The sequence below is a fragment of the Streptomyces sp. TLI_55 genome (assembly GCF_900206255.1).
GTDB lineage: Bacteria > Actinomycetota > Actinomycetes > Streptomycetales > Streptomycetaceae > Streptomyces > Streptomyces aquilus.
This window is the reverse complement of record NZ_OAOJ01000001.1, coordinates 6,607,435-6,722,483: the sequence shown is the minus strand read 5'-3', so window position 1 is coordinate 6,722,483 and position 115,049 is coordinate 6,607,435. Positions and strand designations below refer to the sequence as shown.

The window sequence follows — 115,049 nt, the reverse complement described above, 5'->3', positions numbered from 1 at the left end:
CCACGCGGTGCCGGGGGCCACGCGCGGGTCGGCGATGTACTTGACCTTCTCGCCCAGGCCCTGCGGACCGACGTAACCACGGACCAGGTCGGGGCGGCCCGCGAAGTCGGACTCGGTGACCATCTCGACGGCCGCCGGGGCGAAGTGCGCCTCGACCTTGCCCATGTCGACCTCGCGGTCGCCGGGGACACCGACGGCCACGATCTCGCCGTCGACCTTGACGAGGAGGTTCTTGAGGGTGGCGGAGGCCTCGACGCCGAGCTGGGCGGCGAGGGTCTCGATGGTGGGGGTGTCGGGGGTGGGGATGTCCTCGGCCGCGGGGACGTCCGTCGCGTCCACCGGCTTGAGCTCGTACGAGATCGCCTCGGTGTTCGCCGCGAAGTCGCAGTTCGGACAGTCGGCGAAGGTGTCCTCGCCGGCCTCGGCCGGGGCGAGGAACTCCTCGGACTTCGAGCCGCCCATCGCGCCCGCGGTGGCGGCGCAGATGCGGTAGTCGAGGCCGAGGCGCGTGAAGATCTTCTGGTAGGCCTGGCGGTGCAGGGCGTAGGACCGGGCCAGGCCCTCGTCCTCGGTGTCGAAGGAGTAGGAGTCCTTCATCAGGAACTCGCGGCCGCGCAGGACGCCGGCCCGCGGGCGGGCCTCGTCCCGGTACTTGTTCTGGATCTGGTAGAGGATGACCGGCAGGTCCTTGTAGGAGGACGCCTGGTCCTTCACCAGCAGGGTGAAGATCTCCTCGTGGGTCGGGCCGAGCAGGTAGTCGCCGCCCTTGCGGTCCTGGAGGCGGAACAGCTCGGGGCCGTACTCCTCCCAGCGGCCGGTCGCCTCGTACGGCTCGCGCGGCAGGATGGCGGGGAGCAGCACCTCCTGGGCACCGATCGCGTCCATCTCCTCCCGCACGACCCGCTCCACGTTGCGCAGGACCCGCATGCCGAGGGGCAGCCAGCTCCAGATGCCGGCGGCGGTGCGGCGGACGTAGCCGGCGCGGACGAGGAGCTTGTGGCTGAGGACCTCGGCGTCCGCCGGGTCGTCGCGCAGCGTCTTCGCCATCAACTGGGACATGCGCTGGACCGGTGCGTTGGCCATGGTTCTCGTACTCCTGCCGGGAAAACGGTGATGCCAGGAGGTTAGCCGGGGGGCCGGTGGAGGCGGAAATCGGTTATCGGCGGCGCAATGGCAAGGGGGCACCCATCACTGCGTACGGCTTCGGGGCGCTCGGGAAGAGGACCTGGCGGGCGAGGTCCTGGTAGCCGAGGGAGTGGTAGAGGCCGCGGGCCGGGCTGTCGGTGTCGATCGCGGAGAGGATCGAGCGGGGTTCGGAGGCGCCGTCGGTGATCGTGGTGATCAGGGAGCGGCCGATGCCGTGGTTCTGGTGGTGCGGGTGGACGTGCAGCTCCGTGATCACGAAGGAGTCGTCCAGCCAGGTCTCGTGCCCCTGGGCCCGGAGGTACGGCTCCACGACCGTGGACCACCAGTGGGTGCGGTCGTTGGGCATGCCGTAGACGAACCCGACGAGACGGCCGGCCACGGTGGCGCCGAGGGCCCGTGCGCCCGGGTACGTCATGTGGCGCAGGACGATCTGGCGTCGTACGGCGACCTCGTCGGCGCCGAGCCCGAAGGCGACGGCCTGGACCGCGAGGGCCTCGTCGACGCGGGCGGAGAGATCCAGCGGGCCGATCACGATGTCGTCGTCGGGGTGGCGGCGGTGTCCGTGGCCGGGGAATCGCATGTGGGGAGCGTACAGGGCACTTCGCCGGACGCCATCGGGCACTTCGAGGGTTTCAGGTGCCGGCACTTCGAGGGTTCAGAACAGGACGCTCATGAACGCGCCGACCTCTTCGAAGCCCACGCGCCGGTACGTCCGCCGCGCCGCGGTGTTGAAGTCGTTCACGTACAGGCTGACCACCGGGGCCACGTCCGCGAGGGCGTAGCGCAGGACCGCCGACATGCCGGGGGCCGCGTAGCCCTGGCCGCGGTATTCGGGCGCCACCCACACGCCCTGGATCTGGCAGGCGCGGTCCGTCGCGGCGCCGATCTCCGCCTTGAAGACGACCTTGCCGTCGGCGTCGAGGCGGGCGAACGAGCGGCCGGCGCCCACGAGTTCGGCGACCCGTGCCTGGTAGAGGAGCCCGCCGTCACCGGCCAGCGGAGAGACGCCCACCTCCTCGGTGAACATCGCCACGCACGCCGGCATGATCGTCTCCATCTCGTCCTTGCGGATGCGGCGGACGTACGGATCGGGGGCGACGTCGGCGGAGAGCCGGTCGGTGACCATCAGGGGCTGGTGGGCGCGGACGTCACGGGCCGGGCCCCAGCTGGGTTCCAGCAGCCGCCACAGCTCCGCGGTGGGTTCGGCGGGGCCGACGATCGAGGAGCAGCGGCGGCCCGCGCGCCGGGCGCGGTCGGCGAAGGCGCGGACGGCTCGCGGAGTGGCGCAGATGGGGACGAGGTTGGCGCCGGCGTAGCAGAGGGACGTCAGCATGCCGTCCTCGTACCAGCCCCACATCTCGCCGCCGAGCCGCCAGGGGTCGAGGCCGGCGACCTGTACGCGGCTCGTGACGAAGGCGTTCGCGACCGGCTCGCGGTCGAGGACGGCGAGCGCGGCGTCCAGGTCGCTCGGTTCGAGGACCCGGGAGGTCGTCTGGGTCAACACGGGCGGGGCCTCACACTGGGGACTGCGCTGATCTCCGCACTGTACCTGCGGAAGCTGAGCAGCGTCGCCCTGTGATGCCGGTCGCTATGAGGTACCCGGCGTTTCGATGCTGTCGCCTAGGAGCCCGGGGAGTCGTGGTGCGTTTGCGGCTGCGGGGGCGTGGGGGCTGGTCGCGCAGTTCCCCGCGCCCCTGAGGCGTTGCAGCCAGGCCTCCTCAGCCTGCTACCGCCACCGACGGCTCGCCCGACGCCACCCCGTCCGCCTCCATCTGTTCGGCCAGCTTCATGGCTTCCTCGATCAGGGTTTCGACGATCTTCGACTCCGGGACGGTCTTGATGACCTCGCCCTTGACGAAGATCTGGCCCTTGCCGTTGCCGGAGGCGACACCGAGGTCGGCCTCGCGGGCCTCGCCGGGGCCGTTGACGACGCAGCCCATGACGGCGACGCGGAGGGGGACCTCCATGCCGGTCAGGCCGGCGGTGACCTCTTCGGCCAGCTTGTAGACGTCGACCTGGGCGCGGCCGCAGGACGGGCAGGAGACGATCTCCAGGCCGCGCTGCTTGAGGTTGAGGGACTCCAGGATCTGGTTGCCGACCTTGACCTCCTCCACGGGAGGCGCGGAGAGGGAGACGCGGATCGTGTCGCCGATGCCCTGGGAGAGGAGGGCGCCGAAGGCGACGGCGGACTTGATCGTGCCCTGGAACGCCGGGCCGGCCTCCGTCACACCGAGGTGCAGCGGGTAGTCGCACTGGGCGGCGAGCTGCTTGTAGGCCTCGATCATGACGACCGGGTCGTTGTGCTTCACCGAGATCTTGATGTCCCGGAAGTCGTGCTCCTCGAAGAGCGAGGCCTCCCAGAGGGCGGACTCGACGAGGGCCTCCGGGGTGGCCTTGCCGTACTTCTGGAGCAGGCGGCGGTCCAGGGAGCCGGCGTTGACGCCGATGCGGATCGGGGTGCCGTGGTCCTTGGCGGCCCGCGCGATCTCCTTGACCTTGTCGTCGAACTGCTTGATGTTGCCGGGGTTGACGCGGACCGCGGCGCAGCCGGCCTCGATGGCGGCGAAGACGTACTTCGGCTGGAAGTGGATGTCGGCGATGACCGGGATCTGGGACTTCTTCGCGATGGTCGACAGGGCGTCGGCGTCGTCCTGGGTCGGGCAGGCGACGCGGACGATCTGGCAGCCGGACGCGGTCAGCTCGGCGATCTGCTGGAGGGTCGAGCCGATGTCGGACGTACGGGTCGTGGTCATCGACTGGACGGAGACCGGGGCGTCGCCACCGACGGCGACGGTGCCGACCTGGATCTGCCGGCTCTTGCGGCGCTCGGCAACCCTGGTCGGAACGGACGGCATGCCGAGAGAAATCGCAGTCATCTGCTGTGCAACCCCAAGTCGTGGATCAAGGTCCGGCGCCAACGGAACAGTGGGCTCCAGGCTTCGAGATTACGGCACGCGCACGGGCCCGAGCACATCCGTCCCGCGGAGCCACCCGAACGAAGACGGCCCGGCACACAGGGTGCCGGGCCGTCGTGAACGCCGTATGGCTAGGAGATTCTCACCGGGTTGACGACGTCCGCGATGAGGACCAGGACCGTGAAGCAGATGAAGATGCCCGCGACGACGTAGGCCACCGGCATCAGCTTCGCCACGTCGAACGGGCCCGGGTCGGGGCGGCGGAAGAGCTTGGCCAGGTGGCGGCGCAGCGACTCCCACAGGGCGCCCGCGATGTGGCCGCCGTCGAGTGGCAGCAGCGGGAGCATGTTGAACAGGAACAGGGAGAGGTTGAAGCCGGCGAGGAGCATCACGAACATCGCCAGTTGCTGGGACGCCGGGATGTCGAGGGTGGCGATCTCGCCGCCGACCCTGGCCGCGCCGACCACGCCCATCGGGGAGTCCGGTTGGCGCGGGCCGTCGCCGAAGGCGGCGTCCCACAGGGCCGGGATCTTGGAGGGCAGGGCGGCGAGGGAGTCGACGGCGTCGCCGACGCGGTCCGTCATCCAGGTCACCGAGTCGCCGAAGTCCTGTTTGACGACGCCGGTGGCGGCGCTGAAGCCGAGGAAGCCGGCCTTGACGTACTCGCCCTGGACGTAGGCCCCGCTGGAGTCCTTCTTCGCGACGAGGTTGGTGGCGATCTTGGCCGTGAGGGAGACCTGCCGGCCGTCGCGGTCGACGACGATCGGGACCGTCTTGCCGGCGCTGTCGCGGATGAGGTCGGAGAGCGTGTTCCAGTCGTCGGTCTTCACGCCGGCGAAGGAGACGATCTTGTCGCCCTTCTTCATGCCGGCCGCCGCGGCCGGGGAGGGCTTGTCGGTGCTCTTGCAGGTGTCGCGGTTCTCGCTCTGGGAGATCACGCACGGGGAGACCGAGGCGACGTCGGTGGTCTGCTGCTGGATGCCGAAGCCCATCAGGACCGTCAGGAACAGGCCGATCGCCAGGATCAGGTTCATGAACGGGCCCGCGAACATCACGATCACGCGCTTCCAGGGCTTGCGCGTGTAGAAGAGGCGGGACTCGTCACCGGGTTGCAGTTCCTCGAAGGCGGCCGAGCGGGCGTCCTCGATCATGCCGCGCCAGGGCGAGGTGGAGCGGGCTTCCAGGCGGCCGTCCGGGCCGGGCGGGAACATGCCGATCATGCGGATGTAGCCGCCGAAGGGGATGGCCTTGACGCCGTACTCCGTGTCGCCCTTCTTCCTCGACCAGACGGTCGGGCCGAAGCCGACCATGTACTGGGGCACGCGGATGCCGAAGAGCTTGGCCGTGGAGAGGTGGCCGAGCTCGTGCCACGCGATCGAGACCAGGAGTCCGAACGCGAAGACCGCTATGCCGAGGATGAACATCAGGGTCGTCATGCACGGGCCTCCGCCGTCTGTGCCGCCAGTTCCCGGGCCCGGGTGCGGGCCCAGGTCTCCGCTTCGAGGACGTCCGACACCGTGAGCGAGGTTCCCGTGACCGGCGTGCCGTGCTCCTCCACGACCCGCGTCACGGTCTCCATGATCCCGTTGAAGGGCAGCGCGCCGACCCGGAACGCCTCCACGCACTCCTCGTTGGCGGCATTGAACACCGCCGGGGCCGTGCCCGCGAGCTGCCCCACGTGTCTCGCAAGGTTGACCGAAGGAAACGCGTCGTTGTCGAGCGGGAAGAACTCCCACGTCGACGCCTTGCTCCAGTCGAAGGCGGGAGCCGCGTCGGGGACGCGCTCGGGCCAGCCGAGGCCGATGGCGATCGGCCCGCGCATGTCGGGGGGCGTTGCCTGGGCGATTGTCGATCCGTCCGTGAACTCAACCATCGAGTGGACATACGACTGGGGATGCACGACGACCTCAATGCGGTCGAAGGGAATGTCGTAGAGGAGGTGTGCCTCGATGACTTCCAGGCCCTTGTTGACGAGGGTCGCGGAGTTGATGGTGATGACCGGGCCCATGGCCCAGGTGGGGTGGGCGAGGGCGTCCTCGACGCTGACGTTGGCCAGTTCTTCCTTCGTACGGCCGCGGAACGGGCCGCCGGAGGCGGTGACGACCAGCTTGCGCACGTCCGCCCGGGTCCCGGAGGCCAGGGCCTGGAACAGGGCCGCGTGCTCGGAGTCGACCGGGATGATCTGCCCGGGCTTGGCGAGGGCCTTGACCAGCGGGCCGCCGACGATGAGCGACTCCTTGTTGGCGAGCGCGAGGGTGCGGCCCGCCTCCAGGGCGGCGAGGGTCGGGGCGAGGCCGATCGAGCCGGTGATGCCGTTGAGGACGGTGTGGCAGTCGGAGGCGGCGACCTGGCCGGCCGCGTCGGGTCCGGCGAGGATCTCGGGGAGCGGCTCGCCGGTGCCGTACCGGGCCTCGAGTGACTCCCGCAGTGCCGGTACGACGTCCTCGCGGGCGACCGCGACGGTCCGCACCCCGAGCCGGTGGGCCTGCTCGGCGAGCAGGGAGACCCGGCCGCCGTGGGCGGACAGCGCGGTGACCCGGAAGCGGTCCGGGTTGCGCAGGACGAGGTCGATGGCCTGGGTGCCGATCGAGCCGGTGGAGCCGAGGATCACCACGTCCTTGGGGCCGTCGCCCGCCACGGGGTCGTAGACGAGGTGGGGGTCGGCGAGAGGGGCTGGACTGTCACTCATCCCCCCATTGTTGCCGTAAGGACGGCGTGTGAGGACAGCGCGTCCCCCTCACGGTGGACAGGAGGGGGACGCGGTGTCATGGGCCGGTCAGCGGATCGGGCGGTGGACGTTGGTCTTCTCGCTGGGGCCGGGGGTCGCGTCGGCGATCCAGGGGCCCTCGCCCGACGCGTCGACGATGCCGTCCTCCAGCCACTCGTAGGTGCCGGACATGACGCCCTTGACGACCTTGCGGTCCAGGTCGTCGGTGTTGGTCCACAGGCGGCCGAAGAGCTCCTCGATCCGGATGCGGGACTGGCGGCAGAAGGCGTCCGCCAGTTGGTAGGCCTCGCGGCCGTGGGCCTCGGTGGTGCGGAGGAGTTCGGCGCGGACGCAGGCCGCACTCATGGCGAAGAGTTCGGCCCCGATGTCGACGATCCGGCCGAGGAAGCCCTGCTTGGTCTCCATACGGCCCTGCCAGCGGGACATGGCGTAGAAGGTGGAGCGGGCCAGTTTGCGGGCCGTGCGCTCGACATAGCGGAGGTGGACGGAGAGGTCGACCTCGTGTTTGAACTCGTTGTAGGAGTACGGGAGTTGGCCCTGGCCCGCGACCAGTTTCGGGAGCCACTTGGCGTAGAACACGCCCGCGTTGGCGCCCGCCTTCGCCTTGTCCGTCAGGGACTTGTCCGGGTCGATCAGGTCGCCGGCGACCGAGAGGTGGGCGTCGACCGCCTCGCGGGCGATCAGCAGGTGCATGATCTCGGTCGAGCCCTCGAAGATGCGGTTGATGCGGAGGTCGCGCAGGACCTGCTCCGCCGGGACCGCGCGTTCGCCGCGGGCCGCCAGGGACGCGGCCGTCTCGAAGCCCCGGCCGCCGCGGATCTGGACCAGTTCGTCGGCCATCAGCCATGCCTGCTCGGAGGCGAAGAGCTTGGCCAGGGCGCCTTCGATGCGGATGTCGTTTCGGTCCTCGTCGGCCATCTGGCTGGCGAGGTCCGTCACCGCCTCCAGGGCGAAGGTGGTGGCCGCGATGAAGCTGATCTTCGAGCCGACCGCCTCGTGCTGGGCGAGGGGCTTGCCCCACTGCTCGCGGGCCGCCGACCACTCGCGGGCGATCTTCAGGCACCACTTGCCGGCCGCCACGCAGGAGGCGGGGAGGGAGAGCCGGCCGGTGTTGAGGGTCGTCAAAGCGATCTTCAGGCCTGCTCCTTCCGGGCCGATACGGTTCGCGGCCGGGACCCTGACCTGGTGGAAGCGGGTCACGCCGTTCTCGATGCCGCGCAGGCCCATGAAGGCGTTGCGGTTCTCGACCGTGATGCCGGGCGAGTTGGTCTCGACGACGAACGCGGTGATGCCGCCCCGGTGGCCCTCGGACTTCGGCACCCGGGCCATGACGACGAGGAGGTCGGCGACCACGCCGTTGGTGGTCCACAGCTTCACTCCGTCGAGGACGTACTCGTCGCCGTCGGGGACCGCGGTGGTGGCGAGGCGGGCCGGGTCGGAGCCGACGTCGGGCTCGGTGAGCAGGAAGGCGCTGATGTCGGTGCGGGCGCACCGGGGCAGGAACGTCTCCTTCTGCTCGTCGGTGCCGAACAGCTTCAGCGGCTGCGGTACGCCGATCGACTGATGGGCGGAGAGCAGCACGCCGATCGCGGGGCTGGCCGAGCCCGCCAGCGCGAGCGCCTTGTTGTAGTACACCTGGGTGAGGCCGAGGCCGCCGTACTTGGTGTCGATCTTCATGCCGAGGGCGCCGAGTTCCTTGAGGCCGTTGATGACCTCGTCGGGGATCCGGGCCTCGCGCTCGATGAGGGCGCCGTCGACCTTCGTCTCGCAGAAGTCGCGGAGCTTGGCGAGGAACTCCTCGCCCCGCTGGGCGGCCTCCTCGGACGGCAGGGGGTGCGGGTGGACGAGGTCGAGCCGGAAGCGCCCGAGGAACAGTTCCTTGGCGAAGCTGGGCTTGCGCCATTCCTGTTCCCGGGCCGCCTCGGCGACCTCGCGGGCCTCACGTTCGGAGACGGTGGGTTTGCTGGTGGGTGGAGCGGACATGAGGCTCACCTCGCCGCGAATCGGGATCTTGGGACCGTTTTCGTTACCGACCGGTGCTACCCGATCGTATGTACCCGATCCCGGGCGACCCCACCACCCCTGACGCGCAGCCGGACGGCCGACGGTCCGCCATCATGGGAACCGGGAAGCCCGGAAGCGCGCCGTCGAAACTCTCTATCGAAGCGCTTCGACATCCTATGGACACCCACCCCCGGTGCGGCTACTGTCGAACCACCCTCACCCGCCCTTATTCAACCCGCGCACTGTCGAAGCGCTTCACAAAGCTTGGAGAGCTGGATGGTCACCCTCGCCGAGGTCGCCCAGCACGCCGGAGTCTCGGCGAGCACGGTGAGCTATGTCCTCAGTGGCAAGCGGTCCATCTCCACGACCACCCGGCAGCGGGTCGAGCAGAGCATCCGCGAGCTCGGCTACCACCCGAACGCGGGCGCCCGCGCCCTGGCCAGCAGCAGGTCCAACATCATCGCGCTGATGGTGCCGCTGCGGACGGACATGTACGTGCCGGTGATGATGGAGATCGCCATCGCCGTCGCCACCACCGCCCGGACGCACGGGTACGACGTACTGCTGCTGACCGGTGAGGAGGGCCCGGACGCGGTGCGCCGCGTCACCGGCAGCGGGCTCGCCGACGCGATGATCCTGATGGACGTCGAACTCGACGACGAGCGGCTGCCGTTGCTGCGCGGCACCGACCAGCCGTCCGTGCTCATCGGCCTGCCCGCCGACACCTCCGGGCTGACCTGCGTCGACCTCGACTTCCGGGCGACCGGCGCGCTCTGCGTGGAGCACCTCGCGATGCTCGGCCACCGCGACATCGCTGTCATCGGCGAGGCCCCCGCGGTCTACGAACGGCACACCGGTTTCGCGGAGCGCACCCTCGACGGACTGCGCTCCCGCGCCCAGGAGTTGGGCGTGCGGCTGCTGCACCGGCCGTGCGAGGGCGGGTACGACGCGATGGCCGTGACGCTCGCCCGCATCCTCGACGAGCGCCCCGGCACCACCGGGTTCGTCGTGCAGAACGAGTCGGCCGTCGAGCCGCTGCTCGCCCAGCTGCGCCAGCGGGGGCGCGCGGTGCCCGAGGACGTGTCGGTCGTCGCGATCTGCCCCGACCAGGTCGCCACCCAGGCTTCGGTGCGGCTGACCTCGGTCGCCATCCCCGCGCAGGAGATGGGCCGCAACGCCGTGGAGCGGCTGGTGGCCAAGCTCGACGGCCGCGGCAGCGACGAAGTCGTCCTGATCACCCCTGAGTTGACGGTCCGGGCGAGCACGGGCCCGGTACCGGCGTAGCACCTCTTGCGTTCGCCCCTGCCGGGGCACCCCCATGTCTGCCACTCCGCCAGGAGTTTCGGAGCCCAGGAGCGCCTCAAGTGCCTCAAGTGCCTCAGCCTGCCGAGAACCAGCCCCCGACCGGCGCGGTGAGCCTCGCGCAGTCGTCCCCGACCGTCGGTACGTTCCGTGAGCGGGACGGCGCGCTGGAGTGGAGCGGCCGTCAGGAGACCGTACGGATCGAGCCCTGGGGCCCGGACGCGGTCCGGGTCCGGGCCCGGCTCGGCGGGCCGATCCTGGAGGGGCTGCCGGGTGCGCTGCTCGACGACGCGCCCGCCACCTCCTCCACCGTCAAGATCGAGGACGGGCAGGGGCGGTTGACCGTCGGCGCGCTCACCGTCGAGGTCAGCGCCGAGGGCCTGGTCCGCTTCCTGCGCACCGAGGACTCCGCGGAGCTGCTCGCCGAGGCCCGCGCCCACTTCTGGTGGCCCGGGCCGCGCCTCTACACCGCCGTCGGCAACGGCCACCACCGCCTGGAGCAGCGGTTCGCCGCCTACGACGACGAGAAGCTGTACGGCCTCGGCCAGCACCAGCACGGCCGCTTCGACCAGAAGGGCCTGGTCGTGGACCTGGTCCAGCGCAACGCCGAGGTCGGCATCCCGGTGCTGACGTCCAGCCGGGGCTACACCCTGCTGTGGAACAACCCGGCGATCGGCCGCGTGGAGCTGGCCCACAACGGCACCCGCTGGGTGGCCGACTCGGCCCGGCAGATCGACTACTGGATCACGGCCGGCACCCCGGCAGACGCGCAGCGCCGCTACTCCGCCGTCACCGGCCGTACCCCGATGCTGCCGGAGTGGGCGGCGGGCTTCTGGCAGTGCAAGCTGCGCTACCGCACCCAGGACGAACTCCTGGGCGTGGCACGGGAGTACAAGCGGCGCGGGCTGCCGATCTCGGCGATCGTGTGCGACTTCTTCCACTGGACCCACCTCGGCGAGTGGAAGTTCGACCCGGCGGAGTGGCCCGACCCGGCCGCGATGGTGCGGGAGTTGGCGGAGCTGGGCATCAAACTCGTCGTCTCCGTCTGGCCGTCGGTGTCGCCGCTCAGCGAGAACCACCCGGTGATGGAGCAGCGCGGCTACTTCATCGGCACGCAGTACGGGCCGATGGCCCACGCGGACTGGCCGGACAAGGAGGTGGCGTCGACGGTCCAGGTGGCCTTCTACGACGCCACCAACCCGGAGGCGCGTCAGTTCCTCTGGTCGAAGGTCAAGGAGAACTACCTGGATCCGTACGGCATCACGGCGTTCTGGCTGGACGCCTGCGAGCCCGAGCTGAAGCCCGGCTTCGCGGAGAACCTGCGCTACTGGGCGGGCCCGGGTCTGGAGGTCGGCAACATCTACCCGGCGGACAACGCCCGTACCTTCCACGAGGGGCTGAGCGCCGAGGGCGAGGAGGTCATCACCCTCAACCGCTCGGCGTGGGCGGGCAGTCAGCGCTACGGCGCCGCCCTGTGGTCCGGTGACATCGGCACCGACTTCCCGACTCTGCGCCGCCAGATCGCGGCCGGCCTCAACACCGCGCTGTCCGGCATCCCCTGGTGGAACACCGACATCGGCGGCTTCCACGGCGGCGACCCGAGCGACCCGGCGTACCAGGAGGTCATGGTCCGCTGGTTCCAGTTCGGCGCGCTGTCCCCGCTGATGCGGCTGCACGGCTTCCGGGACCCGGGCATGCCGCTGGGCCCGGAGATGACCGGCGGTCCCAACGAGGTGTGGTCGTACGGCGAGCGGGCCGGGGCGGTGCTGGAGAAGTACCTGCGGCTGCGCGAACGCCTGCGGCCCTACGTCCTGGACGTCATGCGCGAGGCCCACGAGGAGGGCCTGCCGCCCATGCGGCCGCTGTTCCTGGAGTTCCCGGACGACCCGGCGGCCTGGTCGGTGGACGACGCCTATCTCTTCGGCGCGGACCTGCTGGTGGCGCCGGTGCTGACGGCGGGAGCGACGGCCCGCACGACCTATCTCCCGACGGGCGCGACCTGGGCGGACGCGTGGACCGGTGCGTCGTACGAGGGAGGGACGACCGTGACGGTCGACGCCCCGCTGGACCGCATCCCGCTGTTCCTGCGGGACGGGGCGCGGCTTCCCGTAGCGGAGTAGCCGCGGACGAGCGTGCGGCCGGTCCCGATAGGGGAGGGACCGGCCGCACGCCCGTGTCAGGGGCAGACGGAGGCGAGGGAGCGGACGAGCGCGGCGGTGTGCAGCAGGTCCGGGTGCTTCTCGTGGTGGACCTCGACCACGGCGAGGGCGAGTTCGGGGCGGCAGCCGACCGAGGACCGGTCCGGGGTGGTGTCGGCCAGGGCGGTGACCAGGCCCGTGTTTATGCGGTTGATGGTCTGCCGTACGACGCTGAGGTCCGGCTTGGTCGTCGGTGCCTCGTCGGGATGGGCGGTCCAGCGGCGGAACAGGGCACGCTGGACGGTCTTGTTGGCCTCGATCTGGTCGCGGAACACGGCCCGGATCTCGTCCGGATCGGCGCCGATCTGCTGGGCCTGGGCGGCGACGGTGTCGAGGACCTGCTGTTCACGGGCGGGGTCGTCGATGGGGCTGTCGGTGCCCCACTTGGCGGCGGCCACGAGGTCGGCGGTGGCGAGGCGGTCGGCCGCCAGGGACGCGACGGGCAGCAGGCCCGGGGACGCGGGAGCCGCCGTCGCGCTGCCCGGGGAGGCGAGCAGCGCGGCGGCGGCGAGCGCGGCGGTGATGAGGGGGGTGGTGGTACGCATGGGTTCATATAACCCCGTGTCCCCACCCCGTTGGGTCAACTGCTGCTGACGGTCAGGTTGTTGGTTTGGAAATCAAGGCCGCCGGACGACGACGTGATCTCGTAGCCGAACTGGACGTCCCCGATGGTCTCGCTGCTGGACATCCAGCCCTTGGTGCCCGATATCCAGGTGAGGATCGGCTTGATGTCCACGGTGCCGGAGGTGGAGTCCGAGGTCCGCAGGAACGAGAAGACCTCGTTGGCGCCGTTGCTGCCCTTGTAGACGGTCCAGGTGTGGCCGCCGAGGGTGACGTTGCCCTGGGAGGTGCCGAGCGGGCCCACGGCTCCGTTGTAGTTGACCCAGAGCATGATCTCGTAGTCGTAGTCGGTGTCCCAGATGTCGTACGACGTGTTGTACGCGCCGGAGGCCGGGACGGTGACGTTGTAGCTGCTGGTCAGCGAACCGAGCGAGGAGATGGTCTTGTTGACCACCTTCTTGGCGTTCGGATAGGACTTGATGCCGCCGGTGTTGGGGTGGTTGGCCCAAACCCCCCAGTTGGTGCCGGAGTTGGCCCAGATGCACTGGCTGCCGGCGCCGGAGCCCCAGATGTTGTTGTAGAGCGTGTAGCCGTTCAGGCTGGTGGAGGCCCACTGGTCGCAGGAGCTCCACACGGCCGCCGAGGCGGGCGCGGAGGCGAGGCCGACGGTGGCGCCGAGGGCCATCGCCGGAGCCAGTAGGGCCATGGTGACGTTACGGAGTCTGCTCTTGGCCATGGTGTCCCTTCCATGGGTGGGGGGAAATGCGGGTGGCTACCACGCCTCCAGACGCAGGACGTGGTCTTCCCCGGCGACGAGGTCGAGCGGCTCCGTGCCGGAGGAAGTCCTCAGTTCGACGCGATGGGTGCGGGTGGGGCGCAGTACCGCGGTCGCTTGCTGCGGGGTCCAGGTGAGGTCGAGTGCGGCGCCGAACCGGGTGCGGACGCCGAGGAGTTGGCCCTTGGGATAGCGGTCGGGCAGCGCGGGCAGCAGGACCAGCCGGTCCGGGGTCGACTGCACGAGCATCTCGATGAGCACGGCGGGCAGGGTGTGGGCGGCGTCGGCGTTGTAGGTGCGGCGGTTCGGGTAGTGGGCGCTCATCAGCGAGGCGTGGAAGAAGTCGCCCTTGAGGACCTGGCCGAGGGCGTGCGCGACCCGTTCGCCGTCCCGCAGGCGGGCCGCGATCAGGGCGTGGTGGAGATGGCCGTGGGCGGAGTCGTTCTCGGCACCGCGCAGGGCCAGGGCGCGGTGGGCGGCGCGGGCGAGTTCGGGGGTGTCGTACGGGTTGATCTCGTCGAGGGGCCAGACGCCGTAGAGGTGGCTGAGGTGGCGGTGGTCGTAGCTGTCCTCCAGGCCCGGCCAGGCCCATTCGGCGAGGGCGCCGTCGGCGTTGATCCGGTGCGGCGGGAGGCGGTCGGCGAGGGCGCGCAGGCGGTCCGCGTCCTCGGGGTGGTAGTCGGCGGCCGTGTGCAGGGCGTGCCGGGCGGCCGAGAGGTCCATCGCCGCGTTGATCGCGCCCCAACTGCCGCCTGCCGGACGGTTCTCGGGCGAGTAGGAGGGGACGACGACGAGGTGCCCGTCGGCGTCGGTGCGGATGAGGAAGTCCTCGTAGAACAGGGCGAGTTCGGCGAGCGCGGCGGCGGTGCGCGGGTCGCGGGTGCCGGTGGTCTCGTCGTGGTCGACGAGCGGCTTGAGCAGCCAGTCGGCGCCCGCCGTCCACAGGTGCAGCGGGTATTCGCGCTCGAAGTGGTACGTCAGCCCGGACTCTCCGTCGCTGTGCGGCGGGGCGGCGATCCCGCGGGCGCCGAAGATCGTGCGGGCGTTGTCCCGCCAGTCGGCCAGCTGCCCCTGGATCAGGGAGGCGAGCGCCTCGGTGACCTCGGGGAGGGCGGCGGACGCGGCGGAGGCGGTCTGGAGGTTGACGTTGGCGTCGTTGGTGAACGCGCCCGACCAGGCGGTGTTCCAGTCGCCGGTCCACAGGCCGGTGAGGCGGGGCGGGAAGAGGCCGCTCGCGGAGAGCAGGTGGTAGCGGCCGGCGGCGAAGAGGCGCTCCATGAGCGCGGGGCTGTCGGGGTGTTCGAGCAGCTCCGAGCCGGGGAGGGCGCGTTCGGCGGGGTCGGCGTCCAGGTCGAGGGTGACGCGCTCGTAGGCGGTGCGGTGCAGCGCGGTGTGGCGGTCGAGGAGGGCGGCGTGGTCGAGGGGCAGGTCGCGCAGGGCGCGGGCCTCCTCCGTCACGTCCAGCTCACCGGTGTGCCGGGCCACGCGGGTCAGCAGCAGGACCGACTCCGCTCCGGTGATCCGCAGCCCGGGCGGGGTGAGGGTGGCGGTGCCGCCGGTGACCTGGACGAGGGTGACGCCGGTGTAGGCGCGGTCGCTGCCGGGGTAGTGGGCGCGCAGGGTGAGCAGCGCGCCCCCGGGGGTGAGGACGGCGCCTTGGCCGACGCCGAGGCCGTCGGGGGCGCCCGGCAGCCGGTGGTCCAGGGAGATGTCGAGGTCGGTCGCGGTGACCCGCTGGACGATGACGTCGTCGGCGCGGGAGACGAAGACCTCGCTGTCCCAGCCCTCGTAGCGGGTGCGGGTGACGCCGGTGACGAAGTCGACGGACCGGTGGTATCCGGGGGCGTCGCCGGTCGTCGTGGAGCGCAGCCGGATCTGGAAGGCCGGGTGGAAGGGCTGCACCCACTGCAGGTCCCGGCCGTCCGTGAAGCGCTCGGCGGCGTCGAGCTCACCGGCGAGCAGCCGGTCCTGGAGGTCGGCGAGTCCGGCGGCCAGCTCCGGCGGGCGGGCGTGTTCGGAGCCGTTGGGGCGGACCAGGGTGTGATGGGTCACGACGACCCGCTCGTCGTTCGGCTCGCCGAACACAAGGGTGCCGTGACGGCCGTTGCCGCTCAGGAAGCCGTCCTCCCAGCGGGCGGCCGGTCGGGATTCCCAGGTGCCGTGCACGAGGTTCATGGCTTCAGCACCGCCACTCCGTAGCGGTCGAGAGTGAGGTCGTCCGTGACGTTCATGCCGGTCAGCAGATCACGGAAGGCGCCCGGGACTCGAACGGTGACCGCATCGCGGGCATGGTTGAGCACGAACAGCAGCTCACCCCGCCGTACGGCCTCGACGCCCGCCGGCAGCCCCTCCAGCACCGGCCGCACCCCCGCCTCGGCCGCGAACTCGGCGAGCATCGCGCGCAGGTGGTCCGGCTCGGGCAGGGTCGCGAGATAGCGGGCCCGGCCCTTGCGCAGCACGGCGGGCAGCCCGTCGAGGTCCCCGCCCTTGAAGGCGGCGGCCACGACCGCCTCCCCGTCAGCCTCGATCTCCTCCGACCACAGGGTGCCGCGGAACCCGTCGCACTCGACGGTCTCCCCCGCGTCCAGCGGCCACCACTCGTGCAGGGTGCGGATGCCGAACAGCTCCCGCAGGCGTACGTCCATGCCGCCGGGCCTGATCCGGTCGTCCTGGTCGGCGACGCCGGTGAGGAAGCCGGAGACGAGGGTGCCGCCCTGGCGGACGTAGGAGAGGAGGTTCTCGATCGCGGCGTCGGTGAGGGCGTACAGCTGCGGGACGACGACGAGCTTGTAGCGGCTCAGATCATGATCGGGGTGGGCGAAGTCCGTGCCGAGGTGGGCCTCCCAGAGGGCCCGGTGCCAGGCGGTCAGGACCTGCGGATAGTCGACCTCGCCGGAGAGCCGGCCCTCGTGGGCCCCGGCCCACCAGGAGTGCCAGTCGTGCAGGACGGCGATGTCGTGGGAGGTGTGAGCGCCGACGACCTCCCCGCCGATCCGGCCCAGTTCCGCCCCGAGCCGCTTGACCTCCTGGAACGTCCGCCCCCGCTCCCCCGCGTGGCTGACCATCCCGGAGTGGAACTTCTCCGCGCCCTGCCGGGACTGCCGCCACTGGAAGTAGCAGACGGCGTCGGCGCCGCGGGCGACGGACTGGAGCGACCAGAGCCGGTTGAGGCCGGCCGGCTTGGGGTGGTTCACGCCCCGCCAGTTGACGGGCCCGGCCGCCTGCTCCATCAGCATCCAGGGGCCACGGGCCTGCGAGCGGGTCATGTCCTGGAGGAGGGCCGCGTGCTGGGCGCCCATCGGGTCCCGCGGGTCGGGATAGAGGTCGACGGAGACGACGTCCTCCTCCTCGGCCCACCGCCAGGCGTCCTGGCCCGTCCACAGCGGCATGAAGTTGGTGGTGACCGGGAGGTGCGGGGTGTGCCGCCGCACGATGTCCCGTTCGGCGAGGTAGCACTCCAGGAGCATGTCGGAGGTGAACCGCCTGAAGTCGAGCGCCTGGGACGGGTTCTTCATGTAGTGGGCGTGGCGCGGGGTGTGCACCTCGGCCCAGTCGCCGTAGCCCTGGCTCCAGAAGGCGGTGCCCCAGGCCGAGTTGAGGGCGTCGACCGTGCCGTAGCGCCGCTGGAGCCAGCGCCGGAAGCGGGCGGCGGCCTGGTCGCTCCAGTCGAAGGTGCAGTACTCGTTGTTGATGTGCCACATCGTGAGGGCGGGGTGGCCGCCGTAGCGGGCGGCGAGGTCCTCGGTGATGGCGGCGGCGTAGCGCCGGTAGACGGCGCTGGAGTGCGAGAAGTGCTGGCGGCCGCCCCACCACTCGGTGCGGCCGTCCTCGTCCACGGGCAGGGTGTCGGGGTGCAGATGGCCCATCCAGGGCGGCGGCGAGGCGGTCGGGGTGGCGAGGACGACGCCGATGCCGTGCTCGTGCATCAGGTCCATGACCCGGTCGAGCCAGCCGAAGTCCCGTTCCCCGGGCCGGGGTTCGAGCTTGGCCCAGGAGAAGACGCCGAGCGTGACGGAGTTGACGCCGGCGTCCTTCATCAGCCGGACGTCCTCCTGCCAGGTCTCCTCGGGCCACTGCTCGGGGTTGTAGTCACCGCCGAAGAGGAGGCGGCCGCGGGTGACGTCACCGAGCCCCGGCATCACACCGGCTCCCCGTACTGGATGCCGCGCCCGTTGGTGGCGAGGTACACGCGCCCGTGGACCCGGGGATCACCGGCGATCGCCTCGCCGGTCCAGCCCCACTGGTGCCGGTCGTCGTTGATCCGCACCCAGCTCTTCGCCTCGTCGTCGGAGCGGTACACGGCGGTGATCGTCTCGGTGACGCCCACCATGAAGACGGCCGGATACACGGCCCCCTCGGCGGCCTTGCCGAAGCCGAGGGCGTACGAGGCCCGGCAACTGCCCACCTTGGCGAAACCGACGCCCCCGTCGGTGGACCGGTACAACCCGTTCCCCTTCACACTCAGCCAGAGATCACCGGAGCGTCCGGGCGCAGCGACCAGCTCGAACTGGCTGTCTCCGGACGGCAGTCCGGAAGCACGAGCGGTGAAAGTACGGCCACTGTCAGTGCTGGCCAGTAGCGTTCCTGTGTCGGTGTCGTATGCGTAGAAGAGCGTCGGGTCGGCCGGGTCGGCGACCGGCGTGGCGCCCTTCGGGAAGGAAGGGACCTCGGTCCAGGTGGCCCCGTTGTCGGCGGAGCGATACGCGGGGTATTTGGTGCCGTCCCAGTGCACGAAGACCCACAGCAGGGCAGTCCCGTCGGTGTTGACGGCGATCGGCCCCGGCGCGTCCTTGGCGAGGGCGGGCTGGGCCGCGAAGGGCGTCCAGGTCTGCCCGCCGTCGTTCGAGTAGGCCCCGTTGCCGTGGTCGCCCCACCCGGTGCGCACGACGTAGGCCGGCTTCGCCACGGCCTGCGCGAGTCCCGTCGCCGTCCCGAAGACGGGGTTCGACGCCATGCCGCGCGAGGGGGACGCGGTGAGCTTCTCGTGGTACATCACGCCGATGTCCCCGGACCCGCTGATCAAGTGCGCCTGCCCGACCGGGGGCGAGATCAGCAGCTTCGCGGCGGCCTCTTCGATCCCGCGGATCTGAGGGGCCCAGTGCTTGAGGTCCCGAGTGCCGTAGAGGGTGGCGCCGGTGCCGTAGACGACATGCCGGGAGTCGTACGGATCGAGGGCGAGCGCCTGGATCCACCAGCCGAACTTGGGCGCGTCCGCGCCCCACTTGAGATAGGGGGTCTCGGAGACGTCGAGCACGGCGCAGTCCTTGAGCGAGGTCCAGGAGCGACCGCCGTCGGTGGACCGGAAGACGGTGTCGACGAGGGCCCACCGGTTGTTGGTGGACACGACGAGGGTCCCCGGCCGACGGGCGTCGACGGCGACCCCGCCGTACCCGAAGGAGTCGGTGCCGCCGTCGTCGGTCGTCCCGCCGGGCTTCACCGGCGTGACCCCGCGCCACTTCCCGTTGGCGGTGCACAGCGCGTGCACACTGCCGTCCGACTGCCCGTTGGGCCCGGGGGCGTCGGCGTAGGTCAGATACAGCTCGCGGGTGTGCTGGTCGTAGGCGGCCCGGACGGGCACCTTGGCGGCGACGCCGGAGGGTTGCCCGGGCACGGCCTCCCATGTGACCCCGTCGACGGTGCGGAACAGGTTGGCGGCGGTCCCGTCGGAGTCACCCCAGCCGGCGTAGAGGGTGCGCCCGGCGGCGACGAGCAGGGTGACGCCCTGCCCGGAGCCGCTCGGCTTGCCTGGGAACCCGGTGGCGGCGCCCCAAGTGGCGCCTCTGTCGGTCGACTTGAGCAGCCCGTCATGTCTGGTCCCGACCCAGAGGGTGGCACTGTCCCTAGGGTCGACGAGCAACCGCTCCCCGGCACCACGCCCGTCCTCGTTGGCCCCGAGCTTGACGGTGAGATCGGTACGGGCCCAGGTGGCACCCCGGTCGTCGGAACGCAGCACGGCCCCGTTGGACGCCCAGGGCTGTGAGTAGGTGCCGAGGGCGAGATAGAGCCGGTTGGGGTGGGCGGGGTCGACGGCCATGGCCTCGACCCCGAGGAGGTTCCAGTCGTCCCAGCCGAGGTGATCGATGAGGGGGGTCCAACGGCCGACGGAGTCGTCCCAGCGATAGGCACCCCCGATATCGGTACGGGCGTAGGCGAGCCCACGAACGGAAGGGTGAAAGAGAACACCGGTGACGAATCCGGTACCGCCTTGGACGACGTTGCGCCAGCGGTAGGTGGGGGTGGAGGCGGCCAGCGCACGTCCCTGACTCATGGGAACGGCGGTGAGCGCGGCAGCGGCGGCGGTCCCGGCGAGTACGGCACGACGGCTCAAGGGTGGCGTGCGCATGACATAAGCCTCGCTAGATGAGAAGGATCAGGTGAGTTGCTCAAGGGGCGCGGGGAACTGCGCGACCAGCCACGACGAATCCAGCAGCCGCCAACCGGTCAACGCACCCCACCCGATAGGCGCCCCGTCAACCCTTCACCGCACCGGTCAACATGCCCTTCTTGAAATGCCGCTGCACAAACGGCGACAACACCGCCACCGGCAACAACGCCATCACCATGACCGCCATCTGAATGGCGAGCCCCGACAGCTGCCCGGTCCGGATCGCCTGGCCCAGACCCACCGGCGCCTCCTGCCGCTGCACCAGCTGGATCATGACGTTCTGGAGCGGCATCATGTCCTGCTGGTTCAGATACAGCGACGCGTTGAACCAGGCGCTCCAGTACCCGACGGCGTAGAACAGCGTGATCACCGCGAGAACCGCCCGCGACAGCGGCATGACGATCCGCAGCAGGATCCGGAAATCCCCTGCCCCGTCGATGCGCGCGCTGTCGATGAGTTCCTGCGAGATCCCCATGAAGAAGCCGCGCAGCACCAGGATGTTGAAGACGCTGATCGCACTCGGGAGGATCAGCGCGAGATAGCTGTCGGTCAGGCCGAGGGACTGCACCAGCAGATACGTGGGGATGAGGCCCGCGCTGAAGAACATGGTGGCCAGCAGCGTCATCAGGATCCAGCGGTGGCCGAGGGTCCCGCTGCGGGAGAGGCCGTAGGCGCACAGGACGGACACCGTCATCGAGAACAGCGTGCCGAACAGGGTGACGAAGATGCTGACCAGGGCGGCGCGGGTGACCTGGCCGCCGCCGAGCAGCTCCTGGTAGGCGATGAAGGTGATGCCCTTGGGAATCAGCACCAGGCCGCCGGCCTCGTTGATGGTCTTGCGGGAGGAGAGGCTGGTGACGACCACGATCCACAGCGGGAAGAGGATCGCCAGGCAGGCGAACGACAGGGCGATGCCCTTGGCCACGAGGCCGGCCTTGGACGGCTCCTCCTCCCAGGTGGGCCGGGGCGGGGCGGCCCAGCGGCGCGGTGCGCGGGCGGGTTTGTCGAGGACTGCGGTCATTTCTGGTACACCCCCTGCTCGCCCATGAGATGGGCCACCTTGTTCGCGGCGAGGACCAGACCGATGCTGACCACGCCCTTGACCAGGCCCGCGGCGGCCGCGTAGCCGAAGTCCTGGTTGCGGACGCCGTTCCACCACACGAAGGTGTCGAGGACTTCTCCGGCGCCCGGTCCGACGCCGTCGCGTTGCAGCAGGATCTGCTCGAAGCCGACGGTCAGGGCGTCGCCGACGCGCAGCACCAGCAGCAGGGCGATGACCGGCCGCAGGGCGGGCAGCGTGATGTGCCACATGCGGCGCCAGCGTCCGGCGCCGTCCATCGCGGCGGCCTCGTACAGGTCCGGGCTGACCGAGGCGAGCGCGGCGAGGAAGACGATGATCCCCCAGCCGGCGTCCTTCCACACGCTCTGCGCGGTGAGCAGGAAGGGGAAGGTGTCCGGGTTGGTCATGATGTTCAGGCCGTCGTGGCCGTTCTGCCGCAGCAGTTGGGAGAGCATCCCCGCGCCGCCGAACATCTGCTGGAAGACGGCGATGACCAGCACCCAGGAGAAGAAGTGCGGCAGGTACAGGACGGCCTGCGCGAAGGCCCGCACCCGGGGCCCGACCACGCTGTTGATGAGCAGCGCGAGCAGGATCGGGATCGGGAAGAACAGCAGGAGCTGCACGAAGAACAGCACCAGCGTGTTCTCGACGGCGTTCCAGAAGGCGGAGTCCTCGAACATCCGCTGGAAGTTCTCCATGCCCACAAAGGGGCTGTGCAGGATGGAGACGATGCCGTTGTCGCTGATGTAGGGGTCGTAGTCCTGGAAGGCAACGATGTTGCCGAGGATGGGCAGGTAGCTGAAGACCAGGAGGAGCACGACGGCCGGCAGCGTCATGAGGATCAGGACGCGGTCGCGCCGGAACCTGTGCCGCAGGCTCAGTCTGCCCGTGACTCGTTTCTCCCGGGGGCCGGCGGCGTCGCCGGACGCCGCCGCGGTCTTCACCGGTGTACTGGCCTCGGCGCTGCTCCGAGGCACCGTGCTGTGCGACACGGTCGGTCTCCTTGCCTCAGAGTGGGGTCAGCCCGCCGCGGAACCGTTCTCGTCGAGCAGCTTCTTGTACCAGTCGCGCAGCTTGTCGCCGCCCTTGCTCTTCCAGTCGGAGATGGCCTGCTGCATGTCGCTGATCTTCTTGTGCCCGCGGATGATGTCGTCCTCGAGCTGCTCGAAGTCGGTGGCGAGGTTGGTGTAGCGGGAGGGCTCGGTGATCTGCAGGCCCCAGAACGAGGACTTCTTGGTGAAGGCGCCCATCCGCTGCTGCCACTCGACCATGGCCTTGGTGTAGTCGGGGAGGTCGGGGTGGGCGATGGTCGCCGCGGGGCTCGCGACCATGACGTAGGCGTTGACGACCTCGTTGTTGCCCTTGTCGGTCTTGACCGGCACGCCGTCCTTGAGCGTGTAGTGGGTGCCCTCGACGCCGTAGTTGGTCATCATCCACTCCTTGGTGCCGTACGGCGCCGCGGTGACGTTGGCGACCGCCAGCGCGTCGCGGATGACGGATTCGGAGGCCTTCTTGTTGACGAAGGCGAAGATGTTGGCAGGGTTCGTGGCGTACAGCGTCGGGTTCCCGCCGTCGTGCCCCCAGACGTCCATGCCCCAGACCTTGACGTCGGGGTTCTGGGCCATCAACGAGGCCTGCTGCCCGTACCAGTTGGAGATGTCGTTGTTCCAGATCAGGAACTCGCCGGCGGCGAACATGGGGGCCGGGTCGCCGATCTGGCCCTTGCCCAGGTAGAAGTTGGGGTGGACGACCTTGGCGGCGAACAGCTTCCGCGTCCACTCGATGGCTTCCAGGTACTGCGGGGTCTCGATGCGGTTGATCAGCTTGCCGTCGACGAGGTTCCACCACAGCGGCTTCTCACCGCCGCCGAGCACCCCGAAGTTGCCGAACGCGGTCCACTTCATGTCGCCGCAGGCCCACCGCTTGGCCCGGGCGTTGGTGATGTCCTTGCACAGGGCCAGGAAGTCGTCGGCGGACCGCGGGATTTCGTAGCCCTCCTTGTCGAAGATGTCCTGGCGGTACAGCGGCACGATGTTGCCGACGTATCCGGCGGGCATCGGCAGGCCCATCAACTTGCCGCCGAAGATGGAGCGTTGCCAGGCGTCGCTGGGGATCGCCGCGAGGTTGGGGTACTCCTTGATCTTGCCGCCGGACAGGTACGGGCCGAGGTCGGCGAACTTGCTGATGATGGCGCTCGGTATCTTGCCCATCATGTTCCAGCCGGGGACGACCACCATGTCCGGGACGTCGCTGGAGGCGAGGACCGCGCCGAGTTTCTGGTCGTAGGTGTTGCCGTCCTGGTTGCGCCACTGGACGTCGACGCCGATCAGGTCGTTCATCGACGTGTAGTAGGGGTTGTTGTCCTTGGGCGGCGAGCCCCAGAACGGCGACATGACGGTGACCTTGCCGCCCTTGCCGAGCTTCTCGGGGACCGAGGTCTTGAGGCCGGCGACGTCGAGCTTGGACGTGAAGCCCATCGCCGAGCCGTTCTTGGCCGGGATGTCCGGCTGCACCACGTTGCTGGCCACGTACGCCGGGAGGATCTTCTTGGCGTTCTTGCCCGAGGTGGTGCCCTCGCGTGAGCCACCCTCCGAACCGCCGCAGGCGGCGAGCAGGGGCATCCCCCCGGCCACCGCTGCGGTGGCGACCGCCGTGGAGGCGAGGAAGCTTCTCCGGCTGGTTCCCGAGGAGGCGGAAGCGGCGTTCGGCGTCATTGCGTCAACCCTTCGTGGCGCACCAGGACACCCGGCGGGGGGCCGTCGGCTGCGGTGTCTTCGGTGGAACTGGCTGAGCCGAAGCGTTCCTTCGACGGTTACGGTCGCTGCATAGTCGAAGCGCTTCGATGTTGCTGTGAGGTTAAGTGAAGCCCTGGGGGCGCACAAGGGTCGGTTCCAAGATTCCTGAGAGGTCGCGGAACAGACCTTTTCTTATGCACGCCTTGAAGTAGCGCTGCCGCTCCCTTGACACCCGCCCCTGGGTCGAATGAGCATCGAAGCGCTTCGAAAGAGCTTCGATGCTCCACTCCAAGGGGAACCCCACGTGACCGCACAGACGCCGCCCACGCCGCCTTTCCGAGATCCGCAGCTGCCGATCGCGAAGCGCATCGACGATCTGCTGTCCCGGCTCACCCTGGACGAGAAGACCGCGTTCCTGCACCAGTTCACGCCCGCCGTGGAGCGCCTCGGCATCGCCGCGTTCCGCACCGGCCAGGAGGCGCTGCACGGCGTGGCCTGGATGGGCCCGGCGACGGTGTTCCCGCAGGCGGTCGGGCTCGGCGCGACCTGGAACACCGATCTCGTACGACAGGTCGGCGACGCGGTGTCGAAGGAGGTCCGCGCGATGCGGGCGCGCGACGACCGGGTGGGCCTGAACGTCTGGTCCCCGACCGTCAATCTGCTGCGTCACCCCCTGTGGGGCCGCAACGAGGAGGGCTACTCGGAGGACCCGAAGCTGACCTCCGCGATCGCCACCGCGTACACCCGCGGCCTGCGCGGCGACCACCCCGCGTACTGGCGCACCGCCCCCGTCCTCAAGCACTGGCTGGCCCACAACAACGAGACGGACCGATCCACTTCGTCGAGCTCGGTGCGCCCGCGCGTGCTGCACGAGTACGATCTGCGCGCCTTCCGGGAGACGGTCGAGGCGGGCGCGGTGGCCGGGGTGATGCCCGCGTACAACCTGGTCAACGGCCGCCCCAACCACGTCGGTCCGCACCTCCGCGAGCATCTGCGGACCTGGACGAACGAGGACCTGCTGGTCTGCTCGGACGCGGCAGCGCCCTCCAACCTGGTCGATCCCGAGCACTACTTCGACACCCACGAGGAGGCCACGGCCGCCGCGCTGCTGGCCGGCGTCGACAGCTTCACCGACCACGGCACGGACAGCTCGCAGATCATCGCGCGGGTCAAGGGGGCTTACCAACAGGGCCTGTTGAGCGAGGCCGACATCGACACGGCGGTCCGCCGCCAGCTCTCGGTCCGCTTCCGGCTCGGCGAGTTCGACGGCTACGACGAGCCGGGCGCCTTCGACACCCCCGAACACCGCGCCCTCGCCCAGGAGGCGGCCGAGCAGGCGATCGTTCTCCTGCGCAACGACGGGGTGCTGCCGCTCGCGCCCGACACCCGCCTCGCCGTGGTCGGGCTGCTCGCCGACGAGTGCAAACTCGACTGGTACAGCGGCACGTTGATCCACCGCTCCACCCCGCTGGAGGGCCTGTACGAGCGGTTCGGCGCCGAGCGCGTGGAGTTCGCGGAGGGCGTGGACCGCGTCCTGCTCAGAACGTCGACCGGCGCCTATGTCCACGTCCCGGCCGCGGACGCCGACGACCAGGTGCGCGGCGCCGAGGGCGCCCTCGACCCGGCGCTGCTCGCGGGCCGCACCGACTTGGCACCGCTGACCACGGACGCGACCGGCACCGAACTCGCCCTCGTCGACTGGGGCGAGGACCTGCTGACCCTGCGCGCCCCCGACGGCCGCTATCTCTCGGTCGCCGAAGACGGCTACGTCCGTGCCGCCGCCGACCAGCCCGGAGGCTGGATCGTCCAGGAGACGTTCCGGCTCGAACCCCACGAGAACGGACACCTCCTCCGGCACGTCGGCACGGGTCGCCACGTCTCTGTCGCCGCCGACGGAGTAAAGGTTGCCGATGAGAACGCGGAAATCTCCGAACCGCCGGAGATCTTCGAGCTGATCGTCGTCGAGCGGGGCGCGGACGCGGTGGCCCGGGTCGCCGCCGAGGCCGACGTGGTCCTCGTGGTCGCGGGCAACGACCCGCACCTCAACGGCCGTGAGACCGAGGACCGTACGACCCTCGCGCTCCCCACCCACCAGGAGCGGCTGCTGCGCGCCGCCCGCGCCGCCAACCCGAACACGGTGCTGGCCCTGGTCTCCGCCTACCCGTACGCCGTCGACAGCGCTCCGCTGCGCGCCGCGCTCTGGACGGCCCACGCCGGCCAGGCCGCGGGCACCGCCCTGGCCCGGGTCCTCGCCGGCGACGTGTCCCCCGCGGGCCGCCTCCCGCAGACCTGGTACGAGGACGACGCCGACCTGCCGGACCTGCTCGACTACGACGTGATCGGCAGCCGGCAGACGTACCAGTACTTCGAGGGCACGCCTTTGTTCCCGTTCGGCCACGGGCTGTCGTACGCGTCGTTCGCGTACACGGATCTGAACTCCCGTGTCGGGGAAGCGGCGTTGCACGTGTCCTTCACGGTCACGAACTCCGGTGAGGTGACCGCCGACGAGGTCGCCCAGCTCTACACCCGGGCCGTGGACCCGTCCGTGCCGCGCCCGCGTCGCGCGCTGGCCGCGCACCGCCGGGTGACGCTGGCGCCGGGCGAGAAGGTGACCCTGGACTTCGAAGTCCCTCTGTCGGAGCTGGAGTTCTGGGACGTGGCCCAGGGCCGTGCCCGTCTCGAACCCGGGCCGTACGAGCTGCTGGTGGGCGCGTCGAGCGAGGACGTCCGGCTGCGGACGACGGTCGTCCTGGAGGGCGAGCCGGGTGGTCCGCGTCCGGTGACCGAACGCGGCCTGGACGGGGCGGACTTCGACGAGCAGAGCGGCGCCGAGATCGTCGACCGTACGAAGACGGTGGGCGACGCGGTGACACCGGCGCCGGGCCGGACGGCCGAACTGCTCTACCGCGCCTGCGACTTCGGGCCGGGCGTCACGGAGGTGACGGTGAGCGTGGCGGGCGAGGGCACGGTGGAGGTGTCGCTGGACGGCGGCGCGACCTCGGTCGCGCTCTCACCGAAGGCGCCCACGTCAGGACCGTACGACTACGTGACGCTCGCGGCGGAGCTGCCCGCCTCCGGTGTGCACGACGTCCACCTCAGGCTGCGCGGCCCTTTGCGGCTCGCGCGGGTCGGCTTCTCCGGTTGAGGGTCCGGAGAAGCCCGGCACCAAGAAGGGGCCCGGCACCGGAAGGCAGCGGTGCCGGGCCCCTTTCCCGGAGCCTATATGAAAATGGTTCCCATTAGCTAGAGGGGGTCCTCAGAGCGCGAGACCGGTGAGGACCAGCACCCGCTCGTAGGTGTAGTCGTCCATCGCGAACTTCACGCCCTCGCGGCCCACACCGGACTGCTTGGCGCCGCCGTACGGCATCTGGTCGGCGCGGTAGGAGGGCACGTCGCCGATGACGACGCCGCCGACCTCGAGGGCGCGGTGGGCGCGGAAGGCGGCCTGGAGGTCGTGGGTGAACACGCCCGCCTGGAGGCCGTACTTGGAGTCGTTCACGGCGGCGAAGGCCGCCGCCTCCCCGTCCGCCTTCTGCACGGTGAGGACGGGTCCGAAGACCTCCTCGCAGGAGATCGTCGTGTCGGCCGGTACGTCGGTGAGGACGGTCGGCGCGTAGGAGGCGCCGTCGCGGTCGCCGCCGGTGAGCAGGGTGGCACCGGCCTCGACGGCCTCCTTCACCCACGCCTCGACGCGCTTGGCCGCGTCCTCGCTGACCAGCGGGCCGACGTCGGTCTTGTCGTCGCTCGGGTCGCCGGTGACCTGGGCCTCGACGGCGGCGACGATGCGCGGCAGCAGCCGGTCGTACACGGACGCGTCGGCGATGACCCGCTGCACGGAGATGCAGGACTGGCCGCCCTGGTAGTTGGAGAAGGTGGCGATACGGGTGGCGGCCCAGTCGAGGTCCGCGTCGGAGGCGAAGTCACCGAGGACGACGGCCGCGCCGTTGCCGCCCAGCTCCAGGGTGCAGTGCTTGCGCGGCACCGAGTCCATGATCGCGTAGCCGACCTTCTCGGAGCCGGTGAACGAGATGACCGGCAGACGCTCGTCCTGGACGAGGGCGGGCATCCGGTCGTTCGGCACCGGGAGGATGCTCCAGGACCCGGCCGGCAGTTCGGTCTCGGCGAGCAGGTCGCCGATGATGAGGCCGGAGAGCGGGGTGGCCGGAGCGGGCTTGAGGATGATCGGCGCGCCGGCCGCGATCGCCGGGGCGATCTTGTGGGCGCACAGGTTCAGCGGGAAGTTGAAAGGCGCGATGCCGAGGACGACGCCCTTCGGGAAGCGCCGGGTGAGCGCGAGCCGGCCCTGGCCGCCGAGGTCGGTGTCGAGGCGCTGGGCCTCGCCGCCGTTGAAGCGCCGGGCCTCCTCGGCCGCGAACCGGAACACGGACACGGCCCGGCCGACCTCGCCGCGGGCCCACTTGATCGGCTTGCCGTTCTCCGCGGAGATGAGCCGCGCGATCTCCTCGGTGCGCTCGACGAGCCGCCGGCTGACGTGGTCGAGGGCGGCGGCGCGGACGTGCGCCGGGGTGGCGGCGAACTCGTCCCGTACGGCGTAGGCGGCGGCGACGGCCTCCTCGGTCTGCGCGTCGCTCGGCACGCTCACCGTGCCGACGACGCGGCCGTCCCAGGGCGAGGTGACGTCGAAGCTGTCCTCGCCGGTGACCTGGCGGCCGGCGAGCCAGAAGGCGGTGGTGGAAGTCATGTGCGAGTCCGGCCCTTCGCTGTCGGGGGTGTGTACGCGGCTTGCGCCTCCACCGTAGGGGCGAGGAGTCGACGGGGCGTTTGTCCGGGGTGGAGTGGTGGGGGGTGGGGGTGTGCCGGTTTGGACAGAGCCCTGCCCGCCCATCGACAGGCGATGGGCGGGCAGGGGAACGTGGCGGTGGGATCAGGCTCGCTTGAGGTGGACGGCGACCGTCTCGCTGACGCTCACCGGCTGGTCGTAGTCCGGGTCCGTCGCCGTTGCCCGGCCCTCGACCTCGACGTCACCGCGCTGGAAGGGAACGTCACCGGTGGGTACGGCCGTCGCGGTCCAGGCCGCCGCGGTGCCCGGCGTGCAGGAGACGGAGGTGCTGAAGGAGCCGCGGATGATCTTCCGGTTCTTCACCTGGGTGACGTCACCCGCCACGTCCACCCGCACCGGCTTGTTGCAGCTCACCGTCCCGTGCACGGTGGCCTTGCCGTTCAGCGTGCTCGCGGTGCCGTCCAGGGCCACGGCGAGGCCGAGGTCGAGCTCCGCGGGCGGGGCCGGGTTGTCGATGTGGACCTCGCCGCGGGCCGCGGGGGTGAATCCCTCACAGTGCTGGACGAAGCTGGCGTCGAGCTTCTTGACGTAACCCTGCGGGCCGAGCTCCACGTCCGTGATGGTGAACTCGCCGGTGAGCGTGTTGCAGCCGCGCCCGTTCCCGTCGAGGCTCAGGCCGGGCTCGGCCGGCCCGTTGAACGGGTAGCGGGTGGCTCCGGTGTAGGTCCCCGGCGCGAGGGTCTGGCCGGACGGCGCCGTGAGGTCCAGGGACCACCAGTCGCCGTGCGCGCCGTCGACGCTGAGGTGGACGCCGTTCCCGGCGGTGTCGGCGGAGATGTTCAGCCGGTCCTGGGACGCGGTCGAGTACGCGTAGGACTGGCCGCCGCTGATGTAGTCGCCCTCGTCGCCGCTGAAGGCGAACGTCCCGTCGGTGACGGGCAGGGCGTGCGCCTCGGTGCCGGACAGCAGACCGGTCGTACCGGCGGCCATGCTCACGGTCAGTGCGAGGACGGCCGCGGCTCGGGCCAGGACGCGTGCGGGCGCGCTGATTCTCATGGATATCCCCCTGCTGATGAAGGTGCCCCGTCGCCGGTGGGAGCGCTCTCCCCGGACCGGCGCGGTGAGTCTGCCAATGAGTGGGGGTCACGACAACCGTGTTTCAGGAGACGACAGTTGTGGTTTCGGCCAACCCTTGGGACCGCCGCGCCCCGAACTCCTGGGCCGCCTACTCCGACGCCGTCGCCTTCAGCGCCAGCCACAGCTCCATCCGTACGTCCGGATCGTCCAGGGAGCGGCCGAGGATCTCCTCCACCCGCCGCATCCGGTACCGCAGGGTGTGCCGGTGGACGCCCAGGTCCGCGGCGGCCGCGTCCCACTGGCCGTGCCGGGACAGCCAGGCCCGCAGGGAGGCGACCAGGTCACCGCGGCCGGTCGCGTCGTGCTCGTGCAGCGCCCGCAGCAGGCCGTCCGCGAACGCCTTCACCGCGTCGTCGGCGAGCAGCGGCAGCACCGACCCCGCCGCCAGCTGCTCGTGCTCCACGTACACCCGGCCCCGCCGCCGGGCCACGGACAGCGCCTGCTCGGCCTGCTTGTACGCGGCTCCCGCGGCCACCGGCCCGACCGGCGCCGACACCCCGACGACGAGTTCCTCGCCCTCGCCCTGGTCGCCCGCCCGAGCGGCCTCGACGGCGGCTCCGTACTCCCCGCACGCCTCGGCGGCCGCTCCCCCGTCCGCGGCCAGCACCACCAGCCGCTCGCCCTCGGGCACGACCAGCACGGCCTCGCCGGCCCGCGCGGCGGCCGACTCCACGGCCTCGGTGAGCGCCCCCAGCGGATCGCTGTCGGCGCCGCCCGCCTCGGACCCCCGCAGCGCCGACCCCGCCTCGGCGATCACCACCCGGAACGGCGCGTCCAGCAGCGCCCCGTACAGATCCCCGGCCACGGCCCGGGCGTGGTCCGGCTCCCCCGCCAGCAGCATGCGCAGCACCGCCGTCCCGATCCGCTGCTCAGCGGCGTGCAGCGACCGTGACCGCTCCGTCGTGAGCGTCAGCAGGGCGATCGCGGAGTGGACGGCGTACCGCTCGGCCGTGCCGAGGGCCGAGGCGGTGCCGACCGCGAGCGCGGCCCGGGGCCGCCGGCCCGTGCCCAGGGAGTGCAGTTCGACGCGGTCCTCGTCCGCCGGGCCCGCGACCACCGACGACGCCGGTGCGGGCCGTTCGCGCAGCCGCTCCACGTCCGCGGTCAGCCGCGCGGCCCGCCGTCCGGCCCACTCGGGCGCGGTGGCGACGACGGCGCCCGAGGCGTCGTACAGCGCCGTCCACCCGTCGACCTGCGCGGCGAGCGCGGCGAGCAGCCCCTCGGGGCCCTCCACGAGCGCCTGCTTGGTCAGCTCGCGCTGGGCGGCGAACCCGGCCGTCACCGCGCGGTACTGGTCGGCGGCGATGGCGGCGGAGACGGCCTTGCTGATGGCGAGGAACGGAGTGCGCCGGGGGACCTCCAGCAGGGGCAGCCTCTCCGCCTCCGCCGCGTCCACCAGCGCCTCGGGGATGTCCTCGTAGTTGACGCCGACCGCGAAGCCGAGCCCGACGACCCCGGCGCCGACCAGGCGCTTCACATACCGCCGCATCGCCTCCGGGTCCTCGGCGTCCAGCTTGAGCGCGGTGATCAGCAGCAGCTCCCCGCCCTCCATGTACGGCACGGGGTCGGCGAGCTCGCTGACGTGCGCCCAGCGGACGGGGACGTCGAGGCGGTCCTCGCCCGCGCGCACGGTCAGCTTGAGCGCGGAGTGGTGGACGAGCGAGGCGAGGGTGGGAGGCATGAGGCCTTCAGATCAGTGAGGTGCGGCCGATGTGATCATTTGGCCGCGATGTATGAACGGCCTGTGCCGATTCTGCCTCACCGTACGGTCGGACTCAGCCCCTCAGGTCCACCAGGAGGGGCGGCGCGTGCTCCCCCTTGACGGTGGTCAGCGACAGCACCGCGTGCCCCGGCGGCACCGAGTGCGCCAGTTCGGACGCCGACCAGCGCTCCCGCTCCACCTGGCGGACGGTGACCGCCTCCGTGGTCACGGCCTTGCCGGTGACCAGCTTGCGCAGGGAGTGCATGAGCCGGGTCATCGGCTGGTCGGCGAAGACGGTGTGCTGGGCTACGTCCTTGGTCTCCACCCACTCCGTGCCCCAGGCCTCGGCGAAGCGGCTGCCGTCCCAGGTCGTCACCCCGGACAGCGCCATCCGGCAGCCGACCGCCCCGTACAGCGGCCCGTGCAGGGCCTCGGGGACGTCGGAGACCGAGCGCAGCGCCAGCACCACGCCGGCGTTCCGCGCGCGCAGCCGCTGGATCCGGCGCAGCGACCCGGGGGTGACGGTGCCGGTGGCGTCGTCGAGGACGAGGCTCACGAAGTGGTCGCGGACCCCCTCCCCCTCCTGCGCGACCCGCGCGAACTGGGCCAGCACCAGCCGGGCGAGCAGCCGCGCCGCCTCCTCGTGGCCGTGCCGGGGCAGGTCGATGCGGACCCGGAGCGGGTGGTGGGCGATGGCCCCCAGGGAGAACGGGCGGAGGGTGTCGCCGCCGAAGACGTCGGAGCCGGAGCCGAAGAAGCCGTCGAACGCGGGCCGGTCCAGCAGGGCGAGCCGGTCGGCGAGCGCCGGACCGGGGTCGCCGGGGGCGCCGGTCTGCCGGACACGGGCGTCCAGCTCACGGCGCATCGCCGCGTGCCGGTCGTCGGCGAGCCGCGCGCGGAGGTCGGCGAGGGCGGCGGGGTCCCCTTCGAGCAGTTCGCGCAGGACGGGCAGGGTCGGGAAGCGCCCGTACGCGGCCCGGTAGGGGCCCAGCAGCTGGGCGAGGGGCCGTGCGGCACGCTCGGCGCCCACGGTGTCGAGGTCGCCGGCCAGCGCCTCGGCGAGGAACCCGGCCGCCTCGTCGGGGTCGTCGACCTCGGCGTAGGGGTCGAGGTCGTGCACGGAGGCGGGGTCGCCGACGCGGACGACCACGTCGTAGGCGGAGTCGGGGCCGAGCGGCGTTCCCGCGCCGCACACCACGACGACCGCGCAGCTCCCGGTGAGGGCTTGGAGCGTCAGGGACTCCGCGACCGGGGCGATCACCTGCCGGGTCTTGCCGGCGCCGGACGGGCCGACGACCAGCAGCGAGGTGCGCAGGGTCTCCGGTCCGAGGGCGGCGCCGACCCCGCCGTACGCCAGCGGGGTGCGCTCGGCCTCGGCCCAGCGGCCGATGCGGACCTGGCCGGTGAGCAGGTCGTGCCGGGCGGCGCGGTGGGCGAGGTCGCGGGCGCCGGAGGGGTGGGTGAAGGCGGCGGCGCCCTGCCGCAGCACCGTGTCCGTGAAGTCGGCGAGCCGGCCCAGCCGTCGGGCGCGGTGCCAGCCGTGCTCGATGCGGGCGCAGTCCACGTCGTTCATCCGCCCGGCGAGCAGCTCACCGGCGAGCAGGTCGGCGGCCTGGTACTGGCCGGCCTCGCGCAGCTCGGGCCAGCGGGCGCGGGGCTGCTCGGCGACGACGGCCGGGTCCTGGCCGTGCGCGGTGTGGCGGCGGTCGGCGAGCCAGGTGCGGACCAGCGGCAGCCAGCCGCCGAGGCGGGCGAAGGGCAGCAGGACGAGGACGACGACGGCGGTGTCGAGCAGCTGCTTCGAGGGCGAGCCGTACACCCCGTACCCGTCGGTGATCAGCACGAGCAGGGAGAACAGCGGGGTGACGACGGGCACCGGGTCCCAGCCGACGACGGGAAAGGCGTCCGGGAAGACGAAGCTGAGCGCGATCAGGGCGCACAGGGCGGCGATGAGGGCCCGCGCGGGCTGTGCCTTGCGGCCGACGAAGTGCCGGGCGACGACGGCCCAGCCGCCGAGCCGGATCACCAGGTACACGAGCACGGCGAAGGAGAGGCCGCTGTAGACCTCCAGCGCCTCCACGCCGGGGTACGGGACCGGCTGCCCCGTCAGCTCCTTGGGCGAGGCCAGTGTCCCGCCCCACCACCAGTCGTCCGGCGTGAACAGCCGCAGCACCGTGAACTCGTACGGCACCTCACCGCGTCGCCAGAAGGACCAGAACACGATGCCGACGACGAGCGGGATCAGCATGCCCGCGACGGTCACCGGGGAGAGCCGCTCGGCCTTGCGGGCCGCCTTCGGCCGCTGATAGCCGAACCGCCAGATGCCGGGCTCGGCCTCGGGGCGCTTCTCGTTGAGCCAGCCGGCCACCAGCGCGCCCGGGCTCTGCCCCGGCTGCGGCGGCACCCTCGGCACGTCCGGTGGTCCCGCCGGACGAGGCACCGGGTTCGCATGCGTACCCCGAGCGTCCTGCGTCCCGTCGCTGTCCATCGCCCCTGCTCCCTGACCAGCCGTTCCGTCCACCGTCAGCGGTCAATCTAACGCCCCCGCAAGGGGAGTTCACCGCTTACGCGGCCGAGGTCCACGCAGCGGACGGACGCCCGCGCCGGCCCACCGGTCGGCACCGCTATGTCCACCACGGACAAACCCGCCCCCCTGACACCGCCCACATGGAGCATGCCCACCCTCCGCTTGCCGCCCTAGCCTGCGAGAAAAGAGACATGCGTCCGCAAGACGTTCGGTAAGACGCCGTACGCCACACCCCCAGGAGCCCCTCATGAGCGCACTTCCGCAGGAGCGCCGGATCGTCACCGCCATCCCCGGCCCGAAGTCGCAGGAGCTGCAGGCCCGCCGCCTCGAAGCGGTCGCGCAGGGCGTCGGCTCGGTGCTGCCCGTGTTCACCGCGCGGGCGGGCGGCGGCATCATCGAGGACGTCGACGGCAACCGGCTCATCGACTTCGGTTCCGGTATCGCGGTGACGTCCGTCGGCGCCTCCGCCGAGGCCGTCGTACGCCGTGCGAGCGCCCAGCTCGCCGACTTCACCCACACCTGTTTCATGGTCACCCCGTACGAGGGCTACGTGGAGGTCGCGGAGGCGCTGGCCGAGCTGACCCCCGGTGACCACGCCAAGAAGTCCGCGCTGTTCAACTCCGGCGCCGAGGCCGTCGAGAACGCCGTCAAGATCGCGCGTTCGTACACCAAGCGCCAGGCCGTCGTCGTCTTCGACCACGGCTACCACGGCCGTACGAACCTCACCATGGCGCTGACCGCGAAGAACATGCCGTACAAGCACGGCTTCGGGCCCTTCGCTCCCGAGGTGTACCGCGTGCCGGTCGCCTACGGCTACCGCTGGCCGACCGGTGCCGAGAACGCCGGCCCCGAGGCCGCCGCGCAGGCCATCGACCAGATCACCAAGCAGGTCGGCCCGGACAACGTCGCCGCGATCATCATCGAGCCGGTGCTCGGTGAGGGCGGCTTCATCGAGCCCGCCAAGGGCTTCCTGCCGGCGATCCGCCAGTTCGCCGCCGACAACGGCATCGTCTTCGTCGCGGATGAGATCCAGAGCGGGTTCTGCCGTACCGGGCAGTGGTTCGCCTGCGAGGACGAGGGCATCGTCCCGGACCTGATCACCACCGCCAAGGGCATCGCGGGCGGTCTGCCGCTCGCCGCCGTCACCGGCCGCGCCGAGATCATGGACGCCGCGCACGCCGGTGGCCTGGGCGGCACGTACGGCGGCAACCCGGTCGCCTGCGCCGGTGCGCTCGGCTCCATCGAGACGATGAAGGAGCTGGACCTCAACGCCAAGGCCAAGAACATCGAGGCGATCATGAAGGCCCGCCTCGGGGCCATGGCCGAGAAGTTCGACCTCATCGGCGACGTCCGCGGCCGGGGCGCGATGATCGCCATCGAGCTGGTGAAGGACCGCGCCACCAAGGAGCCGAACCCGGAGGCCACCGCCGCGCTCGCCAAGGCCTGCCACCAGGAGGGCCTGCTGGTCCTCACCTGTGGCACCTACGGCAACGTGCTCCGCTTCCTGCCCCCGCTCGTGATCGGCGAGGACCTCCTCAACGAGGGCCTCGACATCATTGAGCAGGCCTTCGCCCGTATCTGAGCGAACCACTCCGTTCACAGCCGCCCCGGGTGTGAACGCACAGCGGATTCCGGGTCTGGGGCGGCCGACTGCAGAGGGTGTGAAGAAGGTGTGCGAGGTGCATGGCAGGACCCGATTCCGGCTGTCGTACCCCCACTCGCTGCCGTAGGTTCTACCCAGATGAGAGATACACCCCGCCCACAGGGGACTGTGGGCGACATCAGGCCGGGGCCTCCCCAGCTTCGACCTGGTCGTGCCCTCGCGCACACAACCGGAGCCTCCGGCTTCGGATCTCCTCACCGATCGGACGGTCACGCGCCCCAAACCCCCCGGGGCGCGCGACGATCCGGTCCGTTCGGCCGCCCCGGAACCACCCCCCCTGTTCCGGGGCGGCCGACCTCCTTCTTTCTCCTCCTTCTCGGGCTTCCGGCCCTCCTCTTCGCGCTGATCACCTGGCAGGTCATGGCCGACGGCCCCCTGCTCCGCCTCGACGAGCGCGTCAGCCGCGCCCTCCGCCACCCGGACCGCGCCTCCGAACTCCTCGCCGACCTGGGCGACATCCAGGTGGCGGTGCCGATCCTCGCCGTCGTCCTGGGCTACGTGGCGCTGCGCGCCCGGCGCACCGGTACAGACCGCTGGTGGCTGCCGGCCACCGCCGCGGCCGTGCTGATGGCCCTGGTCCCGGCGCTGATCGTCCCGCTCAAGGAACTGACCGCCCGCCACGGCACCCCTGTCATGCCGCCCGGCCCCGGCTACTTTCCCTCGGGCCACACCGCCACCGCCGCCGTCGCGTACGGCTCCGCGACGCTGCTGCTCCTGCCGTGGCTGCGGACCGCGTGGGCCCGCCGTACCCTCGTCGCGCTGTGCGGCCTCGCCGTGCTCGGCGTCTCGTTCGGGCTGGTGCGGCGCGGTTATCACTGGCCGCTGGACGTCGTCGCCAGCTGGTTCCTGTGCGCGGTGCTGCTCGGCTCGCTGTGGCTCTTCCTCAACCGGCGGCCACGATCCAGCCCTTCCGCGGCACACTCCTGACCAGCCCGCGTTCCCTGAGCACCTGGTAGGCGCGCTCACCGACCCACACCGCGACGCCTTCCGACGCGGCGAACTTCCTGGGGCTCGGCAGCCGTTCGCCCGGGAGCATGCGGCCCGCAGTGATGTCGGCGCGGAGCCGGTCGGCCAGCCGGCTCCAGATCTCCTCGGGGCGGCCGTTGTACGTGTCGTTGTGGCGCGGCCGCTCGGATCGGATGGCGTCGCGCTCGGCCTCCGCCGCGTCGGCCGGGTACTCGATCCTGATGCCGATGACATCGGGACCCCACGGCTTGTCGCGCAGATGGGTGCGGACCCGGGTGAGCGGGCACGTCGAGATGCCGACGTACAGCAGGCCCTCGACGCCGTAGAGGCGGTACAGCGCCGTCCCGCGCCCCGCGTAGAGGCTGCCTTCCTCGTCGAACAGGCCGCGCAGGAACTGGCTGTCTATGTCGGTCATACGGCCCGGCTCCTTCGCGTCGTCAGGATTCCGGCCGTATCAAAGTAGTCGGCGTGCGACGGTCGTGTCAGACGGTCCGCGTCGGCCGCACGGGCGGCCGACGAGATGTCGGACGAAGGACGTGCGACGAGGCGTCACGGAGTCACGGTGCGCTGTCGGGAAGGGGGAGTGCGACAGCCGTGTGACGGTGCGCCCGTCGGACGGTCAGCCTTCGTCGTCCGTGGCCAGCCCCGCCGCCGCCTCGTGCATCGCCAGTTCGAGGAGCGCCGGATCGGTCAGGGTGCCGGAGCCGTCCGGCGGAACCAGCCAGCGGACCCCGCCGGTGGAGCGTCCGGGATACGGCACGACGATCCAGGTGCCCGCACCGGCCGTGCGGATCCCGGTGCCGACCCAGCGCGCGGCGGTGCCGGGCGGCACCAGGAACCCCATCCGCGCGTCGCCGAAGTCGACCAGCACCGGGCCGGGCTGGTCGATGATGCGGGTGAGGACGTCGAGCGTGGGATAGCCGAGCTCGCCCGGCAGGATGAGCACGTCCCAGGCCTTGCCGGCGGGCAGCAACGCGACCCCGAGGGGGTTGCGTTCCCACTCCCAGCGGCAGGCCTCGGGATCCGGAGCCACCGATGCCAGCCACTCGACCGCCGTCTTCGCCCCAGTCATGTGGGGACCTCCCTTTCCTCCGTGGACGCGGAGCGCGTCACGAGGGAGAGGGGGGTCCTGGGCAGGCATTACGCGGGTTTCGGCACTTTGTTGAAGTGAACCGGGCCGCACCCTGAATGCGCCCCCGCACGAGCGTGGGTCAGCTGTCGAAGCCCAGCCCCAGCCGGTCCATGGTCTTCAGCCACAGGTTGCGCCGGCCGCCGTGCGAGTCCGCCCGCGCCAGCGACCACTTGGTCAGCGCGATGCCGGTCCAGGCGAACGGCTCGGGCGGGAACGGCAGCGGCTTCTTGCGGACCATCTCCAGGGAGGTCCGCTCGGTGGTCTCCCCCGCCAGCAGGTCCAGCATCACGTCCGCGCCGAACCGGGTCGCGCCGACACCGAGGCCCGTATAGCCCGCCGCGTAGGCGACGTTGCCGTGGTGGGCGGTGCCGAAGAAGGCCGAGAAGCGCGAGCAGGTGTCGATCGCGCCGCCCCATGCGTGCGTGAAGCGGACGCTCTCCAGCTGCGGGAAGCAGGTGAAGAAGTGGTCGGCGAGCTTGGCGTAGGTCTCCGGCCGGTCGTCGTACTCGGCGCGGACGCGACCGCCGTACTGGTAGACGGCGTCGTAACCGCCCCACAGGATCCGGTTGTCGGCCGAGAGCCGGAAGTAGTGGAACTGGTTGGCCGAGTCACCGAGGCCCTGCCGGTTCTGCCAGCCGATCTCCTTGAGCTGCTCGTCGCTGAGCGGCTCGGTCATCAGCGCGTAGTCGTAGACCGGGACGGTGTACGAGCGCACGCGCTTGACCAGGTTGGGGAAGATGTTGGTGCCGAGCGCGACCTTGCGGGCCCGGACCGACCCGTAGGGGGTGCGTACGGCCATGCCGGCGCCGTACGGCTTGAGGGTCAGGGCGGGGGTGTGCTCGTAGACGCGGACGCCGAGCTGCACACAGGCCCGCTTCAGGCCCCAGGCGAGTTTCGCCGGGTTGAGCATGGCGACGCCCCGGCGGTCGTACAGCCCCGCCTGGAACGTCGGCGAGTCGACCTGCTCCCGGACCGCCTCCGCGTCCAGGAACTCCACGCCCTCGGCGAGGCCCTGGCGCTGCATCTCCTCGTACCAGTCGCGCAGTTCCCACGCCTGGTACGTCTCGGTGGCGACGTCGATCTCGCCGGTGCGCTCGAAGTCGCAGTCGAGGGAGTAGCGGGCGACCGCCTTCTCGATCTCGTCGAGGTTGCGGGCGCCCAGCTCCTCCAGTTTGTGGATCTCGTCCGGCCAGCGGGTCAGCCCGTTGCCCAGACCGTGGGTGAGGGAGGCGGCGCAGAAGCCGCCGTTGCGGCCCGAGGCGGCCCAGCCCACCTCGCGGCCCTCCAGCAGGACCACGTCCCGCTGCGGGTCGCGCTCCTTGGCGAGGAGCGCGGTCCACAGTCCGCTGTAGCCGCCGCCGACGACCAGCAGGTCGCAGGTCTCGGGGCCGGTGAGGGCGGGCTCGGGGTGGGGCTTGCCGGGGTCGTCCAGCCAGTACGGGACCGGCTGGGCTTCGGAAAGTGCCTTGATCGAATGACTGCCACGGCTCATGGCTCTTGGGGCCATGATTTCAACTCCCTACAGGGGTGATGCGGTAAAGGCTTATGCCTTTTGCTTGTTGCGGCGATTGGTGATGACCATAGAGGTCAGGACCAGCAGTACGGCGACCAGGAACATGGCCGTACCGATCACATTGATCTGAACGGGCGTACCGCGCTGTGCCGAGCCCCAGACGAACATGGGGAACGTGACGGTCGAGCCCGCGTTGAAATTGGTGATGATGAAATCGTCGAAGGAGAGCGCGAAGGCGAGCAGCGCGCCCGCCGCGATTCCGGGGGCGGCGATCGGCAGGGTGACCCGGACGAAGGTCTGGAACGGGCCGGCGTAGAGGTCCTGGGCCGCCTGCTCGAGACGCGGGTCCATCGACATCACGCGTGCCTTCACCGCCGTCACGACGAAGCTCAGGCAGAACATGATGTGGGCGATGAGAATCGTCCAGAAGCCCAGCTGCGCGCCCATGTTGAGGAACAGGGTGAGCAGCGAGGCGGCCATGACGACCTCGGGCATCGCCATCGGCAGGAAGATCAGCGAGTTCACGGCGCCGCGGGCGCGGAACCGGTAGCGGACCAGGGCGAAGGCGATCATCGTGCCGAGGACGGTGGCGCCGATCGTCGCGAACGCCGCGATCTGGAGGCTGATCGACAGCGAGCCGCACATGCCGGCGACACCGCACGGGTCCTTCCACGCGTCGGTGGAGAACTGCTGCCATTCGTAGTTGAAGCGCCCCTTCGGTTTGTTGAAGGAGAACACCGTGACGACGACGTTCGGCAGCAGCAGATAACCGAGGGTGAGAAGTCCCGCGATGACGACGAAATTACGCTTGAGCCAGTTGACGAAGGCCATTTAAACCAGATCCTCCGTCCCGGACTTGCGGATGTAGACGGTGACCATCACGAGAATGGCGGCCATGAGGATGAAGGAAAGTGCCGCCGCCGTCGGGTAGTCCAGAATGCGCAGGAACTGCGACTGGATGACGTTTCCGACCATGCGGGTGTCCGTGGAGCCGAGCAGATCGGCGTTGACGTAGTCACCGGCCGCCGGGATGAACGTCAGCAGCGTGCCGGAGACGACGCCCGGCATCGACAGCGGGAAGGTCACCTTGCGGAACGTGGTGACCGGCTTGGCGTACAGGTCGCCGGCGGCCTCGTGGAGGCGGGTGTCGATGCGCTCCAGCGAGGTGTACAGCGGCAGGATCATGAACGGCAGGAAGTTGTACGTCAGACCGCAGACCACCGCCAGCGGGGTGGCCAGCACCCGGTCGCCGGTCGTCCAGCCGAGCCAGCTCGTGACGTCCAGGACGTGCAGCGAGTTCAGGGCGCCGACGACCGGGCCGCCGTCCGCGAGGATCGTCTTCCAGGCGAGGGTGCGGATCAGGAAGCTGGTGAAGAACGGCGCGATCACCAGGATCATGATCAGGTTCCGCCAGCGGCCCGCCCGGAAGGCGATGAGGTACGCGAGCGGGTAGCCGAGGACCAGGCAGAGGATCGTCGCCGAACCCGCGTAGAGGATCGAGCGCAGGTACTGCGGCCAGTACTCGGACAGCGCGTCCCAGTAGGTGGCGAAGTGCCAGGTGACCTTGTAGCCCTCCTCCAGGGAGCCCGTCTGCACGGACGTGGAGGCCTGGTAGACCATCGGCAGCGCGAAGAAGACGATCAGCCAGAGCATGCCGGGCAGCAGCAGCCAGTACGGCACGAGCCGGCCGCGCTTGCGCGGGGGCTTCTTCTCCGGTGCGGTCGGGGAGAGAGGCGGCGGCGCCTCGGTGAGGGTCGCCATCAGACCGCCGCCTCTTCCTGGATTCCCGCGTCGATGTCCTGGGCGGCGTCGAGGCCGAAGGTGTGGGCCGGACTCCAGTGCAGGACGACGTCGGCGCCGGGCGCGAGCCGGGAGTCGCGCTCGATGTTCTGGACGTAGACCTCGAACTCGGGGCAGACCGCGCTGTCGATGACGTACTGCGTGGAGACGCCGATGAAACTGCTGTGGGCGATCGTGCCCGTGATGCGGTTGCGGCCCTCGGGGATCTCGCCCGCGTCGTCGGCGTGGGTGAGGGAGATCTTCTCCGGGCGGACGCCGACCAGCACCTTGCCGCCGGTCGTGGTGGGCGCGGAACATCGCGACTCGGGCAGCACCAGCTTGCCGCCGCCGGCCTTCAGCACGATGTCGTCGCCGTTCTTCGTGTCGACCTCGGCCTCGATGAGGTTGGAGGTGCCGAGGAAGTTGGCGACGAAGGTGGTGTGCGGGTTCTCGTACAGGTCGCTCGGCGAACCGAGCTGCTCCACGCGCCCCGCGTTCATCACGGCGACCGTGTCGGCCATGGTCATGGCCTCCTCCTGGTCGTGTGTGACATGCACGAAGGTGATGCCGACCTCGGTCTGGATGCGCTTGAGCTCCAGCTGCATCTGGCGGCGCAGCTTGAGGTCGAGGGCGCCGAGGGGCTCGTCGAGGAGGAGCACCTTGGGGTGGTTGATCAGGGCACGGGCGACGGCGACGCGCTGCTGCTGGCCGCCGGAGAGCTGGTGCGGCTTCTTGCGCGCCTGCTCGCCGAGCTGGACGAGCTCCAGCATGTCCTCGACCTGTTTCTTCACCGACTTGATGCCACGCCGGCGCAGACCGAAGGCGACGTTCTCGAAGATGTCGAGGTGCGGGAAGAGGGCGTACGACTGGAAGACGGTGTTCACCGGCCGCTTGTAGGGCGGCAGATGGGTGACCTCCTGGTCGCCGAGGAACACGGTGCCGGTCGTCGGCTCCTCCAGGCCCGCGATCATCCGCAGGGTGGTGGTCTTGCCGCAGCCGGAGGCACCGAGCAGGGCGAAGAAGGAGCCCTGCGGCACGGTCAGGTCCAGCGGCTGTACGGCCGTGAAGCCGTTGTCGTACGTCTTGCTGATGCCCGAGAGGCGGACGTCCCCGCCGGTTTCGTTCTTGTTCGTCACGGTGGTCACGCCCCAGTCAGCTTCGCGAACTTCTGCTCGAACTCGGTCTCTTCCTTCGAGCTCAGCGAGCGGAAGGCGTGAGACTTCGCGGCCATGGCCTTGTCCGGGATGATCAGCGGGTTGTTCGCCGCATCCGGGTCGATCTTCGCCAGCTCGGCCTTCACCCCGTCGACCGGCGACACGTAGTTGATGTACGCGGCGAGTTCGGCGGCCGGCTTCGGCTCGTAGTAGAAGTCGATGAGCCGCTCGGCGTTCGTCTTGTGCCGGGCCTTGTTCGGGATCAGGAAGTTGTCGGTCGACGTCATGTATCCGCTGTCCGGGATGATGAAGTCGATGTCCGGGCTGTCGGCCTTCAGCTGTACGACGTCGCCGGCCCAGGCGATACAGGCCGCGAAGTCGCCGCTGGTCAGGTCGGAGGTGTAGTCGTTGCCGGTGAAGCGGCGGATCTGGCCCTTGTCGACGGCCTTCTGCATCCGGGCGATCGCCGCGTCGTAGTCGTCGGCGGTGAAGTTCGCCGGGTCCTTGCCCATGTCGAGCAGGGTCATGCCGACGCTGTCGCGCATCTCGGAGAGGAAGCCGACGCGCCCCTTGAGCTTGGGGTTGTCGAGCAGGTCGGAGACCGACTTCACCTCGACGCCGTCCAGCGCCTTCTTGTTGTAGGCGATGACGGTCGAGATGCCCTGCCAGACGTACGAGTACGCGCGTCCCGGGTCCCAGTCGGGGTCGCGGAACTGAGCCGACAGGTTGGCGTAGGCGTGCGGCAGGTTGGAGGCGTCCAGTTTCTGGACCCAGCCGAGGCGGATGAGCCGGGCCGCGAGCCAGTCGGTGAGGACGATGATGTCGCGGCCGGTGTCCTGGCCCGCCGCGAGCTGCGGCTTGATCTTGCCGAAGAACTCGACGTTGTCGTTGATGTCCTCGGTGTACTTGACCGAGATACCGGTCCGCTTCTTGAACTGGTCGAGCGTGGGGTGGTGCTTCTCGCTCTCGTCCACGTCGATGTACTCGGTCCAGTTGGAGAAGTTGACGACCTTCTCCTTGGCCGAGTGGTCCTCTGCGGAGACGCCGCCCTGGGTGTTGCCGGCCGCGGGGATGCCGCAGCTGGTCAGCGCCCCGAGGCCGCCGACCGCGAGCGCGCCGCCCGCGGAGGCGCGCAGCAGGGACCGCCGGGTCATGGCGGCCCGGCCATTGCGGAAGCTGCGCCGTATGGCGGCCACCTGGGCCGGGCTCAGGCGGTCGGGCTCGTACTGCTCCATGCGCGTGGTGCCCTTTCGGAGGGTCGGCCGCGGGTCGGGCGGCCTGATTCAGCTATCGGTCCCCGAAGATCGTGCGGTGCCAGTCCTTCCTGGCCACCGCCGTATTGTCGAACATGACGTGCTTGATCTGGGTGTACTCCTCGAACGAGTACGAGGACATGTCCTTGCCGAAGCCGGACGCCTTGTAGCCGCCGTGGGGCATCTCGCTGATGATCGGGATGTGGTCGTTGACCCACACGCACCCGGCCTTGATCTCGCGGGTCGCGCGGTTCGCCCGGTAGACGTCCCGGCTCCAGGCGGAGGCCGCGAGTCCGTACGGGGTGTCGTTGGCGAGCGCGATCCCCTCGTCGTCGCTGTCGAAGGGCAGGACGACCAGGACCGGCCCGAACAGCTCGGACTGGACGATCTCGCTGTCCTGGGCGGCGTCGGCGACGAGCGTGGGCCGGTAGTAGGCGCCCTTGGCGAGCTCCCCTTCCGGTGCCTCGCCGCCGGTCACCACGCGCGCGTAGGCGCGCGCACGGTCGACGAAGGCGGCGACCCGGTCCCGTTGGACGTGCGAGATGAGCGGGCCGAGGTCGGTGCCGGCGGCGAAGGGGTCCCCCAGCCGCACGGTCTCCATGAGGGCGGCCGTCTTCTCGACGAACGCCTCGTACAGGGGCCGCTGCACGTACGCGCGCGTGGCGGCGGTGCAGTCCTGGCCGGTGTTGATGAGCGCGCCGGCGACCGCGCCGTTGACGGCGGCGTCGAGGTCGGCGTCGTCGAAGACGACGAAGGGCGCCTTGCCGCCGAGCTCCAGGTGGATGCGCTTGACGGTCGCGGTGGCGATCTCGGCGACCCGCTTGCCGACGGCCGTGGACCCGGTGAAGGAGGTCATGGCGACGTCGGGGTGGCCCACGAGATGCTCGCCGGCCTCCTTGCCCGTCCCGGTGACGATGTTGATGACACCGTCGGGGATGCCGGCGTCGGTGGCCGCCTGCGCGAACAGCAGCGAGGTCAGGGGCGTGAGCTCGGCGGGCTTGAGGACGATGGTGTTACCGGCGGCGACGGCCGGAAGGATCTTCCAGGCGGCCATCTGCAGCGGATAGTTCCAGGGCGCGATGGACCCGACGACACCGATGGGTTCGCGGCGGACGTACGACGTGTGGTCCCCGGAGTATTCGCCCGCGGACTGCCCCTGAAGGTGCCGTGCGGCACCGGCGAAGAAGGCGGTGTTGTCGATGGTCCCCGGCACGTCGAACTCACGCGTCAGCTTCAGCGGCTTGCCGCACTGGAGCGACTCCGCGCGGGCGAATTCCTCGGCCCGCTCGGCGAGGACGGCGGCGAAGCGGTGCAGGGCGTCGGAGCGCTCGCCGGGGGTGGTGGCCGCCCAGCCGGGGAACGCCGCACGGGCGGCGGCGACGGCCGCGTCCACGTCCGCCGGGCCGGCCAGCTCGTACGTATACACCTCCTCGCCGGTCGACGGGTCGACGACCGCGTGCGTACGTCCGGAGGTGCCCTTGGCCAGCCGGCCCGCGATGAACTGCGCACCGTCCGCGAGGCGCTCCTGCGCGGCGAACCGCTCGGGATGGTCCGGGGTGGCGTTGCCCGGGTTGTGCATGTCGCTCTCCTCCGCCGCCGGCCCGTGTTCACAGGCGGTGGGCGTAGCTCCAGCTCGATTTGAGTGCCGATCCTGACAGAGCAAATGCCGTCCAACAAGTGATTCCGTTGTTGCCTTTTGGTTACGCGACGGAATCTGTCGACCAGGTGTCGAGCGAGGGAGGAAAAGGGAGGACGGAGTGTCAGTGGCGCCTGCCAGACTCGCATGCATGACGAAGATCGATTCTCGGGACGCGCTGGTCAGCGCGGTCGCGGCGGGGGCGAGGGTCAAGTACCTGCACTTCTGGGGACACCGGCCGTTGCCCGACGGCCGGATCGGCGCGAGCTGTCTGAGCCAGTGGTGGCCGTCACCGTTCGTGGTGGACGGGGTGACGTATGAGACGGCCGAGCACTGGATGATGGCCGGCAAGGCGCGGCTGTTCGGCGACGCGGAGGCGGAGCGGCGGGTGCTGGCCGCCGGGCATCCGTCCGTGGCGAAGAAAGAAGGGCGGCTGGTCCGGGGCTTCGACGAGGAGATGTGGCAGCGCGAGCGCTTCGGGATCGTCGTCGAGGGCAGCGTCCACAAGTTCGCGTCGGACGCCCGGCTGCGGGAGTTCCTGCTGAGCACCGGGGAGCGGGTGCTGGTGGAGGCCAGCCCGGTGGACCGGGTGTGGGGCATCGGCCTGGCGGCGACGGACGAGGCGGCGTCGGATCCGGCGCGGTGGCGGGGGCCGAACCTGCTGGGGTTCGCGTTGATGGAGGCGCGGGGGCGGTTGCGGGCCGGGGCGGATGACGGTGCCGGTGGCGGTGCCGGTCAGCCTGACTAGCTAGGTCACTAGGAGAAGGACGAGCATCCCCACGCCCAGCACGATCCCCGCGGCTCCGCAGATGATCCCGGCCAGGGCCTGACCGGCGTTGGTGGCCATGCCCTTGCTCGCCTTGCCGCGGCCGATCGAGCCGAAGATCACGCCGAGGACGCCGAGGACGATGGCCACCGGCCACAGGCAGAACACGATCGCCGAGAGGATGCCGAGCACGAGCCCGGCGGTACCCATGCCGTTGGCGGGCAACGGCTGCATGCCGGGCCAGCCGTAGTAGCCCTGGGGCTGGCCCGGGTAACCCTGGGCTTGTCCCGGATAACCCTGGGCCTGCGCCGGGTAACCCTGCGGCTGACCGGGGTATCCGTAGCCGCTGCCCGGATAGCCGTAGGGCACCTGCCCGGGGCCTTCGGGGGCGATGGGGGGTGGCGGCACGGCGGCGTCGAGAACGTAGGGGGGCGGGCCGGCGGGGCCGGTCGGAGGTGCGAAGGGGTTCGGCGGGGTTGCGGCGGACGGTGAGGTGAAGGGGACGGGGGCAGGGCCGCTGGGTGGGGCGAAGGGGTTGGTGGGGCTGTTCGCGGCGGTGCTCGGGCCGGTCGGCGGGGCGAAGGGGTTGGCGGCCCCGCTCGCCGGGTCGGCCGGGGGTGCGAAGGGGGCGGCCTCGGCATTCGCCGTACCGTTCCCCGGTGCGGCGAAGGGGTTGGCCCAGGGCTGTGACACGGACGGGCCGTTCCCCGGTGCCGCCGTGGGCACAGGCGTCGCCCCCGTCCCGTCCACCCCCGGCATCGACGTGACCGTCCGCTGGTCGTGGACCGACGGAGGCGGCCAGGACAGCGGGTCGTCGGACACGAGGGTGCCGCCAGGGCCGTCCGCGTCGGCCGGCTCCCCCGCCGGCACCCCGGACGCATCCCCCGCCAACGGCACGTCCTCCCCGAACACCGTCGGCATCGCCTCCGCGTCACGGGTCGGCGACGCCCATGTGTCCCGGGGCGGCGGCGCGATCGCCTCACCCGCAGGCCGCGGCGGCGCCCAAGGGTCCCGCCCGGCATCCGGCTCCGGGCCCGCCCCGGACGTCTCCCCCGTCGCGTCCGGCTTGCCCAGGCTCACCTCGGGAGGCGGCGGAGTCGGCCCGTCCCGGGACGGGTCCGGGGTCTGCGCCTCGTCGGGCATGCGTGGGTTCCCCTCGGTTCGGATGCCCCGTCATGCTACGGCCAGGGCATCTCTCCCACGGGGGCGGCCTACGATGATCCCCGAGTCACCGATCAGCCGATCACCCGCGCCCCGCCGTATCCGGCCGAGGGCGCCGTTCCGGGGAGGAACCTTGACCGACCGCCTTGTCGACCCCAGCATCCCGCGCGACCTGCACGCGTTCATCGCCGCGCTGCCCAAGGCCGAACTGCACGTCCACCACGTGGGCTCCGCCTCCCCCCGGATCGTCTCGGAACTGGCCGCGCGGCACGGCGACTCCAAGGTCCCCAGCGACCTGGAGGCCCTCGCCGACTACTTCACCTTCACGGACTTCGCCCACTTCATCGAGGTGTACCTGTCCGTCGTCGACCTGATCCGCACGCCGGAGGACGTACGTCTGCTGACGTACGAGGTGGCCCGCGATCTGGCCCGGCAGCAGGTCCGCTACGCCGAGCTGACCATCACGCCGTACTCCTCGACCCGCCGCGGCATCGACGAGAAGGCGTTCATGGAGGCGATCGAGGACGCCCGCAAGGCGGCGGAAGCCGACTTCGGGACCGTACTGCGCTGGTGCTTCGACATCCCCGGCGAGGCGGGTCTCGTCTCCGCCGAGGAGACGGTGCGGCTCGCCACCGACGACCGCTTCCGCCCCGAGGGCCTGGTCTCCTTCGGGCTCGGCGGCCCCGAGATCGGCGTACCGCGCCCGCAGTTCAAGCCGTACTTCGACCGCGCGATCGCGGCCGGCCTGCACTCCGTCCCGCACGCCGGTGAGACGACCGGCCCGGAGACGGTGTGGGACGCCCTCACCCACCTCCGCGCCGAGCGCATCGGGCACGGCACCAACTCCTTCCAGGACCCGAAGCTCCTCGCCCACCTCGCCGAGGAGCGGATCCCGCTGGAGGTGTGCCCGACCTCCAACATCGCCACCCGCGCGGTACGCACGCTCGACGAGCACCCGATCAAGGAATTCGTGAAGGCCGGGATCGTCGTCACGATCAACTCCGACGACCCGCCCATGTTCGGCACCGACCTCAACAACGAGTACGCGGTGGCCGCCCGCCTCCTCGACCTCGACGAGCGAGGCCTGGCCGACCTGGCGAAGAACGCGGTCGACGCCTCCTTCCTCGACGAGCCGGGCAAGGCTCGGATCAAGGACGAGATCGACACGTACACCGAGGCGTGGCTCGCCCCCTGAGCCGACCGCACCGCACCGGTACCCCGCCTCGACCACCACAATGGGCCCATGCACAAGCTGACGGCAGTGGCCCATCGAGGCGACCCCTATCGCGTCCGTGAGAACACGCTCGACTCCCTGCGTTCCGCGCTCGACCTGGGCGCGGACGCCGTCGAGGTCGATGTACGCCTCACCAGGGACGGCGTCCCCGTGCTGCTGCACGACGCGACGCTGAAGCGGCTGTGGGAGCACGACCGGCCGCTGCTGTCCCTGTCGTCGGACGAGGTCCGCGGCCTCACGGACGGCAAGGTGCCGACCCTGCGGGAGGCGCTGGCCGCCACTGACGGCGCCCGGCTGATGCTCGACCTGCCCGGAACACCGGACGTGAAGGCGGCCCGCCGCGTCGTGGACGTCGTACGGGAAGCCGGCGCCGAGGACCGCGTCTACTACTGCGCCGGCGCCCCGGCCATGCTCGCCGTCCGCGCCGCCGACCCGGCCGCGGAGATCGCGCTGACCTGCACGTCCCTGGCCCCGCCGCGCGCCACGCTGGTGGACGCGGTCCGTCCCCGCTGGCTCAACTACCGCTTCCCGCTGGTCGACAAGGCCCTCGCCGAACGCGTCCACCGCGACGGCCTGCTGCTCTCGGTCTGGACCCCCGACACGGTCCGCTCGATGCGCCGCCTGATCGCCGCGGGCGTCGACTCGATCACGACGAACCGCATCGACGCCCTCTGCACCCTGCGCGACCTACACGCGTGAGCGTTGCGCCACCGTCGCCGGGCCGGCGGCGGTGTCGGTGGCGGTGGCGGTGGCGCCGGTCAGTGCCTCCAGCCGCTTGATCTTCTTCCGCAGGACGTACAGCGGTACGACCCCGAAGACCCCGAACGCCATGTCGATCACGCTCCACCAGAACGGGATGCCGCGGATCGGCCCGCAGATCAGCGCGAGCGGGACGATGCCGGCGCAGGCGATCATCCCGAACTCGACGACCCAGATGTTGCGGACCGGGTCGCGGTAGGGGCCGTAGAAGGCGACCGCGATGACGAGGTGGGCGAAGGCCAGCCAGTCGGTGCCGTAGAGGAGGAAGGGGTAGTCGGCGTCGGCGGTGTCGAGGCCCTGCCGGACCCGGGTGATCCAGTCCGTCAGGGCGTCGGGCGCGGGCACATGGGTCAGCAGTTCCTCGGTCCAGCGCAGTTCGTGGACGAGCGGGAAGGCCGTGGCGCCGCTGAGCACCAGGCAGATGACGAAGAGGACCAACCAGGCGCGGATGCCCTTGAGCAGGGCGGCTCTGTCGCTCATGTGAGGAGCGTACGCCTGGAGTTGAACATGTTCAAAAAGCGTTTCAGGGGGCTGCCCCGGGCGCGGACGGCGCGAAGGTCGGCACGGTCCCCGAAGGCACCGCGCTGGGTGAGGGCATGGGGGTCCCGGCCGGTTCCGACGGCACCGCGGAGTCGCTCGGCGGACTGCTCGCGGGAGGGGACGCGGGGACGCTCGCGGGCGGCGGCGCGAGCGGGACCGTGGGAGCGGCGGGAGCGCCGGAATCCGCCTGGCGCAGCGGCAGTACGACGAGAGCGGCGACCGCGCACACCAGTCCCGCCCCGGCGGCGGCCCGCAGCAGCTTGCGCCGGGCGGCGCCCCGGCGGATCGCCTCGTAGCGCCCGGGCGGCGGGCCGAGATAGTCGGCCGGGGGACGCAGAATCACGGCGATCGGGTCGTCGAAGCCGGCGTGGACGTAGGAGTCGAAGCCGGCATGCACGTCGGAGTCGAAGTCCGGGCCGTCGTCAGCTGGTGTGATCAAGACTCCTCCTCAGGTGGGCGCGGAGCAGTTCGCGGGCCGCGTGGAGGTCGGCCTTGACGGTTCCTTCCTTGCGTCCGGTCAGCAGCGCCACCTCCCGGACGGGCATGTCGGCGTAGTAGTGCAGGAGGATCGGGACCCGCAGGCGTTCCGGCAGCGACTGGACGAGCAACCGTACCGAGGGGTCCGCCGGTTCGGACCGGGGCCCGAGCTCCGCCTCCGTGGCCACCCGGCGCACGGCCCGGCGCTCGCGCTCCAGCTTGCGCCAGTGGTCGCGGACGAGGTTGGCCGTGGTGACGTAGAGAAAGCCCTGCGGTTCCTCCACCGCGGTCCAGCGCGCCCACAGTCTGGTGAACGCCTCCGAGGCGAGCTCGTGGGCCGTCTCGTCGTCGTCGACCAGCCGACGGCACCAGCCGGCGAGGCGCGGATAGAGCGCGGCGAACAGCTCGGACGCCGCCTTCTCTCGGGACCGTTTCAACGTTCTCCAGTGGGTGGGGGGTTCATGGGTGAAGACCCCGAACCGTCGGCACGCGTTCCGACGGGGCGGGATCCGGCGGTCCCGGTCAGCGACCGGTGGCGCTCACCGCGGCGAAGACGATCACGTTGTCGGCGTATCCGTCGCCGGTCCGCGGGCCCCCGCAGGTGATGAGACGCAGCTCGGGCCGGTCGACGTCGCCGTACACCTCGTCGGTCGGGAATTCGGCCTTGGCGACGGTCCGTACGGCGGTGACGGCGAAGGCGGCCGAGGTGCCGTCCTTCAGCGTCGCCGTGATCCGGTCGCCGCGGCGCAGTGCCGCGAGGTGCCGGAAGACGCCGTCGCCATAGGAGCCGACCGTGACATGGCCGAGGATCACCGACGGTCCGGTCCGACCCGGCACCGGCGAGTGTTCGTACCAGCCGGCCCGGTCGTGCGCCGTGATCGGCGGCACCTGGACGGTGCCGTCGGGGGCGAGGCCCAGCCGGAGGAGCGGGGTGTCGACCCCGATGGCCGGTATCCGCAGCCGGACCGGCACCGAACGCCCGCTCCGCGCGGCCGGCTTGCCGGCGGGTGCCGAGGTGGCGGCAGGTGTCGAGGTGCCCGAGGTGCGGACTCCCGTCCCGGCTCCCGGACCGCCGCAGCCCACGAGCAGCGCGGCCGGGGCCGCGAGCGCGAAGGCGCGCCGCGAGAGCGGACTCACGCCCCGCTCGCCCGCCGACGCCGTACGACGAAGGCGGCGCCGCCACCGAGGACGACCGCCGCGGCGGCACCGCCACCGACGAGACCGGCCTTGCCGTCCGAGGACGAGGACGGGGCCGTCACTCCGGTGTCGGGCGCCCCGCTGGGCACGACGGAGACCTGGGCGCCGGGCGCCTCACTCGGAACGGCGGTCGGCTCGGGGCTGGGCGCGGTGGTCGGTGCGGCGCTCGGCTCCGTGCTGGGCTCGCCGGGTGCGCTGGGGACGGGACTCGGCGTCGCGTCGGCGAAGGCGGGCGCCGCGCCGGTCAGCACGGCCGCACAGACAAGTGCCGCTACGCCCAGGACAGTTGTACGCATGGATGACTCCCCTTGCTCGGTCCGTCCGCCCGTCGGTCGGGCGGGGTGACGGATCGAGCGGAGAGACGAGACAGCGGCGGGGCGCGTTGTAAAGAGATGGCAAAGTCGCCGGGGCGTGATCGCGGGACCTACAGCCCCACGATCGCGTTCCACCTCTTCGAGAACTCCACCCGTTCCGTGGACGTGATGTCGCGAGCGATCACCAGCCGCCGGCGCATCTCGTCGTCGGGGAAGATCAGCGTGTTCTCGGCCAGTGCGGCCGTCTCCTCGTCCTTGGCGGAGGCGAGGACGTCCCGCGCGGCCGGCACCGGGCAGACGTAGTTGACCCAGGCGGCGAGTTCCGCGGCGGCCTCGGGGTCGTAGTAGTGGTCGATCAGCCACTCGGCGTTGGCCTTGTGGCTCGCGCGGTCGGGGATCATCAGGGAGTCCGACCAGAGTTCGGCGCCCTCCTCGGGGACGACGAAGCGGATGTCGGGGTTGTCGGCCTGGAGCTGGATGACGTCGCCGGAGTACGCCTGACAGGCGAGGACGTCGCCGCTGACGAGGTCCTTGGTGTAGTCGTTGCCGGTGAAGCGGCGGATCTGGCCGCTGTGCACGTACTTCTCGACCTGGTCGCAGACGGTGTGGAAGTCGTCGGCGGTCCACTTCCTGATGTCCACGCCGTTGCCCTGCATCAGCAGCGCGAACGCCTCGTCGAGGCCGGACAGCAGGGTCACCCTGCCCCTGAGGTCGCGGTCCCACAGCTCGGAGACGTGCCGTATCTCGCGGCCGAGGCGGCGGCGGTCGTAGGCGATGCCGGTGATGCCCGACTGCCAGGGGACGGTGTGCCTGCGGCCCGGGTCGAAGGCGGGTGAACGCAGCAGCGGGTCGAGGTACTTGGTGACGTTCGGCTGATGGGTGCGGTCCATCTCCTGGACCCAGCCGAGGCGGACGAAGCGCGCACACATCCAGTCGCTCATGACGATGAGGTCGCGGTCGGTCGACTGGTGGTTCATCAGTGCGGGGCTGATCTTGCCGAAGAACTCGTCGTTGTCGTTGATCTCCTCGACGTAGTCGACGGAGATGCCGGTCTCCTTCTCGAACGCCTCCAGCGTCGGCCGCTTCGTCGTGTCGTCGTCGTCCGTGTCGATGTACAGCGGCCAGTTCGCCCAGCTCAGCCGCTTGTCGGTGGCGGAACGGTCGGGAACCGCGCGATCCGCGGCGGACACGTACGCGGCAGGCACACCGCACCCGGCGAGGGCGCCCAGCGCCGCGGTACCGCCGAGGGCGCGCAGCAGGGAACGGCGGGTGGGCCGGGGCGTGCGCAGTGGGAGGGACATCCCGGCAGCATGCCGCGCCCGGCCGCACCCGAACAATCGACGCTGCGTCGAGCCGTGCCGGACGCAGCGGACACCTTGTCGATCAACGCGTGATCGACCGACTGCGCACGAATACGATCCCGGGCGCCCCGGAGCCGATCAGCCGCGGCCGGACGGAGCCGATCAGCCGCGGGCCAGCGCGATCCCGGGCGGGCGGAGCCGACCATAAGGACTTCGACCCGGCGTCGAAGTCGTACGAGAAGGCGCTGAAGTCCTGCGCCCCGATCCTGGAGAAGGCAGGCATCACCTTCCCGGACCCGGCGGACCTGCCCTCGCTCCCGCCCCCGGGCAAGCCGGAAGAGCCGGGCGAGGAACTCCCGTCCCCGCACAGGCAGGCAGGCAGTGACGGCGTAGGCCAAGGAGGAGGGGGGAACGGGCGGCCCCGGACGGTACTTGATCCGTCCGGGGCCGCCACCGTCGTAGGAACTACGCGTCCTTGCAGGGACTACGTGTCGTCGTACGGACTACGCGTCCAGGGACGTCATCACGTGCTTGATCCGCGTGTAGTCCTCGAACCCGTACCCCGAAAGGTCCTTGCCGTACCCGGACTTCTTGAAGCCGCCGTGCGGCATCTCCGCGACCAGCGGGATGTGCGTGTTGATCCACACGCACCCGAAGTCCAGCTTCTTGGACATCCGCATCGCACGCCCGTGGTCCTTGGTCCACACGGACGAAGCCAGCGCGTACTCCACGCCGTTGGCCCACTCGACGGCCTGGTCCTCGTCGGAGAAGGACTGGACGGTGATGACCGGCCCGAAGACCTCGTTCTGGATGATCTCGTCGTCCTGCTTCAGCCCGGACACGACGGTCGGCGCGTAGAAGTAGCCCTTCTCACCGACCTGGTGGCCACCTGCCTCGACCTTGGCGTGGGCGGGCAGCCGCTCGATGAAGCCGGAGACCTGCTTGAGCTGGTTGGGGTTGTTGAGGGGGCCGAACAGCACGTCCTCGTCGTCCGGCTGACCGGTCTTGGTGTCGGCGGCGGCCTTCGCGAGCGCCGCCACGAACTCGTCGTGGATGGAGGACTGCACCAGCACGCGCGTGGCCGCCGTACAGTCCTGGCCCGCGTTGAAGAAGCCCGCCACGGAGATGTCCTCGACGGCCTTGGCGATGTCGGTGTCCTCGAAGACGACGACCGGCGCCTTGCCGCCCAGCTCCAGGTGGACCCGCTTGAGGTCCTTGGACGCGGACTCGGCGACCGACATGCCGGCGCGCACGGACCCGGTGATGGAGGCCATCGCGGGGATCGGGTGCTCGACCATGAGGCGGCCGGTGTCACGGTCACCGGTCACGACGTTGAAGACGCCCTTGGGCAGGATCGACCCGATGATCTCGGCGATGAGGACGGTCGAGGCCGGGGTGGTGTCGGACGGCTTCAGCACGACCGTGTTGCCCGCGGCGAGCGCCGGCGCGAACTTCCACACGGCCATCATCATCGGGTAGTTCCACGGCGCGACCTGGGCGCAGACGCCGACCGGCTCACGGCGGATGATCGAGGTCATCCCCTCCATGTACTCGCCGGCCGAGCGGCCCTCCAGCATCCGCGCGGCACCCGCGAAGAACCGGATCTGGTCCACCATCGGCGGGATCTCCTCGGACCGCGTGAGCCCGATCGGCTTGCCGGTGTTCTCGACCTCGGCGGCGATGAGGTCCTCGGCCCGCTCCTCGAACGCGTCCGCGATCTTCAGGAGGGCCTTCTGGCGCTCGGCGGGGGTCGTGTCGCGCCAGGCGGGGAAGGCACGCGCGGCGGCCTCCATCGCGGCGTCGATGTCGGCCTGCCCGGACAGCGGTGCGGTCGCGTACGCCTCGCCCGTAGCGGGGTTGACGACGTTCGTGGTGCGTCCGTCGGCGGCGTCCCGGAACTCACCGTCGATGTAGTTGCGCAGACGACGCAGCTCGGTGCTCACTGCCGGCCTCCTGTGTCGGGTCGAACTGTCCATTGGTTGAGACACCCACCCTAATCGGCCTGCCCACGTTTTCAACACCCCCACTCCCGCCGATTCTGCGAAATCCGCAGGTCTCAGACACGTAAACAACGAATTTCATCGCGACGGCCTTGCGGAAGTGTCGATACGTCGTGCACAGTGAGCTCGTGGCCAGTCGAAGCACAGACCCCAGGGACTCACGGGTCGTCCGCGAGTCCAGGAACGGCACTCCTCATCTGGATGCCGTGTCCCTCGCCATCATCGAGCAGCTCCAGGAGGACGGCCGCCGGCCGTACGCCGCGATCGGCAAGGCCGTCGGCCTGTCGGAGGCGGCCGTGCGCCAGCGCGTCCAGAAGCTGCTCGACCAGGGCGTGATGCAGATCGTCGCCGTCACGGACCCGCTCACCGTGGGCTTCCGCCGGCAGGCGATGGTCGGCATTCATGTCGAGGGCGACGTCGAGTCCGTGGCCGACGCACTGACCTCCATGGCCGAGTGCGAGTACGTGGTGATGACCGCGGGCTCCTTCGACCTGATGGTGGAGATCGTCTGCGAGGACGACGACCACCTCCTGGAGGTCATCAACCGACGTATCCGCGCCATCCCCGGCGTGCGCTCCACCGAGAGCTTCGTTTACCTGAAGCTCAAGAAGCAGACCTACATGTGGGGAACCCGATAACCCGTGAGGACCCGATAACCGTGAGCACCAAGGACCTCAGCCAGACCGCGTACGACCACCTGTGGATGCACTTCACCCGCATGTCCTCGTACGAGAAGTCACCCGTCCCCACCATCGTCCGGGGCGAGGGCACCTACATCTACGACGACAAGGGCAAGCGCTACCTCGACGGTCTCGCGGGTCTGTTCGTGGTCCAGGCCGGTCACGGCCGCACGGAGCTCGCCGAGACCGCCTTCAAGCAGGCGCAGGAGCTGGCGTTCTTCCCGGTGTGGTCCTACGCCCACCCGAAGGCCGTCGAGCTGGCCGAGCGCCTCGCGCACCACGCGCCCGGCGACCTCAACAAGGTCTTCTTCACCACCGGTGGCGGCGAGGCGGTCGAGACCGCCTGGAAGCTGGCCAAGCAGTACTTCAAGCTGGTCGGCAAGCCCACCAAGTACAAGGTCATCTCCCGCGCGGTCGCCTACCACGGCACCCCGCAGGGCGCCCTGTCCATCACCGGCCTGCCCGGCCTGAAGGCCCCCTTCGAGCCGCTGGTCCCCGGCGCGCACAAGGTGCCGAACACCAACATCTACCGCGCCCCGATCTTCGGCGACGACCCCGAGGCCTACGGCCGCTGGGCCGCCGACCAGATCGAGCAGCAGATCCTCTTCGAGGGCCCCGACACGGTCGCCGCGGTCTTCCTGGAGCCGGTCCAGAACGCGGGCGGCTGCTTCCCGCCCCCGCCCGGCTACTTCCAGCGCGTGCGCGAGATCTGCGACAAGTACGACGTGCTGCTGGTGTCGGACGAGGTCATCTGCGCCTTCGGCCGCCTGGGCACCATGTTCGCCTGCGACAAGTTCGACTACGTCCCGGACATGATCACCTGCGCCAAGGGCATGACCTCGGGCTACTCCCCGATCGGCGCCTGCATCATCTCCGACCGGCTGGCCGAGCCGTTCTACAAGGGCGACAACACCTTCCTGCACGGCTACACCTTCGGCGGCCACCCGGTCTCCGCAGCGGTGGGCCTCGCCAACCTCGACCTGTTCGAGCGCGAGAACCTCAACCAGCACGTCCTGGACAACGAGGGCGCGTTCCGCTCGACGCTGGAGAAGCTGCACGACCTGCCGATCGTCGGCGACGTCCGCGGCAACGGCTTCTTCTACGGCATCGAGCTGGTGAAGGACAAGGCCACGAAGGAGTCCTTCAACGACGAGGAGACCGAGCGCGTGCTCTACGGCTTCCTCTCCAAGGCCCTCTTCGACAACGGCCTGTACTGCCGCGCCGACGACCGTGGTGACCCGGTCGTCCAGCTCGCCCCGCCGCTGATCTCCGACCAGGGGACCTTCGACGAGATCGAGCAGATCCTGCGCGCCACGCTCACCGAGGCGTGGACGAAGCTGTAGCCCACGGCGGTTCAGCAGTTTGTACGGCCCGGGGTGCACCCGTCCGAGTGACAGGGGCGCACCCCGGGCCGCGTGCTGTCCGGGGTTCCGGCCCCGGCTCCCTAGCGTGCCCTGTAACCGATCGGCCCTGTCTTCGTTCCCCCGCTCGGGGGATCAACGGCCGGGAAAACGGATCAGATACGAGGTGTACGCCCATGGAGGCCCCGCCCGACAACGACGTGCTCTGGGCCCGCGCCCTGCACTTCACGCACCCCGACGGCTCACCCGCGCTCGGCGGCGTCTCGCTCGGCGTCCGCGAGGGCGAGATCCTCGCCGTGAGCGGCCCGCGCGGCAGCGGCAAGACGACGCTGCTCAGCTGCCTGTCGGGGCTGCTCCCGGCGCAACGCGGCGAGGTCTGGTTCAACAGCGTGCCCGTGCACACGATGGGTCCGATGACCCGTGAGCGCCTGCGCCGCGACCGTTTCGGCTGGATCGACCCGGCCCCGGTCCTGGTCCCCGAGCTGAACGTCTGGGAGAACGCCGCCCTGCCCCTGATGCTGCGCGGCACCAGCCGCCGCCGGGCCAAGGTGGCCGCCCTGGAGTGGCTGGAGCGCCTCGACATCGGCGACAGATCCCGCAACCGCCCGCACGAACTGACCCAGCCGGAACGCCAACGCGCCTGCATCGCCAGGGCGTTGGCACCGGCCCCGACCGTCCTGTTCGCGGACGAGCCCACAGCGCCCCTCCACCGCGCGGACCGCGCTCATGTCCTGCGCACTCTCACCACCGCGGCCCGCTCGCACGGCATCACGGTGGTCCTGGCGACCCACGACGCGGAGACGGCGGCGCTCGCCGACCGCACGGTCTCGCTGCTGGACGGCCGCCGGGTGAACACGGTCCACCTTCCCCCGGTCCAGGAAACGCAACCGGCAGGCCAGGGGGCCGCGTGCTCGCTCTCCGTCTGACCCGCGGCGCCCACCCGGCCGTCCACCTCCGCCGCCTCCTCGTCTCGACGGCCGCGGCCGGCACCGGCTTCCTCTTCCTCTGCACCCTCGGCTACGCGATGGCCCACCAGGACGACCCGCGCGGCTCCCTCCTCCGCCTGGCCTGGTGCCTGACCCCGCTGGCCACCACGGTCTACTTCGCCCTGGCCGTGGCCCGCACCGACCCCGGCACCCGCCCCCGCCCCGGCCTGGCCGCGATCGGCCTGGGCCCGGCCCGCCTGATGGCCGTGACGGCAGCGACAACAGCCCTGTCCTGCCTGCTCGGTTCGATGGTGGCCCTGCTCGTCTTCCTCCACCTCCGAGGCGACCTGACGGGCATGCCCTTCGACGGCGCGGGAGCGGATTTCCTGGCCCAGGACGAACCACTGCCCTTGCCGGCCGCCCTGACCCTGCTGGGGTTGGTGCCGGTGATCTCCTCCCTGACGGTCGCATTGGCGATGCGCCCACGGGACGACAGACCGAAGGGGACGGGGAGGACGTACGGAAGGTTCGGGGCACGAGGCACGGCGGTAGCCAGGGAGACGTTCGGTTCCTACGGCCGTTTCCGTGCCCGTAGCCAAGTCGCACAGTCTGCGGGCAGTCGTGCCGGTGGGGCGGCACCCGGCACGAAGAAAGACGGCACCCCGCAAGCGCGGGCAAGCGAAACGCCCCCCACAGCACCCCCCACGGACCCCAGCCCGCTCAGCACCCTCCCCCCAACGCCCCAAGAGGCACCCAAAGGCCTCCCCTGGGGCATCGCGGTACTCGCCGCAGGCCTGGCCGTAGAGGCCTACGCGGGCAAAACCCACACCACCCCCCTCCCCGGCGGCCTCACCGGCGGAGCCCCCGGCACACTCATCGGCTGGCTCCTCACCGCAGCAGGCCTCGCACTCGCCGGCCCCGGCCTCACCCACCTCTGCGGCCGCCTCCTCCAGTCCGCCCACCCCGGCGCCCTCCGCCTCCTCGCCGGCCGCGTCCTCATGGCGGAAGCCACCCGCATCGGCCGCCCCCTCGGCGTGGTCTGCGCGGTCGCGTCCGGCACGTACGCCATGACGACGCTCCACGACACGGCGAGCACCCCGGAGATCGGCCCCCTCACCACCCTCGGCCTGCTCCTGGTCACCGGCTGCACCCTCGCCACGCTCGCCACCGCGGCCGTGGAGGCGAAGCACGCCCGCGCCGACACCACCGCCGCCCTCCTCCGCCTGGGCGCCCCCGCGACGATGCTCCGCAGCGCGGCGGCCCTGCGCGCGGGCGCGGTCCTGGCCCTGTTCGGCCCGCTCACCCTGATCGTGGCGGAGCTGGCGGCACTCCCCCTCACGCGCTGAAAAACTCGTACGAAAAAATCTCCGGGCGCCGATGAGTTCCTGATCCGCCCCCGGTCTACCCACCGAACAGCACACACCCCGATGGGAGAGACCACGATGAGCGCGACGTCCTACCAGCAGATGATCTTCATCAACCTGCCCGTGAACGACCTGGACGCCTCCAAGAAGTTCTTCACGGAGCTCGGCTACTCGATCAACCCCCAGTTCAGCGACGAGAACGCCGCGTCGGTCGTGATCAGCGACACCATCGTCACGATGCTGCTCACCAAGTCCTTCTACGCCACCTTCACCGACAAGGAGATCGCGGACGCCACGAAGACCAGCGAGGTGCTGGTCTGTCTGAGCGCCGAGAGCCGCGCGAAGGTGGACGAGCTGGTGGACAAGGCCGTCGCCGCGGGCGGCACCGCCTCGCCGAAGATCCAGGACATGGGCTTCATGTACGGCCGCGCCTTCGACGACCTCGACGGCCACACCTGGGAGGTCGTGTGGATGGACCCGGCCGCGGTCCAGGGCTGAACCGCCCTCGTAGAACGCCGTGTCTAGCATGGGCGGGTGCAGACGATGCCCGCCCATGCGGCCCACCACGACGACCGTGAGATCGAGACCCTCGACGAGTTCGACGCGACGGTATCGGCCCGCGGCACCCTCGCCGGCTTCCGTGTCCAGGCCGTCGATCTGACAGACCGCACAAGGGAGTTGCTCGCCACGGACACCACGGGCGCGATATTCCTCGGCTGCCCGATGCGGGACGACGCCGCCGCCAAGGTCCGCGCGGACGGCGCGCTGGTCTTCCCGCCCGTGCCGGGTCTGCCCTTCGACCCGTACCGGGGTCTGCTCTACGCGCCGGACGAGCTCTTCGCCGGCCTCGACAAGGGCTACGAGGGGACGCTGGACGCCCGCGCGTACGCCTGGTTCCAGCAGACCAAGGCCGACGGCGACATATTCGCCTCGATGCTCCGCTCGATCCACGACGACGCCGTCTCCGACGCCCTCGACGAACTCCTGCGCGGGACCCGGGTGGTGGGCGTCATGGGCGGCCACGCGATGGCCCGTGGCACGGAGGCGTACGCCGGTGCCGCCCGGCTCGGCCGGGAGCTGACCCGGTCCGGCCTCACCGTCGCCACCGGCGGCGGCCCCGGCGCGATGGAGGCGGCGAACCTCGGCGCGTACGCCGCCCCGTACGACGACGAGATGCTCACCGAGGCCCTCCGACTCCTCGCCAAGGCACCGAAGTTCACCCCGTCGATCACGGACTGGGCGGCCGCCGCCTTCGAGGTGCGGGCACGCTGGCCGAAGGGCGGCACGTCCGTCGGCATCCCGACCTGGTTCTACGGCCATGAGCCGCCGAACCCGTTCGCGTCGCACATCGCCAAGTACTTCGCCAACGCCACCCGCGAGGACGGCCTGTTGGCCCGCTCGAACGCGGGCGTCGTGTTCCTGCCGGGCGCCGCCGGGACCGTACAGGAGATCTTCGACAACGCCACGCCCAACTACTACGAGTCGCGCGGCGAACCGACGCCGATGGTGCTCGTCGACCGGGCGCACTGGACCGAGCGGCTGCCGACCTGGCCCCTGCTGACGGCACTTGCGCGGGAACGCTCCATGGAGTCGCGAATCGCCCTGGTTGACCGAATAGAGGAGGCTCCGGCGGCGTTGAAACGTCTCGGTGGTTAATAAGCAGGTAAAGCCAATGCCAGCGATGCGCTTACGCGTTGACACTACTTACGCCACACTTATAAACCTGTGAGCCTCTTGGGGATGGTGTTGTCGCATCCCGTGATGTTCCGTCACCACCCCGCCCACCCCCCGCAATTGCGCCTCCCGTAAGGACAAACGTGGCAGTTCTGTCCATATCTCGCCGTACCGTCGCCCGTTCCGCGCGTGTCCTCGGTGTCGCCACCGCAACCGCCGCGCTCGCGCTCGGTGCCGCCGGCAACGCGCTGGCGTGCAACATCAAGGAATTCTCCGCCGAAGCCAAGTGCGACGGCGACAAGGGTGTCATCACCGTCACCGACGTCGACAAGTCCGGCGTCGAGGCCACCGTCTCCGTGTACCTGGTGGAGAACAACGCCGACGTCCGCATGGTCGGCGAGAAGACGGTGAAGGGCTCCAAGGAGGGCACCACCATCACCTTCGACGAGGCCTGGCAGCCCAACGCGGAGTACCGCGTCCACGTGGTCGCCCTGCCCTACATCCAGGGTGACAACATCAGCCCGAACCTGACGACCCCGGCCACGGCCTGCAAGACCGAGGACGAGACCCCGACCCCGACGGCCACGCCGTCGCCGTCGGAGTCCACCCCGGCCGAGGAGGAGTCCGACAGCCCCACCCCGTCGGCCTCCGAGAGCAGCACCGCCCCCGCGGACACGTCGAGCAACGCCCCGACCCCCGCGGCCGGCAAGTCCAACCTCGCCGAGACCGGAGCCAACTCCAACACGGGCATGATCGCGGGCATCGCGATCGCGCTGGTCGCCATCGGCGGCGGCGCGGTCTTCTTCGGCCTGCGCCGCCGTGGAGCGAGCAGCAGCCGATAAGCACGGCACGCACAGCGGTGTGGCCCGTCCTCCGTCAGGGGACGGGCCACACCCATGTCGCCCGAGGCATCGAGACATCGAGGCATCGGGGCATCGGGGCATCACCCGAAGGTGGCCCGCTCCAGCCAGAACTCCAGCAGCTCCCGCTCGCCGAGCACCTCCAACCCCGGGCTGTCCAGCGGCAGTCGACGGTAGAAGGCGAGCATGACGGCGGTGAGCGGCCCCCTGAGCGCCACGGTCGCCTTCTCGTGCCCGCGCCGCCAGGCGATGAACTCCTCGCCCAGCTCGACGATCCACTCACCCGCGTCGTCGGTGGCATGCAGATGGATGCTCTTCCCCGGCCGCCGCAACTCCTTGGCGGCGTCGTGCGGTTGGGTCCGCTGCACGAACTCGACGATCTGGAGCCACTCGTCGATCGCGTCGGCGGCGATGTCCGGCGCGACCTCGTAGGGCAGCCCGGCGGCGAGGGTGGCGTCGGCGCGGTGGACGGTGAGCTCATGGGTCATCCGGCGGGCCCAGAAGCCCGCAGTGGGGATGCCGGCCCACGACCACACCGGGGCATCCGGGCCGGCCTCCCGCAGCGTGCCGACCAGCATCTCCCCGGTCTCCGCGAGCCACGCGTCCAGCGCAGCGGCGTCCATGGCCCCCTCGCCCGACGCCATCCGATCAGCGGGAACCGCCTCCTGCACCCGGATGCGCACCAGCGCCTCCACCCCGCGCAGGGCGCCCCCGGTGTGCCGCACGAGCTGTTCCAGCGTCCAGTCCGGGCAGGTCGGCACCGTCGCGGTCAGATCGGCACCGGAGGTCACCACCGTCCGGAGCAGGCCGACCTGGTGGGCGATCTCGTCGCAGTAGCGGTCATGCGGGAGCAGCGTCATGCCCCGCACCCTATGTGCCGTCCGATCAGCCGAGTACGACGATTTCGGCCGCGTCGAACTCCACCCCGACCGTGTCGCCCACCTCCGGCGCCGCCCGCAACGCACACGCCGCCTCCAGCAGCGGCGCGTTCCCCTCCGGCCGCAACCGCACCGCGACATGCGTGCCCTTGAAGGTGCGCGCGACGACGGAACAGCGCAACCCGGTGTCCACGAGGCGCACCCCCGCGGGCCGCACCAGCAGGCTCCGCACCCCCTGCGGAGCCCCCTCGGGCACCGGCACCTTGCCCCACGGCGTGTCCGCGGCCTCCCCGGCGACCGTGCCCTCGACCACGTTCTCGAACCCGAGGAACCGCGCCACGAACTCATCCGCGGGCCGCTGCCACACCTCAAGTGGCGTACCGGACTGCGCGATCCGCCCGTCCCGCATCACCACCACCCGGTCGGCGAGCGCGAACGCCTCGCCCTGGTCGTGCGTGACCGCAAGCACGGTCGTCCCCAACCGCCCGAACAACTCCCGCAGTTCGACGACGAGCCGCTCCCGCAGCGAACGGTCCAACTGCCCGAGCGGCTCGTCCAGCATCAGCAACCGCGGCCGGGGCGCGAGCGCCCGCGCCAGCGCCACCCGCTGCTGCTCACCCCCGGAGAGCCCGGCGACGGCCCGCCCGGCGGCCCCGGGCAGCCCGACGAGGTCGAGCAACTCCCCCACCCGCTCGCCCTGTTCGCCCTTCGCGACCCCGTGCATCCGCAGCCCGAACGCCACGTTCCCGCCCACGTCCCGCTGCGGGAACAGCTGATGGTCCTGGAACATCAGCCCGACCCCACGCCGGTGCGCGGCCACCCCCACCTGATCGCGTCCGTCCAGCAACACCCGCCCCCCGTCGAGGTGTTGCAGCCCGGCCACCACCCGCAGCAGCGTCGACTTCCCGCTCCCGCTCGGCCCGAGCACACACACGATCTCGTGCTCGGCGACCGCAAGGTCGACCCCGTCCAGGACGGCCCGCCCGCCGAAGCGGACCGTCGCGTCCTCCAGCGCCAGCAGCATCAGAACTCACCCGTCCGATCGGTCCGCAGCCGCTCCAGGACCAGCAGCGCCACCGCGCACACCACCATCAGAATCGTCGAAAGGGCCATCGCCTGCCCGTAGTTGAGGTCACCGGCGCGCCCCAGCAGCCGCGCCACCGCGACCGGCAGCGTCGGATTGTCGGGCCGCGCGATGAACACGGTCGCCCCGAACTCCCCCAGCGACACCGCGAAGGCGAAGCCCGCCGCGATCAGCAACGCCCGCCGCACCAGCGGCAGATCGACCTCCCGCCACACCCGCCAGGGCGACGCCCCGAGCACGGCCGCCGCCTCCCGCAGCCGCTGGTCCACCGCCCGCAGCACCGGCAGCATGGTCCGTACGACGAAGGGCACCCCGACCAGCGCCTGCGCGAGCGGCACCAGGATCCAGGAGGCCCGCAGATCCAGCGGAGGCTCGTCGAGGGCGATCAGGAACCCGAACCCCACGGTCACCGCGGACACCCCGAGCGGCAGCATCAACAGCGCGTCGAAGCCCCGTACGAACCGCCCCGCGTCCCGCCGCGTGAGCGCCGCCGCGGCGAGGCCCCCGACCAGCACCGCGATGGCCGTGGCGGCGACGGCGTACTCCAGGGAGTTCCCGATCGCCTCGATCGGCGGCACCAGGAACACGCCCCCGTCCGCCGAGGTCAGCGCCCGGTAGTAGCCGAAGTCCGGTGCGTCCAGCGACCGTTGCACGAGCACCGCGAGCGGCAGCACCAGCAGGACGGCGATGGTGCCCAGCACCCCGGCAAGCAGCGCCCACTGCCCGGCGACGCGCGGCCGACGGGCGGTCGTCTCGGGCGCGACGAGGCGCAGCACGCTCTCCCGGCGCCGTACGGTCCACGCGTGCACGGCGAGGATCGCGCCCACCGCCACGAACTGGACCAGCGTCAGGACAGCGGCCGTACCGAGGTCGAAGATCTCGGAGGTCTGCCGGTAGATCTCGACTTCGAGCGTCGAGAAGGTCGGACCGCCGAGGATCTGCACCACCCCGAAGGAGGTGAAGGTGAAGAGGAAGACCATGAGGGCGGCCGCGGCCACGGCGGGCGCGAGCGCGGGCAGCGTCACCTTCCGCCAGGCCCGCCACGCGGACGCGCCCAGCATCCGCGCGGCTTCCTCCTGCCGCGGGTCGAGCTGCGCCCACAGCCCGCCCACCGTGCGTACGACGACGGCGTAGTTGAAGAAGACGTGCGCGAGCAGGATCGCCCACACGGTGGTGTCGAGGCGTACGCCCCACAGCTCGTCGAGCAGCCCACCGCGCCCGACCAGCGCGAGGAACGCCGTACCGACGACCACCGTCGGCAGCACGAACGGGACCGTGACGACGGCCCGCAGGATCTGCTTGCCGGGGAAGTCGTAGCGGGCGAACACATACGCGCCCGGCAGCGCGACCGCGAGCGTCAGCGCGGTCGAGGCGAGCGCCTGCCAGGTGGTGAACCACAGCACGTGCCGGATGTCGGACTGCGCGAGCACATCCGCGATCCGCCCGAACTGCCAGCTCCCGTCCGCCTTGAGCCCGCGCGCGACGATCGCGGCGACGGGCCAGGCGAAGAAGAGCCCGAAGAACGCGACGGGCACGACCATCAGGCCGAGCCGCGTCACGCTTCCCCGGAAACGCGGGGTTACTTCAGTACGAGCGAGGTCCACGACTTGACCCAGTCGTCACGGTTGTCGGCGATCTTCGCCGGGTCCATGGTCTCGGGGTGCTTGGCCTGCGGCCCGTACTTCGTGAACTCGGCCGGGACCTGGGCGCCTTCCCGCACCGGGTACACGAACATGTTCAGCGGCATGTCGTCCTGGAACTGCTTGGTGAGCAGGAAGTCGAGGAACGCCTTGCCCCCCTCGGCGTTCCTCGCGTTGCTCAGCAGCCCGGCGTACTCGACCTGCCGGAAGCAGGTGCCGTCCGCCACACCCGTCGGCGCCGTGGTCGGCTTCGGGTCGGCGTAGATGACCTCGGCGGGCGGCGAGGAGGCGTAGGAGACGACGAGCGGCCGGTCGGCCTTCGCCTTCTTGCCGCCGGCTGACCCCGAGAACTCCTCGTTGTAGGCCTGCTCCCAGCCGTCGACGACCTTGACACCGTTGGCCTTGAGCTTGGTCCAGTAGTCCCGCCAGCCGTCGTCGCCGTACTTGGCGGCGGTGCCGAGCAGGAACCCGAGCCCCGGCGAGGAGGTGGAGGCGTTCTCGGTGACGAGGAGGTTCTTGTAGGCGGGCTTGACCAGATCGTCGTACGACGTCGGCGGCTGGAGCTTGTGCGCGGTGAACCAGGCCTTGTCGTAGTTGACGCAGATGTCACCGCTGTCGATCGGCGTCACCCGGTGCTTGTCCTCATCGACCCGGTACTCGGGCAGGACCAGATCGGAGCCCTTCGCCTCGTACGGCTGGAACAGCCCGTTGTCGAGCGCCCGGGACAGCAGGGTGTTGTCGACGCCGAAGAAGACGTCGCCCTGCGGGTTGTCCTTGGTCAGGATCGCCTTGTTGACGGCCTGTCCGGCGTCGCCGTCCTCCAGGACCTTGACCTTGTAGCCGGACTCCTTCTCGAAGGCGGCGAGAACGCCCTTGGAGACGGCCCACGAGTTGTGGCTGACGAGCGTGACGGTCTTGGACTCGCTCTGGGAACCGCCCTCGTCGGACGACCCGCACGCGGACAGCGCGACCAGGCCGAGGCCGACGACGACAGCAAAGTACTTCTTGCTACTCACGGTGATGACCGAACTTCCTACCCAGAATGACCTGGGCGAGGTTCAGAGGGTCTGCGGCCCGACGGCCGCACTCTCAGCGCTGTGGCGCTCCCCTGTCGGATAGAAATATGAAGATGTTCTTACGACGGTCAGACTACCGTTCGCCGGCCGCCAGCTGACCGCAGGCCCCGTCGATCTCCTGGCCACGGGTGTCCCGGACGGTCACCGGCACACCGTGCGCGGCGATGGCCTCGACGAAGGCCTTCTCGTCCTCGGGCCGCGAGGCGGTCCACTTGGAGCCCGGAGTCGGGTTCAGCGGGATGAGGTTGACGTGCACGGGCTTGCCGCGCAGCAGCCGCCCGAGCCGGTCCCCACGCCAGGCCTGGTCGTTGATGTCCCGGATGAGCGCGTACTCGATCGACAGCCGGCGCCCGGACTTCTCGACGTACTCGAATCCGGCGTCGAGCACCTCGCGCACCTTCCACCGCGTGTTCACGGGGACGAGGGTGTCGCGCAGCTCGTCGTCGGGGGCGTGCAGCGAGATGGCGAGCCGGCATTTGAAGCCTTCGTCGGCGAACCGGTGAATGGCCGGCACCAGCCCGACCGTCGACACGGTGATGCCCCGCTGCGACAGCCCGAGCCCGTCCGGGGCGGGGTCGGTGAGCGCACGGATCGACTGCACGACCCGCTTGTAGTTGGCGAGGGGCTCGCCCATGCCCATGAAGACGATGTTGGAGAGCCGCGCGGGCCCGCCGGGCACTTCCCCGTCCCGGAGCGCGCGCATCCCGTCGACGATCTGGTGGACGATCTCGGCGGTGGACAGATTCCGGTCCAGCCCGGCCTGCCCGGTGGCGCAGAAGGGACAGTTCATCCCGCATCCGGCCTGCGACGAGATACACATGGTGACCCGGTCCGGATACCGCATCAGCACCGACTCGACGAGCGTCCCGTCGAACAGCCGCCACAGCGTCTTGCGCGTGGTCCCCTGGTCGGTCGACAGATGCCGGACGACGGTCATCAGCTCAGGAAGCAGCGCCTCCTGCAGCTTGCCGCGAGCGCCGGCCGGAATGTCCGTCCACTGCTCCGGATCGTGCGCGTACCGCGCGAAGTAGTGCTGCGAGAGCTGCTTGGCACGAAACGGCTTCTCACCGATCTCGGCCACGACATCCTTGCGCTCGGCAGGAGTGAGATCGGCAAGGTGCCGCGGCGGCTTCTTGGCTCCGCGCGGGGCGACGAAAGTGAGTTCTCCGGGCTTAGGCATGGCTGTACCAGTGTCGCAGATCGAATGGAGTGACCCGGGCCCTCGCCCGTGACCGAGGGTGACCGATGACTTCCCGGCACGAGCCGGGTCTTCCTGCCATACGTTCCCGCCCGCCAGTCACCGGAGTGATGACAATGCCGTACGCCAAGGTCAACGGCCTGGAGATGTACTACGAGATCCACGGCGCCGCCCACGCCGACCGCCGCCCGCTGGTGCTGCTGCACGGCGGCGTCACCACCATCGGGCTGTCCTTCGGCGCCGTGCTGCCCGCCCTGTCCGCGGACCGTCAGGTCATCGCCCCGGAGCTCCAGGGGCACGGCCACACGGCCGACACGGACCGCGACCTGACCGTCCCGCACCTCGCCTCCGACGTCGTGGCCCTGCTCGACGAGCTCGGCATCCCGCAGGCCGACGTCCTCGGCTACAGCCTCGGCGGGCTGACGGCGCTGGAGATGGCGGTACGGCATCCCGACCGCGTCGGCCGGCTCGTCTTCGTCTCCGCCCAGTACACCCAGGACGGCGTACGGGAGGAGATCCGCACCCCCGACTTCAGCTCCCCGCTGCTGCCCACGCAGGCCGACTTCCAGGACATGGCCGACGCGTACGCCGCCGTCGCCCCGCATCCCGAGCACTTCCAGGACTTCCTCGGCAAGGTCTCGGCGGCCGCCCAGGCCCCGCTGCCCTGGACCGCGGACGACCTGCGCGGCCTGACGGCGCCCACGCTGCTGCTGCTCGGCGACCGTGACTTCGTCCACGTCGAGCACGCGGCCGAGATGCAGCGCCTGATCCCCGACGCCCGGCTGGCCGTCCTGCCGGACACCACGCACATGACGGTCCTGCGGCGGCCGCCCGTGGTCCTGCCGCTGCTGGAGGACTTCCTGACCTGAGCCGGTCTGCGCGTCTCAGCCGGTCGGCCGCTCCAGGCACTCCTTGAGCAGCTGCTCGTCCCGCGGGAGCTCCTTGCGGACCTGCGGGCGCACGACGAGGGGAACCAGCGCCCTGCCGATCCCGTGCCCCTCGAAGTCGATCTCTATCGTCACGCGGGACCTCCGCCCGCCGTCGAGCGGTTCGATCTCACCGTGGGTACGGGGCCGGACGGGCCCTGAGATCCCGTGCAGGTCCCAGCTGCGCGGCGGGACGAGCGCGTCGAACTCGACATTCATCGGGATCTCGCGGTTCCCGATCCGCCGGGTGACCCGGACCCGGGAGCCGGGCTGGATCGGCCCCTCGTCGAGCGGCTCCGCCTTGACGGCGCTCAGCTGCCATTCCGGCAGATGGGAAGGGTCGGTGATGTACGCGTAGACGTCTTCGGGACTACGGTCGACGTCGATCACTTCACGGATGGCGGGCATGACGCCCTCCTTCCAGGGCGATCCCCTACGAGGGCTTACAGGGAAATCGTCCCACCGGACCACCCCCGAGAACAGCGGAAGCCCCCGCCTCAGCGGGGGCTTCCGCAGACATCCGTACGACGATCAGCCCGAGCCCACGAACAGCACCAGCAGCAGCCACACCACCGGAGCGGTCGGCAGCAGCGAGTCCAGGCGGTCCGTGCTGTGTCCACCTGCCGCTACCGCGGCGCGGCACCGTGCCCCGCCATCAGCCGCTCCCGACAAACACCACCAGGAGAAGCCAGACGACAGGCGCGGTCGGCAGCAGCGAGTCCAGCCGGTCCATGATGCCGCCGTGCCCCGGCAGCAGCGTGCCCATGTCCTTGATGCCGAGGTCGCGCTTGATCATCGACTCGCCGAGGTCACCGAGCGTCGCGCTCGCCGCCACCGCGAGGCCCAGCAGCAGCCCCTGCCACCAGATGCCGTCGTCGATCAGGAACTGCATGCACAGCGCGCCCGCCACCATCGCGAAGGACACCGCGCCCAGCAGGCCCTCACGGGTCTTGCCGGGGCTGATGCGCGGCGCGAGCTTGTGCTTGCCGAAGCGCCAGCCGACGGCGTACGCCCCGGTGTCGCTGACGACGGTGAGCAGCAGGAACGTCAGCACGCGCCGCGGACCGTCGTCGGCGGTGAGCATCATCGCGACGAACGTGGCCAGGAACGGGACGTAGAAGGCCGCGAAGACGCCCGCGGTGACGTCCTTCAGATAGCCCTCCGGCGGTTCCGTCATCCGCCAGACCAGCACCGCGAGCGCGGTGAGCGCCATCGCCACCCACGCGCCCTCGGCGTCCCGGACGTACCCGGCGACGACCATGGCCGCACCGCCGACCGCCAGCGGCACGAGGGGCGCCTTGATGCCCTTGCGCTCCTCCAGCCGCGAGGTCAGCTCCCACAGGCCGACGACCACGGCGACCGCTATCACGCCGACGAAGACGGCCTTGACGACGAAGAGCGAGGCGACGATCACCACACCGAGCCCGACGCCGACCCCTATGGCCGCGCCCAGGTCACGCCCCGCGCTCTTCTTCTGCGGCGCGGAAGCCGGCTGCGGGGCGTCGGGCATGGGCTCCGGATTCTGCGTCTGCGGCGCAGCCGCTCGGGGCTGCGCCGACGTGGTCTCGTCGCGGAACGTCTCGTCCCGGAAGGTCGCGTCCCGGTACGGCTCGTCCCGGAACAAGGGGCCACTCAGCCGAGCGGCCCCCCGGTCGTCATCCTGGTCTCCGCCATACGCGGGTACGTCGGGCACGATGGGCATGGGGCGAGTCTGCTGCGCCTCAGGCGCATCGTACGCGGGACCCGCCGGGGCGGCCCCCTGGACAGGCCCCTGGTCGGTGGGCCCCCAGTACCCGGCGTGCGGCCCGGCCCCAGGCGGAGAGCCCCAGGAAGAGTCGTTCATCAGACTTCGAGGAGCTCCGCTTCCTTGTGCTTCAGAAGCTCGTCCACCTGGGCGACGTACTTGTGCGTCGCGTCGTCGAGCTCCTTCTCCGCACGGCGGCCCTCGTCCTCGCCGATCTCGCCGTCCTTGACGAGCTTGTCGATCGCGTCCTTGGCCTTGCGGCGGACCGAGCGGATGGACACGCGCGAGTCCTCCGCCTTGCCCTTGGCGACCTTGATGTAGTCGCGGCGGCGCTCCTCGGTGAGCTCGGGGAACACCACCCGGATGATGTTGCCGTCGTTGCTCGGGTTGACGCCCAGGTCCGAGTCACGGATGGCCTGCTCGATGTTGCGCAGGGCCGTCTTGTCGAACGGGGTCACCACCGCCATGCGCGGCTCCGGCACGGAGAACGAAGCCAGCTGGTTGATCGGCGTCGGCGCGCCGTAGTAGTCGGCCACGATCTTGTTGAACATCGCCGGGTGCGCACGGCCGGTGCGGATCGCGGCGAAGTCCTCCTTGGCGACCACGACGGCCTTCTCCATCTTCTCCTCGGCCTCGAGGAGGGTCTCTTCGATCACCACTTGCTCCTGCGTGTCTTGAGTAGGCCCGGCTGCTGTTCCGTTGCGTGGAGGCGGCGGCCGGCTGCGTCGCGTCTTCTTCCTGCACGGTTCCCGACCGGCAGGACATTGTCCATCCCCCGGTCAGGGACGGTGTCCAACTGGGGTCAGTCCCGGCTGTCCTGGTCACCCACCAGCGTGCCGATCTTCTCACCCTTGACGGCGCGGGCGATATTGCCCTCCGTCAGAAGCTCGAAGACGAGGATCGGGAGCTTGTTGTCGCGGCACAGCGTGATGGCGGTGGCGTCGGCGACCTTGAGGTCGCGGGTGATGACCTCGCCGTAGCCGAGGGAGTCGAACTTGACCGCGTCGGGGTTTTTCTTCGGGTCGGAGTCGTAGACCCCGTCCACGCCGTTCTTGCCCATGAGGAGCGCCTCGGCGTCGATCTCCAGGGCGCGCTGGGCGGCGGTGGTGTCGGTGGAGAAGTACGGCATGCCCATACCGGCGCCGAAGATGACCACGCGGCCCTTCTCCAGGTGGCGCACGGCGCGCAGCGGGATGTACGGCTCGGCGACCTGGCCCATGGTGATGGCGGTCTGCACGCGGGAGTCGATGCCCTCCTTCTCCAGGAAGTCCTGGAGGGCGAGGCAGTTCATCACGGTGCCGAGCATGCCCATGTAGTCGGAGCGGGCGCGGTCCATGCCGCGCTGCTGGAGTTCGGCGCCGCGGAAGAAGTTGCCGCCGCCGATGACGACCGCGACCTCCGCGCCGTCGCGCACGACGGCCGCGATCTCGCGGGCGATCTTGTGCACCACGTCCGGGTCGACGCCCAGGCCCCCGCCACCGGAGAAGGCCTCTCCGGACAGCTTCAGCAGAAACCGGCCGCTCACTTTGCCGTCGTCGCTCTTCTGGGCCTTGGTGGTCATCGGAATCTCGCCTCTTTCAAGGGGTCGCACATACGAAGAAGGCCATTGCCGATGGGAACTGGTTCGTATCCCATGCGCGGCAATGGCCTCCTCGTCAGATCTGCTGTCGTCCGCCACGCGCGTGCGTGACGGCGTACCGGACGACTGCCTACGACCCTATCGGGGTCGGGCGTCGAACGCGGTACGGACTCAGATGCCGACCTTGATGCGCGTGAAGCGCTTCAGGGTGACACCGGCCTCGTCCAGAACCTTCTGGACGGACTTCTTGTTGTCCAGCGCGTACGGCTGGCCGAGGAGCGTGGCGTCCTTGAAGAAGCCGTTGAGGCGACCCTCGACGATCTTCGGCAGGGCGGCCTCGGGCTTGCCCTCGGCGCGGGTGGTCTCCTCGGCGACGCGGCGCTCGGACTCGACGACCTCGGCCGGGACGTCCTCCTTGGAGAGGTACTTCGGCGCGAAGGCGGCGATGTGCTGGGCGACGCCCTTGGCCAGCTCGGCGTCGGCCTTGTCCAGCTCGACCAGGACACCGATCTGCGGGGGCAGGTCGGGCATGGTGCGGTGCATGTAGGCGAAGACGAAGCCGTCGGTGAACTGCGCGAAGCGGTCCAGGACGATCTTCTCGCCGAGGTTGGCGTTGGCCTCGTCCACGAACGCCTGGACGGTCTTGCCGGCCTCGATCTCGGAGGCGAGCAGGGCGTCGAGGTCGGCCGGGGAGGTGGCGGCGACGTGCTGCGCGATCTGGTTGGCGACGGCCTGGAACTTCTCGCCCTTGGCGACGAAGTCCGTCTCGCACTTCAGCTCGACCAGGACACCGGAGGTGTTGTCGTCGGCGATGACGGAGACCACGGCGCCGTTCTCGGCGGAGCGGCCCTCGCGCTTGGCGACGCCCTTCTGGCCCTTGATGCGGAGCGCCTCGACGGCCTTGTCGACGTTGCCCTCGGCCTCGTCCAGCGCCTTCTTGCAGTCCATCATGCCGGCGCCGGTGAGCTCACGGAGCTTCTTGACGTCGGCGGCGGTGTAGTTCGCCATGATTCCTGGAATCTCTCTCGAAGTCTGAAGATCTACGGGCCGACGGCGGGGGCTGGTGGGCCCCCGCCGTCAGAAGACCCGAAGGGGTGAGGGGTCAGGCCTGCTCGGCCTCGGCGGCCGGAGCCTCAGCCTCGGCAGCGGGGGCCTCGGCGGCAGGCGCCTCGGCCTCAGCGGCGGCGGGAGCCTCAGCCTCAGCGGCGGGAGCCTCAGCGGCCGGGGCCTCCTCGGCCTTCTTCTCGCCCTCGAGCAGGTCGCGCTCCCACGCGGCGAGCGGCTCGCCCGCGCCCTTGTCACCCTTGTCGCCGGTGGCGACGCCGGAGCGGGCGATGAGGCCCTCGGCGACGGCGTCGGCGATCACGCGGGTGAGCAGGGTGACGGAGCGGATCGCGTCGTCGTTGCCCGGGATCTTGTAGTCGACCTCGTCGGGGTCGCAGTTGGTGTCGAGGATGGCGACGACCGGGATGTTGAGCTTCCGGGCCTCGCCGACCGCGATGTGCTCCTTCTTGGTGTCCACGATCCAGACGGCGCTGGGCACCTTCTGCATCTCGCGGATACCACCGAGGGTCTTCTCCAGCTTGGCCTTCTCGCGCGAGAGCACGAGAAGCTCCTTCTTGGTCAGACCGGAAGCGGCGACGTCCTCGAAGTCGATCTGCTCGAGCTCCTTGAGGCGCTGCAGACGCTTGTAGACGGTCGAGAAGTTGGTGAGCATGCCGCCCAGCCAGCGCTGGTTGACGTAGGGCATGCCGACGCGGGTGGCCTGCTCGGCGATGGCCTCCTGCGCCTGCTTCTTCGTGCCGACGAACATGACCGTGCCGCCGTGGGCGACGGTCTCCTTGACGAACTCGTAGGCGCGGTCGATGTACGACAGCGACTGGAGCAGGTCGATGATGTAGATGCCGTTGCGCTCCGTGAAGATGAAGCGCTTCATCTTCGGGTTCCAACGACGGGTCTGGTGACCGAAGTGGACGCCGCTTTCCAGCAGCTCCCGCATCGTGACGACGGCCATGGCCGTTCTCCTTGTGTTTTCTCGGTTGTGTCCTGACGCCCGGCACGCGCCGTGCCTCGTACGCAGATGCGTACGGGACCGAAAGACGCTGACATCGATGGCTACGAGTGCCTGATGTCGGGGCGTGCGAAGTCGACCCGGTGACCCGGATCGCCAGAAGAAGTGTACGGGACCCGCGAGCCACCGGGTGACGCCGCTGTCCACAACCGGGCAGTACTCCACAGCTCCCGGCCGTGCTCAGCCCTGCTCAGGCACGGTTTCAGCCATGCGACACCTGCACAGCGCCCTGCTGCCCGCACTCCTGATCCCCCTCTTGACTCCCCTGCCCCCGGCCCCACCCGAGCCCCTTCCCACCACGGTCCCGGCCCTCGCCCGCACCTGGCCGGTAGGCGTACGCCCGCCCGTCCTCCGCACCTGGGAACCCCCGCCCACCCCGTACGCCCGAGGCCATCGCGGCGTGGACCTGGCAGCACCGCCGGGCACACCCGTACGAGCGGTGGCCGCCGGCCGGGTCACCTTCGCGGGCCGCGTGGCCGGAAAGGGCGTGCTCTCGATCACCCTCACCGGCACAGACCTGCGAACGACGTATGAACCGGTACGAGCGACGGTGAAAAAGGGCGAGGAGGTGACACCGGGCGAGGTGGTGGCCACGGTGGAGCCGACGGGCTCCCACTGCACGGCCACGTGCGTCCACTGGGGTCTGCGAAGCGGGGAGACCTACCTCAACCCACTGTCCCTACTGCCACCGTGGTTGCTCCACAGAGCCCCATCAAGGCTGCTACCGGTACTGAACGTCCCGCTCCCCACCTAGCCTGCGGGCAGTCGTGCCGCTGGGGCGGCACGGGTGGGCGCAGGCGGCACCCCGCACGCGCGGGCAAGCGAAAACGCCCCTACAGCAACCCCCACCGGCCTCAGCCGCACCCCCCACGGGTCTCAGCCGCGAACCCCCCGCAGAGCCATCGTCACCGCAGCCTCAGTGATCGCCGCAGGATCCTCCGCCGCCCCCAGCTCGATCCGCCGCACAGCCGCATCCACAACCCCCTGCAGCAACATCGCCACAAGCCGAGGCTCCGCGTGCCCCATCTCCTCCAGCGCCTCGCCGATCATCGCGACCAGCCCCCCGTGCGCGGCCCGGATCTTCTCCCGAGCCCCCACATCGAGCTCACTCGCGGAAATCGCGACCACGGCCCGATGCCGCCGGTCCCCCACCAACGCCAGCTGCCGCCGCACATACGCCTCGACCTTGGCCTCGGCCCCCTCCGCCGCGCCCATCGCCGCGGCGACCTCCGCCGCCCAGACCGGGAAGTCGACCGCGCACAGCTCCTCGACGACCGCGGCCCGCGACCGGAAGTACTCGTACACGGACGACCGCGCCAGCCCCGTCCGCTCGGCGAGAGCCGGGAACGTCAGCGCCTCCGTCCCACCCTCGGACAGCAACGACCGAGCCGCGTCCAGCAGGGCGGCTCGCTGCATCGACCGGTGCTCGGCCACGGAGGCCGCTCGAATCCTTGGCACGTCCACCACTTTACGGACGCACCGCCCCGGACGGGAGTCACCTTCGACCACGACCGTTCATCCGGCCAGGTCACCGACCGAAGCTCGCCAGTTTCGCCCGCAGTTGCAGCACCGACTTGGTGTGGATCTGACTGACCCGGCTCTCGGTCACACCGAGCACGTTCCCGATCTCCGCGAGGGTCAGCCCCTCGTAGTAGTAGAGCGTGACCACGGTCTTCTCCCGCTCGGGCAGCGTGTTGATCGCCCGCGCCAGGAAGCGCCGCAGCTCCCGGTCCTCGGCCACCTCCACCGGATTGTCGGCGGCGGTGTCCTCCAGCGTGTCCATCAGACTCAGCCGGTCGCCGCCCTCACCCCCGACATGCAGCAACTCCTCCAGCGCGACCACGTTGGCCAGCGACAACTGACTGAAGACCGCGTGGAGTTCGTCCACGGCGATCCCCATCTCGGCCGCCACCTCGCCCTCGCTGGGCGTCCGCCGCAGTCGCGCCTCCAGCGTCGCGTACGCCCGCTCGACGTTCCGCGCCTTCTGCCGCACCGACCGCGGGATCCAGTCCAGCGCCCGCAGCTCGTCGATCATCGCGCCCCGGATCCGGGTGATCGCGTACGTCTCGAACTTGATCTCCCGGTCGATGTCGAACTTCTCGATCGCGTCGATGAGCCCGAAGACACCGGAGGAGACGAAGTCGGCCTGCTCGACGTTGGGCGGCAGCCCCACGCTCACCCGGCCCGCCACGTACTTCACGAGCGGCGAGTAGTGCAGGATCAGCTGCTCCCGCAGCCGTTCGTCCCCCGTCGCCTTGTACGACCGCCACAGCTCGTCGAGCGTCGAGGGAGCGGGGGGCCGCACGCTGCCACCGTCCCGGGCGGCTGGGGGGACCGCCGCCCGGTCGGACCCGGAGGTGTGCTGGGGCATTCGTCGCCTTGTGCCGTTCTGCCGTGAAGTGGGGATCTGGGGTCGAGTCGCCGTTCCGTGCTGGAATCCCCGTGAGCGTAGCGTGACTGGAGTGTCGCGGTGAGCGAAGGAGCGGCCCCGAGCCGTGCGCAGATACGTTCCTCTTGACGCCCCGCCGAGTCACGCCGACGACTCAGCGTGACCACGGGGAAACTCCAACTGCGGGAATTCCCAAGGCTGTAGGGGTTCCCCCGGACGGCCGAACACGCTCGGTCAACTCGGACCGCGAGCACCACGGACGGAGATCATCGCCTGGCGTGTCAACTTCCAGCCGTCGCCGTGTCGTTCGACGTAACCAAGTGATCGGAGCTCGTACAGTCTCGCGATCGCCTCGTCCTGTGTCGTCTGCGCGCCGCGCCCGACCTCGGCAGCGGTCGCCGCACGGCGTGCGGGCAGCGCGTCGAGGACCCTGCGCGCCCCCGGTTCGAGCAGGTCGCGCGGCAGCACTGGCCCTCTCCGTTCCGGCGCGAGCTCGCCCATGTCCCCGACCACCTCGACGACTTCCTCGGCGTCGGTGACGAGTTCGGCGTCGCCGCGCAGCAGTTCGTGCACCCCGGCGGAGAGGCCGCTGGTGGCCGGCCCGGGCACGCCCATGGTGTGCCGCCCGAGCCGTTGCGCGGCACGCGCGGTGACGAGCGAGCCGCTGCGGTACGCGGCCTCGACGACGACGGTCCCTCTGGTCAGCGCGGCGATGACGCGGTTGCGCAGCACGAACCTGCTCGGCGTCGGATGGTCGCCCGGCGGCAACTCCCCCACCACCAGCCCCTGTTCCGCGATCCTGGTGATCAACTCGGTGTGCCCGCGCGGATAGGGCCGGTCGACGCCGCAGGCCAGCACGGCGACGGTGGCGCCGCCGGCGCCCAGCGCCCCTCGGTGGGCGGCCCCGTCGACGCCGTACGCGCCGCCGGACACCACCACCCACCCGCGCTCGGCGAGCCCGGCGGCGAGGGTGGCCGCCATGTGGGCGCCGTACTCGGTACAGGCCCGGGCCCCCACCACGGCGACGGACCGCAGGGCCCACATCCGCAGACTGGGCCGCCCGCGCACCCACAGGCCGAGCGGCCGGGCATCCCCGAGATCATCCAGCTGCCCAGGCCACTCGCCGTCCCCCGGACGGACGAACCGCACCCCGGCCTCGGCGGCGACCGTGAGATCCCGTCGAGGATCGGCCTCCCCGGCCCGAGCCACCAGCCCGCCCCAGCGCTTCCCGCTCACCCCGGGCAACACCTCCCGCCCGTCCCGCAGCCTCCGAGCCACCTCCCCCACCCCGAACTCCCGCACCCACCGCCCGGCGACCTCGTCACCGGGCTCGATGACACGGGCGAGGAAGACCCGGGCGAGCAGTTCGCGGCCCGGGTCGTCCCCTCCGTTCACGTGAGCGCCCCGATCGCCATGGGGACGCCCCTGGGAATCCCGGTGCGCAGTTGCAGGGCCAGGGCGACGTCGGTGGCGTCTGGCCGGTCGTGTCCCAGCAGGTCGGCGACCGTCCAGGCGACGCGCAGCACACGGTCGAGGCCGCGGGCCGTCAGCACCCCGCGTTCGAGGTTGCGCTCGGCTTCGTCCATCGCCCCGGGCACCGCGTGCCAGCGGCTGCGCAGCTCGCGGCCGGGCATCTCGCTGTTGGTCCGCCACGGGGTGCCGACGAGCCGTGCCGCCGCCCGTTCCCTGGCGGCCCGCACCCGGTCGGCGACCACCGCCGTCGACTCCCCTCTGGCCCCGCGCTGGGCCAGCTGCGCCCGGGTGACGCGGTCGACCTCCACCCGCAGGTCGACCCGGTCGAGCAGCGGACCGGAGAGCCGGGCCTGGTACCGGCGGATCGCCGAGGGCGGGCATTCGCAGAAGTCGTCGGTCTGGGAGAAGCGCCCGCAGGGGCACGGATTGGCCGCGAGCACCATCTGGAACTTCGCCGGGAACCGCACCACACCCGCGCTGCGGGCGATGACCACGTGCCCCGCCTCCAGCGGCTGGCGCAGCGCGTCCAGCGCCTGGCTGTTGAACTCGGGGGTCTCGTCCAGAAAGAGCACCCCGCGATGCGACAGCGACACCGCGCCCGGCCGGGCGATGCCGGGGCCGCCGCCGACGAGTGCCTGCATGGTGGCCGAGTGGTGCGGGGCGCAATAGGGCGCGGTGTCGATCAGGGGCTTGCCCGGCGGCAGCAGCCCGGCCACCGAGTGCACCGCCGTGACCTCGAGCGACTCCTGCCGGGTCAGCCGGGGCAGCACCGCGGGCAGGCGTTCCGCCAGCATCGTCTTGCCGGCGCCCGGCGGCCCCTCCAGGAAGAGGTGGTGGCCGCCGGCCGCCGCGACCTCCACGGCGGTGCGGGCCGAGAGCTGGCCCACGACATCGGCCAGGTCATGTCCCTGGTCCTGCTGCGCGGCACCCATGCTGTGCATGCCGGTGGCCGCGCCCGTGCCCGGCACCCGCAGCCCGGCGAGCAGGGGGTCGGGGCGGCCCTCCTCCTCCGGTTCCTCGTCCGGCACGGGCTCGTCGGCCAGCACGGCGATCAGCTGGCGCAGGCTGCGGATGCCCAGGACCGAGATGCCGGGCACCAGCGAGGCCTCGGCGGCGGCGCACTCCGGCACCACCACCTGTTCGTAGCCGGCGTCCGCGGCCGCGATCACCGCCGGGAGGATGCCGCGCACCGGCCGCACCCGCCCGTCCAACCCCAGCTCGCCGATCATGACAATGTCCGCCAGCACCCTGGGGTCGATCCGCTCGGCCGCACCCAGCACCGCCGCGGCGACGGCGAGATCGAAGCCGCTCCCGCTCTTCGGCACCGACGCCGGACTCAACCCCACCGTCAGCTTCTTCGCCGGCCACGCCGCGCCCGAGTTGACCACCGCGGCCCGCACCCGGTCCTTGCTCTCCGTCAGGCTCTTGTCCGGCAGCCCCACCAGCGTGAACGCCGCGACCCCGGGCTCCAGGTCCGCCTGGACCTCCACCACCACACCCTCGACGCCCACCAGCGCCACCGAGCACGTCCGCGCGAACCCCATCTCAGGCCACCCCCCGCGCATGCTCGACGACGGGCGCTCCGCGCTCCGGCAGGAGTACGCCGACCAGGTCGATGCGGACGCCGCCCGGCGGCGCTCCTCCGTGGGCATGGATCCAGCATTCGGCGAGACCGCGCAGGCGCTCCGCCTTCTCGGGGGTCACCGCGGCCATCGGGTGCTCGAAGGCACCCGCCCGCCGTGTCTTGACCTCGCAGACGACCAGGACCTCTCCGTCCCGCGCCACGATGTCGATCTCACCGGTCCTGCCACAGCGCCAGTTGCGCTCCAGGACCGTCATCCCGGCCTCCGCCAGCCGCCGCGCGGCCAGCGTCTCGCCGTACTTGCCGAGTGCACTGCGTGCGTTCATGTCGGCACCACCTCCGGCGCCAACGATCACGCAGCCGAGCCACCCTTGTTGATCTTGGTGGACCACCCGACGGTTGTGGAAAACTCAGCCACCCACACGAGCGACCCTCGGCCCCCCACTACCGCCCTACCGGCCTCACCCGCCCGGCAGCTCCAGGTCGCTCTTGTTCAGCTCCTCGATGTTCACGTCCTTGAACGTGAGCACGCGCACCTGCTTCACGAACCGAGCCGGCCGATACATGTCCCAGACCCACGCGTCGGCCATCGAGACCTCGAAGAACACCTCACCCTGGACCGAGTGCACCTGCATCTCGTAGTCGTTGGTGAGATAGAAACGCCGCTCGGTCTCGATCACATACTTGAACAGACCGACGACATCGCGGTACTCCCGATAGAGCTTCAGCTCCATCTCGGTCTCGTACTTCTCGAGGTCCTCGGCGCTCATGGCATGTTCCCCTTCAGCCGTGCGATCCCCCCATTGTGCGCCAGTCCCGTCAGCCCCTAGACGATTTCGGTGTCAAGGGTCACGGGCCCGGCCGGGGGACCTTCGTCGAGCAGCCTGCGGAGCAGCTCGGCGAGTCTGGTCGGATACACCGTCTCATGTGCCTGGGTCAGTTCCTGACACGTCCACCAGCGCGCTCCGGCGACGCTGCGCCGTTCCAGATCGGTGAGCGCCGTCGCCGCGGTCGCCGTCTGGGTCGTCCGGGCCAGGAAGTACCACTCGTCCTGGTCCCAGCGGCGCCCCGCGAACGGGAAGGAGCACATCCGGCGCCACAGCACCGGCCCGAGCTCGACCTCGGTGATTCCGGTCTCCTCGGCGAGTTCCCTGAGAGCGGCCTCTTCACGAGTCTCGTCGCCCTCGACTCCGCCACCGGGAGTGAACCACCAGTCGTCGCTCGGATCGTCCGGCTCATGGCCGTGCAGGAGCAGGATGCGGTCGTCGGGGTCGAGCAGCACGACTCTGGCGACCTTGCGCAGCCCACCCTCATAGGTGTCCGCCGCGGCCTCAGCGCGCACCCACGGGCTCCGTCCGGCTCTGGGCGGCGCGACGCTTGCCCAGCCGCTTGGCGATCGGCCCGTAGGCGCCACCGCCGAGCACGAGCACCGCGCCGCCGATGATCAGGGCGGTGATCGTCCGCAGCGGTCCCGGCGAGGACAGCGCACCGAGCTCCTTGAAGCCGCTCGGCTCCTTCAGCATGCCGTCCATGGGCCAGACGACGGCGTCGACGCGGGCCGTCACGGCGCTCACCGCCACCGTGCCGCTGGCCGCGTCCGTGAGGTGGGCGGAGGAGTCCAGGGAGCCCTGCCGCTCGTCACCGAGCAGGAACAGCCGCCCCTTGGGGACGGTCACCTCGGGGATGTTCTTCCACTCGGCCAGGCTGTCCTTGGGCAGATACGGTTCGTCGATCTGCTTGCCGTTGACGGTCAGCTTGCCCTTCGTGCAGCAGGAGACGGTGTCCCCACCGACCGCGACCACGCGCTTGACCACGGGGGCGTTGGTCACCCAGGTCTTGTCGGTGAAGACGACCACGTCACCCCGGCGGATGTCGCCGCCGTCGATGCGCTGCGCCAGCACCCGGTCGCCGGCGTCGATGGTGGGCGCCATCGAGCTGGTGGGCACGGTGTACGGCCGGTAGACCACCGCTCCCCAGACGAACCCGCCCAGGAACAGCACCAGGCCCAGCGCGACGGCCAGCCCGGACAGTCGCTGTCCGGTCCGGCTGCCCACCGGGCCCGTGTTGGTGCCACCGCTGCGCGGGGCCGTACGTGTCGTGCTCTCGCCACCCATGGGTCCGCACCCTACCCGGCGGTACCGGAACCGGTCAGCCCCCTTCGGGGACCAAGGTCACCGGCTCCGTAAAGGTTTGCCTAGGTCGACCTCGATGCGCAGGTCAGCCCGGGTCAGCAGGCCGGTCGGCCCCGGTGCTCAGGTCAGCGCGTCTCCGCCGGCGCGACCTTGCGCCGCCGCCACAGCACCACCGGCACCGCGCCCGCGAGCGCCAGCCCCTGCGGGGCCACCGTCAGCGCGGTGGACGCCGAGGACTGGTTGTTCAGGCCGTCCTGGTCGAAGGTGTCCGGGACCGGCAGGGTGCCCCAGCGGTTGATCGGCCAGGCCTTCACGATGGCTCGTCCGACGACCTCGTCGACCGGGACCATGCCGTGGTACTTGTCGTCCTGGTTGTAGCGCGAGTCGCGTGAGTTCTGGCGGTGATCGCCCATGACCCAGATGAAGCCCTTGGGCACCTTCACCTTGAACTGGCCGCCCATGTCGTCGACCGTGCACGGGGTGTTGCCGGCGTAGACGTAGTCGCTCTCGTTCAGCGCCTTGCCGTTGACCTTCACCGGGCCGGTGCCCTTGCACTCGACGGTGTCGCCGCCGACGCCGATGACCCGCTTGATGAGGTCCTTCTCCTCGGCGGACGGCATCAGACCGATCCAGCTGAGGAACGTCTGGACGGCGTTCGGTTCGGCGGTCGGCTCGCCCGCCAGCCACTGGCTCGGGTCGTGGAAGACGACGACCTCACCGCGCTCGGGCTCGGAGCCGAACCACGGCGTCAACTTGTCGACGAGGACCCGGTCACCCTGCTGGAGGGTGTTCTGCATCGAGTCGGACGGGATCGAGAACGCCTGCACCAGGAACGTCTTGATCAGCAGCGCCAGCACGAGCGCGATACCGATCAGGATCGGCAGTTCCTTCCAGAAGGAACGCGGCTTCTTCGGCGCGGGCCTCGACTCGTCCTGGCTCTCGTCGGTCCTGGTCCCGTCCTCGTCTCCACCGGAGCCGTCGCTCGAGGTCACGACGCTGTCCGCGGCCGGGTCGGCCGCGTCCACGGGGCGTCCGCGGTGCTCCTCGCCGTCGTGTCCGGACCGTGCGCCAACCGCCACATCCCCCACGCCAACTCCTTACTCTGTGCCGCCGCCTGCCCATGACACGGTGCAGGCCCACCACTCCCATAACGAGCGGGAGTTCCGCAGGGGTCGGGAGTTGGACAGGTCCATTCGGATCGTCGGAGGCAACCCTATGCGACAGCCGGGCGGCTGCGGTCGACCCGGTAGCCGAGTCGGACACGGACGCGTAGGTTTTCGGCTCCTTCAAGGTGGTCCAGTGGCCCAGGGGCCAGGCGATGACCATGGCCCGTCCCACGACCGAGTCCTCGGAGACCGTGCCGCCGTAGTCGGTGTCCTGATGCACGCGGGAGTCCGCGGAGTTGGCCCGGTGGTCGCCCATCACCCACAACCGCCCCTGGGGGACGGTGATGTCGAACTGCTGCGTGGAGGGCGCGTTGCCGGGATAGAGGTAGTCCTCGCTGAGCGGGACGCCGTTGACGGTCACCCGCCCTTGTGCGTCACAGCACTTGACGCGGTCGCCGCCGACGCCGACGACACGCTTGATGAGGTCCTTCTCGTTGTCGGACGGCAGCAGGCCGATGAAGGTGAGCCCTTCCTTGATCTGCTTGACGACGACGGGGTCCTGCTTCTTCACCGTCGTCTGCTCGTCCTTGAGCCAGCCGCCGGGGTCCTTGAAGACGACGACGTCCCCGCGCTGCGGCTTGGAGCCGAACCACGGGGTGAACTTGTCGACCAGGACGCGGTCGCCGATCCGGATCGTCTGCTCCATGGAGCCCGACGGGATCACGAAGGCCTGCACCAGGAAGGTCTTCAGCACCAGGGCTATGAGGACGGCGACCCCGACGAGGAGCGGTATCTCCTTGACGGCGGAGCGCCTGCGGCGCCGCTTGACCTTGCGCTGGAGCTTGCGGCGCTCCGCGCGCGAACGACCGCCCGCGGGGCTGGCCGCGCGCCGGACGCCGGTGGGCAGCAGGTTGTCGGCGGCGTCGCCGGACACCCCGCGCGGTTTGCCGCGGTTACCCATGCGCACCGCCCGCGGCGGGCACGCGCGCGTAGGCGTCGGACGGCTCGATCCGGGTCCAGTGCGCGGCCGGCCATACGATCCAGTCGGCGCGGCCGATGACGTCGTCGACCGGGATCATCCCGCCGCCGGGCGAGCCCAGGTGGTCGCGGGAGTCGCTGGAGCGGCTGCGGTGGTCGCCGAGGACGAAGAGGGTGCCGTCGGGCACGACGACGTCGAAGGGAACCGTCGACGAGCTGTCACCGGGGTACAGGAACGTCGACTCGTCGACCGACCGGCCGTTCACCTCGATCCTCCCCTTCTGGTCGCAGCAGACCACGTGGTCTCCCCCCACGCCCACCACGCGCTTGATGTAGTCCGCATCCCCGAAATACCCGGATCCGTCGAACACGACCACATCCCCGCGCCGCGGCTCGGCACCGAAACGGTACGCCAACTTATTTACGAGAACCCGGTCCCCGATCCTCAATCCGTTTTCCATGGATCCGCTGGGAATCTGGAAGGGTTGCACCACGAAAGCGTTGAGGAGCAGCAAAAACAGCAGGCAGAGCAGTGCGGTCAGAGTGATCCGTCCGCCGGGCAGCCACTCGGTGATCCGCACCGGCAACGCGAAACGCGACCGTTCCTCCTGCCCCTCTGTGTCCGAGATCTCCTCGGAGTCGGAAGGGCGGGAGGAGCGGTCGCGCTCCGTCTGCTGTGCTTCGGTGTCCATCGGGGCGAGATGTTATCCGGCCCCGCTGAGAACGCCCGCGCGAGCTCAGCTGTCGCGCTTCTCCTTGATCTTCGCGGCCTTGCCGCGCAGCTCGCGCAGGTAGTACAGCTTCGCGCGACGGACGTCACCGCGGGTGACGAGCTCGATCTTCTCGACGATCGGGGTGTGCACCGGGAAGGTGCGCTCGACGCCGACGGAGAACGAGACCTTGCGGACCGTGAAGGTCTCGCGGACACCGGCGCCCTGGCGACGGATGACTACGCCCTTGAACTGCTGCACACGGGAGCGGTTGCCCTCGATGACGCGGACGTGGACGTTGACGGTGTCACCCGGGCGGAAGGCCGGGATGTCGCTGCGCAGCGACGCGCTGTCGACGGAGTCGAGCAGGTGAGACATTTCGTCTGCTTTCTTCGCCCATGCCACAGGTCATAGGCGGGAGATAGGTGTTTCCTGAGGATGCTGTCCGTGTCGGGGCGGGCGTCGTGTCCCCCTGTGGCAGGGGCGCACGCCGGACGACGCACAACAGCGGCCTATTCTTCCACGTCGTCGACCCGACGCCAAAATCGGCCGTACGGCTCCCCCGCCGGGTCCGGGGCCCAGCCCAGGATGGAGAGCATCTCGCGGTCCTTCTTGTCGAAGGCCTTGGGGTCGCAGCGCTCGATCAGGTCGGGCCGGTTGGCCGTGGTGCGCTTGAGCGCCTCGTCGCGCCGCCAGCGGGCGATCTTGCCGTGGTGGCCGCTGAGCAGCGTCTCTGGGATCTCCCGGCCGCGCCAGGCGGGCGGCTTGGTGTAGACGGGCCCCTCCAGGAGGTTCGCCATCGCGCCGGGCGCGAAGGAGTCGTCCCGGTGCGACTCGGCGTTGCCGAGGACGCCGGGCAGCAGCCGCGCCACGGCCTCGGTGATCACCAGGACGGCCGCCTCACCGCCGGCGAGGACGTAGTCGCCGATGGACACCTCGTAGACCGGCATCCGGGTCGCGTACTCGTCGATGACCCGGCGGTCGATGCCCTCGTAGCGGGCCGGTGTGAAGACCAGCCAGGGCCGCTCGGAGAGCTCGACGGCGAGTTCCTGGGTGAAGGGGCGTCCACTGGGCGTCGGGACGATGAGGGCGGGCGCGTGCGAGCCGGTCTCGTAGCCGTCGGACAGCACCGCGTCCAGCGCGTCCCCCCAGGGCTCGGTCTTCATGACCATGCCGGGGCCGCCGCCGTACGGGGTGTCGTCGACGGTGTTGTGGCGGTCGTAGGTCCACTCGCGCAGATGGTGCACCTGGACGTTGAGCTGTCCACGCGCGCGTGCCTTGCCCACGAGCGAGACGTTCAGGGGTTCGAGGTACTCGGGGAAGATCGTGACGACGTCGAGTCTCATGCGCTGTCTTCCCGGGAAGAGGCGATCTCCGCCTGGTCGTCGATCAGCCCGGGCGGCGGGGTGATGACCGCCTTCTGCTCCTCCAGGTCGATCTCCGTGACGATCTCCTCGACGAACGGGATCATCACCTCGCTGCCGTCGGGACGCTCCACGATGAAGAGGTCCTGCGAGGGCAGGTGCGAGATCTCGGTGATCCGGCCGACCTCCACGCCGTCGGCGGTGAACACGTCCAGGTCGATCAGCTGGTGGTCGTAGTACTCGTCCTCGTCCTCCGGCAGCTCCTCCGGGTCGACCTCGGCGATCAGGAGGGTGTTGCGGAGGGCCTCGGCGGCGGTGCGGTCCTTGACGCCCTCGAAGCGCAGGAGGAGGCGGCCGCTGTGCACCCGGCCGGTCTCGATGGTGAGGGGGCCGGTGGCGGCGGGGTCCGTGAGCAGGACGGCACCGGGGGCGAGCCGGAGCTCCGGCTCGTCGGTACGGACCTCCACGGTGACCTCGCCCTTGATGCCGTGAGCACGGCCGATGCGAGCGACTACGAGCTGCACTTTTCGAAGATCTCCTGATCGTACGTACGACTACGGGCCGGGGACGACCCGAAGGCCCTCCCCGGCCCGAGCCGGTGTTGCGTTTGGCGTCAGCGGACGTGGTCCACGTCGACGAGGTCGACGCGGATGCCGCGACCGCCGATGGCGCCCACGACGGTGCGCAGAGCGCGTGCGGTGCGGCCGTTGCGACCGATCACCTTGCCGAGGTCGTCGGGGTGGACCCGCACCTCGAGCACGCGTCCACGACGCAGGTTGCGGGATGCGACCTGCACATCGTCAGGGTTGTCGACGATGCCCTTCACGAGGTGCTCGAGAGCCTCCTCGAGCATGCTCAGGCCTCGGTCGACTCGGACTCGGCGGCAGCCTCGTCCTTCTTCTCAGCCTTCTTCTTCTGGGTGATGGCCTCACCCTTGCCCTCGTCGTCGCCGCCCAGGGCCTCGAACGAGGGGCGCGCCTTCTTGGGCTCGGCGACGAGCAGCGGAGCCGGGGCGGGCTCGCCCTTGAACTTCTGCCAGTCGCCGGTCTTCTTCAGGATGGCGAGCACGGGCTCGGTCGGCTGCGCGCCGACACCCAGCCAGTAGGCGACGCGCTCGGCGTCGACCTCGATGCGCGACGGGTTCTGCACCGGGTGGTACAGACCGATCTCCTCGATCGCACGGCCGTCACGACGGGTACGGGAGTCGGCGACGACGATGCGGTAGTGAGGCGAACGGATCTTGCCCAGACGCTTCAGCTTGATCTTGACTGCCACGGGAGTGGATTCTCCTGGTTTTGACGTGGTTGGGCACGGCGAGATTGCCGCGTGGGGTTGCGGTACCCGAGTGCCCGATGGACGCGTCAGCCGGAGGAGAGAGGGGTCCTGTGCGACTGTCGAGTACAGCTAGCCATTGTGCCACACCCCCGGGCTCACCTCGGACCGAGGCCGCCCGAGGGCATGCCTGACGGGCACCCGGCGGTCCGGGTGCCCGTCAGCGCTGCCGCCACGACACCGGTTCCGGCACCCACGAGACGCCGGCACCGCGCGTGGCTAGGCCGCCCCGACGACCTCCGGGATGCGGAACGGCTTGCCGCAGCCGCCGCACACGATCGGCGCCTGCGCCAGCACCGACGGGACGACCCGTACGTTGCGCCCGCAGTCGCAGACCGCCTTCACGCGCACGCCGCCCCCGGAGGAGCCGTGCCGGGCGGCCGGGCCGCGGAAGGTGCGGGAGGTGTCGGCGGAGGTGGCTGCCGTGTGCGCCTTGAGGGCGCGCTGGAGGCGGTCGATCGTCGGCCGGTAACGGCGCTTCGCCTCGGGGTTGAGGGTCACCAGCGAGAAGCCGCTGCTCGGGTGCGGTTCCTCGGGGTGGTCCAGGCCCATTTCCTCGGCGATCGCGAGGAATCTGCGGTTGTGGTAGCGGCCGGCGCGGGAGGTGTCACGGACGCCGCGGGCGGCGGCGATCCCATGGACTGCCTCATGGAGCAGTCGCTCGAAGGAGAGTTCGTGTCCGCACGCGGACGACGACTCCCCGATCAGGGACTCTGGCGCGGCGAGGTCCGGCAGCTCGGGGTGGTACCGCTGAATGTCGGCCCACGCCTGTGCCAGCTCGGCGGCGAGAACAGGTGGTGTCTGTGTCGTGCTCACGTAATGACAACGAGCCGGAGTGCCCCAGTGTTCCGATTCCGGGCCATCCCAAATAATTTGCACGTACCCGTCAGTTGCCGCTGATGCGTCCTGACGAGGGCGGGTGCGCTGATCTGCGGAGAAGCCTCACAGCTCGTACCAAGGCGGTACGTAGTCCGATATACGCACCGCCGCGTAGACGATGTCCGCGCGTCGCGACGAGTGGGGCCCTCGGATGCGCAAGAGGCGTTTCGGCCGCTTTCCCACCGGAAGGGCGCTACCTCAGTAAGCGCGTGCGACGACCGCGACGTTACCGGGCGCGTCCTCGGCGTCCGGCACCGACCCACCCTCGGGCAGCAAGACCGCCGATGACGGGATCGTACGGCCCCAAGTTGCCGGCATGTGAAATCTCGCCACTGGCACGTTCAACCCACAAGCGGGGCCCTACGACCCCTGGACTCCGGGACGGACGCGGAGTTTGCTGGCATTGCGGGGGAAGAGCGAGCGCACGTCACGGGGGCCACGGAAACGGACACTAGGGCAACTCTCGGCGGATTGGGGCGCTTTGATGACACCTACGCTCGTGCGGCAGCACCTGGCGCACACGGGGGAGACACCCCGCGTGGATCCGGGGGCACGCGCGCGTGACTGGTCCGAGATCCAGGAGCGGATGCTGGTCCCGCTCTACGAGGCCGTCTACGAGCGACTGAAGGTAGGACACGGCACCCGGCTGCTCGGCCTCGGCTGCGGCAGCGGGCTCGCCCTGCTGATGGCCGCCTCCAGAGGCGCCGCGGTCACCGGCGTCGACGCCTCCCGCCCCGAACGGCTGGCCCTGGCCCGGGAACGGCTGCTGCCCGAGGCGTGGGGCACACACCCGCGGGGGGACACCCGGCTGGTCGAGGGCACACCACAGGACGCGGCCGACGCGGAGACGCCCGCGTACACCCTGGTGACCGCTTTCGAGCCCATCGGATGCCTCGCGGGCGACTCGGAGGGGCTCGGCGAGCTGTTGCGGGCGGCGACCCCGCTCGCCGAGCGCGGGGCGCCCGTGGTGCTCGCCGGCTGGGGTCCGCCGGAACGCTGCACCACGTCGTCCGTGCTGCGGGTGGCCACGAAGCTGGCGGATCCGCTGCGCGGCACGGGCAGTTGGCGCCCCGCCCTGCGCGACGACCTGGAGGAGGTCGCCCAGCGGGCGGGACTGAAGCCGGACGGTTCCGGTCGGGTGGCCTGCCCGTTCGGGTACGCCGACCTGGACAGCGCGGTCAAAGGCCTGCTGTCGACCGGTCTCTTCGACGCGGCGATCTCCGCGACGGACCAGGCACAGGTCGACAAGGAAGTGGCCGAGGCGCTCCATCCGTACCAGCGACGGGACCGGACGGTGTGGATGCCGAACGTGTTCCGCTACCTCATCGCGCGCGTGCCGTGACCCAACGGGCGCCTGGGGCCTGTCCGGCGGATCATGCCGCAGACGCGGGGCCTGGCACGCCCATCCGCCGGACGGGCCCTACGCCTCGTCCTTGGCCAGCCGGGTGATCCCCGCGATGCGGTACGCGTCCGTCTCCTCCAGCGTCTCGTTCTCCAGGAGCGCCTGGGCGAGGTCGTCCAACTGGCCTCGGTGGTCGCGGAGTTTGCGGCAGGCCTCGTCGTAGCACTCGTCGACGATCCGGCGCATCTCGCCGTCGATGACGTCGAGGGTCTGCGGGGCGGCGGCCAGCCCGTAGGCCTGCTGGGCGTCGTTGGGGAGCGCGGACAGCCGGCCCACCCGTTCGCTCATGCCCCACCGGGCGACCATGCCGCGCGCGATGTTGGTGACCTGTTCGAGGTCGTTCTCCGCGCCGGTCGTGATCACGCCGTAGACGACCTGTTCGGCGGCCATGCCGCCCAGCGCGCCGATGATCCGGCCGCGCAAGTACTCCTCGGTGTACGCGTACTTGTCGGCGTCCGGCGTCGACAGGGTCACGCCCAGCGCCCGGCCGCGCGGCACGATGGTGATCTTGCGGACCGGGTCGGCGCCCGGCTGCAGCATGCCGAGGAGGGCGTGTCCGCTTTCGTGGTACGCGGTGCGGCGGCGTTCCTCCTCGGGCATCACCAGCGGGCGTTCGGCGCCCAGTTGGACCTTCTCCAGCGCCTCCGAGAGGTCGGTCTGGGTCACCTGGTCCTGCTTGCGCTTGACCGCGAGGAGGGCGGCCTCGTTGGCCAGGTTGGCCAGTTCGGCGCCGGTCATGCCCGGGGTCGTGCGGGCGACCTGGGCGAGGTCGACGGTGTCGGCCATCGGGATGTCACGGGTGTGGATCTCCAGGATGGCCTCACGGCCGCCCCGGTCCGGGGGCGAGACCATGACCACCCGGTCGAAGCGGCCGGGGCGGGTGAGGGCGGGGTCCAGGACGTCGGCGCGGTTGGTCGCCGCGATGACGATGACGCCCTCGGAGCCGGAGAAGCCGTCCATCTCGGTGAGGATCTGGTTGAGGGTCTGCTCGCGCTCGTCGTGGCCGCCCATGCCGGAGCCGCCGCCGCGGGCCCGGCCGATGGTGTCGATCTCGTCGATGAAGATGATCGACGGGGCCACCTTGCGGGCCTCGGCGAACAGCTCCCGCACGCGTGAGGCGCCGACGCCGACGATCATCTCGATGAACTCGGAGGCGGACGCGGAGAAGAACGGCACCCCCGCCTCGCCGGCCACCGCCCGCGCGAGCAGCGTCTTGCCGGTGCCGGGCGGACCCGCGAGCAGCACACCGCGCGGCATCTTGGCACCCATGCGCCGATAGGCCTCGGGGTTCTTCAGGAAGTCGACGACGTCGTTGAGCTCACCCTCGACCTCGTCGATGCCGGCCACGTCCGCGAAGGTCGTGCGCTTCTCCCCCGACTCCAGTTCGACCGGCTTCGGCGGCGCCTTGCGGCCGAGCATGCCGCCCGCGCCGCCCATGCCCGCGCTCATCCGCCGCGCGATGAAGATCCACAGCACGATCAGCAGCAGCATCGGGGCCAGCGAGATCAGCAGGTTGGCCAGAAAACTGCGGTGCTGGACGACCGGCTCGGCGGTGACGGTGACGTTGTGCTTGGTCAGGTCCTCCCAGAGCTGGTCGTCCGCGAAGGTCGGCCGCTCGGTGTTGAACTTGGTGTACTTGCCGTCGCCCTCGGGGTTGTCCTGCTCCTTCTTGAGCTGGCCCTGGATCGCGTCGCCCTTGGCGTAGATCTTGCTGACGTTGCCGGCGTCGACCTGCTTGCTGAACTCGGTGTACGAGATCGTCGGCTCGTCACCCTCGTTGAAGAAGGACAGCACGAGGTTGGCGATCAGGAACACGACCAGCGCGGTGACGACCAGGCTCCACCAGCCGCCACGCGGCCGCCGCCCACCGGGGGACGGCTTCTGCGGCTCCTCCGGGGTGCCCTCGGTGCGCCAGGGCTGGTCCGGCGACTTGCGGGGCGGCGCAGGGTTGGTCATATCCGGACGTTACGACAGGAAAGCCGCGCCAGCATGCGCGGTTACGACGCCGGGGGCACCCCCTGAAACAGGGAGCGCCCCCGGCGTCGTAAGAGAACGAACCGTCAGCCCATGAACTTCTTGAACTCGTCCGGCAGCTCGAAGTCCTGCGGGGCCTGCTGGCCCGGGACGCCGAAGGCGTTGCCGCCCTGCGCGGCGGCGGCGCGCCTCGCGGCCTCCTCCTGCTCCTGCTGCTTGCGCTTCATCGGGTTGCCGGAGCGCTGCTTGCCCTTGGCCTTCTTGGGCTGCTTCTTGGCGCGGCCGGGGCCGCCGCCCATGCCCGGCATCCCCGGCATGCCCGGCATCCCGCCGCCCTGGGCCATGCGGGACATCATCTTGCGGGCCTCGAAGAACCGCTCGACCAGGCCCTTGACCGCGCTGACCTCGACACCGGAACCGCGCGCGATACGGGCGCGACGGGAGCCGTTGATGATCGTGGGGTCCTGGCGCTCGCCCGGGGTCATCGACTTGATGATCGCGGCGGTGCGGTCGACGTCCCGCTCGTCGAGGTTGTTGATCTGGTCCTTGATCTGCCCCATGCCGGGCAGCATCCCGAGCAGCTTGCTGATGCTGCCCATCTTCCTGACCTGCTCCATCTGGGCCAGGAAGTCGTCCAGGGTGAAGTCCTGGCCCTTCTTGGACGCCAGCTTGGAGGCCATCTTCTCGGCCTCTTCCTGGCTGAACGTCTTCTCCGCCTGCTCGATCAGGGTGAGCAGGTCACCCATGTCGAGGATGCGGGAGGCCATCCGGTCAGGGTGGAAGGCGTCGAAGTCGTCGAGCTTCTCGCCGTTCGACGCGAACATGATCGGCTTGCCGGTGATCTGGCGGATCGACAGGGCGGCACCACCGCGGGCGTCACCGTCGAGCTTGGAGAGCACCACGCCGTCGAAGCCGACGCCGTCGCGGAAGGCCTCGGCGGTGTTGACCGCGTCCTGACCGATCATCGCGTCGACGACGAAGAGGATCTCGTCGGGAGAGACCGCGTCCCGGATGTCCGCGGCCTGCTGCATCATCTCCTGGTCGATACCGAGGCGGCCCGCGGTGTCGACGATGACGATGTCGTGGACCTTGGACTTCGCGAAGTCGATGGAGTCCTTGGCGACCTTGACCGGGTCACCGACGCCGTTGCCCGGCTCCGGCGCGTACACGGCGACGCCCGCGCGGTCGGCGACGACGCTCAGCTGGTTCACGGCGTTGGGGCGCTGGAGGTCGGCGGCGACGAGCAGCGGCGAGTGGCCCTGCTCCTTCAGCCAGTGGCCGAGCTTGCCCGCGAGGGTGGTCTTACCGGCACCCTGGAGACCGGCCAGCATGATCACGGTGGGCGGGTTCTTGGCGAACCGCAGACGCCGGGTCTCGCCACCCAGGATCGTGACGAGCTCCTCGTTCACGATCTTCAGCACCTGCTGGGCGGGGTTCAGCGCCCGGGAGACATCGGCGCCGAGCGCCCGCTCCTTGACGTTCTTGATGAACGTCCGGACGACCGGGAGGGCCACGTCCGCTTCGAGCAGCGCGATACGGATCTCGCGCGCGGTGGCGTCGATGTCCGCCTCGCTCAGACGCCCCTTGCCGCGCAGATTCTTGAAGGTCGCTGAGAGGCGGTCGGAGAGAGTATCGAACACGGCGGCGTCGGTCCTCGGAGTCGGGGGCAGTATGAGCGTCTTCCAGGGTATCCCGGCGCGGCAGGTCGCCGGGATCCCCCTTCAGAGCCGGTGTCATATCCCCGGCCGGGCGCGCGACGCCTGGCACGCGCGCTGATCCGACCGGAGATATGACACCGGCTCTCAGCCCCGCAACGTCTCCTCCAGCTTCCGCGTCACCGCGGCCGCCTCGTCGCCCGGCAGGGGAGCGCCCGTGCCGGTGGTCACGTAAAAGGCGTCGACCGCGTTGGAGCCGAGCGTCGACACGTGCGCACTGCGCATCCGCACCCCCGCGTCCTCCAGCGCCTGCCCGATCCGGAACAGCAGCCCCGGGGCGTCCTGGGCGCGTACCTCGATGACCGTGGCCAGCCGGGACGCGGCCGGGGCGACCGTCACGCGTGGCGGCGGGGCGACGACACCGCGGCGGCGCGGGTAGGCCGCGTCCCGCTCGGCGAGGCGGCCCGCGATGTCCAGCGACCCGTCGAGGGCGCGCACCAGGTCCGCCCGCAGCCGCGCGGCCTGCGGCAGCGAACCGTACTCCGCCGCCACCCGCCAGTTCAGCAGCAGCACCGAGCCCTCGACCCCGTCCGGCAGGTCCAGCGCCGTCAGTTCCGCGGTCCGGACGGTCAGGCGGTGCATGGCCAGGACGCCGGCCACCGCCGGGAGGACACCCGGCTGGTCGGGCACCGCGATCAGCAGCTCCACGCCCAGCGGCTCGGGATCGCCGGACGGCTCCTCCCCCGTCGGCGGTTCGGTCTGGGCCCGCAGCGACAGCACCGGGCTGCCGGTGGCGACCGCCTCGATGGCGAGGCGTTCCTGCTCCGCCGTGGGCGCGGCGGCCTCGGGCTCGGCCAGGTCGTCCCCGGCGAGCACGGCCGCGACCCGCTTCACGAGGTCGGTGACGAGGGAACCCCGCCAGGACGACCAGGCCGCCGGGCCGGTGGCCAGCGCGTCCGCCTCCGTCAGGGCGTGCAGCAGCTCCAGCGTCGACTGCGTGCCGACCGCCTCCGCGACCGACCGGACCGTCTCGGGGTCCTCCAGGTCACGCCGGGTGGCGGTGTCGATGAGCAGGAGGTGGTGCCGTACGAGGGTGGCGAGTACGGCGACGTCCTCGCGGTCGAAGCCGATGCGCGCGGCGACGTCCTTCGCGATGATCTCACCGGCCACCGAGTGGTCGCCGGGCCAGCCCTTGCCGATGTCGTGCAGCAGCGCGGCGACCAGGAGCAGGTCGGGGCGGTGGACGCGGCGGGTGAACTCCGAGGCGCGCACGGCCGTCTCGATCAGGTGCCGGTCGACGGTCCAGATGTGCACGGCGTTGCGCTGCGGCCGGCAGCGCACCCGCTCCCAGTCCGGGAGCAGCCGGGTGATCAGGCCCTCCGCCTCCAGCGCCTCCCAGACGTCGATGGTCGGGGCGCCGGAGCCGAGCAGGGTCACGAGCTGTTCGCGCGCCTCGGCGGGCCAGGGCGCGGGCAGGGGGCGCGCGTGGGCGGCCATGCGCCGTACGGCGTGCAGCGAGAGCGGCAGTCCGGCCTGCGCGGCGGCCGCGGCGGCGCGCAGCGGCAGGACGGGGTCGCGTTCGGGGCGCGCGGCGCGGGCGAGCACCACCTCGCCGTCCATCTCGACCACGCCCTCGGCCAGCGGCGACCGCTCCGCGACGGGCTTCCCGCCGCCGAGCATGGCGCGCAGCCGCGGCCGCACGGCGCGCGACCGCAGCACGCGCCCCACCTCGCGCCAGGTGACGTCACTGGCGTACGACACGACCCGCGCCGCCTCGTACACCTGCCGCAGCAGCGTGTCCGCGTCGAGGAGGCCGAGCTCGGCGGCGACCTGGTCCTGTTCCTGGAGCGCGAGCCGGTCGGTGGCGCGCCCGGTGGCGAGGTGCAGGGCGTCGCGGACGTCGAGGAGCCGGCGCCGGGCGTCGTCGAGGCCCTCGCGCGGGGCGTCGGCCAGCCAGGACGCGGCGACGGCGCGCAGCGCGGTGGCGTCCCTCAGCCCGCCCCGGGCCTCCTTCAGGTCCGGTTCCAGCAGGTACTGCAACTCGCCCTGGCGTTCGGCGCGTTCGGCGCAGAGTTCCTGGAGTTCGGGGAGGCGCTTGGGGGCCTGGTTGCGCCAGTCGGCGAGGACCGCGGTGCGCAGTCCCGCGGTCAGGCCCAGGTCGCCGGCGAGGTGCCGGGCGTCGAGGAGGCCGAGCTGGACCTTGAGGTCCTCGCCGGCGGTCTTGCGGGCCTGCACCGGGGTCCGTACGGAGTGGTCGAGGGCCAGGCCCAGGTCCCAGACGGGGTACCAGATGCGGTCGGCCAGGGCGGCGACCGCGCCGGAGTCGCTGCCGTCGTGCAGCAGGAGCAGGTCCAGGTCGCTGCGCGGGGAGAGCTCGCCGCGGCCGTAGCCGCCGACGGCGACCAGGGAGACTCCGCGCATCCCCTCGGCGCCCGCCGTGAAGAGTCCGCTCAGCCAGTCATCCGTCAGTTCGGAGAGGGCCGAACGGCGCGGCGGCCCGGACTGCGCCCCCTCGCTGAGGAGACGCAGCCGGGCCGCCGCGTAGCCGCTGGGTCCGGAGTCCTCTGTTTCCTTGCGTACGTCCGTACTCGACACCCAGCAGCTCCTGTTCTTTTTCCGTCAGAGCGCGTCGGGGCCGCGCTCGCCGGTCCGGACCCGTACGGCCGTCTCGACCGGCAGGGACCAGACCTTGCCGTCACCGATCTTGCCGGTGCGGGCGGCCTTGACGATGACGTCGATCAGCTGCTCGGCGTCGTCGTCCTCGGCCAGGACCTCGATACGGATCTTCGGGACCAGGTCGACGGTGTACTCGGCACCGCGGTAGACCTCGGTGTGGCCCCGCTGACGACCGTAACCGCTCGCCTCGGTGACCGTCAGGCCGTGGACCCCGAAGGCCTGGAGGGCTTCCTTGATCTCGTCGAGCCGGTGGGGCTTGACGACTGCGGTGATGAGCTTCATGCGTCCACCTTCTTGCTCTCAGCGGCGGCGGCCGGGGCAACGGTGGCCTTGGCGGAACCGCCGCCGGCGCCGCTGAAGTCGTATGCGGTCTCGGCGTGCTCGGCCTGGTCGATGCCTGAGACTTCCTCGTCCTCACTGACCCGCATACCGATGGTCTTGTCGAGGAGGAAGGCGAGGATCGCGGAGGCGATCAGGGAGTAGGCGAGGACCGCGAAGACACCGGCGCACTGCTTCCAGAACTGGTCCAGGCCGCCGCCGTAGAAGAGGCCCTCGACGTCGGACTGGCCCTTGCCGCTGGCGAAGAAGCCGATCAGCAGGGAGCCGATGACACCGCCGACCATGTGGACACCCACGACGTCCAGCGAGTCGTCGTAGCCGAACCTGTACTTCAGGCCGACGGCCGCGGCGCAGGCGACACCGGCGATGGCGCCGACCGCGATCGCGCCGATCGGGGTGACCGCACCACCGGACGGGGTGATGGCGACCAGACCGGCGACCGCGCCGGAGGCGGCACCGAGGGTGGTGAACGCGCCGTGGCGGATCTTCTCGTAGGCGAGCCAGGCCAGCATGGCGGCGGCGGTGGCGATCTGGGTGTTGACGAACATCAGGGAGCCGACGCCGTCGTCGTTGCCGAGCCACGAACCGGCGTTGAAGCCGAACCAGCCGAACCACAGCAGACCGGCACCGAGCATGACCAGCGGGAGGCTGTGCGGGCGCATCGGGTCCTTCTTGAAGCCGACGCGCTTGCCGATGACCAGGATCACGCCGAGCGCCGCGGCACCCGCGTTGATGTGGACCGCCGTACCACCGGCGAAGTCGATCACACCCAGCTCGAAGGCCCAGCCGCCGGTGCCCCAGACCCAGTGGGCGACCGGGAAGTACACGACCGTGACCCACAGGACGACGAACAGCGCCCAGGCGGAGAACTTCACACGGTCGGCGATCGCGCCGCTTATCAGGGCCGGCGTGATGATGGCGAACATCATCTGGAAGACGGCGAAGGCGAAGACCGGGATCGTGTACCCGGACCAGATGTCGCCCTTGTCGATGCCCGTCCAGCCGAAGAAGTCGTTCTCCCAGCCGATGATCGAGCCGTGGTCCGTCCCGAACGCCATGGAGAAGCCGTACAGCACCCACAGGATGGTGACGATCCCCATGCTGATGAAGCTCATCATCAGCATGTTCAGGGTGCTCTTGACGCGGACCATGCCCCCGTAGAAGAAGGCGAGGCCCGGGGTCATGATCAACACCAGGGCGGAACAGATGAGCATGAAACCTGTGTTGGCCACCGACAGCTTGTCTGCGGCGAGCGTGATGGCTGGTGCCATCGGCGTCTCCTCGTCGTTGGTACGGCCCCGTGCGGGCGAAGCCTGAGCGGATTGAGGGGTGGGCCGGTTATGCGCCATGAGATTGGCGCAGCGCGGTTTCGGTGGAAGCCCCTCGTTGTTTCGCCGCCGTGACGAAGGCGCATGGCGTGTTACGCATCGATGAACTGCCGGATGTTCGCCGAGTGGATCGTTATCGTGGCGCAACCTTCACCGAAGGAAAGAAACCGGCCGCGGACGGCCTTCCGATGACCTGGCATGGGGGAGCCGAGTCGGGCAGTTCGGGAGGGCCGGCCGCGGCCGGGGTTCATGGGTTTCCTGCGGCTGTCAGACGGCCTCGGCCGTCTCGGGCAGCTCGATGGCGAGCTTGTCCGTGAGGTCCACGACCTCGGCGAGATCACCGAAATCGCGTACGGCCGTGTCGACCGTCTTTCGGATACGAGTGTTCACACGCTCGGAGCGGACCTTCTTGGCGACGGCCATGGCCTCCTCGGCCAGCACGGCGCTCCGCTCGGGCTCGCGCTGGAGCAGGTGCACGGTGGCCATGCCGATCAGATTGAGTGCGTACGACCGCTGGTGCTCCTGGTCCTTGGCGAAAAGCTCCACCGCCCGCTGCATGAGCGGCTCGGCCAGGGAGGCGTACGTCGGGCTGCGGCCGGCGACGTAGGCGAGGTCACGGTAGGAGTGGGAGTTCTCGCCGTACAGCTCGGCCTCGGAGAAGAAGCGGATCCAGTCGGGGTCCGGCTCGTCCCAGTCGGCGGCGTCGGCGAAGGTGTCCTCGGCCATCCGGACGGCCCGCTTGCACTTGCCGGGCTGCCCCATGTTGGCGTAGGCGCGGGCCTCCATCGCATACAGCATCGACTGGGTCCGCGGGCTCGCGCAGTCCCGGCTGCCGTACTGCGCGAGGTGGACCAGCTCCAGGGCGTCGTCGGGCCGGCCGAGGTGGATCATCTGGCGGCTCATGCTGGAGAGGATGTACGAGCCCAGCGGCTTGTCGCCCGCCTCCTTGGCGGCGTGCAGCGCGAGGACGAAGTACTTCTGCGCGGTGGGCTGGAGGCCCACGTCGTACGACATCCAGCCCGCGAGCTCGGCCAGCTCGGCGGCGACCTTGAACAGCTTGCGGGTGGTGGTCTCGGGCTGGGGTTCCTGGAGGAGGTCGGTCACCTCGTGCAGCTGGCCGACGACCGCCTTGCGGCGCAGGCCGCCGCCGCACTGGGCGTCCCACTGCCGGAACATCACGGTGGTGGACTCCAGCAGGTCCAGCTCGGGCTTGGAGAGGCGGCCACCGCGGCGGGCGGCCGAGGACTCCGGCTCGTGATGCGCGGTGGACGGGGCGGGGACGAGCCAGCGCTGCATGGGCTCGATGAGGGACGGGCCCGCGGAGAGGGCCAGCGAGGTCCCGAGGAAGCCGCGCCGCGCCAGCATGAGGTCGCTGCGCGAGAACTCGCTGAGCAGGGCCACGGTCTGCGGGCCCGTCCAGGGCAGGTCGACCCCGGTCGCGGAGGGTGACTGGCGGGCGGCGCGCAGGCCGAGGTCCTCGACCGAGACGACGCAGCCGAACCGCTCGGAGAACAGCTCCGACAGGATCCGCGGGATCGGCTCACGGGGGTTCTCGCCGTCCAGCCAGCGGCGGACGCGCGAGGTGTCGGTGGAGATGTGGTTGGCGCCCAACTGGCGGGCCCGGCGGTTGACTTGGCGGGCGAGCTCGCCCTTCGACCAGCCGCTGCGCACGAACCACGAGGTGAGCAGCTCATTGGGGCGCTTGTCACCGTTCGCCGCGCTGCCGGCGCCCGTTCCGCTTCCGCCGTTGCCGCTCACTGGAACGCCCCCATCCCTGAGACCACTTGTCGCTGAGTGCGCCAAGCCCTATCAGAATGCCGGTAAATACGGCTTCCTGTCCGACGGTTGTCACCCTTCGAACGGGATACCGAGTTGCCTCCGGCATACCCACAAGTGCATGTGCCCCAGGACTCGTGCACTCAAAGTAATCCTACGATCACCCGTCCAGCCATGGCGATCCCGGAAACGCCACCATTCGCCACCCCTTCGGATGAACTCACCGTCGCCGACACGCGATTCACTTGACATAGGACAGCCGGGAGTGGGCGGAGCGGTGCACTCAGGGGCGCGCATCACCGAGCGCACCACCCGGGGCGCAACCGGGCGCCGAGTGGACGGGCGCGACACCGCTCAGGTCACATTCCGTGCGCGTCTCGTAACCACCGGTGCGCCGGACCCGTTGGAGGGGGCATGGGCTTCACGATCGGCAGCAGTCGGGGGATCCGCGACATCCGGTCCTCCTCGCGTCGCCGCGGCCGCTCGTCGGAGTGCACCGCCGTGGCCGAGTTCACCGGCCTGTGGGGCTGGGACGTGGTCCCGGGCGCCCGGGCCGCCGCGGGCGCGTGCTCCTGCGGCCACTCCGACTGCCGGGCACCGGGCGCGCATCCGCTCGACTTCGCGCCGGAGGTGCCGGCGGGCGCGACGCTGGACGAGGTGACCAGCGCCTGGGCGGAGTTCCCGGGCGCCTCGGTGATGCTGCCGGTCGGACGGGCCTTCGACGTCATCGAGGTGGCCGAGCCGGCCGGGCGGCGCGCCCTGGTCCGCCTGGAGCGCATGGGCCTCCCCCTCGGCCCGGTGACCGCCACCCCTGAGGGCCGCGCCCACTTCTTCGTCGCCCCCGGCGCCGCCGCCGAACTCCCGGAACTCCTCTACCGCATGGGCTGGGACGACCCCACCTCCCTGGACCTGCGCGGCCTGGGCCCGGGCACGCACATCACGGCTCCGCCGTCCGACCGGGGCGGCCTGGGCCCGGTGCACTGGCTGCGCCCCCCGGCCCTGGACTCGGCGACGAAGCCACCGGCGGCGAGGCTGCTGCTGGGGACGCTGGCGTACGTGGCGCATCGATCCCGCGCCTAGAAAGCGAAGTGCCCGCTCCCAACTGCACCTTGGGGGCGGGCACTTCTTCGCGTGTACGACGTCCTACTCCCCGATAAGGGCATCCACGAACGCCTCCGGCTCGAACGGCGCCAAGTCGTCCGCGCCCTCGCCCAGACCCACGAGCTTCACCGGCACCCCCAGCTCCCGCTGGACCGCGATGACGATGCCGCCCTTGGCCGTGCCGTCGAGCTTGGTCAGCACGATGCCCGTGATGTCGACGACCTCGGCGAAGACACGGGCCTGCACCAGACCGTTCTGCCCGGTCGTCGCGTCCAGCACCAGCAGCACCTCGTCGAGCGGCGCCTGCTTCTCCACGACCCGCTTGACCTTGCCGAGCTCGTCCATGAGGCCGGTCTTGGTGTGGAGGCGTCCGGCGGTGTCGATCAGCACGACATCGGCGCCGATCTCCTTGCCCTCCTTCACCGCGTCGAACGCGATGGAGGCGGGGTCGCCGCCCTCGGGACCGCGCACGGTGTGCGCGCCGACCCGCTCGCCCCAGGTCTGGAGCTGATCGGCGGCGGCGGCACGGAAGGTGTCGGCGGCACCGAGGACGACCGACCGGCCGTCGGCCACGAGCACCCGGGCCAGCTTGCCGGTGGTCGTGGTCTTGCCGGTGCCGTTGACGCCGACGACCATCACGATGCCGGGCTTGCTGGTCTCGGGCTCGGTCCTCACCGTGCGGTCGAAGTCGGTGCCGACCAGCTTCAGGAGCTCCTCGCGCAGCAGCCCGCGCAGCTCCTCCGGGGTCCGTGTGCCGAGCACCTTCACGCGCTCGCGCAGGCCCTCGACCAGCTCCTGGGTGGGGGCGACGCCGACGTCGGCGGTGAGGAGGGTGTCCTCGATCTCCTCCCAGGTGTCGTCGTCGAGGTGCTCGCGGGACAGCAGGGTCAGCAGACCCTTGCCGAGCGCGTTCTGCGAGCGGGAGAGACGGGCGCGCAGCCGCACCAGGCGGCCGGCGGTGGGCTCCGGGACCTCGATCTCGGTCGGCGGGAGCTCTTCGACGACGGGCGGTTCCTCGACGGCGACTCCGGTCGAGCCGTCGGGCAGGTCCACCTCCTCTATCGTCCGGCGCGGTTCGTCGCGGGGCGTCTCGGCCTCGTCGCCGATGTGCGGCTCGGCCGGAGGGGCGGTGATGTCGGGCGCTGCGGGAGGCGGCGGGGGCAGCGGCTTCTTGCGTCGGCTGCCGACGACGAGCCCGCCGAGCACACCGAGCACGACCACGGCGATGACTACAGCAAGGATGACGGTTTCCATAACCCGACCAGTATCAGTCATGGAGTCCTGCGACACCGCTCTGGATGTCTGACACACCGTCAGCTAACGTCCCCCTCCACACCCGCCCGGTGAAGGGAGACCCCCATGCCCGTCTCCGTCGTCCGCTTCAACCTCGTCGAGCCCGGCGCCACCCCCGCCTCCCTGCGCGCCCGCTACCAGGCCGCCCTGGAGATGGCCGCGTACGCCGACGAGCACGGCATCACCACCGTGCAGACGGAGGAGCACCACGGCGTCGCGAACAACTGGCTCCCCTCCCCCTTCGCCTTCGCGGCAGCCGTCTTCGGCGCCACCCGTCGCGTCGCGGTCACCGTCTCGGCGATCATCGGCCCGCTCCACGACCCGCTGCGGCTGGCCGAGGAGATCGCGGTGCTGGACCTGCTGAGCGGCGGCCGCCTGGTCACGGTCGCCGGGATCGGCTACCGGCCCGAGGAGTACGCCCTGTTCGACGTGGAGTGGAAGCGGCGCGGCAAACTCCAGGACGAACTGCTGGAAACCCTGCTCAAGGCCTGGACCGGCGAGGAGTTCACCTACCGGGGCCGTACGGTACGGGTCACCCCGCGCCCGTTCACCGACCCGCACCCCCTGCTCCTGGTCGGCGGCTCCTCGAAGGCCGCCGCCCGCCGGGCCGCCCGGCTAGGCCTGCCCTTCTTCCCCAGCGCGCATCTGCCGGAGCTGGAGGCGTACTACAAGGAGCGGCTCGTCGAGTACGGCACGGAGGGCTGGACGATGATGCCGGCCGCCGAGACCCCGCTGCTGCACCTCGCGGAGGACCCGGACGAGGTGTGGGCCACGCACGGGGAGCACTTCCTGCACGAGGCCCGGACATACGCCTCCTGGCAGTCGGGGGACATCCGCTCGGCGGTGAAGTCGGCGGCGACGGACGTGGCCGGGCTGCGCGCCGAGGGCGTGTACCGGGTGCTGACGCCGGACGAGTGCGTGGCGCAGGGCCTCGACAACCTCGTACTGCATCCGCTGGCCGGTGGGATGCCGGTCGCGGAGGGGTGGCGGAGTCTGCGGCTGTTCTGCGAGGACGTCCTGCCGAGGCTCGGCGGCTGATCGCCCGGACGCGACACCGCCGCCCCGGCTCGGGCAGTGGCCGAGCCGGGGCGGCGGTGAGGGTCACGGGGAGAGGGGCAGCGGGGTTTGAGCCCTTCCCCCCGAGTTCGTACGGGCTGCTCAGCCCATCTCCTCCAGCGCCTTGCCCTTCGTCTCCTTGACGTACTTGAGGACGAACGGGATGGAGAGCGCGGCGAAGACCGTGTAGATCACGTAGGTCACGGAGAGGTTCCAGTCGGCCAGCGACGGGAAGCTCGCGGTGATGGCCCAGTTGGCGATCCACTGCGCGGAGGCGGCGACGCCGAGGGCGGCGGCGCGGATGCGGTTCGGGAACATCTCACCGAGGAAGACCCAGACGACCACGCCCCAGGACAGGGCGAAGAAGAGGACGAAGACGTGGGCCGCGATGAGGGCGGTCCAGCCCTGGGCGGCCGGGAGCTTGCCGTCGACCAGGTCGAAGCTGAACGCCCAGGCCTCCAGGCCGAGGCCGATGACCATGCCGACCGAGCCGATGAGGGCCAGCGGCTTACGGCCGACGCGGTCGACGAAGATCATGGCGATCACGGTGCCGACGATGTTGATGATCGACGTCGTGAAGGAGTAGAAGAACGAGTCCGTCGGGTCGACGCCGACCGACTGCCACAGCGTCGAGGAGTAGTAGAACGCGACGTTGATGCCGACGAACTGCTGGAAGACCGACAGGCCGATGCCGACCCAGACGATCGGCTTGAAGAAGAAGCCGCCGCCGAGCAGGTCCTTGAAGGTGGACTTGTGCTCGCTGTGCATGCCGTGCTCGATCTCGGCCACCCGGGAGTCGAGGTCGACGTGCTCGCCCTCGACCTCCTTGAGGATCTCGCGGGCGCGCTCGTGCTTGCCGACGGAGATCAGGAAGCGCGGGGACTCGGGGATGGCGAAGGAGAGCAGGCCGTAGAGGACGGCCGGGATCACCATGACGCCGAGCATGACCTGCCAGGCCTCCAGGCCCATCAGCTTGCCGCGCTGGTCGCCGCCGGCCGCGTTGAGCAGACCCCAGTTGACCAGCTGCGAGATGGCGATGCCGATGACGATCGCGGCCTGCTGGAAGGAGCCGAGACGGCCGCGGTAGGCCGGCGGGGCGACCTCGGCGATGTAGGCGGGGCCGATCACGGAGGCCATGCCGATGGCGAAACCGCCGACGATGCGCCAGAAGGCGAGGTCCCACAGCGCGAAGGGCAGCGCCGAACCGACGGCGCTCACCGTGAACAGCACGGCGGAGATCTGCATGCAGCGGATACGGCCGATGCGGTCGGCGATCCGGCCCGCGGTGGCGGCGCCGATGGCACAGCCGATCAGGGCGATGGCGATGACCTGCGCCAGCGCCGCCGAACCGATGTCGTACCGGTCCCGGATGGCCTCGACGGCGCCGTTGATCACGGAGCTGTCGTACCCGAAGAGGAACCCGCCCATCGCGGCGGCCGCCGCGATGAAGATGACATGCCCGAGATGATCGGGATGAGCCGTCCTGGCTCCTGACTTGGGTGGCGCAGTGCTGGTCACGTTCAACTCCTAAGGCCATCGGCAACGCTGCCTGAAGGCAAGAACAACGATGCAGACCTTATGCCTTCAAGTTGTGAAGTCAACAGCGAAAGCGATGTGAGAAAACAGGCACCACTGAGGAGGATGAGTTCAAGGATTGAAGAAGTGAAGAGCGGGTAGACGGGATCAGCGCAGTCGCTGGCTGATGACCTTCGAGACGCCGTCGCCCTGCATGGAGACGCCGTACAGCGCGTCGGCGACCTCCATCGTCCGCTTCTGGTGCGTGATCACGATGAGCTGCGAGGCCTCTTGCAGCTCCTGCATGATCCGGATCAGCCGCTGAAGATTGGTGTCGTCCAGCGCGGCCTCGACCTCGTCCATGACATAGAACGGACTCGGCCGGGCCTTGAAGATCGACACCAGCAACGCTACGGCCGTGAGGGACCGCTCGCCACCGGACAGCAGGCTCAGCCGCTTGACCTTCTTGCCCGGCGGACGCGCCTCGACGTCCACGCCCGTGGTGAGCATGTTGTCGGGATCGGTGAGGATCAGCCGCCCCTCACCGCCCGGGAAGAGCCGGCTGAAGACGCCCTCGAACTCCCGGGCCGTGTCCCGGTAGGCCTCGGTGAAGACCTGCTCGACGCGCTCGTCGACCTCCTTCACCACCTGAAGCAGGTCGGCGCGGGTCTTCCGCAGGTCCTCCAGCTGCTCGCTGAGGAACTGGTGCCGCTCCTCCAGCGCCGCGAACTCCTCCAGCGCCAGCGGATTGACCTTGCCGAGCTGCTGGTACGCCCGCTCGGCCGCCTTCAGCCGCCGCTCCTGCTCCGCCCGGTGGAACTGCTTGGGCTGGTTGCGCGGATGCTCGGGGTCCTCCGGCAGCTCCTCGCCCTCGGCGGGCGGAGACGGCGGTACGAGCTGATGGGGGCCGTACTCGGAGACCAGCCCCGCGGGCTCGACGCCCAGCTCCTCCAGCGCCTTGGTCTCCAGCTGCTCGATCCGCATCCGCTTCTCGGCGCCGAGGACCTCGCCGCGGTGGACGGAGTCGGTGAGCTTGTCCAGTTCGGCCTTGAGGTCGCGGCCGGCGGCGCGAGCGGCGGTCAGCTCCTGCTCGCGGAGGGCCTTGGCGGCGTCGGCGGCGGTCCGCTCGGCGTCCGCGCGCGCGAGCGACACCTCCACGTGCGCCAGCAACTGCCGGGCACCGGAGGCCACGGCCTCGGCGACGGCCGCCTCGTGGCGCAGCCGCGCCCGCCGCTGCTCGGCACGCGCGCGTGCGTCGCGCTCGGCGCGGGCGGCACGGTCGAGGGAGTCGGCCCGGCCGGCGAGACCCTTGACGCGCTCCTCGTGCGTACGGACCTGGAGCCGGGCCTCCATCTCGGTCTGCCGGGCATTGGCCCCGTCGGCGGCGAGCCGGTCCCGGACGGCGGTGTCCGGCTCCTCCTCGACGGGCATCTCCTCGGCGACGGCGAGCCGTTCGGCGAGTTCCTCGACGTCCTGGAGCGCCTTGTCCAGCGCGTCCTGCGCGCGGGCTGCGGCAGCGGTCGACCGCTCGGCCTCCCCCGCGGCACCCTTCGCCTGGCCGGCGAGCCGACCGAGCTGCTGAGCGACGGACGACTTCTCCCGGTCGGCGGCGCGGCGACGCTCCGCGAGCTCCTCGACGAGGGCGGCGCATTCCTTACGCCGGTCCGCCGCGGCGTGCTGTGCCTCGGTGAGGGCCTCGCACTGGACGGCCAGTTCCTCCAGCTCCGCGGCTGCCTCGTCGACGGACGCCTGTACTTCGAGGAGGCTCGGCGCGCCCGCGGAGCCGCCGTGGGCGAAGTGGGCGCCTAGGAGGTCGCCTTCGGCGGTGACCGCGGTGAGGTGGGGGTGGGCGTAGACGAGGTCTTCGGCGTCTTCGAGGGTGCTGACGACGACGATGCCGTGGAGTAGGCGTTCTACCGCCGGCATGAGGTCTGAAGGGCCGCGGACGAATGATGCGGCCTGAGGTTGTTGGGCGTCTGCGGGTTGGTGGGGGCTTGTCGCGCCGTTCCCCGCGCCCCTCAGGGGCGATTCCGGGGCCCCGGCCAGAAGAAGTGACGCCCTGCCCGCGTCCTGCTTGCGCAGCAGTCGGATCGCGTCCGCCGCCGCTGACGGGGAGGTGACCGCCAGCGCGTCCGCCGCCGCGCCGAATGCCGCCGCCAACGCGACCTCGTAGCCCGGCGTCACGCTCAGCAGCTCCGCCGCCGGGCCCAGCAACCCGCTCAGCCGGTCCTTCGCTCCCAGCAGCGCCCCCGTGCCGTCCTTCCTCCGCAGCCCCAGCGCCAGCGCCTCGTGCCGGGCCTGCGTCGCCGCCCGCTTGCGCTCCGCCGCCGTCGCCGCCTCCCGCGCGGCCGTCAGCGCCGCCTCCGCCTCGGCCAGCGCGGCCTTCGCGGCGTCATGCTGCTCGGCGAGTTCCGCGTCGCCCGCGTCGAGGCCGTCGACCTCGGCCTTGAGCGTCTCGTACTCCTCCTGCGCGGCGACCGCCCGTTCCTGGGCCTCGTCCCTCGCGGCGGCCAGGCGGTCGATCTCGGCCTGGGCCGAGGCGGCGCGGGAACGGGCCGCGTTCACCTGGCCGTTGAGGCGCGCCAGGCCCTCGCGGCGATCGGCGATGGCCCGGGCCACGTCCTTGAGGCGCCGTTCCTCGTCGGTCAACGCGCGTTCCAGCTCGGCACGGTGGGCGACCGTGTCCTCGAGGGCCCGCTCGGCCGCCTCCAGGGCAGCCTCCAGCTCGGCCTCCTGCTCGCGGATGCGGGCGGCCTCGCGCTCCATGTCCTCGGGGTCGCGGCCACGCCGTTCCTCGGGCGGGGCGGAGGTCGCGCTCTTCACGCGGGCGTCGGCGAGCGAGATCGTGCCGCGCACCCGTTCGGCGAGCTGGGAGAGCTCGTACCAGGTCTGCTGGGCGCGCTGGAGGCGTGGGGTGAGCTGCCGTACCTCGTCCTCCAGGAGTGCCTCGCGCTGGAGCGCCTTCTTCAGCTCCTGCTCGGCGGTCTCCTTGCGCTCCTTGAGCGCCGCCTCGTCGGCCACCTCGGCCTTCAGCGCCTCTCGCAGACGTACGAGATCGTCGGCCAGCAACCGCAGCCGGGCGTCCCGGAGATCCGCCTGGATCACGGCGGCCCTGCGCGCGACCGCGGCCTGGCGGCCGAGGGGCTTGAGCTGTCTGCGGAGTTCGTCCGTGAGGTCCTGCACGCGCGCGAGGTTGGCCTGCATCGCGTCCAGCTTGCGCAGCGCCTTCTCCTTGCGCTTGCGGTGCTTGAGGACGCCGGCGGCCTCTTCGATGAAGGCGCGGCGGCCCATCGGGTCGGCGTGCAGGACGGAGTCCAGCTGGCCCTGGCCGACGATGACGTGCATCTCGCGGCCGATGCCGGAGTCGGAGAGGAGTTCCTGGATGTCGAGGAGGCGGCAGGTGTCCCCGTTGATCTGGTACTCGCTGCCGCCGTTGCGGAACATGATCCGCGTGATGGTGACCTCGGCGTACTCGATGGGCAGCGCCCCGTCGGAGTTGTCGATGGTCAGGGACACCTCGGCGCGGCCCAGCGGCGGACGCCCGGTGGTGCCGGCGAAGATGACGTCCTCCATCTTGCCGCCGCGCAGCGACTTGGCGCCCTGCTCGCCCATGACCCAGCTGAGGGCGTCGACGACGTTGGACTTGCCCGAGCCGTTCGGTCCCACGACGCACGTGATGCCCGGCTCGAACCGGAGCGTGGTCGCCGAGGCGAACGACTTGAACCCGCGGAGGGTCAGGGCCTTGAGGTGCACGCCGCTGGACTCTACCTTCCGGGGTTGTCTCACTCCATGAACGTGCGGTTGCCCGCGGTTTCACCCATGAACGTGCAGGGCACATCAGACGTTAAAGAAGGTGAGGGGAGTGCGGGGGAAAGAAAGAAGGGACGCCGAAGCGTCCCTTGCAAACTCTGACAACTTAGCGGTTGACACGGGCGGCCCAACCACTGCTTGTCGTGGTGCGATGCAGTGATCAGGTGAGCGCAGGCTCCGCCTGGTGTGCGTCGATGCTCTCCAGAAGCGAGTCCTGAGAAGCGGCAGCCGCGAGCGCGTCGTTCTCGGCCTGGATCCGTACGAGCTCGGATTCAAGGTCCTGTACACGCTGCTGAAGCCGTCGCATCTCGGCAATGAGTCGCGGGTCGGAGCCGCCGACGTAACCGAGAAGCGCCTTTGCCATGATGGATGGTCCTCCACAATGAGTGACCGACCGAAGCGGTGTGGGTCGTGAGGGATTCGCACCCGCGATGCTTGACACTGTTGAGTTGCTGCTGCCGTTCAACCATGCCAAACAGCTAAGGTGCGCGGGGTGTATTCAGCGTCTCACCAAAAAGTTTGACGGTCAACACGATCACGCCCCGTATTGGCGGGCAACCCGGTGGCGCGCGGCCGGGAAACGGCGGCGCAGCGACTCCTGCGGGGCCCTCGGGGCGTAGCGATCATTCTTAAGTGCGGAGCCTCCCACGAGAACCCATTCTTGGCAACCACCAGCGTCTTTCCGCCCCGGGCAGCTGCCGGTGGCATGTCCCGGCGCTTCCACCAGGCGTGGTTTACAGAACCGGTTCAACGGATGGCGAAGCCGTCGTAACCCCCACGGGGTGTGTCCCAGATCTCGGTGACACCGTCCACGCGACCGGGCGTGTCGTCACCCAGAAGCCAGGCGAGGAGTCCTTCGCAGCGCTCGCGCGGGCCCTCGGCGACCACCTGGACCCGTCCGTCCCCCAAATTGAGAGCAAAACCACTCAGCCCACCGAGCTCCAGCGCCTTGGCCCGCGTGAACCAGCGGAAACCCACACCTTGGACGCGTCCCCGCACCCAGGCGACCAGTCGTACATCCTCGCTCATAGGTGCAACCTAACGAACCAATGTCTCTCTGGGCGCTCCCTCCCCTGGCGCCATGCGGTACCGTCCCCTGCCAATGAATCTCATACGAAACTCACTCGATCGTGTGGGTTTTGTGAGTTCGGTCCGACCGCGGGGGGCGAGTCGGCCGCAATGGACGAGGAAGGCCAGGACACATGGGACGCCACCGACGCTCCGCCGCCGGCCGCGCCGCCACGGGCCGCGCCACGGGGGTCACACAGACAGACGGCTCGTACGCGAGCGGCTACGACCCGCAGCACTCGTACAGCTTCGACCAGCAGGACGCGTACGACGCCGACCAGCACGCGTACGGCATCGACCGGCAGTTCTCCTACGACTTCGAGGCCGACGCCCGGGGCCCGCACAGCGGCGAGTACCCCACGATCGGCATCGCGCCCTATCTGAACCCCGAGGCGCACACCCGCAGCGAGGCCTACCTCTACGCGACCGACGACGAGTACGCCCAGACCACGGGGACCATGAGCACCGTCATGCTGCCGAGCGAGGGTTTCTCGCCGGCGGACGGGCCGCGGCGCGGGGGCTCGCGCCGGCGGCGTAAGAAGAAGGTCGTGACGCCGGTCAAGACCGGTCTGCTCGGGGTCTCCGCGGCGGTCGCCATCGGCACCGTCGCGGTCGCCACCGGCGTGGTGCCGGGCCTCGACAACTACAAGATCGGCGGCGGCAGCGGCGGCGACAAGGTGCAGGCCGCGGACACCCCGACCAACTCGGCGACCGAGCAGGGCGGCACCTCCGGCAGCGCCGACGACAGCCGGGACGACGAGGCGGCCAGCCGCGGCGGCGACCGTACGGCCTCGCCGACGCCGTCCGCATCGGCCTCGGCCTCGACGGCGGCGCCCACCAAGGAGCCGACCGAGGAGCCGACGAAGACGCCGAGCAAGGAGCCGAAGCCGAAGCCGACGAAGACGGCCCCCAAGGCGCCGCAGAACTCCACCGCGCCGGGCATCACCATCTCCGCGGAGGCGCAGGCCGAGGCCGAGGTGCTGAAGCTCGTCAACGAGGAGCGGGCGAAGGTGGGCTGCAGCGCGGTCTCCGCGAACAGCGCGCTGGGCAAGCTCGCCGAGGACTTCAGCGACGCCATGGCCGACCAGGGCTTCTTCGATCACACCGACCCCAGCGGCCACACCCCCTGGGACCGGGCCGAGGCGGCCGGCATCACCAACCTGGGCGGCGAGAACATAGCCCGGGGCCAGGCCGACGCCGCGGCGGTGATGGAGGCCTGGATGAACAGCGAGGGCCACAAGGCGAACATCCTGAACTGCGACTTCAAGACGCTGGGCGTCGGCGTCCACTTCGGGGCCGGCGGTCCCTGGTGGACCCAGGACTTCGGCTACTAGTCGCACAGCCGACGCGGCACAGACGACGAGGGGCTCCCATCCGGTGACCGGGTGGGAGCCCCTTAGTATGTCCCGATATCTGCTGTCCCGATATCTACGCGACTGGCTACGCGGCGAGGGCGGCGCGGCCGTGCGCGAAGACCTTCGCCGTCTCGGCCAGGCGGCGCCCGAGGTGCTCGGCGGTCGCCACGTCCGCCTTGTGGACGGCGTCCGGGCCCTCGTCGACGTTGGTCTGCGCGGCGGCACCCGCGAAGACGCCGAGGCGGTTGAGGTCGTGCTCGGAGCCCTCGCTGTTGTTCCAGCCCGGGTGCAGACCGAGGTTGATCCAGTGCATGCCGTGCTGCGCGGCGAGGATCTGGAAGAACTGCAGGGTGTGCAGCTTGTCGCCGCTCTTGGAGCCGGAGTTGGTGAAGCCGGCGGCCAGCTTGTCCTTCCAGTCCTGGCCGAACCAGCGCTTGGAGGTGGCCTCGGCGAAGACGTGGAAGGGTCCGGAGGCGGTGCCCATGTAGGTCGGGGAGCCGAAGACGATCGCGTCGGAGCGGTCGAGGACGGCCCACTCCTCGTCGGTGATCTCGGCGACGTTGATCAGATGCACCTCGGCCCCGGCCTCCTGCACACCGGCGCGGACGGCCTCGGCGAGGACGGCGGTGTGGCCGAAACCGGAGTGGTAGGCGATGGACACGATGGGACTGGTCACGATGGGTTCTCCTGGGATGCGCAGGTCACTGACGATGAGAAAAGGAAAGCACTAACTTCTAGTTAGTGCAACCTACCGGTTAGCGCTGCGTTCGAGTACGCTTGAATCATGGACATCACGCAGGAGCGCACGCCGGAGCGGGACCAGGACCTGCCTTTCGACGTGTTCGCCAAGGCCTGCCCGTCGCGGGGCACGCTGGAGCACATCACCGGCCGCTGGGGCGCCCTCACGCTCGGCGCGCTGCACGAGGGCTCGCTGCGCTTCAACGAGCTGCGCCGCCGGGTCGACGGCGTGAGCGAGAAGATGCTGTCCCAGACCCTGCACGCGCTGGAGCGCGACGGCCTGGTGCACCGCGAGGCCCAGCCGACCAACCCGCCCCGCGTGGACTACGAACTGACGCCGCTCGGCCAGGAGATGGCCACGCGGCTGCTCGGCCTCATCCACTTCCTGGAGGGCCGGATGGACGACGTGCTCGACGCACGCCGGCGCTACGACGAGACCCGCGGCGCCCTCTGACACTTCGGGCAGAAGTAGCTCGACCGGTTCATCCACGGCCGCCGGCGCATCGGCGTGCCGCACCGCTTGCAGGGCAGACCCTCACGGCCGTACGCGTCGAGCGAGCGGTCGAAGTAGCCGGACTCCCCGTTGACGTTGACGTACAGGCTGTCGAAGCTGGTGCCGCCGACCGCGAGGGCCGCGTTCATCACATCCCGTACGTGGCCCAGGAGTTCGGCCGTGCGCGGGCGCGTGAACCCGGCGGTCGGGCGCTCGTAGTGGATGCGGGCGCGCCAAAGCGCCTCGTCCGCATAGATGTTGCCGACGCCGCTGATCAACGACTGGTCAAGCAGGGCTCGTTTGATGGTGCTGCGCTTGCGGCGGAGGTTCTGGTGGAAGGCCTCGTCGTCGAAGAGCGGGTCCAGCGGGTCGCGGGCGATGTGCGCGATGACGTCGGGCAGACCGTCCTCGGTGTTGTCGTGCAACGACAGTCCGCCGAAGGTGCGTTGGTCGACGAAGCGCAGCTCGGTGCCGAGGCCGTCCGCGAACCTCACCCGGATCCTGAGGTGCTTCTCGTCGGGTGACTCGTGCGGCTGGACCAGGAGTTGGCCGCTCATGCCGAGGTGGGCAAGCACCGACTGGTTGGTGTCCTCCAGCGGCAGCCACAGATACTTGCCGCGCCTGCTGGGCACACCGATGCGATGGCCCTTGAGGCGGTGCGTGAAGTCGTCGGCACCGGCGATGTGCCGGCGTACGGCACGCGGGTGCAGCACCTCGGCCTCGGCGACAGCGCGGTGGGCGACCCACCGCTCCAGGCCTCGGCGTACGACCTCTACCTCGGGCAACTCGGGCATCGCATCCCCCGTGACAAGCCGGTGTATGAGCCGAGCGCCCGCCCCGGGGCGGGACGGGCGCTCGGTGTACTGCTCTGTTCGGTCAGGCGGAGGCGGACGCCTCGTCGGCATCCGCGTCGGCCTCGACGGCCTTCGCGGCGGCCTCCGCGGCAGCCTTGGCGCGCTCGTCCGCCGCGGCCCGGATGGACCGCCAGGCGGACTCGGCGGCCTGCTGCTCCGCCTCCTTCTTGCTGCGGCCGGTGCCGGTGCCGTACGAGACGCCTCCGACGCGGGCGGCAGCAGTGAAGGTCTTCTCGTGGTCGGGGCCGGTCTCCGAGACCTGGTACTCGGGGACACCGAGTCCTTCGGTCGCGGTGAGCTCCTGGAGACTGGTCTTCCAGTCCAGGCCGGCACCGAGGTTGGAGGACTTCTCGATCAGTGGGTCGAAGAGCCGGTGGACGAGTTCGCCCGCCGCGTCCAGACCCTGGTCGAGATAGACCGCGCCGATCACCGCTTCGAGGGTGTCGGCGAGGATGGATGCCTTGTCCCGGCCGCCCGTGCCCTCTTCACCGCGGCCGAGCCGGATGAAGGAGCCCAGGTCGAGCCCGCGGCCGACCTCCGCCAGCGCACGAGAGTTGACCACCGCGGCCCGCAACTTGGCCAGCTGGCCTTCGGGCAGGTCGGGGTGGGTGCGGTACAGCGTGTCCGTGACCACGAGGCCGAGGACGGAGTCCCCGAGGAACTCCAGGCGCTCGTTGGTCGGCAGACCGCCGTTCTCGTACGCGTAGGACCGGTGGGTCAGCGCACGCACCAGAAGGGCGGACTCGAGCTTGTACCCGAGCCGCCCTTCCAACAGCGTGTGGGACGAGGCCGTGTTCTCCGCAGAGTTCTTCTTCGGCGTGGACACAGTGCCTCTCACCAGCCGCTCAGACCTCGAGGACCTGGCGCTTGTTGTAGGTGCCGCAAGACGGGCACGCGATGTGCTGCAGCTTGGGCTCGTGGCAGCGCTCGCACGCAACCAGGGTGGGGACCGCAGCCTTCCACTGCGACCGGCGGTGGCGCGTGTTGCTGCGCGACATCTTCCGCTTCGGAACAGCCACGGCTACTTCTCCTGCTTCTCGTCGACGCCCGCTTCGGCGCCGCTCATCTCGTCCTTCTCGCCATCTTCGAGTGAACCGGCGAGTCCCTGCAGTGCCGCCCAACGGATGTCGACGGCGTCATGGTGGTGGTCCGGGTCGTCCGCCAGCCGGGCTCCGCACTCGGAGCACAGGCCGGGGCAGTCGTCCTGGCACACCGGCTGCATCGGCAGGGCAAGCACCACCGCGTCACGCAGCACTGGTTCGAGGTCGAACAGGCCGTCCTCGATGAAGAGCCTGTCCTCGTCTTCCTCGGCGTCGTCGGTCGGCTCCGCCTTGGGGCGGCCCCGATCGTCGGCGTCAGGGTACGAGAACATCTCCTGGAAGTCCGCTTCGAGCTCCAGCTCAAGCGGCTCCAGACACCTTACGCACTCCCCCTCGGCCTGTGCACGGGCGGTGCCTGTGACAAGCACCCCTTCCATGACCGACTCGAGCCGGAGTTCGAGCTCCACCGGAGCGCCTTCCGGCACTCCGACGACTCCCGCGATCCCCAGATCCTTGGGAGCGTCGATCTCACGGGTCAGGCGCTGCAGCGCACCGGGCCGCCGCCCCAGCTCGTGTGTGTCGAACACGAGAGGCTTGCGGTGGTCGAGGTGTGCGTTGGGAGCCATTCCTGCTTTCGATCTTCGAGCTCAGAGGGACGCCGCCCTTCGGTGTTCCCGGGCAGCGTTGATCGCGGACGTACGCGCGACCGAAGAGCCAGGATACTGGACCTTTCGCTCACGGCCCAATCCGGTGGTCCCGCGCTGGTTTCTTATTGGCCGCGGCCCTGCTCGTAGGCCCTCAGCTGCTCCGGCGTGATCATGCCGGTGTCGAAGAGGCTGGTCTCGTCGAGGGCGTACGACTGCTGGGCGTGCTGCGCCTGCTGCTGGGCCTGCTGCGCCTGTCCGGCGTCGTAGGCGGCCTGCTGGGCGTCGTAGCCCTGGTACGCGTACGGGTCGGCCTGCTGGTAGCCGTAGGGGTCCTGCTGCTGGGCGTAGGCCGGCTGCTGCGGGTAGCCGCCGCCGTAGGTGTCCTGCCGCTGGTAGCCGTAGGCGGGCTGCTGGTCGTACTGCTGCTGTTGCGGTACGACCGCCGCGGCCGGGGTGTCCTGTTCGGCCAGGGCCACGAGGTCGGCGAGGTAGTCGGCGTCGCTGGAGTGCTGGACGGTGCTGTCGTCGCCGGCGAGGGCGCCGAGGTCGTCGGTGGCGATCCGGCCGTGCAGCTTGGCGCGGCCCTTGCCGACGGCCTCCAGGGTCTTGGCGAGGACCGCCTCGAAGGCGCCGAGCTTGGTGTCGACGTAGGTGTCGGCGTCGCGGCGCAGGGTCTCGGGGTCGTGGCTGCGCTCGGGGGCGTCCTCGTCCTCGTAGCCCTGCTCGTCCAGGCCCGGGCCGGTGCCGAGGAGCTTCTCGCGGCCGCGGCCGACCGAGCCGAGGGTCTTGGTGAGGACGACCTCGAAGTTGGCCAGCTTGGAGTCGACGTAGTCGTCGGCCTCGGCGCGGACCTCCTCGGCCTCCCTGCGGGCCTCGCTGAGGATGCGGTCGGCCTCGGCCTGGGAGCGGCGGGCGACCTCGGTGTCGGAGATCAGGGAGCCGCGCTCGGCGTGCGCGCCGGAGATGATCCGCTCGGCCTCCTGGCGGGCCTGCTCGACCATCGACTCGCGGTCGCCGATCAGCTCCTGGGCCTGGGCGAGGGAGTCGGGCAGCGCGGCCCGGACCTCCTCCAGCATCGCGAGCAGTTCGGCGCGGTTGACCACGCACGAGGCCGACATGGGCATCGACCGGGCGCCGGAGACCGCGGCGACGATCTCGTCGA

General features: G+C 70.5%; 101 protein-coding genes and 1 pseudogene (2 of these 102 only partly in view). 22 read left to right on the top strand and 80 right to left on the bottom strand.

The window, feature by feature from the left end:
* The 7 genes from CRP56_RS31090 to CRP56_RS31060 all read right to left on the bottom strand — a co-directional run.
* Positions 1–1,083, bottom strand: partial view of a proline--tRNA ligase gene (locus CRP56_RS31090; RefSeq protein WP_097269570.1) — the 5' portion only. Its footprint begins 621 nt before the window's first position; 1,083 of the gene's 1,704 nt are visible here — the first part of the coding sequence; its start codon is at positions 1,081–1,083; the stop codon falls past the left edge of the window.
* Between the two features lie 73 nt (positions 1,084–1,156).
* Entirely contained in the window at positions 1,157–1,726 is a 570-nt protein-coding gene (locus CRP56_RS31085) for a GNAT family N-acetyltransferase (RefSeq protein WP_097269568.1), read from the bottom strand.
* A 75-nt stretch (positions 1,727–1,801) separates the two neighbouring features.
* Positions 1,802–2,650 carry a GNAT family N-acetyltransferase gene (locus CRP56_RS31080; protein ID WP_097269566.1) on the bottom strand — a complete coding sequence of 283 codons (849 nt, stop codon included), beginning with the start codon at positions 2,648–2,650 and terminating at the stop codon, positions 1,802–1,804.
* Positions 2,651–2,864: 214 nt separating this feature from the next.
* A complete protein-coding gene (ispG, locus tag CRP56_RS31075; protein WP_097269564.1) occupies positions 2,865–4,022 on the bottom strand; it encodes a flavodoxin-dependent (E)-4-hydroxy-3-methylbut-2-enyl-diphosphate synthase in 1,158 nt (385 codons plus the stop codon).
* Between the two features lie 170 nt (positions 4,023–4,192).
* Complete coding sequence (locus CRP56_RS31070) at positions 4,193–5,485, bottom strand: M50 family metallopeptidase (RefSeq protein WP_097274621.1); 1,293 nt, start codon at positions 5,483–5,485, stop codon at positions 4,193–4,195.
* Between the two features lie 8 nt (positions 5,486–5,493).
* Positions 5,494–6,750 carry a 1-deoxy-D-xylulose-5-phosphate reductoisomerase gene (gene dxr / locus CRP56_RS31065; RefSeq protein ID WP_097269562.1) on the bottom strand — a complete coding sequence of 419 codons (1,257 nt, stop codon included), beginning with the start codon at positions 6,748–6,750 and terminating at the stop codon, positions 5,494–5,496.
* Between the two features lie 87 nt (positions 6,751–6,837).
* On the bottom strand, positions 6,838–8,772 hold the full coding sequence (locus CRP56_RS31060) for an acyl-CoA dehydrogenase family protein (protein ID WP_097269559.1): 1,935 nt from the start codon (positions 8,770–8,772) through the stop codon (positions 6,838–6,840).
* Positions 8,773–9,069: 297 nt separating this feature from the next.
* Here CRP56_RS31060 and CRP56_RS31055 point away from each other — a divergent pair, with 297 nt between their 5' ends.
* Both CRP56_RS31055 and CRP56_RS31050 read left to right on the top strand, forming a co-directional pair.
* On the top strand, positions 9,070–10,077 hold the full coding sequence (locus tag CRP56_RS31055) for a LacI family DNA-binding transcriptional regulator (protein WP_097269557.1): 1,008 nt from the start codon (positions 9,070–9,072) through the stop codon (positions 10,075–10,077).
* 89 nt (positions 10,078–10,166) lie between these two features.
* Positions 10,167–12,215 (top strand): glycoside hydrolase family 31 protein, encoded by a 2,049-nt coding sequence (locus CRP56_RS31050; RefSeq protein WP_097269555.1) that lies wholly within the window; start codon positions 10,167–10,169, stop codon positions 12,213–12,215.
* A gap of 56 nt (positions 12,216–12,271) precedes the next feature.
* On the opposite strand, the gene CRP56_RS31045 is transcribed toward CRP56_RS31050, so the two are convergent.
* The 8 genes from CRP56_RS31045 to CRP56_RS31010 form a co-directional block, all read right to left on the bottom strand.
* Positions 12,272–12,838, bottom strand: coding sequence for a chorismate mutase (locus tag CRP56_RS31045; protein ID WP_097269553.1), 567 nt, complete (start codon positions 12,836–12,838; stop codon positions 12,272–12,274).
* 35 nt (positions 12,839–12,873) lie between these two features.
* The gene (locus CRP56_RS31040; protein WP_097269551.1) at positions 12,874–13,590 is read right to left on the bottom strand and encodes a glycoside hydrolase family 12 protein; all 717 of its coding nucleotides are present in this window, start codon (positions 13,588–13,590) and stop codon (positions 12,874–12,876) included.
* 36 nt (positions 13,591–13,626) lie between these two features.
* Positions 13,627–15,804, bottom strand: a complete 2,178-nt coding sequence (locus CRP56_RS31035) for a glycosyl hydrolase family 95 catalytic domain-containing protein (RefSeq protein WP_097269549.1) — start codon at positions 15,802–15,804, stop codon at positions 13,627–13,629.
* Positions 15,801–17,768, bottom strand: a complete 1,968-nt coding sequence (locus CRP56_RS31030) for a beta-galactosidase (protein ID WP_097269547.1) — start codon at positions 17,766–17,768, stop codon at positions 15,801–15,803. Before CRP56_RS31030 ends, CRP56_RS31035 begins: the two co-directional genes overlap by 4 nt.
* Complete coding sequence (locus CRP56_RS31025) at positions 17,768–19,972, bottom strand: sialidase family protein (RefSeq protein ID WP_097269545.1); 2,205 nt, start codon at positions 19,970–19,972, stop codon at positions 17,768–17,770. Before CRP56_RS31025 ends, CRP56_RS31030 begins: the two co-directional genes overlap by 1 nt.
* Positions 19,973–20,099: 127 nt before the next feature.
* The gene (locus CRP56_RS31020; protein ID WP_097269543.1) at positions 20,100–21,035 is read right to left on the bottom strand and encodes a carbohydrate ABC transporter permease; all 936 of its coding nucleotides are present in this window, start codon (positions 21,033–21,035) and stop codon (positions 20,100–20,102) included.
* Entirely contained in the window at positions 21,032–22,066 is a 1,035-nt protein-coding gene (locus CRP56_RS31015; RefSeq protein WP_097269541.1) for an ABC transporter permease, read from the bottom strand. The genes CRP56_RS31020 and CRP56_RS31015 overlap by 4 nt, the downstream gene beginning before the upstream one ends.
* Positions 22,067–22,093: 27 nt before the next feature.
* Positions 22,094–23,788 (bottom strand): extracellular solute-binding protein, encoded by a 1,695-nt coding sequence (locus tag CRP56_RS31010; RefSeq protein WP_097269539.1) that lies wholly within the window; start codon positions 23,786–23,788, stop codon positions 22,094–22,096.
* 325 nt (positions 23,789–24,113) lie between these two features.
* On the opposite strand from CRP56_RS31010, the gene CRP56_RS31000 reads away from it, so the two are divergent.
* Positions 24,114–26,954, top strand: a complete 2,841-nt coding sequence (locus CRP56_RS31000) for a glycoside hydrolase family 3 C-terminal domain-containing protein (protein ID WP_097269537.1) — start codon at positions 24,114–24,116, stop codon at positions 26,952–26,954.
* A gap of 111 nt (positions 26,955–27,065) precedes the next feature.
* Here the strand turns inward: CRP56_RS31000 and CRP56_RS30995 are convergent, their stop codons facing one another.
* From CRP56_RS30995 to CRP56_RS30980, 4 genes are all read right to left on the bottom strand, one after another.
* Positions 27,066–28,511: an aldehyde dehydrogenase family protein gene (locus CRP56_RS30995; RefSeq protein ID WP_097269535.1), complete on the bottom strand. Its 1,446-nt coding sequence runs from the start codon at positions 28,509–28,511 to the stop codon at positions 27,066–27,068.
* 183 nt (positions 28,512–28,694) lie between these two features.
* Positions 28,695–29,606, bottom strand: coding sequence for a hypothetical protein (locus CRP56_RS30990; protein ID WP_097269533.1), 912 nt, complete (start codon positions 29,604–29,606; stop codon positions 28,695–28,697).
* Between the two features lie 169 nt (positions 29,607–29,775).
* Entirely contained in the window at positions 29,776–31,368 is a 1,593-nt protein-coding gene (locus CRP56_RS30985; protein ID WP_097269531.1) for a PucR family transcriptional regulator, read from the bottom strand.
* Between the two features lie 94 nt (positions 31,369–31,462).
* Positions 31,463–33,877: an ATP/GTP-binding protein gene (locus CRP56_RS30980; protein WP_097269529.1), complete on the bottom strand. Its 2,415-nt coding sequence runs from the start codon at positions 33,875–33,877 to the stop codon at positions 31,463–31,465.
* A gap of 286 nt (positions 33,878–34,163) precedes the next feature.
* On the opposite strand from CRP56_RS30980, the gene gabT reads away from it, so the two are divergent.
* Both gabT and CRP56_RS30970 read left to right on the top strand, forming a co-directional pair.
* Positions 34,164–35,498, top strand: coding sequence for a 4-aminobutyrate--2-oxoglutarate transaminase (gene gabT / locus CRP56_RS30975; RefSeq protein ID WP_097269528.1), 1,335 nt, complete (start codon positions 34,164–34,166; stop codon positions 35,496–35,498).
* Positions 35,499–35,687: 189 nt separating this feature from the next.
* Positions 35,688–36,506, top strand: a complete 819-nt coding sequence (locus CRP56_RS30970) for a phosphatase PAP2 family protein (RefSeq protein WP_257042009.1) — start codon at positions 35,688–35,690, stop codon at positions 36,504–36,506.
* On the opposite strand, the gene CRP56_RS30965 is transcribed toward CRP56_RS30970, so the two are convergent.
* From CRP56_RS30965 to CRP56_RS30930, 8 genes are all read right to left on the bottom strand, one after another.
* On the bottom strand, positions 36,463–36,960 hold the full coding sequence (locus CRP56_RS30965) for a GntR family transcriptional regulator (protein ID WP_097269525.1): 498 nt from the start codon (positions 36,958–36,960) through the stop codon (positions 36,463–36,465). The two genes, CRP56_RS30970 and CRP56_RS30965, sit on opposite strands and share 44 nt — an antisense overlap.
* 204 nt (positions 36,961–37,164) lie before the next feature.
* A complete protein-coding gene (locus CRP56_RS30960) occupies positions 37,165–37,617 on the bottom strand; it encodes a hypothetical protein (protein WP_097269524.1) in 453 nt (150 codons plus the stop codon).
* Between the two features lie 139 nt (positions 37,618–37,756).
* Positions 37,757–39,184: an NAD(P)/FAD-dependent oxidoreductase gene (locus CRP56_RS30955; protein ID WP_097269523.1), complete on the bottom strand. Its 1,428-nt coding sequence runs from the start codon at positions 39,182–39,184 to the stop codon at positions 37,757–37,759.
* A gap of 36 nt (positions 39,185–39,220) precedes the next feature.
* Positions 39,221–40,021, bottom strand: coding sequence for an ABC transporter permease (locus CRP56_RS30950; RefSeq protein WP_097269522.1), 801 nt, complete (start codon positions 40,019–40,021; stop codon positions 39,221–39,223).
* A complete protein-coding gene (locus CRP56_RS30945; RefSeq protein ID WP_097269519.1) occupies positions 40,022–40,951 on the bottom strand; it encodes an ABC transporter permease in 930 nt (309 codons plus the stop codon). It lies immediately after the preceding gene.
* A complete protein-coding gene (locus tag CRP56_RS30940; protein ID WP_097269517.1) occupies positions 40,951–42,114 on the bottom strand; it encodes an ABC transporter ATP-binding protein in 1,164 nt (387 codons plus the stop codon). Before CRP56_RS30940 ends, CRP56_RS30945 begins: the two co-directional genes overlap by 1 nt.
* The gene (locus CRP56_RS30935; RefSeq protein ID WP_097269515.1) at positions 42,111–43,358 is read right to left on the bottom strand and encodes an ABC transporter substrate-binding protein; all 1,248 of its coding nucleotides are present in this window, start codon (positions 43,356–43,358) and stop codon (positions 42,111–42,113) included. The genes CRP56_RS30940 and CRP56_RS30935 overlap by 4 nt, the downstream gene beginning before the upstream one ends.
* A 52-nt stretch (positions 43,359–43,410) precedes the next feature.
* The gene (locus tag CRP56_RS30930; RefSeq protein ID WP_097269513.1) at positions 43,411–44,955 is read right to left on the bottom strand and encodes a gamma-aminobutyraldehyde dehydrogenase; all 1,545 of its coding nucleotides are present in this window, start codon (positions 44,953–44,955) and stop codon (positions 43,411–43,413) included.
* Between the two features lie 208 nt (positions 44,956–45,163).
* Here CRP56_RS30930 and CRP56_RS30925 point away from each other — a divergent pair, with 208 nt between their 5' ends.
* Positions 45,164–45,760 carry an NADAR family protein gene (locus CRP56_RS30925; protein ID WP_097269511.1) on the top strand — a complete coding sequence of 199 codons (597 nt, stop codon included), beginning with the start codon at positions 45,164–45,166 and terminating at the stop codon, positions 45,758–45,760.
* Here CRP56_RS30925 and CRP56_RS48555 read toward each other — a convergent pair whose 3' ends face one another.
* Positions 45,761–46,921 carry a hypothetical protein gene (locus CRP56_RS48555; protein WP_257041259.1) on the bottom strand — a complete coding sequence of 387 codons (1,161 nt, stop codon included), beginning with the start codon at positions 46,919–46,921 and terminating at the stop codon, positions 45,761–45,763. It abuts the gene before it with no gap.
* A 151-nt stretch (positions 46,922–47,072) separates the two neighbouring features.
* On the opposite strand from CRP56_RS48555, the gene CRP56_RS30915 reads away from it, so the two are divergent.
* Together CRP56_RS30915 and CRP56_RS30910 are read left to right on the top strand one after the other, a co-directional pair.
* On the top strand, positions 47,073–48,134 hold the full coding sequence (locus CRP56_RS30915; protein ID WP_101924599.1) for an adenosine deaminase: 1,062 nt from the start codon (positions 47,073–47,075) through the stop codon (positions 48,132–48,134).
* A 48-nt stretch (positions 48,135–48,182) separates the two neighbouring features.
* Positions 48,183–48,872: a glycerophosphodiester phosphodiesterase gene (locus tag CRP56_RS30910; RefSeq protein ID WP_097269509.1), complete on the top strand. Its 690-nt coding sequence runs from the start codon at positions 48,183–48,185 to the stop codon at positions 48,870–48,872.
* Here CRP56_RS30910 and CRP56_RS30905 read toward each other — a convergent pair.
* The 7 genes from CRP56_RS30905 to CRP56_RS30870 all read right to left on the bottom strand — a co-directional run bounded on the left by CRP56_RS30905 (position 48,861) and on the right by CRP56_RS30870 (position 54,704).
* Positions 48,861–49,412, bottom strand: a complete 552-nt coding sequence (locus CRP56_RS30905) for a hypothetical protein (protein ID WP_097269507.1) — start codon at positions 49,410–49,412, stop codon at positions 48,861–48,863. The genes CRP56_RS30910 and CRP56_RS30905 overlap by 12 nt on opposite strands.
* A 43-nt stretch (positions 49,413–49,455) precedes the next feature.
* On the bottom strand, positions 49,456–49,911 hold the full coding sequence (locus tag CRP56_RS30900) for a hypothetical protein (protein ID WP_373559697.1): 456 nt from the start codon (positions 49,909–49,911) through the stop codon (positions 49,456–49,458).
* Complete coding sequence (locus CRP56_RS30895; protein WP_097269505.1) at positions 49,895–50,386, bottom strand: RNA polymerase sigma factor; 492 nt, start codon at positions 50,384–50,386, stop codon at positions 49,895–49,897. Before CRP56_RS30895 ends, CRP56_RS30900 begins: the two co-directional genes overlap by 17 nt.
* Positions 50,387–50,471: 85 nt before the next feature.
* Positions 50,472–51,086: a class F sortase gene (locus CRP56_RS30890; RefSeq protein ID WP_097269503.1), complete on the bottom strand. Its 615-nt coding sequence runs from the start codon at positions 51,084–51,086 to the stop codon at positions 50,472–50,474.
* Entirely contained in the window at positions 51,083–51,442 is a 360-nt protein-coding gene (locus tag CRP56_RS30885) for a Tat pathway signal sequence domain protein (protein WP_097269501.1), read from the bottom strand. Before CRP56_RS30885 ends, CRP56_RS30890 begins: the two co-directional genes overlap by 4 nt.
* Before the next feature lie 128 nt (positions 51,443–51,570).
* Positions 51,571–52,761 carry an ABC transporter substrate-binding protein gene (locus CRP56_RS30880; protein WP_097269499.1) on the bottom strand — a complete coding sequence of 397 codons (1,191 nt, stop codon included), beginning with the start codon at positions 52,759–52,761 and terminating at the stop codon, positions 51,571–51,573.
* 503 nt (positions 52,762–53,264) lie between these two features.
* Complete coding sequence (locus tag CRP56_RS30870) at positions 53,265–54,704, bottom strand: gamma-aminobutyraldehyde dehydrogenase (RefSeq protein ID WP_097269495.1); 1,440 nt, start codon at positions 54,702–54,704, stop codon at positions 53,265–53,267.
* Between the two features lie 170 nt (positions 54,705–54,874).
* Between CRP56_RS30870 and CRP56_RS30865 the strand changes: the two genes are divergently transcribed.
* The 7 genes from CRP56_RS30865 to CRP56_RS30835 all read left to right on the top strand — a co-directional run bounded on the left by CRP56_RS30865 (position 54,875) and on the right by CRP56_RS30835 (position 61,608).
* Positions 54,875–55,399: an Lrp/AsnC family transcriptional regulator gene (locus tag CRP56_RS30865; protein WP_059198004.1), complete on the top strand. Its 525-nt coding sequence runs from the start codon at positions 54,875–54,877 to the stop codon at positions 55,397–55,399.
* Between the two features lie 20 nt (positions 55,400–55,419).
* Positions 55,420–56,784, top strand: coding sequence for an aspartate aminotransferase family protein (locus CRP56_RS30860; protein WP_097269493.1), 1,365 nt, complete (start codon positions 55,420–55,422; stop codon positions 56,782–56,784).
* 194 nt (positions 56,785–56,978) lie between these two features.
* Complete coding sequence (locus tag CRP56_RS30855; RefSeq protein WP_097269491.1) at positions 56,979–57,728, top strand: ABC transporter ATP-binding protein; 750 nt, start codon at positions 56,979–56,981, stop codon at positions 57,726–57,728.
* Positions 57,710–59,074 carry a hypothetical protein gene (locus CRP56_RS30850; RefSeq protein WP_097269489.1) on the top strand — a complete coding sequence of 455 codons (1,365 nt, stop codon included), beginning with the start codon at positions 57,710–57,712 and terminating at the stop codon, positions 59,072–59,074. The genes CRP56_RS30855 and CRP56_RS30850 overlap by 19 nt, the downstream gene beginning before the upstream one ends.
* Before the next feature lie 96 nt (positions 59,075–59,170).
* A complete protein-coding gene (locus tag CRP56_RS30845) occupies positions 59,171–59,590 on the top strand; it encodes a VOC family protein (protein WP_097269487.1) in 420 nt (139 codons plus the stop codon).
* A 36-nt stretch (positions 59,591–59,626) separates the two neighbouring features.
* Positions 59,627–60,748: an LOG family protein gene (locus CRP56_RS30840; RefSeq protein WP_097269485.1), complete on the top strand. Its 1,122-nt coding sequence runs from the start codon at positions 59,627–59,629 to the stop codon at positions 60,746–60,748.
* A gap of 161 nt (positions 60,749–60,909) precedes the next feature.
* Complete coding sequence (locus CRP56_RS30835; protein ID WP_097269483.1) at positions 60,910–61,608, top strand: LAETG motif-containing sortase-dependent surface protein; 699 nt, start codon at positions 60,910–60,912, stop codon at positions 61,606–61,608.
* Between the two features lie 101 nt (positions 61,609–61,709).
* Here CRP56_RS30835 and CRP56_RS30830 read toward each other — a convergent pair whose 3' ends face one another.
* From CRP56_RS30830 to rlmN, 5 genes are all read right to left on the bottom strand, one after another.
* Complete coding sequence (locus CRP56_RS30830) at positions 61,710–62,486, bottom strand: maleylpyruvate isomerase family mycothiol-dependent enzyme (protein WP_097269481.1); 777 nt, start codon at positions 62,484–62,486, stop codon at positions 61,710–61,712.
* Between the two features lie 25 nt (positions 62,487–62,511).
* Positions 62,512–63,528 carry an ABC transporter ATP-binding protein gene (locus tag CRP56_RS30825; protein ID WP_097269479.1) on the bottom strand — a complete coding sequence of 339 codons (1,017 nt, stop codon included), beginning with the start codon at positions 63,526–63,528 and terminating at the stop codon, positions 62,512–62,514.
* A complete protein-coding gene (locus tag CRP56_RS30820) occupies positions 63,528–65,129 on the bottom strand; it encodes an ABC transporter permease (protein WP_097274615.1) in 1,602 nt (533 codons plus the stop codon). The genes CRP56_RS30825 and CRP56_RS30820 overlap by 1 nt, the downstream gene beginning before the upstream one ends.
* Positions 65,130–65,167: 38 nt before the next feature.
* Complete coding sequence (locus CRP56_RS30815) at positions 65,168–66,244, bottom strand: thiamine ABC transporter substrate-binding protein (RefSeq protein ID WP_097274613.1); 1,077 nt, start codon at positions 66,242–66,244, stop codon at positions 65,168–65,170.
* 133 nt (positions 66,245–66,377) lie between these two features.
* Complete coding sequence (gene rlmN, locus CRP56_RS30810; protein ID WP_079309720.1) at positions 66,378–67,484, bottom strand: 23S rRNA (adenine(2503)-C(2))-methyltransferase RlmN; 1,107 nt, start codon at positions 67,482–67,484, stop codon at positions 66,378–66,380.
* A 128-nt stretch (positions 67,485–67,612) separates the two neighbouring features.
* Between rlmN and CRP56_RS30805 the strand changes: the two genes are divergently transcribed.
* Positions 67,613–68,371: an alpha/beta fold hydrolase gene (locus CRP56_RS30805; RefSeq protein ID WP_097269477.1), complete on the top strand. Its 759-nt coding sequence runs from the start codon at positions 67,613–67,615 to the stop codon at positions 68,369–68,371.
* A gap of 15 nt (positions 68,372–68,386) precedes the next feature.
* Here CRP56_RS30805 and CRP56_RS30800 read toward each other — a convergent pair whose 3' ends face one another.
* From CRP56_RS30800 to rpsB, 6 genes are all read right to left on the bottom strand, one after another.
* Positions 68,387–68,836 carry an SRPBCC family protein gene (locus CRP56_RS30800; RefSeq protein WP_097269475.1) on the bottom strand — a complete coding sequence of 150 codons (450 nt, stop codon included), beginning with the start codon at positions 68,834–68,836 and terminating at the stop codon, positions 68,387–68,389.
* Between the two features lie 247 nt (positions 68,837–69,083).
* Positions 69,084–70,130: a phosphatidate cytidylyltransferase gene (locus CRP56_RS30795; RefSeq protein ID WP_373559696.1), complete on the bottom strand. Its 1,047-nt coding sequence runs from the start codon at positions 70,128–70,130 to the stop codon at positions 69,084–69,086.
* A gap of 140 nt (positions 70,131–70,270) precedes the next feature.
* Positions 70,271–70,828: a ribosome recycling factor gene (gene frr / locus CRP56_RS30790; protein WP_059198018.1), complete on the bottom strand. Its 558-nt coding sequence runs from the start codon at positions 70,826–70,828 to the stop codon at positions 70,271–70,273.
* A gap of 146 nt (positions 70,829–70,974) precedes the next feature.
* Positions 70,975–71,733 carry a UMP kinase gene (pyrH, locus tag CRP56_RS30785; RefSeq protein WP_097269471.1) on the bottom strand — a complete coding sequence of 253 codons (759 nt, stop codon included), beginning with the start codon at positions 71,731–71,733 and terminating at the stop codon, positions 70,975–70,977.
* A 189-nt stretch (positions 71,734–71,922) separates the two neighbouring features.
* Positions 71,923–72,759 carry a translation elongation factor Ts gene (gene tsf, locus CRP56_RS30780; protein ID WP_097269469.1) on the bottom strand — a complete coding sequence of 279 codons (837 nt, stop codon included), beginning with the start codon at positions 72,757–72,759 and terminating at the stop codon, positions 71,923–71,925.
* Positions 72,760–72,853: 94 nt separating this feature from the next.
* Positions 72,854–73,765 (bottom strand): 30S ribosomal protein S2, encoded by a 912-nt coding sequence (rpsB, locus tag CRP56_RS30775; protein WP_097269467.1) that lies wholly within the window; start codon positions 73,763–73,765, stop codon positions 72,854–72,856.
* A gap of 265 nt (positions 73,766–74,030) precedes the next feature.
* Between rpsB and CRP56_RS30770 the strand changes: the two genes are divergently transcribed.
* Positions 74,031–74,576, top strand: a complete 546-nt coding sequence (locus tag CRP56_RS30770) for a M23 family metallopeptidase (protein WP_097269465.1) — start codon at positions 74,031–74,033, stop codon at positions 74,574–74,576.
* A gap of 122 nt (positions 74,577–74,698) precedes the next feature.
* On the opposite strand, the gene CRP56_RS30765 is transcribed toward CRP56_RS30770, so the two are convergent.
* The 17 genes and pseudogenes from CRP56_RS30765 to CRP56_RS30685 all read right to left on the bottom strand — a co-directional run bounded on the left by CRP56_RS30765 (position 74,699) and on the right by CRP56_RS30685 (position 87,704).
* The gene (locus tag CRP56_RS30765) at positions 74,699–75,256 is read right to left on the bottom strand and encodes a TetR/AcrR family transcriptional regulator (RefSeq protein ID WP_097269462.1); all 558 of its coding nucleotides are present in this window, start codon (positions 75,254–75,256) and stop codon (positions 74,699–74,701) included.
* Between the two features lie 94 nt (positions 75,257–75,350).
* Positions 75,351–76,193 (bottom strand): RNA polymerase sigma factor WhiG, encoded by an 843-nt coding sequence (whiG, locus tag CRP56_RS30760; protein ID WP_097269460.1) that lies wholly within the window; start codon positions 76,191–76,193, stop codon positions 75,351–75,353.
* Between the two features lie 252 nt (positions 76,194–76,445).
* Positions 76,446–77,606 (bottom strand): DNA-processing protein DprA, encoded by a 1,161-nt coding sequence (gene dprA, locus CRP56_RS30755; protein ID WP_097269459.1) that lies wholly within the window; start codon positions 77,604–77,606, stop codon positions 76,446–76,448.
* The gene (locus tag CRP56_RS30750) at positions 77,603–79,228 is read right to left on the bottom strand and encodes a YifB family Mg chelatase-like AAA ATPase (protein ID WP_097269457.1); all 1,626 of its coding nucleotides are present in this window, start codon (positions 79,226–79,228) and stop codon (positions 77,603–77,605) included. The genes dprA and CRP56_RS30750 overlap by 4 nt, the downstream gene beginning before the upstream one ends.
* Before the next feature lies 1 nt (position 79,229).
* Positions 79,230–79,592: a YraN family protein gene (locus CRP56_RS30745; RefSeq protein ID WP_079309729.1), complete on the bottom strand. Its 363-nt coding sequence runs from the start codon at positions 79,590–79,592 to the stop codon at positions 79,230–79,232.
* A gap of 135 nt (positions 79,593–79,727) precedes the next feature.
* Positions 79,728–80,036 (bottom strand): DUF2469 domain-containing protein, encoded by a 309-nt coding sequence (locus tag CRP56_RS30740; protein ID WP_003965949.1) that lies wholly within the window; start codon positions 80,034–80,036, stop codon positions 79,728–79,730.
* Between the two features lie 56 nt (positions 80,037–80,092).
* Positions 80,093–80,608, bottom strand: a complete 516-nt coding sequence (locus CRP56_RS30735) for an NUDIX hydrolase (protein WP_097269455.1) — start codon at positions 80,606–80,608, stop codon at positions 80,093–80,095.
* The gene (gene lepB / locus CRP56_RS30730) at positions 80,598–81,380 is read right to left on the bottom strand and encodes a signal peptidase I (protein ID WP_097269454.1); all 783 of its coding nucleotides are present in this window, start codon (positions 81,378–81,380) and stop codon (positions 80,598–80,600) included. The genes CRP56_RS30735 and lepB (CRP56_RS30730) overlap by 11 nt, the downstream gene beginning before the upstream one ends.
* Before the next feature lie 143 nt (positions 81,381–81,523).
* The gene (gene lepB / locus CRP56_RS30725; RefSeq protein WP_257041252.1) at positions 81,524–82,486 is read right to left on the bottom strand and encodes a signal peptidase I; all 963 of its coding nucleotides are present in this window, start codon (positions 82,484–82,486) and stop codon (positions 81,524–81,526) included.
* Positions 82,383–83,465: pseudogene (gene lepB / locus CRP56_RS30720) on the bottom strand (signal peptidase I); the annotation flags it as partial. The gene lepB (CRP56_RS30725) and the pseudogene lepB (CRP56_RS30720), both read right to left, overlap by 104 nt.
* A complete protein-coding gene (gene lepB / locus CRP56_RS30715; RefSeq protein ID WP_097269448.1) occupies positions 83,458–84,174 on the bottom strand; it encodes a signal peptidase I in 717 nt (238 codons plus the stop codon). The gene lepB (CRP56_RS30715) and the pseudogene lepB (CRP56_RS30720), both read right to left, overlap by 8 nt.
* Before the next feature lie 45 nt (positions 84,175–84,219).
* Positions 84,220–84,570, bottom strand: coding sequence for a 50S ribosomal protein L19 (gene rplS / locus CRP56_RS30710; RefSeq protein WP_059198033.1), 351 nt, complete (start codon positions 84,568–84,570; stop codon positions 84,220–84,222).
* Positions 84,571–84,704: 134 nt separating this feature from the next.
* Positions 84,705–85,538 carry a tRNA (guanosine(37)-N1)-methyltransferase TrmD gene (trmD, locus tag CRP56_RS30705; protein WP_097269446.1) on the bottom strand — a complete coding sequence of 278 codons (834 nt, stop codon included), beginning with the start codon at positions 85,536–85,538 and terminating at the stop codon, positions 84,705–84,707.
* Positions 85,535–86,080 carry a ribosome maturation factor RimM gene (rimM, locus tag CRP56_RS30700; RefSeq protein WP_097269444.1) on the bottom strand — a complete coding sequence of 182 codons (546 nt, stop codon included), beginning with the start codon at positions 86,078–86,080 and terminating at the stop codon, positions 85,535–85,537. The genes trmD and rimM overlap by 4 nt, the downstream gene beginning before the upstream one ends.
* An 89-nt stretch (positions 86,081–86,169) precedes the next feature.
* Positions 86,170–86,409: an RNA-binding protein gene (locus CRP56_RS30695; protein ID WP_004924853.1), complete on the bottom strand. Its 240-nt coding sequence runs from the start codon at positions 86,407–86,409 to the stop codon at positions 86,170–86,172.
* A gap of 2 nt (positions 86,410–86,411) precedes the next feature.
* Positions 86,412–86,831: a 30S ribosomal protein S16 gene (gene rpsP, locus CRP56_RS30690; protein WP_059198036.1), complete on the bottom strand. Its 420-nt coding sequence runs from the start codon at positions 86,829–86,831 to the stop codon at positions 86,412–86,414.
* A 276-nt stretch (positions 86,832–87,107) separates the two neighbouring features.
* Entirely contained in the window at positions 87,108–87,704 is a 597-nt protein-coding gene (locus CRP56_RS30685) for a hypothetical protein (protein ID WP_097269442.1), read from the bottom strand.
* A 547-nt stretch (positions 87,705–88,251) separates the two neighbouring features.
* On the opposite strand from CRP56_RS30685, the gene CRP56_RS30680 reads away from it, so the two are divergent.
* Complete coding sequence (locus CRP56_RS30680; RefSeq protein WP_097269440.1) at positions 88,252–89,109, top strand: SAM-dependent methyltransferase; 858 nt, start codon at positions 88,252–88,254, stop codon at positions 89,107–89,109.
* Positions 89,110–89,187: 78 nt separating this feature from the next.
* Here CRP56_RS30680 and ftsH read toward each other — a convergent pair whose 3' ends face one another.
* The 6 genes from ftsH to nsdA form a co-directional block, all read right to left on the bottom strand.
* Positions 89,188–91,125 (bottom strand): ATP-dependent zinc metalloprotease FtsH, encoded by a 1,938-nt coding sequence (ftsH, locus tag CRP56_RS30675; protein ID WP_097269438.1) that lies wholly within the window; start codon positions 91,123–91,125, stop codon positions 89,188–89,190.
* Positions 91,126–91,229: 104 nt separating this feature from the next.
* Positions 91,230–92,783, bottom strand: a complete 1,554-nt coding sequence (gene ffh, locus CRP56_RS30670; protein WP_097269435.1) for a signal recognition particle protein — start codon at positions 92,781–92,783, stop codon at positions 91,230–91,232.
* A gap of 162 nt (positions 92,784–92,945) precedes the next feature.
* On the bottom strand, positions 92,946–95,393 hold the full coding sequence (locus tag CRP56_RS30665) for a [protein-PII] uridylyltransferase (RefSeq protein WP_097269434.1): 2,448 nt from the start codon (positions 95,391–95,393) through the stop codon (positions 92,946–92,948).
* 24 nt (positions 95,394–95,417) lie between these two features.
* A complete protein-coding gene (locus CRP56_RS30660; RefSeq protein WP_003997576.1) occupies positions 95,418–95,756 on the bottom strand; it encodes a P-II family nitrogen regulator in 339 nt (112 codons plus the stop codon).
* Entirely contained in the window at positions 95,753–97,084 is a 1,332-nt protein-coding gene (locus CRP56_RS30655; protein ID WP_097269432.1) for an ammonium transporter, read from the bottom strand. Before CRP56_RS30655 ends, CRP56_RS30660 begins: the two co-directional genes overlap by 4 nt.
* Before the next feature lie 324 nt (positions 97,085–97,408).
* On the bottom strand, positions 97,409–98,899 hold the full coding sequence (gene nsdA, locus CRP56_RS30650; protein ID WP_097269430.1) for a transcriptional repressor NsdA: 1,491 nt from the start codon (positions 98,897–98,899) through the stop codon (positions 97,409–97,411).
* Positions 98,900–99,331: 432 nt separating this feature from the next.
* Between nsdA and CRP56_RS30645 the strand changes: the two genes are divergently transcribed.
* A complete protein-coding gene (locus tag CRP56_RS30645) occupies positions 99,332–99,997 on the top strand; it encodes a bifunctional DNA primase/polymerase (protein ID WP_097269428.1) in 666 nt (221 codons plus the stop codon).
* A 63-nt stretch (positions 99,998–100,060) separates the two neighbouring features.
* Here CRP56_RS30645 and ftsY read toward each other — a convergent pair whose 3' ends face one another.
* Positions 100,061–101,272 (bottom strand): signal recognition particle-docking protein FtsY, encoded by a 1,212-nt coding sequence (ftsY, locus tag CRP56_RS30640; protein WP_097269426.1) that lies wholly within the window; start codon positions 101,270–101,272, stop codon positions 100,061–100,063.
* 105 nt (positions 101,273–101,377) lie between these two features.
* On the opposite strand from ftsY, the gene CRP56_RS30635 reads away from it, so the two are divergent.
* Complete coding sequence (locus CRP56_RS30635; RefSeq protein ID WP_097269424.1) at positions 101,378–102,349, top strand: LLM class flavin-dependent oxidoreductase; 972 nt, start codon at positions 101,378–101,380, stop codon at positions 102,347–102,349.
* Between the two features lie 120 nt (positions 102,350–102,469).
* Here the strand turns inward: CRP56_RS30635 and CRP56_RS30630 are convergent, their stop codons facing one another.
* From CRP56_RS30630 to CRP56_RS30615, 4 genes are all read right to left on the bottom strand, one after another.
* A complete protein-coding gene (locus CRP56_RS30630; protein WP_097269422.1) occupies positions 102,470–103,885 on the bottom strand; it encodes a sugar porter family MFS transporter in 1,416 nt (471 codons plus the stop codon).
* A gap of 165 nt (positions 103,886–104,050) precedes the next feature.
* A complete protein-coding gene (gene smc / locus CRP56_RS30625) occupies positions 104,051–107,635 on the bottom strand; it encodes a chromosome segregation protein SMC (protein ID WP_097269420.1) in 3,585 nt (1,194 codons plus the stop codon).
* Between the two features lie 217 nt (positions 107,636–107,852).
* A complete protein-coding gene (locus tag CRP56_RS30620; protein WP_059198049.1) occupies positions 107,853–108,056 on the bottom strand; it encodes a hypothetical protein in 204 nt (67 codons plus the stop codon).
* 383 nt (positions 108,057–108,439) lie between these two features.
* On the bottom strand, positions 108,440–108,721 hold the full coding sequence (locus tag CRP56_RS30615; RefSeq protein ID WP_059198050.1) for an acylphosphatase: 282 nt from the start codon (positions 108,719–108,721) through the stop codon (positions 108,440–108,442).
* 173 nt (positions 108,722–108,894) lie between these two features.
* On the opposite strand from CRP56_RS30615, the gene CRP56_RS30610 reads away from it, so the two are divergent.
* On the top strand, positions 108,895–110,094 hold the full coding sequence (locus tag CRP56_RS30610; protein ID WP_097269418.1) for a CAP domain-containing protein: 1,200 nt from the start codon (positions 108,895–108,897) through the stop codon (positions 110,092–110,094).
* Between the two features lie 106 nt (positions 110,095–110,200).
* Here CRP56_RS30610 and CRP56_RS30605 read toward each other — a convergent pair whose 3' ends face one another.
* Complete coding sequence (locus tag CRP56_RS30605; protein WP_097269416.1) at positions 110,201–110,791, bottom strand: flavodoxin family protein; 591 nt, start codon at positions 110,789–110,791, stop codon at positions 110,201–110,203.
* Positions 110,792–110,899: 108 nt separating this feature from the next.
* Between CRP56_RS30605 and CRP56_RS30600 the strand changes: the two genes are divergently transcribed.
* Positions 110,900–111,307, top strand: coding sequence for a winged helix-turn-helix transcriptional regulator (locus tag CRP56_RS30600; protein ID WP_097269414.1), 408 nt, complete (start codon positions 110,900–110,902; stop codon positions 111,305–111,307).
* On the opposite strand, the gene mutM is transcribed toward CRP56_RS30600, so the two are convergent.
* The 5 genes from mutM to CRP56_RS30575 form a co-directional block, all read right to left on the bottom strand.
* On the bottom strand, positions 111,280–112,140 hold the full coding sequence (mutM, locus tag CRP56_RS30595; RefSeq protein ID WP_059198054.1) for a bifunctional DNA-formamidopyrimidine glycosylase/DNA-(apurinic or apyrimidinic site) lyase: 861 nt from the start codon (positions 112,138–112,140) through the stop codon (positions 111,280–111,282). The genes CRP56_RS30600 and mutM overlap by 28 nt on opposite strands.
* 82 nt (positions 112,141–112,222) lie before the next feature.
* The gene (gene rnc, locus CRP56_RS30590; protein WP_373559695.1) at positions 112,223–113,038 is read right to left on the bottom strand and encodes a ribonuclease III; all 816 of its coding nucleotides are present in this window, start codon (positions 113,036–113,038) and stop codon (positions 112,223–112,225) included.
* Positions 113,039–113,045: 7 nt separating this feature from the next.
* The gene (rpmF, locus tag CRP56_RS30585; RefSeq protein WP_007493396.1) at positions 113,046–113,219 is read right to left on the bottom strand and encodes a 50S ribosomal protein L32; all 174 of its coding nucleotides are present in this window, start codon (positions 113,217–113,219) and stop codon (positions 113,046–113,048) included.
* A gap of 2 nt (positions 113,220–113,221) precedes the next feature.
* Positions 113,222–113,866 carry a YceD family protein gene (locus CRP56_RS30580; RefSeq protein ID WP_097269411.1) on the bottom strand — a complete coding sequence of 215 codons (645 nt, stop codon included), beginning with the start codon at positions 113,864–113,866 and terminating at the stop codon, positions 113,222–113,224.
* 143 nt (positions 113,867–114,009) lie between these two features.
* A protein-coding gene (locus CRP56_RS30575; RefSeq protein ID WP_097269409.1) for a DivIVA domain-containing protein crosses the window boundary here: on the bottom strand, positions 114,010–115,049 show its 3' portion. Its footprint extends 19 nt past the window's final position; the window shows 1,040 of its 1,059 coding nt (coding positions 20–1,059); its start codon lies beyond the right edge, outside the window; the stop codon is at positions 114,010–114,012.

Excerpts from the sequence above, each read along its gene's own strand:
- CRP56_RS30945 (WP_097269519.1), bottom strand. The coding sequence starts at position 40,951 with ATGGCGACCCTCACCGAGGCGCCGCCGCCTCTCTCCCCGACCGCACCG.
- CRP56_RS48555 (WP_257041259.1), bottom strand. The coding sequence starts at position 46,921 with ATGCCCGACGAGGCGCAGACCCCGGACCCGTCCCGGGACGGGCCGACT.
- CRP56_RS30800 (WP_097269475.1), bottom strand. The coding sequence starts at position 68,836 with ATGCCCGCCATCCGTGAAGTGATCGACGTCGACCGTAGTCCCGAAGAC.
- CRP56_RS30925 (WP_097269511.1), top strand. The coding sequence starts at position 45,164 with ATGACGAAGATCGATTCTCGGGACGCGCTGGTCAGCGCGGTCGCGGCG.
- CRP56_RS30950 (WP_097269522.1), bottom strand. The coding sequence starts at position 40,021 with ATGGCCTTCGTCAACTGGCTCAAGCGTAATTTCGTCGTCATCGCGGGA.
- CRP56_RS30955 (WP_097269523.1), bottom strand. The coding sequence starts at position 39,184 with ATGGCCCCAAGAGCCATGAGCCGTGGCAGTCATTCGATCAAGGCACTT.
- CRP56_RS30820 (WP_097274615.1), bottom strand. The coding sequence starts at position 65,129 with ATGGTCGTGCCCGTCGCGTTCTTCGGGCTCTTCTTCGCCTGGCCCGTC.
- lepB (WP_097269448.1), bottom strand. The coding sequence starts at position 84,174 with ATGGACACCGAAGCACAGCAGACGGAGCGCGACCGCTCCTCCCGCCCT.
- trmD (WP_097269446.1), bottom strand. The coding sequence starts at position 85,538 with ATGAGACTCGACGTCGTCACGATCTTCCCCGAGTACCTCGAACCCCTG.
- CRP56_RS31040 (WP_097269551.1), bottom strand. The coding sequence starts at position 13,590 with ATGGCCAAGAGCAGACTCCGTAACGTCACCATGGCCCTACTGGCTCCG.
- CRP56_RS30990 (WP_097269533.1), bottom strand. The coding sequence starts at position 29,606 with ATGAGAATCAGCGCGCCCGCACGCGTCCTGGCCCGAGCCGCGGCCGTC.
- CRP56_RS30645 (WP_097269428.1), top strand. The coding sequence starts at position 99,332 with ATGGGCTTCACGATCGGCAGCAGTCGGGGGATCCGCGACATCCGGTCC.
- pyrH (WP_097269471.1), bottom strand. The coding sequence starts at position 71,733 with ATGACCACCAAGGCCCAGAAGAGCGACGACGGCAAAGTGAGCGGCCGG.
- CRP56_RS31035 (WP_097269549.1), bottom strand. The coding sequence starts at position 15,804 with ATGAACCTCGTGCACGGCACCTGGGAATCCCGACCGGCCGCCCGCTGG.
- rpsB (WP_097269467.1), bottom strand. The coding sequence starts at position 73,765 with ATGGCCGTCGTCACGATGCGGGAGCTGCTGGAAAGCGGCGTCCACTTC.
- CRP56_RS30910 (WP_097269509.1), top strand. The coding sequence starts at position 48,183 with ATGCACAAGCTGACGGCAGTGGCCCATCGAGGCGACCCCTATCGCGTC.
- CRP56_RS30660 (WP_003997576.1), bottom strand. The coding sequence starts at position 95,756 with ATGAAGCTCATCACCGCAGTCGTCAAGCCCCACCGGCTCGACGAGATC.
- CRP56_RS30980 (WP_097269529.1), bottom strand. The coding sequence starts at position 33,877 with ATGGACAGCGACGGGACGCAGGACGCTCGGGGTACGCATGCGAACCCG.
- CRP56_RS30680 (WP_097269440.1), top strand. The coding sequence starts at position 88,252 with ATGACACCTACGCTCGTGCGGCAGCACCTGGCGCACACGGGGGAGACA.
- gabT (WP_097269528.1), top strand. The coding sequence starts at position 34,164 with ATGAGCGCACTTCCGCAGGAGCGCCGGATCGTCACCGCCATCCCCGGC.
- CRP56_RS30885 (WP_097269501.1), bottom strand. The coding sequence starts at position 51,442 with ATGCGTACAACTGTCCTGGGCGTAGCGGCACTTGTCTGTGCGGCCGTG.
- CRP56_RS31060 (WP_097269559.1), bottom strand. The coding sequence starts at position 8,772 with ATGTCCGCTCCACCCACCAGCAAACCCACCGTCTCCGAACGTGAGGCC.
- CRP56_RS31025 (WP_097269545.1), bottom strand. The coding sequence starts at position 19,972 with ATGCGCACGCCACCCTTGAGCCGTCGTGCCGTACTCGCCGGGACCGCC.
- CRP56_RS30795 (WP_373559696.1), bottom strand. The coding sequence starts at position 70,130 with ATGCCCATCGTGCCCGACGTACCCGCGTATGGCGGAGACCAGGATGAC.
- CRP56_RS30960 (WP_097269524.1), bottom strand. The coding sequence starts at position 37,617 with ATGACTGGGGCGAAGACGGCGGTCGAGTGGCTGGCATCGGTGGCTCCG.
- CRP56_RS30995 (WP_097269535.1), bottom strand. The coding sequence starts at position 28,511 with ATGACTTCCACCACCGCCTTCTGGCTCGCCGGCCGCCAGGTCACCGGC.
- CRP56_RS30635 (WP_097269424.1), top strand. The coding sequence starts at position 101,378 with ATGCCCGTCTCCGTCGTCCGCTTCAACCTCGTCGAGCCCGGCGCCACC.
- CRP56_RS30825 (WP_097269479.1), bottom strand. The coding sequence starts at position 63,528 with ATGCTGCTGGCGCTGGAGGACGCGACGGTCCGCTTCGGCGGGCGGGCC.
- CRP56_RS30985 (WP_097269531.1), bottom strand. The coding sequence starts at position 31,368 with ATGCCTCCCACCCTCGCCTCGCTCGTCCACCACTCCGCGCTCAAGCTG.
- tsf (WP_097269469.1), bottom strand. The coding sequence starts at position 72,759 with ATGGCGAACTACACCGCCGCCGACGTCAAGAAGCTCCGTGAGCTCACC.
- CRP56_RS30655 (WP_097269432.1), bottom strand. The coding sequence starts at position 97,084 with ATGGCACCAGCCATCACGCTCGCCGCAGACAAGCTGTCGGTGGCCAAC.
- CRP56_RS31020 (WP_097269543.1), bottom strand. The coding sequence starts at position 21,035 with ATGACCGCAGTCCTCGACAAACCCGCCCGCGCACCGCGCCGCTGGGCC.
- rlmN (WP_079309720.1), bottom strand. The coding sequence starts at position 67,484 with ATGCCTAAGCCCGGAGAACTCACTTTCGTCGCCCCGCGCGGAGCCAAG.
- CRP56_RS30695 (WP_004924853.1), bottom strand. The coding sequence starts at position 86,409 with ATGCTCGAGGAGGCTCTCGAGCACCTCGTGAAGGGCATCGTCGACAAC.
- CRP56_RS30965 (WP_097269525.1), bottom strand. The coding sequence starts at position 36,960 with ATGACCGACATAGACAGCCAGTTCCTGCGCGGCCTGTTCGACGAGGAA.
- ispG (WP_097269564.1), bottom strand. The coding sequence starts at position 4,022 with ATGACTGCGATTTCTCTCGGCATGCCGTCCGTTCCGACCAGGGTTGCC.
- lepB (WP_097269454.1), bottom strand. The coding sequence starts at position 81,380 with ATGGGTGGCGAGAGCACGACACGTACGGCCCCGCGCAGCGGTGGCACC.
- ftsH (WP_097269438.1), bottom strand. The coding sequence starts at position 91,125 with ATGACCAACCCTGCGCCGCCCCGCAAGTCGCCGGACCAGCCCTGGCGC.
- CRP56_RS31045 (WP_097269553.1), bottom strand. The coding sequence starts at position 12,838 with ATGCGTACCACCACCCCCCTCATCACCGCCGCGCTCGCCGCCGCCGCG.
- CRP56_RS31085 (WP_097269568.1), bottom strand. The coding sequence starts at position 1,726 with ATGCGATTCCCCGGCCACGGACACCGCCGCCACCCCGACGACGACATC.
- CRP56_RS30905 (WP_097269507.1), bottom strand. The coding sequence starts at position 49,412 with ATGAGCGACAGAGCCGCCCTGCTCAAGGGCATCCGCGCCTGGTTGGTC.
- CRP56_RS30620 (WP_059198049.1), bottom strand. The coding sequence starts at position 108,056 with ATGGCAAAGGCGCTTCTCGGTTACGTCGGCGGCTCCGACCCGCGACTC.
- CRP56_RS30770 (WP_097269465.1), top strand. The coding sequence starts at position 74,031 with ATGCGACACCTGCACAGCGCCCTGCTGCCCGCACTCCTGATCCCCCTC.
- CRP56_RS31030 (WP_097269547.1), bottom strand. The coding sequence starts at position 17,768 with ATGCCGGGGCTCGGTGACGTCACCCGCGGCCGCCTCCTCTTCGGCGGT.
- ftsY (WP_097269426.1), bottom strand. The coding sequence starts at position 101,272 with ATGGAAACCGTCATCCTTGCTGTAGTCATCGCCGTGGTCGTGCTCGGT.
- CRP56_RS30740 (WP_003965949.1), bottom strand. The coding sequence starts at position 80,036 with ATGAGCGCCGAGGACCTCGAGAAGTACGAGACCGAGATGGAGCTGAAG.
- CRP56_RS30845 (WP_097269487.1), top strand. The coding sequence starts at position 59,171 with ATGAGCGCGACGTCCTACCAGCAGATGATCTTCATCAACCTGCCCGTG.
- CRP56_RS30745 (WP_079309729.1), bottom strand. The coding sequence starts at position 79,592 with ATGAACGCACGCAGTGCACTCGGCAAGTACGGCGAGACGCTGGCCGCG.
- mutM (WP_059198054.1), bottom strand. The coding sequence starts at position 112,140 with ATGCCCGAGTTGCCCGAGGTAGAGGTCGTACGCCGAGGCCTGGAGCGG.
- CRP56_RS30935 (WP_097269515.1), bottom strand. The coding sequence starts at position 43,358 with ATGGAGCAGTACGAGCCCGACCGCCTGAGCCCGGCCCAGGTGGCCGCC.
- CRP56_RS31070 (WP_097274621.1), bottom strand. The coding sequence starts at position 5,485 with ATGTTCATCCTCGGCATAGCGGTCTTCGCGTTCGGACTCCTGGTCTCG.
- CRP56_RS30580 (WP_097269411.1), bottom strand. The coding sequence starts at position 113,866 with ATGGCTCCCAACGCACACCTCGACCACCGCAAGCCTCTCGTGTTCGAC.
- CRP56_RS31055 (WP_097269557.1), top strand. The coding sequence starts at position 9,070 with ATGGTCACCCTCGCCGAGGTCGCCCAGCACGCCGGAGTCTCGGCGAGC.
- CRP56_RS30600 (WP_097269414.1), top strand. The coding sequence starts at position 110,900 with ATGGACATCACGCAGGAGCGCACGCCGGAGCGGGACCAGGACCTGCCT.
- CRP56_RS30750 (WP_097269457.1), bottom strand. The coding sequence starts at position 79,228 with ATGGGGTTCGCGCGGACGTGCTCGGTGGCGCTGGTGGGCGTCGAGGGT.
- rplS (WP_059198033.1), bottom strand. The coding sequence starts at position 84,570 with ATGTCTCACCTGCTCGACTCCGTCGACAGCGCGTCGCTGCGCAGCGAC.
- CRP56_RS30805 (WP_097269477.1), top strand. The coding sequence starts at position 67,613 with ATGACAATGCCGTACGCCAAGGTCAACGGCCTGGAGATGTACTACGAG.
- whiG (WP_097269460.1), bottom strand. The coding sequence starts at position 76,193 with ATGCCCCAGCACACCTCCGGGTCCGACCGGGCGGCGGTCCCCCCAGCC.
- CRP56_RS31010 (WP_097269539.1), bottom strand. The coding sequence starts at position 23,788 with ATGACGCCGAACGCCGCTTCCGCCTCCTCGGGAACCAGCCGGAGAAGC.
- CRP56_RS30830 (WP_097269481.1), bottom strand. The coding sequence starts at position 62,486 with ATGACGCTGCTCCCGCATGACCGCTACTGCGACGAGATCGCCCACCAG.
- CRP56_RS30610 (WP_097269418.1), top strand. The coding sequence starts at position 108,895 with ATGGGACGCCACCGACGCTCCGCCGCCGGCCGCGCCGCCACGGGCCGC.
- dxr (WP_097269562.1), bottom strand. The coding sequence starts at position 6,750 with ATGAGTGACAGTCCAGCCCCTCTCGCCGACCCCCACCTCGTCTACGAC.
- CRP56_RS30930 (WP_097269513.1), bottom strand. The coding sequence starts at position 44,955 with ATGCACAACCCGGGCAACGCCACCCCGGACCATCCCGAGCGGTTCGCC.
- CRP56_RS30855 (WP_097269491.1), top strand. The coding sequence starts at position 56,979 with ATGGAGGCCCCGCCCGACAACGACGTGCTCTGGGCCCGCGCCCTGCAC.
- CRP56_RS30880 (WP_097269499.1), bottom strand. The coding sequence starts at position 52,761 with ATGTCCCTCCCACTGCGCACGCCCCGGCCCACCCGCCGTTCCCTGCTG.
- CRP56_RS30615 (WP_059198050.1), bottom strand. The coding sequence starts at position 108,721 with ATGAGCGAGGATGTACGACTGGTCGCCTGGGTGCGGGGACGCGTCCAA.